Annotated in this window: 115 protein-coding genes, 1 tRNA gene, 1 pseudogene and 1 riboswitch; of the genes and pseudogenes, 43 read left to right on the top strand and 74 right to left on the bottom strand. The window is 64.9% G+C overall.

The genetic code is table 11. The features are described 5' to 3' along the window. Positions 1-129: 129 nt before the first annotated feature. Positions 130-612: an SsrA-binding protein SmpB gene (smpB, locus tag ACYQ0L_RS10725; protein WP_459789169.1), complete on the bottom strand. Its 483-nt coding sequence runs from the start codon at positions 610-612 to the stop codon at positions 130-132. A gap of 119 nt (positions 613-731) precedes the next feature. Between smpB and ACYQ0L_RS10720 the strand changes: the two genes are divergently transcribed. Beyond that, positions 732-1,796, top strand: a complete 1,065-nt coding sequence (locus tag ACYQ0L_RS10720) for a succinylglutamate desuccinylase/aspartoacylase family protein (RefSeq protein WP_459789167.1) — start codon at positions 732-734, stop codon at positions 1,794-1,796. Between the two features lie 15 nt (positions 1,797-1,811). On the opposite strand, the gene ACYQ0L_RS10715 is transcribed toward ACYQ0L_RS10720, so the two are convergent. Further along, complete coding sequence (locus tag ACYQ0L_RS10715) at positions 1,812-1,958, bottom strand: hypothetical protein (RefSeq protein WP_459789165.1); 147 nt, start codon at positions 1,956-1,958, stop codon at positions 1,812-1,814. A gap of 83 nt (positions 1,959-2,041) precedes the next feature. Then, positions 2,042-2,923: a 4-hydroxy-tetrahydrodipicolinate synthase gene (gene dapA, locus ACYQ0L_RS10710; protein WP_459789164.1), complete on the bottom strand. Its 882-nt coding sequence runs from the start codon at positions 2,921-2,923 to the stop codon at positions 2,042-2,044. 105 nt (positions 2,924-3,028) lie between these two features. Between dapA and ACYQ0L_RS10705 the strand changes: the two genes are divergently transcribed. Genes ACYQ0L_RS10705 through ACYQ0L_RS10695 form a run of 3 tightly spaced genes read left to right on the top strand, consistent with a single transcriptional unit; the run spans position 3,029 to position 5,984 of the window. Then, a complete protein-coding gene (locus ACYQ0L_RS10705) occupies positions 3,029-4,981 on the top strand; it encodes a lytic transglycosylase domain-containing protein (protein ID WP_459789162.1) in 1,953 nt (650 codons plus the stop codon). Between the two features lie 20 nt (positions 4,982-5,001). Continuing rightward, positions 5,002-5,499 (top strand): transcription elongation factor GreB, encoded by a 498-nt coding sequence (gene greB, locus ACYQ0L_RS10700; RefSeq protein ID WP_459789160.1) that lies wholly within the window; start codon positions 5,002-5,004, stop codon positions 5,497-5,499. Beyond that, positions 5,496-5,984: an invasion associated locus B family protein gene (locus tag ACYQ0L_RS10695; RefSeq protein ID WP_459789158.1), complete on the top strand. Its 489-nt coding sequence runs from the start codon at positions 5,496-5,498 to the stop codon at positions 5,982-5,984. The genes greB and ACYQ0L_RS10695 overlap by 4 nt, the downstream gene beginning before the upstream one ends. A 96-nt stretch (positions 5,985-6,080) precedes the next feature. On the opposite strand, the gene ACYQ0L_RS10690 is transcribed toward ACYQ0L_RS10695, so the two are convergent. Then, entirely contained in the window at positions 6,081-6,749 is a 669-nt protein-coding gene (locus tag ACYQ0L_RS10690; protein ID WP_459789157.1) for an outer membrane protein, read from the bottom strand. A gap of 266 nt (positions 6,750-7,015) precedes the next feature. Between ACYQ0L_RS10690 and ACYQ0L_RS10685 the strand changes: the two genes are divergently transcribed. From ACYQ0L_RS10685 to ACYQ0L_RS10620, 14 genes are all read left to right on the top strand, one after another. Further along, positions 7,016-7,558 (top strand): hypothetical protein, encoded by a 543-nt coding sequence (locus ACYQ0L_RS10685; protein ID WP_459789155.1) that lies wholly within the window; start codon positions 7,016-7,018, stop codon positions 7,556-7,558. A 25-nt stretch (positions 7,559-7,583) separates the two neighbouring features. Continuing rightward, complete coding sequence (locus tag ACYQ0L_RS10680) at positions 7,584-7,898, top strand: hypothetical protein (RefSeq protein ID WP_459789154.1); 315 nt, start codon at positions 7,584-7,586, stop codon at positions 7,896-7,898. A 142-nt stretch (positions 7,899-8,040) separates the two neighbouring features. Then, positions 8,041-9,294: a dual-specificity RNA methyltransferase RlmN gene (rlmN, locus tag ACYQ0L_RS10675; protein WP_459789152.1), complete on the top strand. Its 1,254-nt coding sequence runs from the start codon at positions 8,041-8,043 to the stop codon at positions 9,292-9,294. After that, positions 9,291-9,938, top strand: coding sequence for an MOSC domain-containing protein (locus ACYQ0L_RS10670; RefSeq protein ID WP_459789151.1), 648 nt, complete (start codon positions 9,291-9,293; stop codon positions 9,936-9,938). The genes rlmN and ACYQ0L_RS10670 overlap by 4 nt, the downstream gene beginning before the upstream one ends. 162 nt (positions 9,939-10,100) lie before the next feature. Then, complete coding sequence (locus ACYQ0L_RS10665; RefSeq protein ID WP_459789149.1) at positions 10,101-10,691, top strand: acyl-CoA thioester hydrolase/BAAT C-terminal domain-containing protein; 591 nt, start codon at positions 10,101-10,103, stop codon at positions 10,689-10,691. Positions 10,692-10,877: 186 nt separating this feature from the next. After that, positions 10,878-11,657 carry an SDR family oxidoreductase gene (locus ACYQ0L_RS10660; protein ID WP_459789148.1) on the top strand — a complete coding sequence of 260 codons (780 nt, stop codon included), beginning with the start codon at positions 10,878-10,880 and terminating at the stop codon, positions 11,655-11,657. Continuing rightward, positions 11,654-12,370, top strand: coding sequence for a cytochrome b/b6 domain-containing protein (locus tag ACYQ0L_RS10655; protein ID WP_459789147.1), 717 nt, complete (start codon positions 11,654-11,656; stop codon positions 12,368-12,370). Before ACYQ0L_RS10660 ends, ACYQ0L_RS10655 begins: the two co-directional genes overlap by 4 nt. Then, positions 12,367-13,119, top strand: coding sequence for a molybdopterin-binding protein (locus ACYQ0L_RS10650; RefSeq protein WP_459789146.1), 753 nt, complete (start codon positions 12,367-12,369; stop codon positions 13,117-13,119). Before ACYQ0L_RS10655 ends, ACYQ0L_RS10650 begins: the two co-directional genes overlap by 4 nt. Then, positions 13,101-13,289, top strand: coding sequence for a hypothetical protein (locus tag ACYQ0L_RS10645; protein ID WP_459789145.1), 189 nt, complete (start codon positions 13,101-13,103; stop codon positions 13,287-13,289). The genes ACYQ0L_RS10650 and ACYQ0L_RS10645 overlap by 19 nt, the downstream gene beginning before the upstream one ends. 73 nt (positions 13,290-13,362) lie before the next feature. Beyond that, the gene (locus ACYQ0L_RS10640) at positions 13,363-14,652 is read left to right on the top strand and encodes a class I SAM-dependent methyltransferase (protein WP_459789662.1); all 1,290 of its coding nucleotides are present in this window, start codon (positions 13,363-13,365) and stop codon (positions 14,650-14,652) included. Between the two features lie 73 nt (positions 14,653-14,725). Beyond that, positions 14,726-14,989, top strand: a complete 264-nt coding sequence (locus tag ACYQ0L_RS10635) for a DksA/TraR family C4-type zinc finger protein (protein ID WP_459789144.1) — start codon at positions 14,726-14,728, stop codon at positions 14,987-14,989. A gap of 71 nt (positions 14,990-15,060) precedes the next feature. After that, positions 15,061-16,290, top strand: a complete 1,230-nt coding sequence (locus ACYQ0L_RS10630) for an argininosuccinate synthase (protein WP_459789143.1) — start codon at positions 15,061-15,063, stop codon at positions 16,288-16,290. A 123-nt stretch (positions 16,291-16,413) separates the two neighbouring features. After that, positions 16,414-17,004, top strand: coding sequence for a septal ring lytic transglycosylase RlpA family protein (locus ACYQ0L_RS10625; protein ID WP_459789142.1), 591 nt, complete (start codon positions 16,414-16,416; stop codon positions 17,002-17,004). Between the two features lie 64 nt (positions 17,005-17,068). Then, entirely contained in the window at positions 17,069-17,716 is a 648-nt protein-coding gene (locus ACYQ0L_RS10620; protein ID WP_459789141.1) for a hypothetical protein, read from the top strand. Between the two features lie 999 nt (positions 17,717-18,715). On the opposite strand, the gene ACYQ0L_RS10615 is transcribed toward ACYQ0L_RS10620, so the two are convergent. Then, the gene (locus ACYQ0L_RS10615) at positions 18,716-18,940 is read right to left on the bottom strand and encodes a hypothetical protein (protein ID WP_459789140.1); all 225 of its coding nucleotides are present in this window, start codon (positions 18,938-18,940) and stop codon (positions 18,716-18,718) included. 149 nt (positions 18,941-19,089) lie between these two features. Here ACYQ0L_RS10615 and ACYQ0L_RS10610 point away from each other — a divergent pair, with 149 nt between their 5' ends. Then, positions 19,090-20,163 (top strand): hypothetical protein, encoded by a 1,074-nt coding sequence (locus ACYQ0L_RS10610; RefSeq protein ID WP_459789139.1) that lies wholly within the window; start codon positions 19,090-19,092, stop codon positions 20,161-20,163. Between the two features lie 337 nt (positions 20,164-20,500). Here ACYQ0L_RS10610 and uvrA read toward each other — a convergent pair whose 3' ends face one another. Both uvrA and ACYQ0L_RS10600 read right to left on the bottom strand, forming a co-directional pair. Beyond that, positions 20,501-23,428, bottom strand: coding sequence for an excinuclease ABC subunit UvrA (gene uvrA, locus ACYQ0L_RS10605; RefSeq protein ID WP_459789138.1), 2,928 nt, complete (start codon positions 23,426-23,428; stop codon positions 20,501-20,503). A 169-nt stretch (positions 23,429-23,597) separates the two neighbouring features. Further along, the gene (locus ACYQ0L_RS10600) at positions 23,598-24,320 is read right to left on the bottom strand and encodes an SDR family oxidoreductase (protein WP_459789137.1); all 723 of its coding nucleotides are present in this window, start codon (positions 24,318-24,320) and stop codon (positions 23,598-23,600) included. 98 nt (positions 24,321-24,418) lie between these two features. On the opposite strand from ACYQ0L_RS10600, the gene ACYQ0L_RS10595 reads away from it, so the two are divergent. The 7 genes from ACYQ0L_RS10595 (at position 24,419) to ACYQ0L_RS10565 (ending at position 31,941) form a co-directional block, all read left to right on the top strand. Then, entirely contained in the window at positions 24,419-25,333 is a 915-nt protein-coding gene (locus ACYQ0L_RS10595) for a LysR family transcriptional regulator (protein WP_459789136.1), read from the top strand. 67 nt (positions 25,334-25,400) lie between these two features. Next, positions 25,401-26,003, top strand: coding sequence for an SDR family oxidoreductase (locus ACYQ0L_RS10590; protein WP_459789135.1), 603 nt, complete (start codon positions 25,401-25,403; stop codon positions 26,001-26,003). 32 nt (positions 26,004-26,035) lie between these two features. Further along, positions 26,036-26,566 (top strand): RNA 2',3'-cyclic phosphodiesterase, encoded by a 531-nt coding sequence (thpR, locus tag ACYQ0L_RS10585; RefSeq protein WP_459789133.1) that lies wholly within the window; start codon positions 26,036-26,038, stop codon positions 26,564-26,566. A 284-nt stretch (positions 26,567-26,850) separates the two neighbouring features. After that, the gene (locus tag ACYQ0L_RS10580) at positions 26,851-27,627 is read left to right on the top strand and encodes a lysozyme (protein ID WP_459789132.1); all 777 of its coding nucleotides are present in this window, start codon (positions 26,851-26,853) and stop codon (positions 27,625-27,627) included. Further along, on the top strand, positions 27,611-28,300 hold the full coding sequence (locus ACYQ0L_RS10575; RefSeq protein ID WP_459789130.1) for a hypothetical protein: 690 nt from the start codon (positions 27,611-27,613) through the stop codon (positions 28,298-28,300). Before ACYQ0L_RS10580 ends, ACYQ0L_RS10575 begins: the two co-directional genes overlap by 17 nt. A 160-nt stretch (positions 28,301-28,460) precedes the next feature. After that, positions 28,461-30,659: a M3 family metallopeptidase gene (locus tag ACYQ0L_RS10570; RefSeq protein WP_459789128.1), complete on the top strand. Its 2,199-nt coding sequence runs from the start codon at positions 28,461-28,463 to the stop codon at positions 30,657-30,659. A 148-nt stretch (positions 30,660-30,807) separates the two neighbouring features. Beyond that, entirely contained in the window at positions 30,808-31,941 is a 1,134-nt protein-coding gene (locus ACYQ0L_RS10565; RefSeq protein ID WP_459789126.1) for a serine hydrolase domain-containing protein, read from the top strand. Positions 31,942-32,006: 65 nt separating this feature from the next. Here ACYQ0L_RS10565 and ACYQ0L_RS10560 read toward each other — a convergent pair whose 3' ends face one another. Genes ACYQ0L_RS10560 through ACYQ0L_RS10545 form a run of 4 tightly spaced genes read right to left on the bottom strand, consistent with a single transcriptional unit; the run spans position 32,007 to position 36,503 of the window. Next, positions 32,007-32,780: an ABC transporter ATP-binding protein gene (locus ACYQ0L_RS10560; protein ID WP_459789124.1), complete on the bottom strand. Its 774-nt coding sequence runs from the start codon at positions 32,778-32,780 to the stop codon at positions 32,007-32,009. Continuing rightward, positions 32,777-33,742 carry a FecCD family ABC transporter permease gene (locus ACYQ0L_RS10555; RefSeq protein ID WP_459789122.1) on the bottom strand — a complete coding sequence of 322 codons (966 nt, stop codon included), beginning with the start codon at positions 33,740-33,742 and terminating at the stop codon, positions 32,777-32,779. The genes ACYQ0L_RS10560 and ACYQ0L_RS10555 overlap by 4 nt, the downstream gene beginning before the upstream one ends. Next, on the bottom strand, positions 33,739-34,563 hold the full coding sequence (locus ACYQ0L_RS10550) for an ABC transporter substrate-binding protein (protein ID WP_459789120.1): 825 nt from the start codon (positions 34,561-34,563) through the stop codon (positions 33,739-33,741). The genes ACYQ0L_RS10555 and ACYQ0L_RS10550 overlap by 4 nt, the downstream gene beginning before the upstream one ends. Next, entirely contained in the window at positions 34,560-36,503 is a 1,944-nt protein-coding gene (locus tag ACYQ0L_RS10545; RefSeq protein ID WP_459789118.1) for a TonB-dependent receptor plug domain-containing protein, read from the bottom strand. Before ACYQ0L_RS10545 ends, ACYQ0L_RS10550 begins: the two co-directional genes overlap by 4 nt. A gap of 99 nt (positions 36,504-36,602) precedes the next feature. Beyond that, a riboswitch (cobalamin riboswitch) is annotated at positions 36,603-36,812 on the bottom strand. Between the two features lie 186 nt (positions 36,813-36,998). On the opposite strand from ACYQ0L_RS10545, the gene ACYQ0L_RS10540 reads away from it, so the two are divergent. From ACYQ0L_RS10540 to ACYQ0L_RS10490, 11 genes are all read left to right on the top strand, one after another. Next, positions 36,999-38,102 (top strand): cell wall hydrolase, encoded by a 1,104-nt coding sequence (locus tag ACYQ0L_RS10540; RefSeq protein WP_459789117.1) that lies wholly within the window; start codon positions 36,999-37,001, stop codon positions 38,100-38,102. A gap of 144 nt (positions 38,103-38,246) precedes the next feature. Further along, complete coding sequence (locus ACYQ0L_RS10535; protein WP_459789115.1) at positions 38,247-38,561, top strand: hypothetical protein; 315 nt, start codon at positions 38,247-38,249, stop codon at positions 38,559-38,561. A gap of 123 nt (positions 38,562-38,684) precedes the next feature. Next, positions 38,685-40,625 (top strand): putative bifunctional diguanylate cyclase/phosphodiesterase, encoded by a 1,941-nt coding sequence (locus ACYQ0L_RS10530; protein ID WP_459789114.1) that lies wholly within the window; start codon positions 38,685-38,687, stop codon positions 40,623-40,625. Positions 40,626-40,854: 229 nt separating this feature from the next. Beyond that, the gene (mdh, locus tag ACYQ0L_RS10525; RefSeq protein WP_459789113.1) at positions 40,855-41,829 is read left to right on the top strand and encodes a malate dehydrogenase; all 975 of its coding nucleotides are present in this window, start codon (positions 40,855-40,857) and stop codon (positions 41,827-41,829) included. Between the two features lie 297 nt (positions 41,830-42,126). Beyond that, positions 42,127-43,017, top strand: coding sequence for a succinate--CoA ligase subunit alpha (gene sucD, locus ACYQ0L_RS10520; protein ID WP_459789111.1), 891 nt, complete (start codon positions 42,127-42,129; stop codon positions 43,015-43,017). Positions 43,018-43,139: 122 nt separating this feature from the next. Then, entirely contained in the window at positions 43,140-45,998 is a 2,859-nt protein-coding gene (locus tag ACYQ0L_RS10515; protein WP_459789109.1) for a 2-oxoglutarate dehydrogenase E1 component, read from the top strand. Between the two features lie 6 nt (positions 45,999-46,004). Next, positions 46,005-47,282 (top strand): 2-oxoglutarate dehydrogenase complex dihydrolipoyllysine-residue succinyltransferase, encoded by a 1,278-nt coding sequence (odhB, locus tag ACYQ0L_RS10510; RefSeq protein ID WP_459789108.1) that lies wholly within the window; start codon positions 46,005-46,007, stop codon positions 47,280-47,282. Positions 47,283-47,385: 103 nt separating this feature from the next. After that, positions 47,386-48,804, top strand: coding sequence for a dihydrolipoyl dehydrogenase (gene lpdA, locus ACYQ0L_RS10505; protein ID WP_459789107.1), 1,419 nt, complete (start codon positions 47,386-47,388; stop codon positions 48,802-48,804). A gap of 19 nt (positions 48,805-48,823) precedes the next feature. Then, entirely contained in the window at positions 48,824-49,651 is an 828-nt protein-coding gene (locus ACYQ0L_RS10500) for a hypothetical protein (protein WP_459789106.1), read from the top strand. Continuing rightward, a complete protein-coding gene (locus tag ACYQ0L_RS10495) occupies positions 49,648-50,076 on the top strand; it encodes a VOC family protein (protein ID WP_459789104.1) in 429 nt (142 codons plus the stop codon). Before ACYQ0L_RS10500 ends, ACYQ0L_RS10495 begins: the two co-directional genes overlap by 4 nt. 200 nt (positions 50,077-50,276) lie before the next feature. Then, positions 50,277-51,044: a trimeric intracellular cation channel family protein gene (locus ACYQ0L_RS10490; RefSeq protein WP_459789103.1), complete on the top strand. Its 768-nt coding sequence runs from the start codon at positions 50,277-50,279 to the stop codon at positions 51,042-51,044. Between the two features lie 36 nt (positions 51,045-51,080). Here ACYQ0L_RS10490 and ACYQ0L_RS10485 read toward each other — a convergent pair whose 3' ends face one another. From ACYQ0L_RS10485 to ACYQ0L_RS10285, 41 genes are all read right to left on the bottom strand, one after another. After that, complete coding sequence (locus ACYQ0L_RS10485; RefSeq protein WP_459789102.1) at positions 51,081-51,848, bottom strand: hypothetical protein; 768 nt, start codon at positions 51,846-51,848, stop codon at positions 51,081-51,083. A 141-nt stretch (positions 51,849-51,989) separates the two neighbouring features. Further along, a complete protein-coding gene (locus ACYQ0L_RS10480; RefSeq protein WP_459789101.1) occupies positions 51,990-52,532 on the bottom strand; it encodes a hypothetical protein in 543 nt (180 codons plus the stop codon). A 204-nt stretch (positions 52,533-52,736) separates the two neighbouring features. Beyond that, entirely contained in the window at positions 52,737-54,881 is a 2,145-nt protein-coding gene (locus ACYQ0L_RS10475; RefSeq protein WP_459789100.1) for a prolyl oligopeptidase family serine peptidase, read from the bottom strand. 65 nt (positions 54,882-54,946) lie between these two features. Further along, complete coding sequence (locus ACYQ0L_RS10470; RefSeq protein ID WP_459789099.1) at positions 54,947-56,344, bottom strand: serine hydrolase domain-containing protein; 1,398 nt, start codon at positions 56,342-56,344, stop codon at positions 54,947-54,949. An 85-nt stretch (positions 56,345-56,429) separates the two neighbouring features. After that, entirely contained in the window at positions 56,430-56,993 is a 564-nt protein-coding gene (locus ACYQ0L_RS10465; protein WP_459789097.1) for a fasciclin domain-containing protein, read from the bottom strand. Positions 56,994-57,004: 11 nt separating this feature from the next. Further along, positions 57,005-57,997: a hypothetical protein gene (locus ACYQ0L_RS10460; protein WP_459789096.1), complete on the bottom strand. Its 993-nt coding sequence runs from the start codon at positions 57,995-57,997 to the stop codon at positions 57,005-57,007. 127 nt (positions 57,998-58,124) lie between these two features. Beyond that, entirely contained in the window at positions 58,125-58,547 is a 423-nt protein-coding gene (gene rplQ / locus ACYQ0L_RS10455; RefSeq protein WP_459789095.1) for a 50S ribosomal protein L17, read from the bottom strand. A gap of 81 nt (positions 58,548-58,628) precedes the next feature. Further along, entirely contained in the window at positions 58,629-59,687 is a 1,059-nt protein-coding gene (locus ACYQ0L_RS10450; RefSeq protein WP_459789094.1) for a DNA-directed RNA polymerase subunit alpha, read from the bottom strand. A 123-nt stretch (positions 59,688-59,810) separates the two neighbouring features. Continuing rightward, positions 59,811-60,200, bottom strand: a complete 390-nt coding sequence (gene rpsK / locus ACYQ0L_RS10445; RefSeq protein ID WP_010234721.1) for a 30S ribosomal protein S11 — start codon at positions 60,198-60,200, stop codon at positions 59,811-59,813. Positions 60,201-60,261: 61 nt separating this feature from the next. Further along, a complete protein-coding gene (gene rpsM, locus ACYQ0L_RS10440) occupies positions 60,262-60,630 on the bottom strand; it encodes a 30S ribosomal protein S13 (protein ID WP_029140271.1) in 369 nt (122 codons plus the stop codon). 386 nt (positions 60,631-61,016) lie between these two features. Then, on the bottom strand, positions 61,017-61,700 hold the full coding sequence (locus ACYQ0L_RS10435; RefSeq protein ID WP_459789093.1) for an SRPBCC family protein: 684 nt from the start codon (positions 61,698-61,700) through the stop codon (positions 61,017-61,019). Positions 61,701-61,784: 84 nt separating this feature from the next. Then, positions 61,785-62,429 carry an adenylate kinase gene (locus tag ACYQ0L_RS10430; RefSeq protein ID WP_459789092.1) on the bottom strand — a complete coding sequence of 215 codons (645 nt, stop codon included), beginning with the start codon at positions 62,427-62,429 and terminating at the stop codon, positions 61,785-61,787. A 99-nt stretch (positions 62,430-62,528) separates the two neighbouring features. Next, positions 62,529-63,893 (bottom strand): preprotein translocase subunit SecY, encoded by a 1,365-nt coding sequence (gene secY / locus ACYQ0L_RS10425; protein WP_459789091.1) that lies wholly within the window; start codon positions 63,891-63,893, stop codon positions 62,529-62,531. Positions 63,894-64,000: 107 nt separating this feature from the next. Continuing rightward, complete coding sequence (gene rplO, locus ACYQ0L_RS10420) at positions 64,001-64,543, bottom strand: 50S ribosomal protein L15 (protein WP_459789090.1); 543 nt, start codon at positions 64,541-64,543, stop codon at positions 64,001-64,003. A 95-nt stretch (positions 64,544-64,638) separates the two neighbouring features. Continuing rightward, entirely contained in the window at positions 64,639-64,818 is a 180-nt protein-coding gene (gene rpmD / locus ACYQ0L_RS10415) for a 50S ribosomal protein L30 (RefSeq protein ID WP_459789088.1), read from the bottom strand. A 6-nt stretch (positions 64,819-64,824) separates the two neighbouring features. Further along, on the bottom strand, positions 64,825-65,685 hold the full coding sequence (gene rpsE / locus ACYQ0L_RS10410) for a 30S ribosomal protein S5 (RefSeq protein WP_459789087.1): 861 nt from the start codon (positions 65,683-65,685) through the stop codon (positions 64,825-64,827). Then, positions 65,685-66,029 carry a 50S ribosomal protein L18 gene (gene rplR, locus ACYQ0L_RS10405; protein WP_459789086.1) on the bottom strand — a complete coding sequence of 115 codons (345 nt, stop codon included), beginning with the start codon at positions 66,027-66,029 and terminating at the stop codon, positions 65,685-65,687. Before rplR ends, rpsE begins: the two co-directional genes overlap by 1 nt. Position 66,030: 1 nt before the next feature. Beyond that, positions 66,031-66,564 carry a 50S ribosomal protein L6 gene (gene rplF / locus ACYQ0L_RS10400; RefSeq protein ID WP_459789085.1) on the bottom strand — a complete coding sequence of 178 codons (534 nt, stop codon included), beginning with the start codon at positions 66,562-66,564 and terminating at the stop codon, positions 66,031-66,033. After that, positions 66,564-66,959, bottom strand: a complete 396-nt coding sequence (gene rpsH, locus ACYQ0L_RS10395) for a 30S ribosomal protein S8 (protein ID WP_459789084.1) — start codon at positions 66,957-66,959, stop codon at positions 66,564-66,566. The genes rplF and rpsH overlap by 1 nt, the downstream gene beginning before the upstream one ends. Before the next feature lie 10 nt (positions 66,960-66,969). Continuing rightward, entirely contained in the window at positions 66,970-67,275 is a 306-nt protein-coding gene (gene rpsN / locus ACYQ0L_RS10390; protein WP_342531707.1) for a 30S ribosomal protein S14, read from the bottom strand. Positions 67,276-67,300: 25 nt separating this feature from the next. Further along, the gene (gene rplE / locus ACYQ0L_RS10385; RefSeq protein ID WP_459789083.1) at positions 67,301-67,885 is read right to left on the bottom strand and encodes a 50S ribosomal protein L5; all 585 of its coding nucleotides are present in this window, start codon (positions 67,883-67,885) and stop codon (positions 67,301-67,303) included. Next, positions 67,878-68,198, bottom strand: a complete 321-nt coding sequence (rplX, locus tag ACYQ0L_RS10380; RefSeq protein ID WP_459789081.1) for a 50S ribosomal protein L24 — start codon at positions 68,196-68,198, stop codon at positions 67,878-67,880. Before rplX ends, rplE begins: the two co-directional genes overlap by 8 nt. Beyond that, positions 68,198-68,566, bottom strand: a complete 369-nt coding sequence (rplN, locus tag ACYQ0L_RS10375) for a 50S ribosomal protein L14 (RefSeq protein WP_010411138.1) — start codon at positions 68,564-68,566, stop codon at positions 68,198-68,200. The genes rplX and rplN overlap by 1 nt, the downstream gene beginning before the upstream one ends. Before the next feature lie 62 nt (positions 68,567-68,628). After that, complete coding sequence (gene rpsQ / locus ACYQ0L_RS10370; RefSeq protein WP_459789080.1) at positions 68,629-68,922, bottom strand: 30S ribosomal protein S17; 294 nt, start codon at positions 68,920-68,922, stop codon at positions 68,629-68,631. Between the two features lie 5 nt (positions 68,923-68,927). Continuing rightward, positions 68,928-69,143: a 50S ribosomal protein L29 gene (gene rpmC, locus ACYQ0L_RS10365; protein WP_459789079.1), complete on the bottom strand. Its 216-nt coding sequence runs from the start codon at positions 69,141-69,143 to the stop codon at positions 68,928-68,930. Further along, positions 69,143-69,577: a 50S ribosomal protein L16 gene (rplP, locus tag ACYQ0L_RS10360; protein WP_459789078.1), complete on the bottom strand. Its 435-nt coding sequence runs from the start codon at positions 69,575-69,577 to the stop codon at positions 69,143-69,145. The genes rpmC and rplP overlap by 1 nt, the downstream gene beginning before the upstream one ends. Before the next feature lie 21 nt (positions 69,578-69,598). Continuing rightward, positions 69,599-70,294, bottom strand: a complete 696-nt coding sequence (gene rpsC / locus ACYQ0L_RS10355) for a 30S ribosomal protein S3 (protein ID WP_459789077.1) — start codon at positions 70,292-70,294, stop codon at positions 69,599-69,601. Between the two features lies 1 nt (position 70,295). After that, complete coding sequence (rplV, locus tag ACYQ0L_RS10350; RefSeq protein ID WP_010234680.1) at positions 70,296-70,673, bottom strand: 50S ribosomal protein L22; 378 nt, start codon at positions 70,671-70,673, stop codon at positions 70,296-70,298. Continuing rightward, a complete protein-coding gene (gene rpsS, locus ACYQ0L_RS10345; RefSeq protein ID WP_115493175.1) occupies positions 70,673-70,948 on the bottom strand; it encodes a 30S ribosomal protein S19 in 276 nt (91 codons plus the stop codon). Before rpsS ends, rplV begins: the two co-directional genes overlap by 1 nt. A 6-nt stretch (positions 70,949-70,954) precedes the next feature. Continuing rightward, positions 70,955-71,791 (bottom strand): 50S ribosomal protein L2, encoded by an 837-nt coding sequence (rplB, locus tag ACYQ0L_RS10340; protein ID WP_459789075.1) that lies wholly within the window; start codon positions 71,789-71,791, stop codon positions 70,955-70,957. A gap of 14 nt (positions 71,792-71,805) precedes the next feature. Then, a complete protein-coding gene (locus ACYQ0L_RS10335) occupies positions 71,806-72,114 on the bottom strand; it encodes a 50S ribosomal protein L23 (protein WP_459789073.1) in 309 nt (102 codons plus the stop codon). Continuing rightward, positions 72,107-72,730, bottom strand: coding sequence for a 50S ribosomal protein L4 (gene rplD, locus ACYQ0L_RS10330; RefSeq protein ID WP_459789072.1), 624 nt, complete (start codon positions 72,728-72,730; stop codon positions 72,107-72,109). The genes ACYQ0L_RS10335 and rplD overlap by 8 nt, the downstream gene beginning before the upstream one ends. Before the next feature lie 2 nt (positions 72,731-72,732). Then, a complete protein-coding gene (gene rplC, locus ACYQ0L_RS10325; RefSeq protein WP_459789071.1) occupies positions 72,733-73,569 on the bottom strand; it encodes a 50S ribosomal protein L3 in 837 nt (278 codons plus the stop codon). Positions 73,570-73,876: 307 nt separating this feature from the next. Beyond that, entirely contained in the window at positions 73,877-74,188 is a 312-nt protein-coding gene (gene rpsJ, locus ACYQ0L_RS10320; protein WP_120078130.1) for a 30S ribosomal protein S10, read from the bottom strand. A 169-nt stretch (positions 74,189-74,357) separates the two neighbouring features. Further along, on the bottom strand, positions 74,358-75,548 hold the full coding sequence (gene tuf / locus ACYQ0L_RS10315; RefSeq protein WP_459789069.1) for an elongation factor Tu: 1,191 nt from the start codon (positions 75,546-75,548) through the stop codon (positions 74,358-74,360). A gap of 94 nt (positions 75,549-75,642) precedes the next feature. Further along, entirely contained in the window at positions 75,643-77,736 is a 2,094-nt protein-coding gene (gene fusA, locus ACYQ0L_RS10310) for an elongation factor G (protein WP_459789068.1), read from the bottom strand. Between the two features lie 120 nt (positions 77,737-77,856). Continuing rightward, entirely contained in the window at positions 77,857-78,327 is a 471-nt protein-coding gene (gene rpsG / locus ACYQ0L_RS10305) for a 30S ribosomal protein S7 (RefSeq protein ID WP_459789067.1), read from the bottom strand. Positions 78,328-78,514: 187 nt separating this feature from the next. Then, entirely contained in the window at positions 78,515-78,886 is a 372-nt protein-coding gene (gene rpsL / locus ACYQ0L_RS10300) for a 30S ribosomal protein S12 (protein WP_007164630.1), read from the bottom strand. Positions 78,887-79,297: 411 nt separating this feature from the next. Continuing rightward, positions 79,298-79,756, bottom strand: a complete 459-nt coding sequence (locus ACYQ0L_RS10295; protein WP_459789066.1) for a hypothetical protein — start codon at positions 79,754-79,756, stop codon at positions 79,298-79,300. Between the two features lie 84 nt (positions 79,757-79,840). After that, the gene (locus ACYQ0L_RS10290) at positions 79,841-80,053 is read right to left on the bottom strand and encodes a cold-shock protein (RefSeq protein ID WP_459789065.1); all 213 of its coding nucleotides are present in this window, start codon (positions 80,051-80,053) and stop codon (positions 79,841-79,843) included. 328 nt (positions 80,054-80,381) lie between these two features. After that, on the bottom strand, positions 80,382-82,157 hold the full coding sequence (locus ACYQ0L_RS10285; RefSeq protein ID WP_459789064.1) for a hypothetical protein: 1,776 nt from the start codon (positions 82,155-82,157) through the stop codon (positions 80,382-80,384). Positions 82,158-82,319: 162 nt separating this feature from the next. Between ACYQ0L_RS10285 and ACYQ0L_RS10280 the strand changes: the two genes are divergently transcribed. After that, on the top strand, positions 82,320-83,168 hold the full coding sequence (locus ACYQ0L_RS10280) for a hypothetical protein (protein WP_459789063.1): 849 nt from the start codon (positions 82,320-82,322) through the stop codon (positions 83,166-83,168). Here the strand turns inward: ACYQ0L_RS10280 and ACYQ0L_RS10275 are convergent. The 7 genes from ACYQ0L_RS10275 to ACYQ0L_RS10245 form a co-directional block, all read right to left on the bottom strand. Next, entirely contained in the window at positions 83,161-83,916 is a 756-nt protein-coding gene (locus ACYQ0L_RS10275; protein ID WP_459789062.1) for a PilZ domain-containing protein, read from the bottom strand. The genes ACYQ0L_RS10280 and ACYQ0L_RS10275 overlap by 8 nt on opposite strands. Before the next feature lie 132 nt (positions 83,917-84,048). Continuing rightward, positions 84,049-84,864, bottom strand: coding sequence for a LysR family transcriptional regulator (locus ACYQ0L_RS10270; RefSeq protein WP_459789061.1), 816 nt, complete (start codon positions 84,862-84,864; stop codon positions 84,049-84,051). 344 nt (positions 84,865-85,208) lie between these two features. Further along, complete coding sequence (locus ACYQ0L_RS10265) at positions 85,209-87,893, bottom strand: TonB-dependent receptor (protein ID WP_459789060.1); 2,685 nt, start codon at positions 87,891-87,893, stop codon at positions 85,209-85,211. Between the two features lie 220 nt (positions 87,894-88,113). Continuing rightward, positions 88,114-88,833 (bottom strand): acid phosphatase, encoded by a 720-nt coding sequence (locus tag ACYQ0L_RS10260; RefSeq protein WP_459789059.1) that lies wholly within the window; start codon positions 88,831-88,833, stop codon positions 88,114-88,116. Positions 88,834-89,099: 266 nt separating this feature from the next. Continuing rightward, positions 89,100-89,498: a Co2+/Mg2+ efflux protein ApaG gene (gene apaG / locus ACYQ0L_RS10255; protein ID WP_459789057.1), complete on the bottom strand. Its 399-nt coding sequence runs from the start codon at positions 89,496-89,498 to the stop codon at positions 89,100-89,102. Positions 89,499-89,592: 94 nt separating this feature from the next. Beyond that, positions 89,593-90,864, bottom strand: coding sequence for a Glu/Leu/Phe/Val family dehydrogenase (locus ACYQ0L_RS10250; protein ID WP_459789056.1), 1,272 nt, complete (start codon positions 90,862-90,864; stop codon positions 89,593-89,595). Between the two features lie 274 nt (positions 90,865-91,138). Continuing rightward, positions 91,139-92,344 (bottom strand): trans-sulfuration enzyme family protein, encoded by a 1,206-nt coding sequence (locus ACYQ0L_RS10245; protein ID WP_459789055.1) that lies wholly within the window; start codon positions 92,342-92,344, stop codon positions 91,139-91,141. A gap of 125 nt (positions 92,345-92,469) precedes the next feature. Here ACYQ0L_RS10245 and ACYQ0L_RS10240 point away from each other — a divergent pair, with 125 nt between their 5' ends. Next, complete coding sequence (locus ACYQ0L_RS10240) at positions 92,470-93,765, top strand: phospholipid carrier-dependent glycosyltransferase (protein WP_459789054.1); 1,296 nt, start codon at positions 92,470-92,472, stop codon at positions 93,763-93,765. A gap of 137 nt (positions 93,766-93,902) precedes the next feature. Here ACYQ0L_RS10240 and ACYQ0L_RS10235 read toward each other — a convergent pair whose 3' ends face one another. The 7 genes and pseudogenes from ACYQ0L_RS10235 to ACYQ0L_RS10205 form a co-directional block, all read right to left on the bottom strand. Continuing rightward, the gene (locus ACYQ0L_RS10235; RefSeq protein WP_459789053.1) at positions 93,903-94,988 is read right to left on the bottom strand and encodes a glycosyltransferase; all 1,086 of its coding nucleotides are present in this window, start codon (positions 94,986-94,988) and stop codon (positions 93,903-93,905) included. Between the two features lie 21 nt (positions 94,989-95,009). After that, positions 95,010-95,606, bottom strand: a complete 597-nt coding sequence (gene recO, locus ACYQ0L_RS10230) for a DNA repair protein RecO (protein WP_459789052.1) — start codon at positions 95,604-95,606, stop codon at positions 95,010-95,012. 221 nt (positions 95,607-95,827) lie between these two features. After that, a pseudogene (locus tag ACYQ0L_RS10225) lies at positions 95,828-96,117 on the bottom strand (GIY-YIG nuclease family protein). A 94-nt stretch (positions 96,118-96,211) separates the two neighbouring features. After that, positions 96,212-96,448, bottom strand: coding sequence for a hypothetical protein (locus ACYQ0L_RS10220; protein ID WP_459789051.1), 237 nt, complete (start codon positions 96,446-96,448; stop codon positions 96,212-96,214). Between the two features lie 113 nt (positions 96,449-96,561). Then, positions 96,562-96,807, bottom strand: coding sequence for an accessory factor UbiK family protein (locus ACYQ0L_RS10215; protein ID WP_459789050.1), 246 nt, complete (start codon positions 96,805-96,807; stop codon positions 96,562-96,564). Positions 96,808-96,860: 53 nt separating this feature from the next. Next, positions 96,861-97,415, bottom strand: coding sequence for a TspO/MBR family protein (locus tag ACYQ0L_RS10210; protein WP_459789049.1), 555 nt, complete (start codon positions 97,413-97,415; stop codon positions 96,861-96,863). A 106-nt stretch (positions 97,416-97,521) separates the two neighbouring features. Continuing rightward, positions 97,522-98,259 carry a TlyA family RNA methyltransferase gene (locus ACYQ0L_RS10205; RefSeq protein WP_459789048.1) on the bottom strand — a complete coding sequence of 246 codons (738 nt, stop codon included), beginning with the start codon at positions 98,257-98,259 and terminating at the stop codon, positions 97,522-97,524. Between the two features lie 184 nt (positions 98,260-98,443). Between ACYQ0L_RS10205 and ACYQ0L_RS10200 the strand changes: the two genes are divergently transcribed. After that, positions 98,444-99,001: a hypothetical protein gene (locus ACYQ0L_RS10200; RefSeq protein WP_459789047.1), complete on the top strand. Its 558-nt coding sequence runs from the start codon at positions 98,444-98,446 to the stop codon at positions 98,999-99,001. Positions 99,002-99,443: 442 nt separating this feature from the next. Here ACYQ0L_RS10200 and ACYQ0L_RS10195 read toward each other — a convergent pair whose 3' ends face one another. Then, positions 99,444-100,178, bottom strand: coding sequence for an alpha/beta hydrolase (locus ACYQ0L_RS10195; protein ID WP_459789046.1), 735 nt, complete (start codon positions 100,176-100,178; stop codon positions 99,444-99,446). Positions 100,179-100,530: 352 nt separating this feature from the next. Between ACYQ0L_RS10195 and ACYQ0L_RS10190 the strand changes: the two genes are divergently transcribed. Further along, positions 100,531-101,646: a branched-chain amino acid aminotransferase gene (locus ACYQ0L_RS10190; protein ID WP_459789045.1), complete on the top strand. Its 1,116-nt coding sequence runs from the start codon at positions 100,531-100,533 to the stop codon at positions 101,644-101,646. A 10-nt stretch (positions 101,647-101,656) separates the two neighbouring features. Here the strand turns inward: ACYQ0L_RS10190 and ACYQ0L_RS10185 are convergent, their stop codons facing one another. From ACYQ0L_RS10185 to ACYQ0L_RS10160, 6 genes are all read right to left on the bottom strand, one after another. Further along, positions 101,657-102,898, bottom strand: coding sequence for a GGDEF domain-containing protein (locus ACYQ0L_RS10185; protein ID WP_459789044.1), 1,242 nt, complete (start codon positions 102,896-102,898; stop codon positions 101,657-101,659). 59 nt (positions 102,899-102,957) lie between these two features. Further along, positions 102,958-103,845 carry a DMT family transporter gene (locus ACYQ0L_RS10180; RefSeq protein ID WP_459789043.1) on the bottom strand — a complete coding sequence of 296 codons (888 nt, stop codon included), beginning with the start codon at positions 103,843-103,845 and terminating at the stop codon, positions 102,958-102,960. Between the two features lie 113 nt (positions 103,846-103,958). Continuing rightward, a complete protein-coding gene (locus tag ACYQ0L_RS10175; protein WP_459789042.1) occupies positions 103,959-104,378 on the bottom strand; it encodes a hypothetical protein in 420 nt (139 codons plus the stop codon). A 59-nt stretch (positions 104,379-104,437) separates the two neighbouring features. Next, positions 104,438-106,498, bottom strand: coding sequence for an NAD(+) synthase (locus ACYQ0L_RS10170; RefSeq protein ID WP_459789041.1), 2,061 nt, complete (start codon positions 106,496-106,498; stop codon positions 104,438-104,440). Positions 106,499-106,570: 72 nt separating this feature from the next. Next, positions 106,571-107,602, bottom strand: coding sequence for a sensor histidine kinase (locus tag ACYQ0L_RS10165; protein WP_459789040.1), 1,032 nt, complete (start codon positions 107,600-107,602; stop codon positions 106,571-106,573). A 120-nt stretch (positions 107,603-107,722) separates the two neighbouring features. Further along, the gene (locus ACYQ0L_RS10160; protein WP_459789039.1) at positions 107,723-108,736 is read right to left on the bottom strand and encodes a DNA topoisomerase IB; all 1,014 of its coding nucleotides are present in this window, start codon (positions 108,734-108,736) and stop codon (positions 107,723-107,725) included. 95 nt (positions 108,737-108,831) lie between these two features. Here ACYQ0L_RS10160 and yghU point away from each other — a divergent pair, with 95 nt between their 5' ends. Beyond that, positions 108,832-109,692, top strand: coding sequence for a glutathione-dependent disulfide-bond oxidoreductase (yghU, locus tag ACYQ0L_RS10155; RefSeq protein WP_459789038.1), 861 nt, complete (start codon positions 108,832-108,834; stop codon positions 109,690-109,692). 64 nt (positions 109,693-109,756) lie between these two features. Here the strand turns inward: yghU and argE are convergent, their stop codons facing one another. Then, positions 109,757-110,908 (bottom strand): acetylornithine deacetylase, encoded by a 1,152-nt coding sequence (argE, locus tag ACYQ0L_RS10150; RefSeq protein ID WP_459789037.1) that lies wholly within the window; start codon positions 110,906-110,908, stop codon positions 109,757-109,759. An 84-nt stretch (positions 110,909-110,992) separates the two neighbouring features. Between argE and ACYQ0L_RS10145 the strand changes: the two genes are divergently transcribed. Next, positions 110,993-111,067, top strand: a tRNA-Gln gene (locus ACYQ0L_RS10145). Positions 111,068-111,315 lie beyond the last annotated feature (248 nt).

Here is a 111,315-nt window from a genome sequence, read left to right as displayed (position 1 = left end):
AAGGGCAAGCCGAGGGCGGTGGAAATCGTAAGAGGAATTCGACGGATCATGCGCTTCGGGCGATTAGCGATCACAGCATGGCCGCTTCCTTAATCGCGTGCGCCGTCCGGCGAAAAATCGCTCCGGTCGTCACCCGCGATCGCGCAGGATCCGCGCCTTGTCCCGCTGCCAGTCCCGATCCTTCAGATAATCGCGCTTGTCCTTGGTCTGGCGCCCCTTGGCCAGCGCGAGTTCGACCTTCGCCCGGCCCTGCCCGTTGAAGTACATCGACAGGGGCACAAGCGTCATTCCCTTGCGTTCAACCGCACCTAGCAGCTTCTCGATCTCCCTTTCATGGAGCAGCAGCTTGCGTGGGCGCTTGGGTTCGTGATTCAGACGGTTGCCGTGCGTATATTCGGGAATGTTGGCATTGATGAGCCATGCCTCGCCGTCGCGCACCTCGGCGTAGGATTCGGCAATCGTCGCCTCGCCCGAACGGAGCGATTTGACCTCGGTGCCCTGCAAGGCGATTCCCGCCTCGAACTTTTCCTCCACGGCATAATCGAACCGTGCGCGCCGGTTTTCGGCGACGGTCTTGCGCTTGTCGAAGGTGGCGGGTTTGGGACGTGCCATAAGGTCGCGCGATGTAGGCATGTCCTGCGCCAAATGAAAGGGCCGGCAGGGCCATGTGCCGGTGGATGAAGCCGTGCGGGCGCTTGCACGCACCGCCATAGCCGTGACTATCCTCGCGCATGGACCAGCCCGCGCCCTTCAGCATCCACGACCGCGACATCTCGCCGGGCTCGGCCGAGATCCTGACCATTCCCGTCAGCCAGCAGGTCACGGGGCTCGACGCATCGCTGGCACTCAAGGTGCTGCACGGTGCGCGGCCCGGCCCGGCGGTGTTCGTCAGCGCGGCGATCCACGGGGACGAGATCGTCGGCACCGCGATCATCCAGCGCCTGCTCGAACACCTGATGCCGGAAGATATGGCGGGCACGCTGATCCTTGCGCCTGCAGTCAATATCTACGGTTTCGCCTCGCACAGCCGCTACCTGCCCGACCGGCGCGATCTCAACCGCAGCTTCCCCGGCTACGAGCATGGCAGCCTTGCCGCGCAGCTGGCGCATACCTTCCTCGAACATGTGATCGACCGCTGCACGCTGGGCATCGATCTGCACACCGCGGCGGTCCACCGCTACAACCTGCCGCAGATCCGCATCGCATCGGACAGCCCGTACCTCACCGAACTGGCGATGGCCTTCGCCCCGCCAATCATCATCGAGAGCCCCTTGCGGCCCGGATCGATGCGCGCGCTCGCGCATGATCGCGAGACACCGATGCTGCTGCTGGAAGCGGGCGAGGCGCTGCGGTTCGACCGCTATGCAATCAATGTCGGGGTCAGCGGAGTGCTGCGCGTGCTGGCGCATATCGGCATGATCGAGCTCGACGACGGGCTTGCGGTGGTCAAGGTCCCGACCCGCGCCAACCGCTCAAGCTGGGTGCGCGCGCCGCGCGGCGGAGTCTCGCGCCGTGTGCGCAAGTCGGGCGACGTCGTGCGGCAGGGCGACATGCTGGCGGTGGTCGGCGGCCTGTTCGGCGAGGACGCGCAGGATCTGGTCAGCCCGGTCGACGGCGTGATCATCGGCCACGCGACGCTGCCGGTGGTCAACCAGGGCGACGCGTTGTTCCATATCGCCGAGGTCGAGACGCTGGAGGGTGTCGGTCACGGCGCACGCAGCATCGCCGATGCGATGGCGGGCAGCCAGCCGCCCCACCCGCCGACCACGCTGCTGGACGAGGACGAGGTGGTTTAGGCGCCTTACCTAAGCTTAGCGGAATATATCGATCGCGAGCAGGAGAATGGCCACAGCAATCACCACCCAGCCCAGATTGCGGATCATCTTGGGAGAGCGCAGCAGGGGATAGGTCGCAAGCTCGCGTTGCTCTTCGAAATAGGTCTCCTCGCCCGATCGCATCCTGCGTCTTGCGTCGGCAGCTCTTTTCTCTGCTCCCAGAACGATGATCGCGCCAAGTATGAAAAGGCCAACACCCTCGATCATCAAACCAGCCCCGCATGCTCCAGCGCCTTGTCGACCGCGCGGCGGGCGTGGTCGGAGCAGGCGACCAGCGGCAGGCGCACTTCGTCGGTCATCCAGCTCTGCGTTCGGCTGAGCGCGTATTTCACCGGCGCGGGGCTCGAATCCTCGAACATCGCGTAGTGCAGCGGGTAGAGCCGGTCGTTCAGTTCGCGCGCGCGCACCAGATCATTGTCGGCGCAGGCTTGCTGGAATTCGGCGCACAGCGCGGGCGCGACGTTCGCGGTTACCGAGATGCAGCCCGAACCACCCGCCGCATTGAACGGCAGCGCCAGCTCGTCGTTGCCCGAAAGCTGGCAGAAGTCGCGGGAGATGCCCATGCGGTGGTCCGAAACCCGCGACAGATCCTCGCTCGCGTCCTTGATCGCCACGATCACCTCGGGAAACTTCTCCGCCAGTTCGCAGACCGTTTCGGGCAGGATGTCGGTCACCGTGCGGCCCGGCACATTGTAGAGCACGATCGGCAGGTCGCCATGCTCGGCGAGATGGCTGAAATGCGCAATCAGGCCCGCCTGGCTCGGCTTGTTGTAATACGGCGCAACGCACAGACCCGCAGTCACCCCGGCCTTCTTGGCGAACTTCAGGTGGAGCAGCGCATTGTTGGTGTCGTTGCTGCCGCAGCCCGCGATAATCGGCACGCGGCCCGCCGCCTGCTCCACGCACAGCTCGATCACCCGGTGGTGCTCGGCATTGGACAGGGTCGAGGCTTCACCCGTCGTTCCGCAGGGCACCAGTGCGGCGCTGCCCTGTTCGATCTGCCAGTCGACCAGCGTGCGGAAGGCCGCCTCGTCCAGCTTGCCGTCCCGGAACGGGGTGACCAGCGCCGGAATAGAACCTGAGAACATTTGAAGCGCTCCTGCGTAAAGACTATATAACAGACGACAAACACAGGGGTTTGCGCCCCTTCCCGTCCATTTCGTTCAGTGCCTGATAAGGAGCCAGCGGCCATAATGTCCAGCATGACCCGACTTCCCTTTCTGGCCATCGCGCTCGTTTCCACCACCTCCATCGTTCCGCCCGCCCATGCCCAGGATGCGGCGGGCTGGGATCGTGCCCGGGCCGATCTGATCGCAACCGCACCGACGCAGATGACGCAGGTCATCGGCCGGTGGGAATATCTGATCGACCAGCGCGATCTGCCCTTCACCGAATATGCGAGCTTCCTGCTCGCCTATCCCGATTTCCCCCAGGCCGATCGCCTGCGCGAGCGGGCCGAGAATGCGCTGGACGAAAGCCCCGCCTCGCCCGAAAGCCTGGTCGCCTTCTTCGATGCGCTGCCGCCCGTCACCAATGCGGGCAAGGCGCGTTACGCACTGGCGCTTTCGTCGGTCGGGCGGCCCGAAGCCGCGGCGATGGCGCGCGAGGCCTGGCGCGGCGGGCGGATGAGCGCGACGAGCGAGCCCTACATGCTGTCGATCTTCGGCAACCAGTTCTCGCCTGCCGACCAGGACGCGCGCATGAATGCGCTCCTGTGGCAAAGCGAGGTCGAAGCCGCGCAGCGCCAGATCAATCTGGTTTCGCCCCCGTCGCGCGACCTGTTCACCACGCGACTGGCGCTGATCCAGGGCTATGGCGCCCAAGGCGCGGGCGTGCCGATGCCCGCGGGTGCCAAGCAGGATCCCGGCTACGTCTACAACCTCGCCAAGTACTATCGCGAGAGCGGGCAGCTGCCTCAGGCGATCGCATTGCTGGCCGATCGCCCCCCCTTCGAAAATCCGGCCTTCGATCCGGAAGATTACGTCGGCGAAGCGCTGCGCGTCGCGCGCGGCGCGGGGTCCGATCCTTCGGCGCGGATCGCCGCCAAGGTCGACGATCTGTTCGCGCCGGGCACCGATATCAGTCAGGAAGCCTATCGCCTGCGCGACGATTACACCTCGCTGATGTGGCTGGGCGGCACGAATGCGTACTGGAACCTCGGCCAGCCGGGCCGCGCGGCACCGCTGTTCTATCGCTACGGCGCGGCGGCGCAGACCCCGCAGACCCGCTCCAAGGGCTTCTACTGGGCCGGCCTCGCCGCCGAACGCGCGGGCGATCGCAGCGAATCCAACCGCTATTACGAGATGGCGGCGGCCTATCCCGACCGTTTCTATGGCCAGCTGGCGCTCGCCAAGCTGGGACGCGATCTGCCCGCACTGGGCGGCAACAGCGTCGCCCTGCCCACCGCGCAGCAGCGCTCTGCGTTCGAAAACGCGCCGCTCACCCGTGCGGTGCGCGAAGTGGCGCGCGATGCGCCATGGAGCACCGGCATCCAGTTCTACCAGGCGATCTCCGACCGGGCCGATACGCCCGAAGAACACGCGCTGGTCGCCGAACTGGCCCGCGAAACCGGCCGGCGAGACCTTGCGGTCAACGTCGCCGAAGCGGCGGCTGCGGACGGCCACAAGGGCTTCGTGACACAGGGCTTCCCCACCGTCACCGCTCCGGGCGGCTCGGACTGGACGATGGTCCACGCGATTTCGCGGCAGGAAAGCCAGTTCGCCGCCAATGCGATCAGCCATGCGGGCGCACGCGGGCTCATGCAGTTGATGCCGGGCACCGCGCGCGAGCAGGCAGGCAAGCTCGGCCTCGGCTACAGCCGGGACAATCTGATCGCCGATCCGGTCTACAACATGCAGCTGGGCAATGCCTATTTCGGCCGCATGCTGGACTATTACGGCGGGGCCTACCCGCTCGCCATCGCGGCGTACAACGCGGGTCCGGGCAACGTGAACAAGTGGCTGCGCGCCAATGGCGATCCGCGCCAGGGCGGGATCGACTACGTCACCTGGATCGAACGCATCCCGATCTACGAGACCAAGAACTACGTCCAGCGCGTGATCGAGAATGCCGCCGTCTACGAACATCTCAATCCCGACCGCGCACGGTACGGCGAGCCCAGAATGGCGGGTGACTTCCTGCGATAAGCCGCGCTAGGCTTGCCCGCATGAAAGGCACCAATCCCATCACGCCCGCGGGCTATTCCGCGATGAAGGCGCGCTACGACCATCTGCTGGGCACCGCCCGGCCCGAAATCGTGGAGATAGTCAGCTGGGCGGCAGGCAATGGCGACCGCTCCGAGAACGGCGACTACCTCTACGGGCGCAAGAAGATGCGCGAGATCGACCGCGAGCTGGCGCATCTCGCCCGCCGGATGAAGGCCGCGCGGGTAATTGACCCGGCAGACCAGCCGACGCGCGACCGGGTGTTCTTCGGCGCCACGGTGACGCTGGTCGATGAAGACGACCGCGAAAAGACGCTGACCCTGGTCGGCGATGACGAGCAGGAAGCCGGCGAAGGCCGCATCGGCTGGTCCTCCCCCATGGCGCGTGCCCTGCGCGGTGCGGAGGTCGGTGATCTGCGGATGGTCCGGGGGCCGACCGGCCTGCGCGAGTGGGAAGTGCTGCGCATCGCCTATCCCGAGCAAAAGAGCGCCGCGGCATGAAGCGCGGCATCGTGGTGCTGGCCGCGCTCGCCACGCTCGCCAGCCCGGCGCTGGCCCGCTCCTCCCTCGGCATTTTCGATGACTGGGGCGCGTTCCGCGATCCCCGCCTTCCGCGCTGCTATGCGATCGCGAAGGGGGAACGCAGCCGGGGCGCGCGCGAATTCGATCCCTACGCGACGGTCGGCACCTGGCCCCGTCGCAAGATTCGCAACCAGATCCACCTGCGACTATCCCGCCGCCTCGCGACGAACGGCACGGTCACCTTGAAGATCGGCGGCGAGAGCTTCCCCCTGACATCGGGCGAGGCGGATGCCTGGGCGCAGGACAAGCGAATGGACGCGGCCATCGTCGCTGCGATGCGCGCGGGATCGCGGATGCGCGTGACGGCGACGGACCGAGGCGGCAACCGCTTCACCGATCGTTACAGCCTGTCGGGCGCCGCGACCGCGATCGACGCCGCGACCATCGCCTGCGCACGGGACTGACCCGCCGCCTACGGCAACGCACACGAAAAAGGGCGCGGCCATTGCTGGCCGCGCCCCTCGTTTCGTAGTCCGACTGTTTCCTAGCCGGTCGGGCGCTTAGAAGCGCGCGCCGAGGCCGACCAGAACCTGGTGACGATCGGTGTCGATGTCGAAACGGTCGCTGTCGGGCAGCGAGCCGTCGAAGTCGACTTCAGCCTTCGAGTAGTTCGAATAGCGGTATTCGACGTTCGCGAAGAGGTTGTTGCTGAAGGCATATTCCAGACCGCCGCCGACACGATAGCCGTCGAGATCGTAATCGGTGTCGAACTCGGTCGTGCCGTCGTTGCTGAGCACATTGAGCTTGGCGTTGGTGTAGCCGCCCTTGGCGTAGAACATCATGTTCGGGTTGGCCTTCACACCGACGCGCGCGCCGAGATAGAGGTCACGGCCGGCGGAGACGTTACCGAAGCCGAAGCCTTCGAAGTCGCCATCGGTGAAGTCGGTATCGGCGCTGGAGCCGGAGATTTCCGCTTCGGGGCCGATCACGACACTGCCAAGGTCGACGTCGTAGCCGACCGCCGCGCCGTAGAACACGCCTTCGGCCGACTGGTCATTGTTGTCGTTGCCGTCGTCGTCCACGCTGCTGCCGGCCTTGATCTGGTCATAACCCGTGGTCGCCTGCACGCGCAGGCCGCTGAACGGGGTGTCTTCACCAACCTGCGCTGCGGCAGGCGCGGCCATCGCGACGAGCGAGCCGGTGGCGAGGAGTGCAAACATCTTGGTCATTCTAGTACTTCCTTCTTTCCTGTGCCGCCTGCGATTGCGGCACGCAGGGAAGGAATGTCGGAAGGTGCCACGAAGTTTCATGAATGTAACACAACAAGAATGTGTTGCATGAAAGTAACAATCTTGCGGTGAGTTGAGGATCATGCACGTCCAAAAGCCGGAACCATGCCGCACGCACGCGCGACCGGGTTGGCATTCATCAAGATTGGAACGTCTCCCGTCCCCACCCGCTGGGTCATATGAAGGCTGAAAACAGGAGGACTTTCATGGCTGAGATACCCGTAGAAAAGAAATCGAGCTCTAAGTGGCTTTGGATATTGTTGCTTGCCATCGTGGCGGCGCTGCTTCTGTGGTGGCTGCTTGCCGACAATGATGGCGATGCCGATAATCTGGATGGCGACACCGTCGCCGTCGAGGAGAGCATCGACACCGCCGACGAGCCCGTCGCAACCGCCGGCGCCATGACCATCGCCGCCATCACCGCCAACCCCGCAGAGTATTACGGCAAGGAAGGCTTCGAAGGCACCGTTGCGGCAGCCGGTCCGCTGACGGATCGCGGCTTCTGGATCGAAAACGATGGCGCACGCATGTTCGCAATCGTGATCGACGCTCCGGCCGAACGCCGGATCGATATCAACCCTGGCCAGACGCTCATGCTCAACGGGGGCACCATCCGCGAAGCGTCCACGATTTCCGCCGAAGGGATCGAAGGTGACGCGCTCGATGAGGATACGATGAACGTCATCGCCGACCAGGACGCCGTGCTGGTGATCGATGAATCGAACATCACCATCGAAGAAGATGCCTGAGAACCGCTCCAGAAGGAGATAGCACATGTCGAAATATCAAGACCTTCGCGAACTGGACGACTACCAGCTGGTCCACGAGGACCAGGACCTTCGCGGCCATTCGCTCAAGACCCATGACGGGCTTCATCTCGGCACGATCAAGCGCATGCTGGTCGATCCCGATCGCGATCACGTCGCCGGGCTCGTGCTCGAAGACGACCGGATCGTGCCGGTGTCCGAAATCGAAGTGAAGGACGGCGACGCCCTCATCGATCCGGTCGATGCCAAAGGTTTCGAGCTTGCGCCGGCTCGCCCTCGAAACATGAAGCGTGGCACGGTCACGGTTCGCCGCAGGACCTGATCCGCACGACGCCAGATGCGACACCGGGCGGCCTTTCCAGAACCGGAAGGGCCGCCCGGTCTGTATCTGCCGCCATCCGACTTGCGTCGCGCGTCGCGCGAGTTGCCAATCGCGGGCACAATTTCTATATGTAGCCCCTTCCATGGCCGATACAGATCTCATGCCTTCGCCCGGACTCATCGATCCGGTGCCGACCCCTCGCGACATCACGCCGCGCGCAGATGGGCGCGTGGACCTGATGGGACTGCCGAAAGCGCGAATTGCCGAGCTTTTCGAGGGTGCCGGGCTCGACGCAAAAGCCGCCAAGCTGCGGTCCAAGCAGGTGTTCCACTGGCTCTATCATCGCGGCGTCACCGAATTCGACGCGATGACCGATATCGCCAAAACGATGCGCCCGTGGCTGGCCGAACGCTTCGTGATCGGACGGCCCGAGGTTGTCGAGGCGCATCATTCGACCGACGGCACCCGCAAATGGGTGCTGCGCACGGCCGACGGCAATGACTACGAAATGGTCTTCATCCCCGATGCGGATCGCGGCACGCTGTGCATCTCCAGCCAGGTCGGCTGCACGCTCAACTGCCGTTTCTGCCACACCGGCACGATGCGGCTGGTGCGCAACCTGACCCCCGGCGAAATCGTCGGCCAGGTCATGCTCGCGCGCGACAGCCTCGGCGAATGGCCCAAGGGGCGGATGGACGATCTGGGCGACGAAAGCGAAAGCGCCTATACCGCCGATGGCCGCCTGCTGACCAACATCGTGCTGATGGGCATGGGCGAGCCGCTCTATAATTTCGAAAACGTGCGCGATGCGATGAAGCTGGTGATGGATGGCGACGGCCTTGCCCTCTCCAAGCGCCGCATCACGCTTTCCACCAGTGGCGTCGTGCCGATGATGGAACGCTGCGGCGAAGAGATCGGCGTAAATCTCGCCGTCAGCCTTCATGCGGTGAACAAGGACGTGCGCGACGAGATCGTGCCGCTCAACAAGAAGTACGGCATCGAGGAACTGCTGCAGGCCTGCGCCGATTATCCGGGAGCCTCCAACGCACGGCGGATCACCTTCGAGTACATCATGCTCAAGGACAAGAACGACAGCGACGAGGATGCGCGCGAGCTCGTCCGCCTGCTGCGCAAATATGATTTGCCCGCCAAGGTGAACCTGATCCCGTTCAACCCCTGGCCCGGCAGCGACTACGAAACCTCCCTGCCCGAACGGATTCGCGCCTTCTCGGACATCGTCTTCGAAGGGGGCATCAGCGCGCCCGTGCGCACCCCGCGCGGGCGCGACATCGGCGCGGCCTGTGGCCAGCTGAAAACCGCAGCGGAAAAGAAGAGCCGCGCCCAGCGCGACCGCGAAGCCGCTGAGGAAGCTGCCGAGGCAAGCACCGCCGCGTGACCCTGACCGTCGAGGCGATCTGCGCCGGACGCGCAGCCCTGCTTCCCGGCGACAAGCGCAGTGCCATCGCCAAATCGCCCATTCATGGCCCGGTCGAAATCAGGCCGCGCGGCATCGCGGGCGATGAGCAGGTCGATCGCAAGCATCATGGTTTCCCGGCGATGGCAGTGCACGTCTACCCGGCAGACCACTATGCTTGGCTGCGCGATCTTTTCGGGGATCGCCCTGCGCTGGCTGGGCCGGGCAGCATGGGCGAAAACCTGTTCGTTCACGGAATCGATGAAAGCGCAGTCCACATTGGCGACCGCTTCCGCCTCGGCACCGCAGTGATCGAGGTTTCCCAGCCGCGCCAGCCGTGCGCCACGATCGAACGCCATCTGGGCCGCAAGGGCATCGTCAAGGCGATCGTCCAAAGCGGGCGCTGCGGCATGTTCTTCCGGGTGATCGAACCCGGCACCGCCGAAGCCAGAGACCAGCTGGAGCCGATAGAGCAAGGCGCAGCCGACTGGACGGTGCGGCGTGCCTTTTACCTCGTCTATGGGGCCGGCAAGCCGGATCGCGGCGAGCTTGAAGAACTGGCCAGCCTACCCCGCGTATCGGATCGGCTGGTCCACGATATTCGCCGCAAGCATCCTGCCACCTGACCGCGCCAGCAGCCGCCGCTTAAAACGAGCGCGCAGAGGTGTGACACTCCGATAACACACCACGACAGCTGCCCGACCTGCCCGAAGCGTTCGACTCCATTCCGCTCGAAAAGCTTGCGATCGCGCGCGACTGGCTGCGCGCGCGTGACGACGTGCAGGTCGATGCCATCGCACTCTACGGTATCCAAGGGCGCGGAGTTCGTGCTTGCAGGAGCGAGCCGGATCGACGGCTTCGCAGCCGTGGTTGCGATCGCGCCCAACGACGTGATCTGGGAAGGCTGGGGCCCGCAGGCAAAGCCGGGCGAGGTCAGCAGTTTCTCATGGGCCGCCGAACCGCTGCCCTTCGTGCCCTATCTCGGCATGGAAGAGGAATTCGCGAAATACGCGATCCCCGGCGCGGTCGTCCGCCTGCGCACACCCCAGGATGCGGGACGCCGTGCCAATCCCGATCGGGTCCCCGCCGCGCGCATTCGCGCGGAAGACATAGACGAGCCCGTGCTGGTCGCGGGCGGCGATGCCGACGACACCTGGAACTCCGGCGGCATGGCGCAGGCCATCGCCGAGCGGCGCGCTGAAGCGGGCGATCTGGAAACGGTCGCGATGATCTATCCGGAGGCAGGCCATTCTCTGTCGGGCACGGGCGTCCAGCGGACCGAAGGCGCGTTCCGCTACGACGAAGCCACCCTCGCCGCGCAGCAGGAAATCTGGCCGGCGACACTCGCCTTCCTCGCCGAGCATCTCAAGGGCCAATGAGCACCGACCGGCCAACGACGGACTGTCATGAGAGAGCCGCGTCGCACCGCACCGCCAGCACCGCGAAAAAGGCTCCTTCGGCGTGAAGCGCGATTGGTCTGTCTTACGGTGCGGCACACCGAGAATTTCGTCCAAGACTCGCGGAGGTCGAGCGGCTAGATCCGGGACCATGGAGAAGCGCCGAGGATGACGCACAGACCGGCCGTATTGGTAACCGGAGGGGCCCAACGCCTGGGTGCGGCTTTCTCGCGCGCCTTCGGCGAGGCTGGCTGGCACGTCGTCATCCACTTTCTTTCTTCGGACGAAGAAGCCGAAGCGCTCGCTGCTCAACTTCCCTCGGCCGAAGTGGTGCAGGCCGATTTCGGGGATGTCCGCGCAGCCGAGTGCCTCGTACGCGATCTGGCGACCCGGCTCGAGGACTGGCGATGCGTGGTCAATTCGGCATCGGTTTTCGAATCGGACGACGTCACCGCCCTCGATCCGGAAACATGGTGGCAGGCCATGGACGTCAATGCCCGCGCCCCGGCGATGCTCGCGCAGAGCTATCTCGCCCATGCCCGGGCGCGTGACGGACGCCGCGTGATCCAGGTGACCGACCAGAAGCTGGCCAACCCCAACCCGGATTTCTTCAGCTACACGATGAGCAAGCACGCGCTCGACGCCACCATCCGCATGCTTGCCCAGACGCGCGCCAATGGGGGCGCGGCGCGGGACGAGGACAGGGTCTACGGGCTCGCACCGGGCGCGATCCTCGCCAGCCACGACCAGAGCGAGGAGGAGGCCGAGCGATCGCACCTCCTCAATCTGCGCCGCCGCCGCACCTCCCCGCAGCATGTGGCACAGGCAGCCGTCGCCCTCGCCCAAGGCGATCTGGCGAGCGGCGAGACGCTGTTCGTCGACAATGGCCAGCATCTGCTGAGCCAGCCGCGCGACGTCATCTTTCTCGAGCGGGAGGAGGCACGATGAGACATTTTCCCTCCACCCGCATCTGGCACTGGCTCAACCTGATCGCGATCGTAACGCTGTTCATGAGCGGGCTGAACATCTCCAACGCACACCCGTACCTCTATTGGGGCCACTGGGGCTTCGCGCCCGAACAGGCATGGCTGGAGGTGCCGCGCTTTCCCGGGTGGATGACAATCCCCGGCTTCTACAGCTTGGCGAAAGCGCGCGACTGGCACCTGCTTATGGCCTTCCCTTTCGCCTTCGGCCTGCTGGGCATATGGATGGCGATGCTGTGGAACGGCCATTTCCGCCGCGACCTCTCGACCGGCAGGCGCGAGTGGCGCTGGCAGGCAATCCGGCGGGACGTAATGCAGCACCTGCGGTTCGACTTCAGCCATGATGGCGGACAGAAGTACAACTTCCTCCAGAAGATCGCCTATGGCGGCGTGCTCGGCATTCTGCTGCCCGGCATGATCCTGACCGGCCTCGCGATCAGCCCAGGCATGGAGCCGACGCTGTGGTGGCTGGTCGATGTCCTCGGCGGACGGCAGAGCGCGCGCTCGATCCACTTCCTGTTCGCCTGGGGGCTCGCCGGGTTCTTCATCGTCCATGTCGCGCTGGTCCTGCTGACCGGTCCGATCGGCCACCTGCGCGCGATGACGCTGGGCGGCAGGCATCAGCCGACCAACCCGCCCTTCGCCAAACCCGCCCGGCCGACGGGAGACGCCGCATGAGCATCCTGATGAAACGCCGCACCGTCCTGCTCGGCTCGGGCGCTTTGATGCTGGGTTCGTGCTCGAAGATCCGCGACAGCGAGGCGGGGCAGAGCCTGTTCGACCGGGTCGACGACTGGCACAAGGGCCTACAGCGCAGCCTCACTTCGCGTCACGCGCTGGCGCCCGAATTCGCGCCCGAGGATATCTCGCCCTCTTTCAGGGGCAATGGTTCCACCAATCCGCAAAACGACGGCTATCCGGAACAGGCCGCAAACGGGTTCGCCGACTGGCGCCTTACCGTCACCGGCCTCGTCGCCCGCCCGCTCTCGCTGTCGCTCGACCAGATCATGCGCCTGCCCCAGCGCACCCAGATCACCCGGCACGATTGCGTCGAGGGGTGGAGCGCGATCGGCCAGTGGACCGGACCGCAACTGCGCACCTTCCTCGATCTGGCGGGGCTGCGCCCAGAGGCGAACTACATCGTCTTCCGCTGCGCCGACGATTACACGCGGGGCCGCTATTACGAGAGCATCGACCTGATCGATGCCTTCCATCCGCAGACCATCATCGCCCATCGGCTCAACGGCGAGCCGCTGCCGATCCGCAACGGGGCGCCCTTGCGCGTTCGGGTCGAGCGGCAGCTGGGCTACAAGCATGCGAAGTACCTCACCGGCATCGAAGCCGTTGCCAGTCTCGACGGCATCGGTCGGGGCAAAGGCGGGTACTGGGAAGATTACGGTGGCTACCAATGGTACGCCGGGATGTGACCGCCTTGTCGGCCGACAGGGCGCACGATATCGACGCCTGGCAATGGTGGACGAAGGACGGGCAATGGTCGACAGCTGGAGCGGCGATGAAGTGCCGGTCCCGCAGGCTGCCGCCCAAAATGGGCAAGGCTCCGCTGCTCGACCCGATCCTGCCCCACAAACCGGACTGACCGCGAACTCTCGATACGCAACGCATGCGCTAGGACAGAATTGAAAATGCTGAAGAAAACCCGCTCTCCCCATATGTCGGAGCACGCTGGATCGCGCGGAGCCGCAGGCTTGCTGCTGAGCCGCTTCTTTGCCGGACATATCAGCTCCGGCACCCTCGATGTGACATTCGCCGATGGCACCCGCGAACATTTCGGCGAGGCGCGGACCGGTTCGCCCGATGTCGCAGTCCGCTTCGCCGATGCGAGGGTTCCACGCGAGATTCTGCTCGACCCGGCATTGGGCGCGGCCGAGGCTTTCATGGACGGGCGGCTCCTGATCGAACGCGGCGACGTGATGGATCTCGTCAGCCTGTTTGCGCGTAACGGCCCATGGGAAGCGGGTGCGCGCTACGACCGGCCGCATGCGCTGCGCAAGATCGCCAACCAGCTCGCCTTCCGGGGGGAGCAGATCAACAACGCGGTCCGTTCGCGCGCGAACGTCTCCCATCACTACGATATCGGCAACGATCTTTACCGCCTGATGCTCGATGAAGAGCACATGCAGTACAGCTGCGGCTACTGGCCCGAGGAGCGCGGCGGCGCCGACATGTCGCTGGCCGACGCGCAGGAAGCGAAGCTGGCGCATATCGCGGCCAAGCTGGCGCTCGAACCGGGACAGCGCGTGCTCGATATCGGCTGCGGCTGGGGCGGGATGGCAATCTTCCTCGCAAGCCGCGCCGATGTGCACGTGACCGGGATCACCCTGTCGAAGGAACAGGCCGCGCTGGCACGCGAACGGGTGGCAGCAGCCGGGGTCGAAGACAGGGTCAGCATCGAGCTGATCGATTATCGCGATCACGCGGCAGCGGGCGCAAAGTACGACCGGATCGTCTCGGTCGGCATGTTCGAGCATGTCGGGCAGGCCCAGTTCGATACCTTCTTCCGTGCCTGCGGCCAGCTTCTGGAGGTGGATGGCGCGATGCTGATCCACACGATCGGGCGGATGGGATCGCCCGGGTCGACCGACGCCTTCACCCGCAAGTACATCTTCCCCGGCGGCTATATCCCGGCGCTGAGCGAGACCGTGGCGGCGAGCGAGAAGTGCCGCCTGATCGCCACCGATGTCGAAACATGGCGGCTGCACTACGCGCACACGCTGCGCGCATGGTACGCCAAGTGCGAAGCCAACCGCGAACGGATCATCGCCATGTACGACGAGCGTTTCTACCGCATGTGGACCTTCTACCTCGCAGGCGCGGCGTCCTCCTTCGAAAGCGGCGCGATGTGCAACTACCAGATCCAGTATGCCCGTCACCGGCACGCCCTGCCCTACTCGCGCGACTACATCGCCGAGGCGGAAGCAAAGCTGCTTTCGCGGGGCTAGCACGCCGTCCATTTGATTTTCGCGACCTTCGTCCCCATTTTCAAAGGGATGAGCAGGGAACGAGGATAGAAAGATGGCAGGCGGATGGGCGCGCGACGGCGCCGTACAGGATCAGATCGACGACACCGTATCGGACGCGGTCAGCGCCGCGCGCTCGCGCATGCCGAGCGGCGAGAGCGAGCAGTGGTGCATCGAGTGCGGCGAGGAGATCCCCGAGAAGCGCCGTGTCGCGCTTCCCGGCGTGAAGCGCTGCGTGCAATGCCAGTCCGGCCGCGATGCAGCCACCCGCAGCAGCGGGATCAACCGGCGGGGCAGCAAGGACAGCCAGTTGCGCTGAAGTCTGCAATGCGCGTTGCGTGCACCACCACGCACTGCTAGCCGCCCTCCGATCCATAAGAGGGTAGCAAAATGTCCGAGAACAAGCGTGTCGTCCTCGCCTATTCGGGTGGTCTCGACACCTCCGTCATCGCGAAGTGGCTCGAGGTCGAGCGCGGGCTCGAAGTCGTCACCTTCACCGCCGATCTCGGCCAGGGCGAGGAGCTGGAGCCCGCGCGCCGCAAGGCGCAGGCGATGGGCATTCCCGACAAGCACATTTTCATCGAAGACCTGCGCGAGGAGTTCGTTCGCGACTTCGTCTTCCCGATGATGCGCGCCAATGCGCGTTATGAAGGCGATTACCTGCTCGGCACGTCGATCGCGCGCCCGCTTATCTCCAAGCGCCTCGTCGAAATCGCGCGCGAGACCGGTGCCGGCGCGATTGCGCATGGCGCGACCGGCAAGGGCAATGACCAGGTCCGCTTCGAACTCAGCGCCTACGCGCTCGATCCCGACGTGACCGTGATTGCTCCTTGGCGCGAATGGGACCTGACCAGCCGCACTGCGCTGATCGCATGGGCCGAGTCGCACCAGATCGAGGTGCCCAAGGACAAGCGCGGCGAAAGCCCCTTCTCCACCGATGCCAATCTCCTCCACACCTCGTCCGAGGGCAAGGTGCTCGAAGATCCGTGGGAAGAGACGCCCGACTACGTCTATTCGCGCACCGACCATCCCGAAGACGCTCCCGACACGCCTGAATACATCACGCTGGCCTTCGAGAAGGGCGACGGCGTCGCCCTGAATGGCGAGGCGATGAGCCCCGCCACTCTGCTCGCGGCGCTCAACGATCTGGGTCGCAAGCACGGCATCGGGCGGCTCGATCTGGTCGAGAACCGCTTCGTCGGCATGAAGTCGCGCGGGATGTACGAGACCCCGGGCGGCGAGATCTACGCCCGCGCCCATCGCGGGATCGAGCAGATCACGCTCGATCGCGGGGCGGCGCACCTCAAGGACGAGCTGATGCCCAAATATGCAGAGCTGATCTACAACGGCTTCTGGTTCAGCCCCGAGCGCGAGATGCTGCAGGCCGCGATCGACCACAGCCAGGCGCGCGTGTCGGGCGAGGTGCGGCTCAAGCTTTACAAGGGCAATGCCTTCGTCGTCGGGCGGCGCAGCCCGCACAGCCTCTATTCCGAAGCGCACGTGACTTTCGAGGACGATGCTGGCGCCTACGACCAGCGGGACGCGGCGGGGTTCATTTCGCTCAACGCCTTGCGCCTGAAATTGCTGGCAAAACGGGACCAGCGCGCGCCAGAAGGCTGATTTTCGGTAACAATCTGGTAGCGCGGCGAACGTTCCGATCCTATCGGGCCAAATGGGGCGAAAGCACGGCGAGTTGCCGTCCGACCCATTCCGCTGGGGGGAATTGCGTCTAAGTTTCCCCCCATGGACGGAAACTTCCACCCCCCTCGCCGCGCTGCGCTGCCCGCGCTCGCGCTTGCCATTCTCGGCCTGCCCGTGGTCGGCGCCATCGCACAGGATGCGCCCGGCCAGCAGGCGATGGTGGCGCAGATCGCGCCCGAAGACCGCATCGCGCTAACCGACGAGATCGTGCCGGCCGAAGCTGCCGACCCCGATTTCGAGATCAGCTTCGCGCGCTTCGACGTCGAGCCGCCCGCCCCCGACGTGGGCCCGCGTGCGGTCGACATCGACAGTTTCGAGCCGCCGGTGGAGGCCGAGCCTGCCGTGTGGCGCAGCGGCGTCGCCTCCTACTACGGCGCCCAGTTCAACGGCCGCCCCACCGCCAGTGGGGAGCGGTTCGACATGAACGCGCTGACCGCCGCCCACAAGACGCTGCCCTTCGGCACCAGGGTCCGTGTGACCAACCCGCGCACCGGCAAGAGCGTGGTCGTGCGGATCAACGACCGCGGGCCCTATGCCCACGGGCGCGAGATCGACGTGTCGCGCGCCGCCGCAACGCAGCTGGGCCTGATCCAGCGCGGCCACGGCACGGTGGAGCTCGCGCTGGTCGACTAGCCGGTCAAACGGGCGCTTGCCCGGCGCGCCCCTGCACGCGATAACGCGGTGCAGGGGGGCGCGCATGAATCCGCAATTCGACTACATCTTCGAACTCTTCACACTGCTCATCAGCCTCGCCGTGGCGGAGATGCTGATGGGCTTTTCGCGCATCCTCAAGCTGCGCGCGCGGCGCAAGGCGGGGGTCGACCCAGGCGCGATCGCGGTCCGCGTCGGCTGGCTGGTCCCGCTGCTCGGCCTGCTGGTCCTCATCGACCTCGGCACGTTCTGGAGCATCATCTGGACGATGCGCGGCGTGCTCGACATGCGGATCGCGACCATCTTTGCCGTCCTCGTCCTCATCGGCGGCTACTACCTGATCGCGACGCTGGTGTTCCCCGACGAGCCCGAGCTCTGGCCCGATTTCGACGCCTACTTCTGGCAGCAGAAGCGCGTGGTGGTCGGCGGCGTCCTGCTGATCAACATCGCCTCGACGCTCGCCTCCGTCATGCTCGGCGCGCAGGGGCCGGAGCAGGTCGCCGCGGCGCAGAAGGCGGCTGTCGAGCATCCCGCCTTCGCCATTTCGAGCACGATCATGCTGCTCAACTTCCCGGCCTTCGTGTGGCTGGCGTTCAGCAAGCGGCGGATCGTGTGCATCGTGCTGATGGGCTTCATCATCCTCACCCAGCTGTTCCACGCCTGTACGACCTGGGGGCTGGAGGGCGTCATGTGATTGCCCACCGGCGCCGCCGCTAGCCTGCGTTTCCCCCTCGCCTGACACACCTGACACAGTGTCCAGGGGCGAAAGAACCTCGTCCCCCCGGAGCCGCCCATCCGCCCCCGCGTCGCGCGCCTCCTCTCCCGCATCCGCATCGCAGGCGGGTGCGCCTTCGACGAAGGTGATTTCGTCCTCGCCTTCCAGTTCGGCCAGCCCGATCTCGAATCCCGCCGCCGCATCGCTCGCCGCGTAGTCGTTCGCCAGCCGGTCGAGCCGCCCGAGATGCGCGAGCAGCAGGCGAGAATCGTAGCGGCGGCGCGTGGCGATCGCCTCGCCATGGTAATAGACCGTCTCCTCGACCCCGTTGATCGCGCGGTCGGCCAGCACCGCCTCGACCTGCGGCCGCGCGAGCAGCAGCGCCGCGTCCCATAATTCGGCAAAGCGCGGGCAGCAGCGCCGCATCCGGTACACGGTGGACCGCGACACGCCCGTGCGCCGCGCCGCGGCGAGCACGTTGCCGCACTGGGCGAGGCAATCGAGGAAAAAGGCCTGATCCTCGCGGGCGAACTGCGCCGGCACGCCGTCGGTCCCGGTGGGCGGCACGCACGCGAGCGGATCGGGCACCTGAGCGCGGGGCGCGGCAGCGCGGGAGCTGGCCGGGCGGAAGGGGGCGGTGTAGTGATCGTGCGGGGTCATGGGCGGTCCTTCATCGGGGGTGAGGGACCGATCCACCTATAGACGAAGGCGCGTGTAGGACAGCGGCTCGCGGGGCGGACGTGGGGTGTGGGTCGGAACGGTTCGCGCGGGCGAAAGCATAGCGCGTCGCTCCCCCTGAGCCGTCACCACCTCCCCTCCTCTACAACGTCACCCCGGACTTGATCCGGGGTCGGTGCTTCTTCTTGACGCACATAGTCGCAAGCGCGTCGCTATGCTCTCCAGCGAAACGAGTAGAAGGAAAGCACCGGGCCCGGATCAAGTCCGGGCCGACGAAGAGGAGGGGGTCGCAAGCGACCCCTACCGCCCCCGCAAGTCCTCCCGCACATGCACGGTCACCGAGACCGCCCTGCCCAGCAGCACTTCCTCGTTGCGCATATGGCGCAGCAGCTGCGCGGGCGTGGTCGAAGGCCCCTTCCCGATCCGTCCCGCGTCGACATGGCGTTGCCACTCCTCATACGCGACGCGCGCCGAGAGCGGCGGTCCGCCCATAAGCTCGGGGTGCTGTGGGGAGGGTTTGGACATGGGACGGCCTCTCGGGTTCGTGGATGGGGACCGGGGAGGCTAGTGCGGGAGAGGCATGTAGGACAGCCCTACAACAGCCAATCTATTCATATGTTGAAAGCGTCTGATACCAGGGTAGAATCGCGACTGTCCTAAGGAGTGAGAGGCCGATGATAACTGAAATCATCAAGAATATTGCCGAAGGTCTCGAATTAACCAATGGCGAGGCCGCTCAGCTTCTATCGAGCTTATTCACTCTCTCGGTCGGCTTGCTCGCTCTAGCCGTTTCACTGATCGGAGCTTGGCTCACATCTAAAACGGTAAAAGAACTACGCGCAAGCAGGGAGCAATCAGTTCGCCCAGTCCTGAATATTAAGAACTCCAAGTTCTCAATTAAACTCGATCGGCAAAAATCTTTAATGCCCGAGGCTGTCAATTCCTCAGCAAGCGACCCCAATATAATTGTAAAGAATGAGGGACTTGGACCAGCTATAGACGCATATATTAGCTTTGGAGATTTTCACAAGAAAGAACAAATTAACATAGACGCTCTAAATAGTATATTTGTCGCCTCTGGAATACATATTTTAAAAAGTAACTACGGTTTCGAGCTACGAGATCGGACAAAATCCAGATTGCACCCCCAAAAGTTACTCTCTGACACATGGCCTGACGCGCTCGGAATTGATATTTTAGCCCCTAACGAAAATTCAAAACTAAATTTAGGCCCATTTTTAATTCAATCCCTTTTCCTTAACGCCCTCTCGAAAGAAAGATCACCCCATGGGATGAGCCTAATAAGAAGAATTAACGTAACCTATTCTAGTCTAAGCGGAAAAAAATACAATGATAAATACTACATTTTTCTTAGTGCACGGCACGCCATATTCGCAATAGGAGAGCCAGTTGGTCAATTTGGGAAATATGTAAATTGGCAGGCTGTAGAAATCGAGATACGCCTTTCAACCTCTCGAATAACTACACCGCAAGCGCCATGGACGATATGGCTAACAAGTCTGAATTTTCGTATGAGACGCCGATTAGAGAATCTAAAAGAACGATTTTTTAATCTATTCCCAAATGCGAGACAAAGATTCAAAGTGGGCGATGTCGTAAGCTTCAAGCCAATAGTGGATTGGGATGTTGATGAAGAATCTAATCCTTACTCGAGGCCTCGTAAGAAAAATATATCTGGCGACTGGTCTAAGGCTGAAAGCGACGATGATCCATCGACAGGCGATTAGACAAGCTGGGAAATGTCTTCCCACAAATCTCTCTACGCTTTCATTAGCAATGACAGCGCGCCTCGCATTCATCGAAATCTATATCCGCCAGTTTTATCGCCCCTCCCCAAGAGCCTCCCAACCAATAGCGGTCAACATACCTATTCTGCCGACGCACTCACTAACTCTAGCATCGGCTTGAGATAGGCACCTGTGTACCACACTCTCTTCAGCCATCTCCGCTTCGGAATCCTATTGAAGACGATCTCCCAACCCGCACACCGCAATCCGGACCAAGGTTCAGCACCCTATCCACCCCCTGATCAAGTCCGGGGCAGGCCAACAGCGTATCACAGTCTCACTCTGCCGGAACCGACTGCCTTTCCAGCAGCGGCTTAAGATACTGCCCGGTGTAGCTAGCCTCGGTCGCGGCGACCTCTTCGGGGGTGCCTTCGGCGACGATATCCCCGCCCCGCACACCGCCATCCGGACCTAGGTCCACCAGCCAGTCGGCGGTCTTGATCACATCGAGGTTGTGCTCGATCACCACCACGGAGTTCCCCTGGTCGACCAGCCGGTGGAGCACTTCCAGCAGCTTCCTCACATCCTCGAAGTGGAGCCCGGTGGTCGGCTCGTCGAGGATATAGAGCGTCTGCCCCGTGCTGCGCTTGCTCAGCTCCTTGGCCAGCTTCACCCGCTGCGCCTCGCCGCCCGACAGCGTGGTCGCCTGCTGGCCGACCTTGATATAGCCCAGCCCCACCTCGTTCAGCATCGCCATCTTGTCGCGGATCGGGGGGACAGCCTTGAAGAAGCTTTCCGCATCCTCGATCGTCATGTCGAGTACGTCGGCGATCGAGTGGCCCTTGAACTTCACCTCCAGCGTTTCGCGGTTGTAGCGTTTGCCGCCGCATTCCTCGCAGGTGACGTAGACGTCGGGCAGGAAGTGCATCTCGATCTTGATCAGGCCGTCGCCCTGGCACGCCTCGCACCGACCGCCCTTGACGTTGAAGCTGAAGCGGCCGGGCTTGTACCCGCGCGCCTGGCTTTCGGGCAGGCCGGCGAACCAGTCGCGGATCTGGGTGAAGGCGCCGGTGTAGGTCGCCGGGTTGCTGCGCGGCGTGCGGCCGATGGGCGACTGGTCGATCTCGATCACCTTGTCGCAATATTGCAGGCCGGTGATCTTGTCGTGTTGCCCTGCGATCACCCGCGCGCCGTTCAGCTCGCGCGCGGCGGCGGCATACAGCGTGTCGATGGTGAAGCTCGACTTGCCGGAGCCGGAGACGCCGGTGATGCAGGTAAAGGTGCCCAGCGGGATCGACGCGGTGACGTTGTTGAGGTTGTTGGCGCGCGCGCCGTGGACGGTCAGCTTGTGCTTGTTGCCCTTGCGCCGCTTGGCCGGGACTTCGATCTCGCGCGTGCCGTTGAGATAGGCCGCGGTGAGCGATTTCTTGCTCTTGAGCACCTGCTTGAGCGTGCCCTCCGCCACGATCTCGCCCCCGTGGACGCCCGCGCCGGGGCCAAGGTCGACCACATAGTCGGCAGTGCGGATCGCGTCCTCGTCATGCTCGACCACGATCACCGTGTTGCCGAGGTCTCTTAGACGTTTCAGTGTTTCGAGAAGCCGGTCGTTGTCGCGCTGGTGCAGGCCGATGCTCGGCTCGTCGAGCACGTAGAGCACGCCCGACAGCCCGCTGCCGATCTGGCTGGCGAGGCGGATGCGCTGGCTCTCGCCCCCGGAGAGCGTGCCCGACTTGCGGTCGAGGTTGAGGTAGTCGAGCCCGACATTGTCGAGGAAGCCCAGCCGCTCGTTGATTTCCTTGAGGATCGCGCGGGCGATCTGCTGCTGCTGGTCGGTCAGGCGCTCGGGCAGGTCCTCGAACCACACCTTCGCATCGCCCACGCTCATCTGCGACGGGGTTGCGATGTCGATGGCGTTGTCGGGATCGCCGATCTTCACCGCCAGCGCCTTCTCGTTCAGCCGCTTGCCGCCGCAGGTCTCGCACGGCTGCGCGGTCTGGAACTTGGCCAGCTCGTCGCGCATCCACGCGCTTTCGGTCTGCATCAGGCGGCGGTTGAGGTTGCCGATCACGCCTTCGAACGGCTTGTTGACCGTGTACTGCTTGCGCCCGTCCTTGAAGGTCAGCGGCACGCGCTTGCCCTTGGTGCCGTAGAGGATGACGCTCTGGTTATCCTCGCCCAGCTCCTGCCACGGCGTGGTCAGGTCGAAGCCGAATTCCTTCGCGAGGCTGGAGAGCACCTGCATGTAATAGGGCGACGGCGGATTGCTCTTCGCCCACGGCATGACTGCGCCCTGCTTCAGCGTCAGCGCCTCGTTCGGCACGACCAGCTGCGGGTCGAACAGCTGCTTCTCGCCGATCCCGTCGCAGGTCGCACACGCACCCTGGGGGGCGTTGAAGGAGAACAGCCGCGGCTCGATCTCCTCGATGGTGAAGCCGCTGACGGGGCACGCGAACTTTTCGGAGAACACGATGCGGTTGGCGGGCACGCCTGCGCCCTTGAGGTTGCCCTCGGCGCTGGCTTCGCCCTCGCGCCCCGGCACCACGCCATCGGCGAGGTCCACATAAGCCAGCCCCTCGGCCAGCCGCAGCGCGGTTTCGAACGAGTCCGCCAGCCGCGTCTCCAGCCCTTCCTTCACCGCGAGGCGATCGACCACCACTTCGATGTCGTGCTTGAACTTCTTGTCGAGCGTGGGCGCGTCTTCGATCGGGTAAATCTCCCCGTCGATCCGCACGCGAGTGAAGCCCGCCTTCTGCCACTCGGCCAGTTCCTTGCGGTATTCGCCCTTGCGCCCGCGCACCACAGGCGCAAGCAGGTAGAGCCGCGTGCCTTCGGGCAGCGCCATCACCCGGTCGACCATGTTGGAAACGGTCTGGGCTTCGATCGGCAGGCCGGTCGCGGGCGAATAGGGCACGCCCACCCGCGCCCACAGCAGGCGCATATAGTCGTAGATCTCGGTGACGGTCGCGACGGTCGAGCGCGGGTTCTTGCTGGTCGTCTTCTGCTCGATGGAGATCGCGGGGGAGAGCCCCTCGATATGCTCGACATCGGGCTTCTGCATCATCTCGAGGAACTGGCGCGCATAGGCGCTCAGGCTCTCGACATAGCGCCGCTGCCCTTCGGCATAGATCGTATCGAAAGCGAGCGAGCTTTTGCCCGAGCCCGAAAGCCCGGTGATGACGATCAGCGAATCCCTCGGCAGGTCGATATCGACGCCCTTGAGGTTATGCTCGCGCGCACCGCGCACGGAGATTTTGGTAAGTGCCATAGGGCGCGTGTTCCGCAAATGTTCACTGTGGTCAAGGATGTGGTTCCTTCACCCAACAGATGTGCGCCGGAACCGTGCCACAAAGTCGGGAGCCATGTGGGAGGCAGCCCGAGAAATGCAATGTGGCATGCTCCGGCGTTTGCGGACCTTGATCGTGTCCGATCCCTTCTTACGCCGGATTTCCGACCGGGCGCACCACGATCTCGGTCGTGTCCACATCGGCTGGCTGGACGATGGCGTGGAGGATCGCGCGGCCGATCGCCTCGGGCTGTAGCGCCACGGCGCGAAAAGCCTCCATCTCCCGGCGGGCGGCATCGTCCGAGATGCTGTCGGCAAGTTCCGACTCCACCACGCCTGGGCACACGCTGGTGACGCGGATGCGATCGTTTTCCTGACGCAAACCGTCCGATATCGCGCGCACTGCGAATTTGGTGGCACAATAGACCGCTGCGGTGGGGGAGACGGAAAACCCACCGATCGAGGCGATGTTGATGATGTGCCCCGCCCCTTGCGCGTTCATCGACGGCAGCACCGCCGCGATGCCCCACAGCACGCCTTTGATGTTCACGTCCACCATCTGCTCCCACTCGTCGACCTTCAGCGAGGACATGGGGGAAAGCGGCATGACGCCGGCATTGTTGACGATGACGTCGACACGGCCGAATTCGTCGATTGCCGCCTGCGCGAAGGCAGCAACATCGTTGCGGTCGGTTACGTCGACCCGGCGCACGCGGACCGCGCCGCCCGCGCTGGCAATCTCCTCACGAAGCTGTTCGAGCCGGTCGGTGCGCCGCGCGCCCAGCACGACGGTCATGCCTTCCCCGGCCAATAGCTTGGCGGTTGCGGCACCAATGCCGCTGCTTGCGCCTGTGATAAGTACGATCTTGTCCATTTTCCTGACCTCTTGCTCGTTCGCCAAGGGAAATAGCGCTGCCGGATTGGTTCGACTATTGCCTCAATCGTGAACTCGCTGGTAAGCTAGACTTTACAATGTCACCCGATCTCAACGCGCTCGCAGTGTTTGCCCAGGTTGCGCACGCAGGCAGCTTCCGCGGCGCTGCCGACCAGCTCGGGGTGACCCGATCGGCGGTAAGCCAGTCAGTCCGCAAGCTGGAGGACACGCTCGGAACAGCGCTGCTGCGCCGCACGACACGCAGCGTCGCGTTGACCGATGCAGGCAAAGCGCTGCTCGATCGGATCTCGCCCGCCCTCGCGGAGATCGACGAGGCCGTCCATTCCGCCGCGACGCATGAAGGCAAACCCGCAGGGCTACTGAAGCTGGCAGTGTCCTCGATTGCCGAGGACTTTCTCTCCGGGGACATGCTCGCGTCATTCCTTGACGATCATCCGGATGTCCGGCTCGACATTCTCGTGACCGACGACGAGTTCGATATCGTTTCGGCCGGCTTCGACGCGGGCGTGCGGCTGGGCGAAGTGATAGAGCAGGATATGATCGCGGTGCCCGTCAGCAACGACCAGCGGCAAATCGTCGTGGCCGCACCCGGCTATCTCGCCGGAGCCGGGGCACCGTTGCATCCCCGCGAGCTCACGCAGCACCGCTGCATCGGGTGGCGATCATCGGTCGAGCTGGCTCCGTATCGTTGGGAATTTACCGAGGACGGCCGAGACTTCGCGGTCTCCGTCGCACCGGAGATGACGACCAATGACATGGCGCTGATGGTCAAGATGGCGCGTTCAGGCGCCGGTCTGACAATCGGCATGGCCGACACCTTCGCCCCCTTCATCGCGACCGGCGAACTGCAACCCGTGCTCGAACCCTTCTGCCCCCCGTTACCCGGGTTCTACCTGTTTTATCCCAGCAAGCGGCATCTGCCGACGAGACTGCGTGCGCTCATCGATCATGTGCACCATTGGCGCCGACGGCAGGCCTTGGCCCTCGAGTGAAAGCCGGTCGGAACCACTGCCGCGCCCACCCGCTGATCCTTCGAAACGAAATTCGAAGGATAATATCATGAACGTACTCGTCTCCGGCGCGACCGGACACACCGGCCAGCGCCTCGTCCCCCAGCTCATCGAAGCGGGGCACTCGCCCATCGCGCTGGTGCGCGACGGCTCCGACACCTCGACCCTCCCCGCCGGATGCACCACCCGCAAGGGCGACCTGACCGACCTTCCGGCAGACGTGTGCGAAGGCATCGACGCGGTGATCTTCGCCGCAGGTTCGGGCAGCAAGACCGGACCCGACATGACCGACAAGGTCGACCGCGACGGCGCCAAGGCGCTGGTCGACCGGGCCAAGGCGGCGGGCGTGAAGCGCTTCGTGATGCTGAGCGCGCGCGGCGTGGACGATCCCGATCCGGACTCGGACCTCTACCACTATGCGCAGGCCAAGAAGGCGGCTGACGATCACCTGATCGCCTCGGGCGTGCCCTACGCGATCATCCGCCCCGGCGCGCTGACCCACGACGACGGCAAGCGCGACATCCGCCTGGGCGACGATGTCGAGGGCGACGGCACCACCGCGCGCGGCGACCTTGCCGCGGTGCTGGTGCGCGCAGTCGACGACGATGCGCTGGAAAACCGCGTCGTGCCGATGGAATCCGCCGGGATTTGACGCAGCGCGCGGGGTGGCGGACAGGAGCTGCGATGCACCGCCTGTTCATCGCCCTGCGCCCTCCGCAAGCCATCCGCGATCCGCTGATCGACACCATGGAGGGTGTCGAGGGAGCGCGGTGGCAGTCCGAGGAGCAGTTGCACCTCACTCTGCGCTTCGTCGGCGAAGTCGACGCGCGGCAGGCGGAAGACCTTGCGAGCGAACTGGCCCGCATCCGGCTCTCCCCCTTTACCCTGCAGCTGCGCGGTGTCGGCACCTTCGAACGCAAGGGCCGCGCCACCGCCCTGTGGATCGGGGCCGAGCCGAGCGAGCCGCTCAATATCCTCCAGCGCCGCGTCGAACGCGCATGCCGCAGCGCGGGACTCGCGCCCGAAACGCGCAAGTTCGTGCCGCATGTCACCATCGCGCGGATGAACGCCTCGACCGGGCCGATCGGGGGCTGGCTGGCGTCGCACGGACGGCTCGCCCTGCCGCCATGGCCGGTGGGGAGCTTCCATCTCTATGAAAGCACGCTGGACGCGGGCGGCGCGCAGTACGACCCGATCGTCGAATTTCCTCTGTGACGCGCCCCAGAGGGAAAAGTCCGTAAATCCCTGTTTCCAATCAGGATACTACGAAGCGTTAACAAGCAAGGACGAGTTGCGGACCTTTCATCGGGCCCATCCATTGTAAGGGTGTAGGCGACGATGGCGCGCACCCCCTTCCCCCTAGATGCGCACCTCGTCGCCCGCATCATACGACTCGCAAAGGCGAGCGATGCAACAGGAGAAACAGGGATGACCGCCCCCATGGCGACGACAGCACAGGCAGGTAACGGGCAGGACGGCAACCGTCGTGCACGCTTGCTATGAGCAGTCCTGCCCTTTCCCCAGCCCAGCCCCGTGCCCATTCCGGCCCCTCGATCGCGCGCCGCCAGCGCGAGAACCGCGCCCGCATGCGCGAAGAGCGTGCGGAAAAGCGTCCCGGCAAGCGCCGTCGCCTGCACCGGCGGCTGATGCGGCGAACACCGATCGCGCTCGCCGCGGTCTCGGTCGCCGCAGGCACGCTGGGCGCTCACAACCCCGAGAACACGGACAGCGATGTCCAGAGCTGGTCTTACGAGACCAATCTCAAGACCAACCCCAACTTCACCCGCATGAATGCCGCCCTGCTCACCACCAGTGAAAAGATGCATCGCGCGCTGGCGCAGGAAGAGGGCATGAGGCTGACCGTCTATCGCGATGTCGCGGGCTACCCCACCGTGGGGATCGGGCACCTGGTACTGCCGGAAGACAATCTGAAGGTGGGCGACAGGATTTCCCGCGAGCAGGCGATGGCCTTCCTGAGAGCGGACCTGGAGAAGGCGGAGCAGGCGGTGGCCAACGTGGTCGGCGACCTGAAGCTGTACCAGCACGAATTCGATGCCCTGGTCGACCTCGCCTACAACGTCGGCCAAGGCACCCTATCTGAACGCAACAGCCCGGCCCTGAACCGGGCGATCGCCAAAGCGGATTATGACGGCATTGCCCAGGAACTCGATTATCGTTTCGCCGACGGACAGGTCGCGGGCGGACTGGTCCACCGGTCGAACCGACGCGAACAGATCTTTCTCGAGGCGAATTATGCGGATGTCCGTCCCGGCTAGGACCGTCAGGCTCACTGCCAGCCTGCTGGGCACCTTCGCGCTTGGCGCCTGCTCCCCGGCGACCGAGGCCGCCAACCGCGAGACACCTCCCGATACCCGCGTCGCGACCGATACCGGTGCGAGCGCTCCCGAACGGGCCCGCCCCGCGCAGGGGCAGGACAATTGCCTGCTGCTGGTGTGGCAGGAACAGGACACGCGCGACGAGCGCTTCGACCTCGCCAACGATAGCGCCGATGGCGGGGCGATTTCCTGCGCGACCGGCACCACCGCGAGCCAGTTCGACAGGGCGTTCGCCTCGATCCGCGCCGCGGCGAGGGCCCGCGACAAGGCGGCGATCCTCGACCAGACCGGCCTCCCGCTGCTTTACATCGATGCCCAGGGTAACCGGAAGCAGCTGACCGCGCCGGAAGATATCGACGCGACCTTTGCCGAAGTGTTCGACGACGATGTGCTGGCGCTGCTGCGCGAGGTGGATCTCGACGCGCTCACCGTCGTGCCGGAACAGGGCGCGTTCGTGAAACTGGGCTCGGTCTGGCTGGTGGTCGATCGCGACGGCGGACGCCCGCGCATCGTCACGGTCAACAAGCAGGCGCTGGGCGAAGCGGCCTCCGCCGTCCGCGAAAAGGCGCAGGCGGGCGGGGGAACCGAGGCCCCGGCCAAATCGACCGAATAGAACCTGAACATCCTACCAGCCACTGTTCAAGTGGCCGCTGCTAGGCCATGAGCCGACGCAGATTTCTGATCTGAAGCAACACCGGAGAACACGCCCTATGCGCATCCTTCTAGCCACCGCCGCGAGCCTTGCCCTGGCCGGCGGATTTCACGGAGCGGCCATGGCCCAGGATAACACCGACGTTACCACGCAAGACCATCTCGAAGGCGTAAACTACTTCGAGCTCGAGAGCACGCTGCCGTTCAAGGCGCCCGATTTCGATGCGATTTCGGAAGACGACTACATGCCCGCTTTCGAGAAGGCGATGGCGGTCCAGAAGCATGAAATCCAGCGGATCATCGACAATCCCGAGCCGCCCACCTTTTCCAACACGATCGTCGCGCTCGAAAAATCGGGCCGTCTGCTGGGCCGCGTGTCGGCGGTCTTCTTCCATCTGACGGGGACCAACACCAACGACCGGCTGGACGAGATCAATACCGAAATCAGCCCGAAGCTTTCCGCGCATTCGGACAGCATCACGCTGAACCCCGAACTCTTCGCGCGGGTCAAGGCGGTGTACGACAACCGCGCCGCGATGAGCATGCTGCCGGAAGATTCCAAGCTGCTCGAGGAAACGTACAAGAGCATGGTCCATGCGGGCGCAGAGCTGACCGATGCCGAGCGTGAGCGGGTGAAGGAAATCAACACCGAGCTTTCGACCGTGACCACCGAGTTCGCGCAGGAAGCGCGCAATTCGATGGCCGACCAGCCGGTGTTCTTCGACAGCCGCGAGGAACTGGCAGGCCTGTCCGAAAGCGACATCACCTCCGCCGCCAAGTTGGCCGAGGAAGAAGGCCAGCCCGGCAAGTTCGCGATCGCGTTGCAGAACACCACGCAGCAGCCGCTGCTGCCGACCATGGAAAACCGCGCCGCGCGCGAGAAGCTGTTCATGGCGAGCTTCCACCGCGCCGACGGCACGACCGACATCGACACGCGCGACCTCGTCGCCAAGATCGTTGCGCTGCGGGCCGAAAAGGCGGCGCTGTTCGGCGAGCCCGACTGGGCCAGCTACACCATGTATGATCGCATGGTCGAAAGCCCGCAGGCCGCGCTCGACTTCATGGGCCAGATGGTCCCCGCCCTCGCGGAAACGCAGCGCCGCGAAGGTGACCTGCTGACCGAGAAGATCGCCGAAGAAGGCGGCGATTTCGAAGTGAAACCGTGGGACTGGTATCGCTACGCCAACATGATCAAGGCGGAACGCTACCAGGTCGATGAAGACGAGGTCATGCAGTATTTCCAGCTCGACAAGGTGCTGGAAGACGGCGTGTTCTACGCCGCCAACAAGCTGTACGGCATCTCTTTCGAGAAGCGTGACGACCTGCCCGTCTACCACCCCGATGTGTGGGTCTACACGGTCAAGGATCGCGACGGTTCGGACATGGGCCTGTTCTACTTCGATCCGTTCCAGCGCGCCTCCAAGCGCGGCGGTGCATGGATGAGCAACTTCGTCGACCAGTCGTTCCTGTGGGACGAACAGCCCGTCATCTACAACGTGCTCAACATCCCGAAGGCCCCGGCGGGCGAGCCGCAGCTGGTCAGTTTCGACTGGGTGAACACCGCGTTCCACGAATTCGGCCACGCGCTGCACGGCTTCTTCGCCAACCAGAAGTATCCGAGCCTGTCAGGCACCGCGACGGCGCGCGACTTCGTCGAGTACCCGAGCCAGGTCAACGAGATGTGGGCGACGTACCCCGAAGTGCTGCAGAACTATGCCAAGCACTACCAGACGGGCGAGACGATCCCGACCGAGCTGGTCGACAAGATCGAAGCCTCGTCCAAGTTCAACCAGGGCTATGATTTCGGCGAAGTGCTCGAAGCCGCGCTGCTCGACATGAAGTGGCACGCGCTCTCGGCCGACGAAGCCGAAATGATCGACACCCCGGCCAAGGTCTCGGCTTACGAAGACAGCTCGCTGCGTGAGCTCGGCCTCGAAGTCGACCTGGTGCCGCCGCGCTACCGCACGACGTACTTCAACCACATCTTCTCCGGCCCCTCCGGCTACTCGGCGGGTTACTACAGCTACCTGTGGACGCAGATGCTCGACCGAGACAGCCGCGCCTGGTTCCTCCAGAACGGCGGCCTGACGCGCGAGAACGGCGATCACTACCGTGAAACCGTGCTCAGCAAGGGCGGCACGATGGATTACGGGAAAATGTACCGCAACTTTGCCGATCGCGATCCGGACGTGAAATACATGCTGATCGCGCTGGGCCTGGCGGAGGACGAGGCCGGTACGCCCGCGCAGACCGCCGGTGCCGCGTCCGACGGCAAGCTCCCGGCCAAGACGGTCGATGGCGACGCCCCGATCGCGGAATAGGCAAACCGCCAGGATCGCAAGATCCCGATAGGAACGGAAAGGCCGGGTCTCTGCACCCGGCCTTTTTCGTTCGACGAACGTCATGGGCGCGGTTTGACGCGCACCCTGCTTGCTGTATTACGTCACCGACACAGCAGGAGGGATTTTCGTGAAGTTTCATCTGACCGCGGCGGTTGCCGCCTTGGCGCTCGCCGGGTGCGCCGACACCCAGCCACCTGTCGCCACGCAATCGGCGGCGGGCGCGCAACGCATGGCGCTGGACGAGGCAGCTCCCGAACTGCTGGCCCGGACCGATGTGCCGAGCATGGCGGTCGGCTGGATCGAGGACGGCGAAGTGGCCTGGACCGCCGTCTATGGCGAACGGGCACCGGGCCATCCCGCGGATGAGGATTCGCTCTACAACATCGCATCGCTGACCAAGCCGATCGTTGCGGAGACGATCCTGCGGCTGGCGGCGGCGGGCACGCTCGATCTCGATACGCCGCTGGCAACGCAATTCGTCGATCGCGATCTAACCGACGAGCCGCGAGCGCAGAAAATCACGCTACGCCACGCCTTGTCGCATCGCACAGGCGTGCCCGGCAACTGGCGCCACCGGATGGAAGGCGGCAAGCTGCGGCTGGACTGGGAGCCCGGCACGAAAGCCCACTATTCGGGCGAAAACTACGTCATGGCCGCACGCTATGCGATGATGGCGACGCAAACCCGGCTCGACCTTCTCGCGGAGCAGGCACTGTTCGGCCCCGCGGGGATGAGCGATACCTTCTTCACTCCCGATCCCTCGTGGGAAGGACGCGTCGCGATGGTGCGCGACGAAGACGGTGATCTGCACGAGCCCGAAAACAGCCCGCAGGGCAACGCGGCCGACGATGTGCACACCACCATCGGCGATTACACCCGCTTCGTCGCCGCCGCGATGCGCGGCGACGGGCTGACGCCGGAGCTGGTGGCGGCGCGCGGCACGATCTACGACGATCAGACCGCGAAGGCCTGCCCCGAAGGCATCATCCCGCGCGACAAATGCCCGCAGGCCAGCGGCCACGGGCTGGGCTGGATGGTCTACGACAGCGGAGAACATCGCTTTCTTCTCCACAGCGGAAAAGATCAGGGCGTACGCACGATCGCCTTGTTCGACCCGCAGGAGCGCTTCGGCCTTGTCATCTTCACCAGCGGTGCGAACGGCCGCCAGGCGATCGCCGAGGTGCTGCGCCTGATGATCGACGACGGCCCGCTCACCACGCTGGTGCAGGCCGAAGCCGATTTCGAGAAAAGTCAGCGCTAGGCGCTGTTTGCAAACTCCGGCGGCGCGGGTTGGGCAGCTCAGCAGCCCGCGCCGCTACCGGATACTCAGATGACGAAACCCGGCGTGTCCTCGGGAGCCAGCGAAAGCACGCGGGCCCCCGGCTCGCCCAGCCAGCGCGCGCGAATCCCGAAGACTTCGCGCAGGTTGGCGGGGCAAAGCGCCTCTGGCGGCGGCCCGTCGGCGTAAAGCGCGCCATCCTTCAGCAGCATCACCCGGTCGGCAAGGTTGTGGGCAAGCGAGAGATCGTGGACCACCACCACCACGCCGCGCCCCGCTGCCGCCTGTTGCCGCAGGTGGCGGACCAGCGAGGTCTGATAGGCCAGGTCGAGCGAGGCGAACGGCTCGTCCGCAAGGATGAAGCGCGGTTCGCCCGCCAGCACCCGTGCGAGCAGCGCGCGAGCCCGCTCACCGCCCGACAGCGTCGAGACCGGGCGATCCGCAAATTCTTCCAACCCCAGCGCCGCCAGGGCGTTCTCGACCGGCTCGGCGCGGGCATCGCGATGCGCCAGCCGGCCGAGCGCGACGAGATTGCGGACTGACAGGTCCCACGCGATCTGCGGCTCCTGCGGCAGATAGCCGACCGCGCGGGCGCGGGAGCGCGGGCGCATGTCGTGCATGCGTCCGCCATCGAGCAGGGCCTCGCCGTTGCTCGGCCTGAGCACGCCGGCCAGCAGCCGCAGGAAGGTCGACTTGCCCGCGCCATTGGGCCCGCAGATCGCGATGACCTGCCCTTCCAGAATCTGGGCGGAGACTCCGCGCAGCCGCCGGTCGAGCGCGAGGTTGCACGCCTCGATCATCTTTTCACGGTGCCGCCTCATGTCAGGCCCAGCCCCCCACCGCGACGCAGGCGTAGCAGCAGCCAGAGGAAGAAAGGCGCACCGATCAGCGATAGCGCAATCCCCAGCCGCAACTCGCTGACCAGCGGCAGCATTCGCAGGACACCGTCGGCGACCAGCACCAGCAGCGCGCCCGCCAGCGCGCTCGGCACGATCAGCGAAGACGGGCGGCGATCGGTCATCGGGCGGACCAGATGGGGCACCATCAGCCCAACGAAGCCTATGATCCCGGCGACAGCGACCCCGCTCCCGATCGTCAGCGCCACCCCGATCACCAGCAGGAACAGCAGGTTCTCCATGTTCACGCCCATCGAACGCGCTGCATCCTCGCCCAGCGTAAGCGCGTCGAGTGCGGGCGCAGCGCGCACCAGCACCACGATCCCTGCCAGCGTCAGCGGCGCGGCGAGCGCAACATCGTTCCAGCTGCGATCGGTCAGCGCGCCCATCAGCCAGGTGACGATCTCGCTCAGCGCCCACGGATTGGGGGCAAGGCTGATGACGAGGCTGGTGAGCGCGCCCGCGAGGCTCGCGATCATCAGCCCGGCGAGCGTGAACAGCGCGATCCCGCCGCCGCGTCCGGCCATGAGCGCGAGCAGCGCCATCGCCGCGCCCGCACCCGCCAGCGCGAGCAGCGGGAGAAGCCAGCCGTTCGCCGCGTAGCCGAGCGAGAAGCTCAGCACCGCGCCCAGCGCCGCGCCGGGGGCGATGCCGAACAGTCCGGGATCGGCGAGCGGATTGCGCAGATAGCCCTGCATCGCCGCGCCCGACGCGCCCAGCCCCGCGCCGACCGTGACCGCCAGCAGCGCGCGCGGCAGGCGCAGTTCCGCTACGATCAGGGTGGCGCGCGCATCGTCGAGCCCGAAGATCCATGCCTTGCCGGCGAGGAGCGACAGCGGAATCGCGACCAGCAGCGCACCCAGCAGGATCAGGCTGGCGCGGCTCATCCGCGGCCGTCCCGGATGTGCGCCAGCCGCTGCGCGGCGCGGATCAGGCTCGGCCCGCCACAATAGTAGAGCTGCGGCGCGAATTCGGCGCGGCGCGTGGACAGCTTGCGCAGGGCCGGATGGTGGAGCGTGCGCGATTCCTCATCGCCGCGAGGGCCCGCATGCAGCAGCAGATCGGGCGGGTCGAGCAGTACGGCCTCCAGCGGCAGGCGGTCGCCCTGCCCCAGCCCGCGTGTCGCCTTCGCCGGACGCAGGCCGACGCGGTGCATCAGGTCGACCACCAGCGCCCCATCGCCCGGCACGATCCCGCCCGGCTGCCACAGGATGGTCGCAGGACCTTCGCGATCCGAGGGCGGCGCCGCAGCGGTCAGCGCGGCATCGATCCGCCCAACGAGGGCATCGCCCGCCTCCGGCTCGCCCACGGCATCGGCCAGATCGCGCACCTGGGCGAGGTTTTCATCGACACTGCTGGCAATGCCGAAGGTCACCACCGGAATGCCCAGCTCGTCCAGCGCGCGGCGGGTGGAAGGCGCAAGATATGTAGAGGCGACGACCATGGTGGCGTCGGCGGCGAGAATCTCCTCCACCGAACCACCCGTCGCGGGCCAGCGCCGGGCCTGCGCCAGCGGCATCGATGTGGCGGACGGATCATGGCTGTAGTGCGACACCGCCGCCAGCTTGTCCGGCGCAATCTCCGCAAGGATCGCGTCGGTGCACGGGTTGAGGCTGACGATGCGCAGCGCGTCACCATCGCGCGGGGCTGGCGGGGTCGAACACCCCGCCAGCACGCACGCGATCGCGATGGCTGCGCTGCGGATCATAGGCCGACGCGCAGCCCTGCGAAGACCCCGCGGGGCGCCTGGTTATAGCCGTCGGCGGTCTGATACTCCTCGTCGAACAGGTTCTCGACCCGCCCGAAGACCTCGACCGGGCGCTCGCCCGCGATCAGCCCCAGCGGGACCGAGACGCGCAGGTCGACGAGGGTATAGGCATCGAGGCGGGTGGTGTTCGCCGCATTGTCGAACGTATCTCCCACGATGCGCACGTCGCCGCCGATTACCGGCACGCCCGCGGTATCGGGCGCGAGCGCCCAGTCGACCGAGACGGTGCCCGCATGGCGCGGGCGGCGGGCCAGTTCGTTGCCGAAATTGGCCGTGCCTTCGCTGCGGTCTTCCGCCTCGACATAGGCATAGGCGGCGCGCAGGCTGAGCCCGGCGAACGGCGAAACACCCGCTTCGACTTCCACGCCCCGCGCGCGGGCCTGCGACACGTTGTCGTAGGTACCGAAGGGGCGATCGGTGCAGATGCCGGTGAGCGGTGTTGGGCAGCTGATGAAGGCGATGAGGTTTTCGCTGTCACGCTGGAAGGCGGTGACGCCGGCGTAGAACGGCGCGGTCCGCGTGCCGTAGGCGAGTCCGAGATCGTAGCTCGTGCTCTCTTCGGGCTGGAGCGCCTTGTTCCCATAGTCCGAAAACAGCTGGTAGAGCGAAGGCGCCTTGAAGCCTTCGCCCACGCTGGCGCGCAGGCGCAGGTTGGGCACGATTTCGTAGGTCAGGTCGCCGCCGAAGCTGGTTGCGCCGCCGAAATCGTCATGCTCGTCCTGCCGCACGCCGACATGGCCCGACAGGCCGCGGAACTCGATCCCCGCCTGCACATAGCCGCCAAAGATGCTGGTATCGGCCGAGCTGGGCGTGCCGTAGGAGGTGCTCTCGTAATCGGACCACAGGTTTTCCGCGCCGAAATTGACGATCAGCGGGCCGATCGGACGCCACTCGCCGCGCAGTTCGACCCGGTCGGAGCGCCCCTCGCTCTCGAAGGTCGCATCCTCGCCGGGCCCCGGCAGGTTGTCGCGCGACGTGTCGGAGAAGCTGTAGGCCCCGCGCAGGTAGAGCGGCCCGCCATCATAGAGGGCGCCGACCGCGCCGGAGAGCTGCTCGGTCTGCTGCATCTCCTCGGTATCGCCCAGCGCGAAGGCGGGTGCGGGAAAGCCGTCGATCTCCAGCTCGCCCTTGGCATAGCGCAGGTTGCCGAACACTTCGACGGTGCGCGAAAGATAGGCGCGGCCGCGCAGGTTGTAGGCCTGCTGCTGGAAGCCGTCGTCCTCGGTGCCGTTCGCTGCGGCCGAGAAGCCATCGGTGGTCAGGTAGCTCGCCGAACCGCCGATGAAGCCGATATCGCCCGCAATGCCGCCCTTGATGCTGGAGGCGACCGTGCCGCGCGATCCGGCTTCGACCGATCCGGCCAGTCCGGTCCGCTCCACGGTCGAGGCGACCAGCACCCCGGCCAGCGCATCGGCGCCCCACACCACGGAGTTGGAGCCGCGCAGCAGCTCTACCTTGGCGAGGTTGGACGCCCCCAGCGTGCCGAAATCGAAGCCGCCGGCGGGCGACGCGGTGTCCGCCACGCGCACCCCGTCGATCAGGACGAGGAGCTGGTCGTTCGCAGCGCCCCGCACCGAGATGCCGGTGGTCGCGCCCAGGCCGCCGGTGCGGTTGAAGGTGACGCCGGGCACGCGCTGGATGACGCGTGCGAAGTCCGGCCCCTGGATATCGGCGATTTCCTGCGCCCCGATCACGGTCACCGGCTGGCCGGTATCCTCGACCTCGCTCGGATTGCCGGTCACCGTGACGGTGATCGATTCTTCGGGCATCTCGGCCGCGTCGGAAGCCAGAACCAGCGGTGCTTCGCCGTCCGCTTCCTGCGCAAACGCAGGGGACGCCAGGCCCAGAACCGAACCGGAAAGCAGCAAGATCGTACGCATCAAAACTCCATCACAAGCATTACTGTCGCTCATGACGGAAGGCACGGGCCATGATCGCCAGCGCCTTTCCTCCGCTTCCCCGGTGCACCCCGCCCGAAGTCGAACGACGCATCGCGGGCAGGTCTCCTGGCTCCCGGATCGTAGCGGTTCCGCTGGCCTTCCCATCCCGGCGCATGTGGTCGGAACAGTGGCTGTGGGCGCGGACCGCTCCCCGGTTACAGTTGCGGGGGCAGCGAGGGGTTTGCACCCTCTTCCCTCTTAGGTGGACGAACCTCGCGGCACGCCCACACCTGCAATGCTGCCGCGCGCTTAGGCCCTTCGTCATGCAGGCGCAACAATTCGTCGCACACCGCAATCCAGGGTTAACCACGCCGGTTCATGCTTCGCATCGGGCTGTCCCGCTACAATACGGTGCATACGCAGACGGCGCGCTTGCGAAGCTTAACGCCTAGTGGCGCCCTGCCCCGCTCCATCCACCTTCCGTCAAGGATTCGCTTGCGCCAGACCCGCCGCCCAGCCCAGATCGCCCCCCGCCCCGTCGCTGCCCGCAAGGCATGGCGCGGCGTGGCGGTGCTGTGCGGCGCGCTGGCCCTGCCCGCCATGGCGGCGCAGGCGGAATGGCGGCTGCCCGAAATCGCCCCCGAAGCGAGCGAGATCGTGGCGGACAGTCTGATGGAACCGATGGCGTTCGAGAAGGCCGGGGCGAGCTTTCCGGGCTCGGCGTTCTACTTTCTGGCCGATCCGCCCGCCGCCGCCGGCACCGCCAACGCGGCGGTGGACGGGGGCAAGGGTATCAACCCGATCGGAGCGTGGAACGGCGATCCCGATGCAGCGATCGCGATCGAGGCGGCGGGTCCCGCGGCGCACGCTTTCGTCAGCCGCGGCACGGGGATCGACAAGGCCCGCGCGCTCGATTGCCTTGCCAAGGCGGTCTATTACGAAGCCGCGAGCGAGAGCGAAGGTGGCCAGCGGGCGGTCGCACAGGTGGTCCTGAACCGCGTGGCGCATCCGGCCTATCCCAGGACCGTATGCGGGGTCGTCTATCAGGGATCGCAGCGGCGCACCGGCTGTCAGTTCACCTTTACCTGCGACGGTTCGCTGGACCGCAAGCCCTCGGCAACGTCCTGGGCCCGGGCGCTGTCGGTGGCGCGCCGCGCCCTGTCGGGGCAGGTCTACGCACCGGTCGGCCTCGCTACGCATTATCACACCACCTGGGTCAATCCGTACTGGGCCCCCAGCCTCGCGCACATCGGCACGATCGGCGCGCACCGCTTCTATCGCTGGCCGGGCAATGCCAGCCGCCCCGATGCGTTCAGCGACGTCTACCGCGGGGGCGAGCCGGTGCCCGTGCCTGCCCGCGCTGCCGCGGTCAGCGAGCCCGCGCCCGATCCAATCGCCGTGGCGCGGCAATATGACGGCGCGGAAGCGACATCTGTCCCGGCGGCTTCGCCCTCCGTCGGCGCATCCCCCGCGCCGTCCGGCAGCGCGGGCGCCCGGGCGCAGACTTCGCGGCAGGACAATCCCGTGCCGACCGAAGGCCCGGGCAGCGTCCGCCCCGAATACGCCAATAGCGGGCGGTGGATCGCGCAACCAAACTGAGCCGCATCGGCAGCGGCCCGGCGGCCGCGCCAGCCCGGCAGAGCGTGGTTAATTTGCCGTAACCGTGCTTCTGCGCGAAAGATTCATGCCCGGCCTCTATTGATGCAAGGATCGATCCATCTCCCAATCGCAGGATCCTTACCGATGCCCCGCGGCCTTGCCCCCAACCGCCCCAGCTATCGCCTGTCGCAGGGCGGTTCTATCCCCGTGCGCATTCCGGAACCCGCCAACGACAACGTGCTGCCCGGACGCCCGGCGCAGGACGAAGCGGAGATGCGCGCAGCGCTGGGGCATTTCGCGCGCCATCACATGAATGCGGCGCATGACGCGCATGCGCGGGCCACGAAAGCGTTCGACGCCGGGGACGAGGAAAACTTCGTTTTCTGGGCGAATATCTGCCGCGCGCTCGACCGCAGGCTCGCCGAAACGCTTTCTTCCGCATGGGGAAACCCTGTCTGACCCAGGATCTGCCCCGCATCCCCGTTGCGATGGCCCGGATGTGCGCGCACGAGCGTGGTAACGCGCGCGTTAAGCCTTTTGTGACGGTTATTGCGTAGTGCGGTCGTTGCGATGATGTCGAGAGTGATCCGTGACGCCACCGAGACGTGGCAGCGCCTGTTAACCGGGGACGAGATGAGCGAGCGCGTCCGGCGCACGCTCGTCAGCACTCTCTATACCCAACCCCTCAGCCTGGCCATCGGTGCCGCGATCGGCATCCTGACCGCATTCGTCACCGCATTCCACGTGCCGGAAACGCCGGTGATCGTTTCGGTCGCGCTGCTGACCGTGGTGGCGATCGCGCGTATCGTGTCGTCCTACGCGCTTGCTGCGTCACCTTCCGCGTCGACGCGCATGCTCGAACTGGTGTTCGAAATCGGGGCCTTCAGCTACGCCCTGCTGTTCGGGCTGCTCGGCGCGATGACGATCCTTTACGAAGCGCCGGTCGAAGTCGTCGTCATGATGGTTTCGTGCGCACTGTGCTACGGCATGGCGATCGCCTCACGCAATGCCGGTCGCCAAGTGATCGCGCTGTGCCAGATGATGTTGAGCTTCTCACCGGTGCTCGTCGCCTGCGTGATGAACGGATCGATCGCGATGCTGATGCTCGCCGTCTCGATCCTGCTCGTGATTCCCTCCACCACCAGCGTGACGGTGAACATGCAGCGCGTGCTGAGCCGGTCGATCATCGCTGCCGAGACGAGCGAGCGGCTGGCGCGCAAGATGGAACAGCTCGCCCATAGCGACGTCGTTACCGGTCTGAAGAACCGGGCCGGCCTCAACGAGCTGCTCGTGACCCATCTGATGCAGACCGAACCGGACCAGCCGCTGGCGCTGTTCTGGCTCGACCTCGACCGGTTCAAGGAGGTCAACGACCTGATGGGCCACCAGCTGGGCGACCAGCTGCTTGCCGAGATCGCCCGTCGTCTGCGCGACAGCCTGCCCGAAGGCGCGGGGATCGCGCGCTTCGGCGGCGACGAGTTCGTGTTCTTCTGCAACGTCCATCACCGCGAACAGTGCGAAGCGCTGGCGACGCGGATTCTCGAACAGGTCATGCGCCCGATCCGGCTCGATTCCGAACGGCTCGAGATCAGCGGCTCGATGGGCATCGCGATGATGCCCGACGACGGGACCGATGCCGACCGGCTGATGCAGGCGGCCGACCTTGCGCTGTATCATGCCAAGCTCGAGTCGCGCGGGAGCCACCGTTTCTTCGATCCCTCGATGACACGCGATCTGGCGAACCGGCGCGAGATCGAGGCCGAGCTGCGGCTGGCGATCAAGCGCGACGAATTGTCGCTGTTCTTCCAGCCGATCGTCGACCTCAAGACCGGGCGCATCCGCTCTTTCGAAGCGCTGCTGCGCTGGTTCCACCCGGTCAAGGGCGAGCTGCGCCCGGCCGAGTTCATCCCGGTCGCCGAGGAAACCGGCGTCATCGTGACGCTGGGCAACTGGATCACCCGGCAGGCCGCGCTCGCCTGTGCCGAGTGGCCCGAGGATGTCAGCGTCGCGGTCAACCTCTCGCCGCTGCAGATCAAGGCTCCGGGCGCGGTGCTCGCGATCGAGAGTGCCTTGCAGGAGGCGCGCCTCGACCCCTCGCGGCTCGAGCTGGAAGTGACCGAGACGCTGTTCGTCGAAGACAACGACCAGACCGCCAGCTTCATCGAGGAACTGTCGGCCAAGGGCGTGCGCTTCGCGCTCGACGACTTCGGCACGGGCTATTCCTCGCTCGCCTACATCCACAAATATCCCTTCTCCAAGATCAAGGTCGACCGCTGCTTCGTCTCGGGCGAAGACGCCGGCCCCCGCGCGCACGCCATCATCCGGGCCGTCGCCGCACTGGGCCACCAGCTCGACATGGAGATCGTCGCCGAAGGGCTGGAGGAACAGGAGCAGGTCGACACCGTTCGTGAAGCGGGCTGCACGCTGGGCCAGGGCTATTTCTTCAGCCGCGCGGTGCCCGACTATCTGGCCGCCATGCTGCTGGCGCAGGATCGCGAAGGCGACGGACTGCGCGCTGCCTGAGACGGATTGCGCGTGGCGCAGGATCGATAATGCTCTTGCAAATCAATATCTGAAAAGCCTTGCAATCCAGCCCTTTTGCCGGTTGCAATCCCGTATCTCCAAGCCTACGTCCACTCGCCAGAAGCAGGCTTTCGCGCGCAACCCCTCGGGGACGCCGATGGAGCGTGAAGGCTTTGCACGTATGAACGGCAACCGCGGCGTCCCCGGCAAGAAGGACTGAAACGCTCCCATGGCCAATTCCGCAGGACGCAAGAAGATCGCCCTCATCGGCTCCGGCATGATCGGAGGCACCCTCGCCCATCTCGCGGCGAAGAAGGAAATGGGCGACATCGTCCTGTTCGACATCGCCGAGGGCATGCCGCAGGGCAAGGCGCTGGACCTCAGCCAGTGTGGCCCGGTCGAAGGCTTCGACGCCAAGATCACCGGTTCGAACGACTATGCCGACATCGCCGGGGCCGACGTGATCATCGTCACCGCCGGTGTGCCCCGCAAGCCGGGTATGAGCCGCGACGACCTGCTCGGCATCAACCTCAAGGTGATGAAGGCGGTCGGCGAAGGCATCAAGAACAATGCCCCCGACGCGTTCGTAATCTGCATCACCAACCCGCTCGACGCGATGGTGTGGGCGCTGCGCGAATTCTCCGGCCTGCCGCACAACAAGGTCGTCGGAATGGCCGGCGTTCTCGACTCGGCGCGCTTCGCGACCTTCCTCGCGTGGGAATTCGACGTTTCGGTGAAGGACGTGAACGCCTTCGTGCTCGGCGGCCACGGCGACACCATGGTCCCCGTCACCAGCTACACCACGATCAACGGCATCCCGGTCAACGACTTCGCCAAGATCAAGGGCGTCGACCAGAGCCGCATCGATGAAATCGTCGACCGCACCCGCAAGGGCGGCGGCGAGATCGTCGGCCTTCTCGGCAATGGCTCGGCCTATTACGCCCCCGCCACGAGCGCGATCAGCATGGCCGAAGCGTACCTTGGCGACCAGAAGCGCATCCTGCCCTGCGCCAGCTATGTCGAAGGCAAGTACGGCCTCGACGGGCTCTACGTGGGCGTCCCCACCGTGATCGGCGCGGGCGGCACCGAAGAAGTGATCGAGATCGAACTGTCGGACGAGGAAAAGAGCAACCTCAAGGTCAGCACCGACGCGGTCGAAGAGCTGCTCGAAGCGTGCAAGGGGCTGGATAGCTCGCTGGCGTGACTTGGCAACTGACCCTTGGGCTTTGCCTCTATGTCGCCTGGGTCGGGCTCCACGCCTGGCTTGGAAAAAGGCGGCATTGGGCGATCCTTGGGGTCGGTGTCGCCATCGAGTGCCTAGCATTTGCCTGCCTTTGCATCTGGGCTCTTTCGCAGAACCATAGCCCATCAACCGGAGGCGCAGTTGCATTGGCAATCCTCGGATGTGCGGCACTTTTCCTCGTCCCGGCTGCAGTCGGCGCGATTACCTTTTTGAAACATCGGAAGATCCGCATCTGATAGGCGGGCGAAGGACAGAAACATGAGCATCCTCGTAGACAAGAATACCAAGGTCATCACCCAGGGGATGACCGGTGAAACCGGCACCTTCCACACGCAGCAGGCGCTCGATTACGGGACGCAGATGGTTGGCGGTGTCACGCCCGGCAAAGGCGGCACCACGCATCTCGGCCTGCCGAATTTCAACACGGTGAAGGAAGCCGTGGCGGAAACCGGCGCGACTGCGTCGGTCATCTACGTCCCGCCGCCCTTCGCCGCCGACGCGATCTGCGAAGCGATCGACGCGGGTGTCGAGCTGATCGTGACGATCACCGAAGGCATCCCCGTGCTCGACATGGTGCGCGCGAAGGCCGCGCTCGCGGGCAGCAATTCGCGCCTGATCGGCCCGAACTGCCCCGGCGTGCTGACGCCCGGCGAATGCAAGATCGGCATCATGCCTGGCTCCATCTTCTCCAAGGGCAGCGTCGGCGTGGTCTCGCGTTCGGGCACGCTGACCTACGAAGCCGTGCACCAGACGACCAATGCAGGCCTCGGCCAGACGACGGCGGTCGGCATTGGCGGCGACCCGGTCAACGGCACCAACTTCATCGACGTGCTCGACCTGTTCCTCGACGATCCGGAAACCGAGAGCATGATCATGATCGGCGAAATCGGCGGCAGCGCCGAGGAAGAAGCCGCGCAGTTCATCAAGGAACAGCGCGCCAAGGGCCGTTCCAAGCCGATGGTCGGCTTCATCGCAGGCCGTACGGCGCCTCCGGGCCGCCGCATGGGCCATGCCGGCGCGATCGTCTCGGGCGGCCAGGGCGGCGCGGACGACAAGATCGCGGCGATGGAAGATGCCGGCATCCGCGTGGCGGCGTCCCCCAGCGAACTGGGCACGACGCTGGCCGATCTGCTGAAGGAAAATGCCTGAGTGACCGATGGTGGCGCCGGCGCGCGCCGGGGCCACCACCAACACGGGGAGGACCTATCTGCGCGGTAAAAGCTTCTATGATGGAAGCGTCCTCTTTCCCCGGACTGCATGAGTGAATTTCAATGGGTAACGAAAACCAGTCTTTCCTGCCGGAACTCGGCGACCAGGAAGGCGCACAGCCCGGCCCGAGCTGGGCGCGTCCCAACTGGCCGCTGACCGATATCGGCGCAGAGGGTGACCTGACGCAGGCGCTCGACCCGACGGCGATGAAGGCGGCGGTCAAGAAGGCGGCCGAAAAGGCGGGCAAGCCCGTCGACGAGGCGAGCGTTACCCAGGCAGCGCAGGACGCGATCAGCGCGATGCTGCTGATCCGCACCTTCCGCGTCCGCGGCCACCTCGCTTCCGATCTCGACCCGCTGGGCCTGTCGAAGCGCGATCTGCCCGAAGACCTGAAGCTGGAATGGCACTTCCCCCAGGACGCGATGAACCGGCAGATCTATGTCGGCGGCAATCTGGGCCTCGAATGGACCACCCCGCGCGAGCTCTACGAAGTGCTCAAGGCCAATTACTGCGGCAAGGTCGGCCTTGAATACATGCACATCTCGGACGTGGAGGAACGCCGCTTCCTCCAAGACCGGATCGAGGGCCCCGAAGACGTCATCCAGTTCACCCCCGAAGGCAAGCGCGCGATCCTTTCCGCCGTGATCCGGGGCGAGGAGTTCGAAAACTTCCTCGGCAAGAAATACGTCGGTACCAAGCGTTTCGGGCTCGACGGCGGCGAGGGGATGATCCCCGCGCTGGAAGCGGTCATCAAATATGGCGGCCAGATGGGCGTGCGCGAGATCATCTACGGCATGGCCCACCGCGGCCGGCTGAACGTGCTCGCCAACGTGATGGCCAAGCCCTACCGCGTGATCTTCCATGAATTCCAGGGCGGCAGCGCCAACCCGGAAGACGTGGGCGGATCAGGCGACGTGAAATACCATCTCGGCACCAGCACCGACCGCGAATTCGACGGCATCAAGGTCCACATGAGCCTGGTGCCCAATCCGTCGCACCTCGAAGCGGTGGACCCCGTGGTGCTGGGCAAGGCGCGCGCGCAGCAGGCCTTCCGCGACGACCTGAGCAAGCACGAACAGGTGCTGCCCGTGCTGATCCACGGCGACGCCGCCTTCGCAGGCCAGGGCATCGTGTGGGAGACGCTCAGCTTCTCCGGCATTCCGGGCTACAATACCGGCGGCGTCATCCACTTCATCATCAACAACCAGATCGGCTTTACGACCAGCCCGAAATTCGCGCGGTCATCGCCCTACCCGTCCGACGTGGCGAAGGGCGTCCAGGCGCCGATCCTGCACGTCAACGGCGACGATCCCGAAGCCGTCACCTTCGCGTGCAAGCTGGCGATCGAATACCGCCAGCGCTTCGGCCGCGACATCGTGATCGACATGTGGTGCTATCGCCGCTTCGGCCACAACGAGGGTGACGAGCCGAGCTTCACCCAGCCGCAGATGTATGCCGCGATCAAGAAGCACCCGAAGGTCAGCGTGATCTATTCGGACCGGCTGCTGCAGGACGGCGTAATCGACAACGGCTTCGTGGAAGGCCAGCGCGACGAATTCACCGCGCATCTCCAGGAAGAATTCGACGCGGGCAAGAACTACAAGGCGAACGAGGCGGACTGGTTCGGCGGACGCTGGGCCGGCCTCAACAAGCCGGTCGATCCGGAGACCGCGCGGCGCAATGTCGAAACCGCGATCCCGAAGAAGCTGTTCGAAAGCCTCGGCCGCACGCTCACGACGGTTCCGGAAGATCTCACGATTCACCGCACGCTGAACCGCGTGCTCGACGCCAAGCGCGAGATGTTCGAGAAGGGCGAAGGCTTCGACTGGGCGACCGGCGAAGCGCTCGCCTTCGGCAGCCTCGCCTCGGAAGGCTACGGCGTGCGCCTGTCGGGCCAGGATTCGGGTCGCGGCACATTCAGCCAGCGGCACGCGGTGTGGCACGACCAGAAGGTGGAGGGCGAGAAGTACATCCCGCTCACCACGGTTCCGCATGGCAAGTTCGAGGTCTACGACAGCCCGCTGTCCGAATACGGCGTGCTCGGCTTCGAATACGGCTTTGCGCTGGCCGATCCCAAGACGCTGGTGTTGTGGGAAGCGCAGTTCGGTGATTTCGCCAATGGCGCGCAGATCATGATCGACCAGTTCATCGCCGCGGGCGAGGTCAAGTGGCTGCGCGCCAACGGCCTCGTGATGCTGCTGCCGCACGGGTACGAGGGCCAGGGGCCGGAGCATAGCTCCGCCCGGCTCGAACGGTTCCTGCAACTGTGCGCGAACGACAATATCCAGGTGTGCAACATCACCATGCCGCACAATTATTTCCATGTGCTGCGCCGGCAGATGCTGCGTCCGTTCCGCAAGCCGCTGATCATCATGACGCCCAAGAGCCTGCTGCGCCATCCGATGGCGAAGAGCAGCGCCGACCAGTTCATGGGCGAATCGCAGTTCAAGCGCATCCTTGCCGATACGAAGGACATCGCGGACGAGAAGGTGAAACGGCTTGTCCTGTGTTCGGGCAAGGTCGCCTTCGACCTGATCGAGAAGCGCGACGAGGAAGAACTGGACGATGTCTCGATCCTGCGGGTCGAACAGCTCTATCCCTTCCCCGGCGAGCCGCTGGCCGAGCGCATCGGCCGGATGCCCAACCTCGAAAGCATCGTCTGGTGCCAGGAAGAGCCGCGCAACAATGGCGCATGGTTCTTCGTGAACGAGCGGATCGAGGCTGCGCTGAGCGCCGCCGGCAAGGACGGCATGCGCCCATCCTACGCCGGGCGCGAGGAAGCCGCCTCGCCCGCCACCGGGCTCGCCAAGCGCCACCAGGCGCAACAGGAAGCGCTCGTAACGATCGCGCTGGGTCTTGCCGATGGCGGCGCGGCCAAGCGTGCCCTCAAGAAAACCGAAATCGCCGAAAAGAAGGTCTGACGAAACATGGCTACCGAGATCACGGTCCCCCAGCTTGGTGAATCGGTCACCGAAGGCACCATCGCCGAATGGCTCAAGCAACCCGGCGACGCGGTTGCCGTGGACGAGCCCATCGCCAGCCTCGAGACGGACAAGGTCGCGGTCGACGTTCCCTCCCCCGTGGCGGGCGTGATCGAGGAACTGCGCGCCGAAGTCGGCGACAATGTCGAAGTCGGCGCGGTGATCGCGACCGTCGCCGAAGGCGGCGCACCTGCCGCGAAGGGCGACGAGGCGAACCGCGATCAGGGCGCGGGCAAATCTGCCGGCAAGGACGAGTCCGCTGCCGCCTCGAAAGAGGCCGACACCGGCCAGGCCGCCTATGGCAACCACGACGAGGGCGCTACGGAAGGCAGCCAGACGCTGTCGCCCGCGGTGCGCCGCGCGGTGCTGGAATACGGCGTCGATCCCAGCAGCATCAAGGGCACCGGCAAGGACGGCCGCCTGACCAAGGAAGATGTGATCGCGGCGGCGAAGAACAAGGGCGATTCGAGCCCGGCTCCTTCGCCCGCGCCCTCCTCCGCCCCCGCCACCGTGGCTTCGGGCGAACGCCGCGAGGAACGCGTCAAGATGACGCGGATGCGCCAGACGATCGCCAAGCGCCTCAAGGGCGCGCAGGACAATGCGGCGCTGCTGACCACCTTCAATGATGTGGACATGAGCGCGGTCATCGAAACGCGCGAGAAGTACAAGGATCTCTTCGCCAAGAAGCACGACATCAAGCTCGGCTTCATGGGCTTCTTCGCGAAGGCCGCATGCCTTGCGCTGAAGGACGTGCCCGCCGCCAACGCCTATATCGAGGGCGACGAGATCGTTTATCACGACTTCGTCGACATCTCGGTCGCGGTCAGCGCGCCCAACGGGCTGGTCGTGCCTGTGATCCGCGATGCCGACAAGAAGGGCTTCGCGCAAATCGAGAAGGACATTGCGGACTTCGGCGCCCGCGCCAAGGACGGCACGCTGACGATGGAAGACATGAAGGGCGGTACCTTCACCATCTCCAACGGCGGCGTGTTCGGATCGCTGATGAGTACCCCGATCATCAACCCGCCGCAAAGCGCGGTGCTGGGCCTCCACCGGATCGAGGATCGCCCCGTGGCGATCAACGGCAAGGTCGAGATTCGCCCGATGATGTATATCGCACTCAGCTACGACCACCGCCTGATCGATGGCCGCGAGGCCGTGACCGCGCTGAAGATCATGAAGGAAGCGATCGAAGATCCGACCCGGATGCTGATCGACCTGTAAGTTTGCACGAAGCTGCCGTTCGTCATTCCCGCGAAGGCGGGAACCCGGCTCCGGACGGCAGAAGATGGGTCCCCGCCTTCGCGGGGATGACGAAGGTAGAGAAATGGCTGACCACAACTACGATTACGACGTCCTTGTCATCGGTGCAGGCCCGGGCGGTTATGTCGCCGCAATCCGCGCCGCGCAGCTGGGCCTCAAGACCGCGTGCGCCGAAGGGCGCGAGACGCTGGGCGGCACCTGCCTCAACGTCGGCTGCATTCCCTCCAAGGCGATGCTGCATGCGAGCGAGTTTTTCGACGCGGCCAAGAACGGCACGATGAAGGAACTCGGGATCGACGTGGAGCCCAAGCTCAACCTCGACCAGATGCACGCCCAGCGCCGCGATGCGGTGAAGGGTCTGACGGGGGGCGTCGCAGGCCTGTTCAAGAAGAACAAGGTCGACTGGAAGAAGGGCTACGCCACCTTCCAGGATGCGCACACCGTGAAGGTGGGCGATGAAACCGTCACCGCGAAGGACATCGTGATCGCGACCGGTTCCTCGGTCACTCCGCTGCCGGGTGTCGAAATCGACAACGACAAGCACGTGGTGGTCGATAGCACCGGCGCGCTCGAGCTGCCTGCCGTGCCCAAGAAAATGGTCGTCATCGGTGGCGGCGTGATCGGGCTGGAGCTCGGCTCGGTCTGGCGCCGTTTGGGTGCCGAAGTCACCTGCGTCGAATTCCTCGACGAAATCCTGCCCGGTATGGACGGCGACGTGCGCAAGGAAGCGCGCAAGATCTTCCGCAAGCAGGGGATCGAGTTCAAGCTTTCGACCAAGGTCACCGGCGTGTCCGTGAAGGGCAAGACCGCAACCCTGACCCTCGAACCAGCCGCTGGCGGCGACCCGGAAACGATGGAAGCCGATTGTGTGCTCGTCTCGATCGGGCGCAAGCCGAACACCGACGGCCTCGGCCTCGATGCGATCGGGCTGGAAACCAACAAGCGCGGCCAGATCGAGACCGATCACGATTTCCGCACCAAGGTGGACGGCGTGTGGGCGATCGGCGATTGCGTCCCCGGCCCGATGCTGGCGCACAAGGCCGAGGATGAGGGCATTGCCGTCGCGGAAAACATCGCGGGCCAGACCGGCATCGTGAACCACGCTATCATCCCGAGCGTCGTCTACACCTGGCCCGAGATCGCAGGCGTGGGCCTGACGACCGAGGAAGCCATCGAGAAGATGGGCGGCGACAAGAAGGCGGTGAAGGTCGGCAAGTTCCCGATGCTCGCCAACAGCCGCGCGCGCACCAACCACGAGGGCGATGGCTTCGTGAAAGTGATCGCAGAGGCGGAAAGCGACCGCGTGCTGGGCGTATGGGCCATCGCCGTGCCCGCCGGCACGATGATCGCCGAGGCGGCGATCGCGATGGAGTTCGGCGCGACGTCCGAGGACATCGCCTATACCTGCCACGCGCACCCGACCCATGCCGAGGCGACGAAGGAAGCGGCGATGGCGGTGCAGGGCAAGCCGATCCACTTCTGATCGAAGGATGATGGGCATCATGGCAGCGCATAGGCGAGAGCGGTTTCCAGCGCTTATCGCCATCGCGCTGCCGGTGCTTGCCGGGCTCGCCTCAATGGCGCTGTTCGGTGCCCCCCACGGCTACCTGATCGTCAATGGCTCTGCGCTGCTTGCGGCCGGCGCGATTCTCCTGATCGGCATGCCCCGGTTCGACCGGCGGGCCGTGCGGATCGCGGGCGGCGTGTTCGTACTGATATTCGCCCTGCCCCTGCTGAGCGGGCCACACATGAATGGCATCGCCCGCTGGCTGCCGGTCGGCCCCTTCATTCTCCATGCCGGAATGCTCACGATCCCAGCGCTGGCCGTGCTGGCGGGGCGTGAGCGCCTCTGGGGCCCGGTCGCATTGTTCGCCGCCATTCTGATCGCGCTGGTCCAGCCGGACTTCGCGAGTGCCTTCGCCCTCACCGGTGCGGCTACCGGGCTCTACCAGGTCCGCCCCGACTGGCGCATCGGGATCGTCATCATTATCGGATTTCTCGTCGCAATCTCGGCGGCGCTTCGGGGCGAGCTGCCCCCCGCGCCCTTCGTCGAACGGGTTCTGCAGGACGCGAGCAGCGCCTCGCCGATCATGGCGGTGGCCCTTGCCCTGTCGCTCGCCATTGCGACGCTGGTCATGCTGTTCGGCACCGGCCTGCCGCGCACGGCGCGCTATCCACTGGGCATGAGCCTGTTCGGCTTCCTTGTCGCGGCGCTGATCTCCAACTACCCGACTCCCCTGGCGGGCTATGGCGCGGCCGCGATCATCGGCTTTGCGCTGGCCCATGCCATCGCTTTCGCCCTGCCCGAAGCCAACGAGGCGCCCCGATGACGATACATCCCTTCCACCTCGCATTCCCGGTCCACGATCTTGAGGCCGCGCGCAATTTCTACGGCGCGCTGCTCGGCTGCGAAGAGGGCCGGTCGGACAAGGACTGGATCGATTATGATTTCTACGGCCACCAGATCGTCGCGCATCTGGCCCCGGCAGCGGTGGCCGCGCGCGGCGAGGATCGCAATTCGGTCGATGGCGATGCGGTGCCCGTACCCCATTTCGGCGTGGTGCTGCCGATGGAGGACTGGCAGGCGCTGGCCGACCGGCTGACCGACGCGGGCCTCCACTTCGTGATCGAGCCGACCGTGCGCTTCAGGGGCCAGCCGGGCGAACAGGCGACGATGTTCTTCCGCGATCCCAGCGGTAATGCGCTGGAGATCAAGGCGATGGCCGACCCCGCCAAGCTGTTCGCGAAGAACTGATCCAGCCGGGCCGACGCGCTAGCGATTGTGCCGCGCCGGTATGGTCGATAAGGGCGCGCCCATGGCTCGCGACCCCGGCACGATGCGTTTCGCCCCATGGCACGTCTGGCCCGACCGGCTGACCGGTCCGGCAAGGGGCCCGCGCGCCTGCTCCGGCCCTGCCCGCCCCAGCGGGGATGCCTTGCATCGGGGGAGAGCCCATGCCGGTTCCTGATCCCGCCGTTATCCTGACGCCGGTGCTCGACTGGCTCGACCTGATCGGGGTCGGGGTCTTCGCGCTGTCCGGCGCGCTCATCGCGGCGCGAGAGCGGCAGACCTTCGTCACCATGGGCTTCTTCGCGCTGGTGACGGGCGTCGGCGGCGGCACGGTGCGCGACCTGCTGATCGATGCGCCGGTCTTCTGGGTGAGGCACCCGTGGTATGCCGCCGTATGCATCGCGATGGCCGCGATCGTTTGGAACACGCCCACCCGCTGGTGGCAGGGCAAGCTGTTCGACTATGCCGACGGGGTCGGCCTCGCCGCCTATTCGGTGCTCGGCGCGGCCAAGGCGATGAGCTACGGCCTGCCGCCGCTTTCCGCCACGATCATGGGCATCATCACCGGGATCGTCGGTGGGACCATCCGCGACGTCATCGCGGGCCGTCCGTCGATCCTGATGCGGCCCGAACTCTATGTAACGGCCGCCGCACTGTCTGCTACGCTGTGCAGCTTCGGGATGTGGCTGTTCGACCCGCACGGGCTCAGCGACTGGGTCGTCTGGGCGATCGCCGCCTTCGCCGGCGTGATCCTGCGCAGCGCCGCGATCCGCTTCAATCTCGGGCTGCCGGCGTTCCACGAACGCGAGATGGCGAGCGAGCGGGAAACCGAGATCGGGACTGAAGCCGTGGCCGACGCGATCGAGCCCGAAAGCGACGGCATCTTCTTCGAGGAAGAGGCGTTGGAAGACGAAACGGCCCCCCGGACGTGACGTCCGCGGGCCCGTCGCGTTTCGCGTAGCGGACGATCAGTAAGGCTCGCCGTCGCCGTAGTCGGCGCCCGAACCGTCCCCATAATCCTGGCCGTAATCTTCGTAGCCGCTGTAATCCTCGCCCGGCACCGGCCCGCCGGGATAGGCAGGCTGCGCATTGCTGTCGGGCGTGGAATAGGTCGCGGGCGACGAATAGACGCGTCCGCGCGCGCGGGCGTAGACATCATCCGAATATTGCGGGTCGCCATAGGTGTCCCCGCCCGACTGGTAGGATACGCTGGACACACCGTAATCGACATTCAGCACGCGGCCCGCAGCGCTGGTCTGGCAGACGAAGCCGCTGCCGGCCGCCAGCGTGCCTGTTACCGAGTAACCGGTGGCATTGCGCCCGACATTGTCGATCGACCCGATCCGCTCCTCGCGCTCGACCCGTTCGACGCACGAGTCCACCGCGCGGTCGGAAGCGTCATTGCTGGCATCACTGCTGTCGTAGCGATCGTCGTATCCGTCATCGTAGCGATTATCGCGCTTCTTGGGGCTCGTCGCGGCGAGCACTGCGACGATGCCGCCAATGATCGCCGCACCGGCCACCACGTCGCCCAGATCGGTCCGGTCGCGATGACGGCGGTAGCGATAGCGACGGCGATGGTCGGCCTCGTCGGCGCCATCGTTGAGCACGGTCTGCGTCGCATAACCCGCCTGCTCGGCGGGAACACCCACGCGCGGCAGCTCCACCGCCTGTGCGGGCGACACGGCCAGCACGCCAACCGCGCAAGCCATCGAGATTTTCGAGATATTGCTCATACCCTGATACTTTCCCAGACGGGGAGCATGCACTCCCGCGCGACCTTGAAACGGGATAGGCGGCCAGCCCTGTCACCGGTCTGAACCGCCTCCCCTGCCGCCCGACCCACCATGCCGGACGAGCGCGACGAAGCGTAAACCCTAGATGCGGTTCAGGCCACGAATACCGCGATAGTCGATATCGACCACCCGGCCGCGACGGATCTGGCAGCTGAAGCGGCCGCGATCGCCCCGATCATAGCCGCGCCGGTCGTAGCCGCGGCGCTGGTCGCGATAACCGCGCGCACCGTCCACTTCGATCCGGCCGGTAATGTTCCAGCCACGGCGCGTGTCGCGCACCCGGTTGATGTCGACTACGTTGGCGTAGCGATAGCCCGCACGGCGCGCCTGATTCTCGGCAACACGCACGCACTTGTCGATCGCGCCGCGCGGATTGCCGTTGGAACGGTAATAGTCGTCGCGATAGCGGCGGTCACGGTCGCGGTAGCGATCGCGGTCGTTGTTGGAGGCCGATGCGATGGCCGCGATGCCGCCAATGATCAGCGCCCCGGCGATCACTTCGCCGACGCCGATCCCGTCATTGTCGCGGTCGCGGTAGCGCTGCGCCTCGGCAGGGGCGGCAGAGGTGAATGCCATGGCGCCCGCGGCAGCGGTGCACAGGGCGGCCTTGGTGAAGCTTTGCATGGTGGGTCTCCTCACTATGGTGCCGAGCGCCATTGCCCGAACGCCTGTGGTTCTAGGAAACCCGCGGTGAGGTGTGACTGAATTGCGGTGAAAGCCGTCGTTCAGATAACATGCCTTGAACCTGAACGCGGGCAAAGGACCACGGTGACGCGTGGTGCTCCTCCAGCGGTGGCGGCGGGGCACCCGGCCCCGCCCCCGTCCCTTCTAGTCCGCGAGATCGAGCCCGGTGAAGGCGGCGAGGAAGGCGAGGATATCCGACGCCTCCTCGATCGCCTTGTCGGTCGGTTTGCCCGAACCGTGGCCCGCGCGGGTCTCGATCCGGATCAGCTGCGGCCGCTCGCCCAGGTCCGCCGCCTGCAACGCGGCGGTGTACTTGAAGCTGTGGCCCGGGACGACGCGGTCGTCGGTATCGGCGGTGGTCACCAGCAGCGCGGGGTAATCCTCGCCATCGCGCACATTGTGATAGGGCGAATAGGCGAGCAGCGTGCGGAAGTCGTCCTCCCGGTCAGGATAGCCGTAATCGTCCACCCAGTAGCGTCCGGCAGTGAACTGGTTGAAGCGCAGCATGTCCATCACGCCGACCGCCGCGTTGCCCGCCGCAAACAGGTCCGGCCGCTGGTTGGCGACGGCACCGACCAGCAGGCCGCCGTTCGAACCGCCCTGGATCGCAAGGCCGTTCTCCGGCGTGATGCCCTGATCGATCAGATATTCGCCCGCCGCGATGAAATCGTCGAACACGTTCTGCTTGTTGTCGAGGCGCCCGCCATCGTGCCACGCCTTGCCGTATTCGCCGCCGCCACGGATGTTGGCGACCGCATAGGCACCGCCCGCCTCGATCCAGGCGAGACGCGATGGCGAGAAGCCCGGCGTCAGGCTGATGTTGAACCCGCCGTAACCGTAGAGCAGCGTCGGGACGGCCTCGCCACTCTCGGCGACCTCACGGCTGCGGACGACGAACATGGGTACGCGCGTCCCATCCTTGGAGTTGTAGAACGTCTGCTCGACCACGAAATCGTCGGGGTCGAAGGCGACCTCGGGCTGTGCCCAGACCGTGCTTTCGCCGGTCGCCACGTCGTAGCGATAGACTGTGGAGGGCCGGTTGTAGCTGGAGAAGCTGTAGAAGGTTTCGTCATCGTCGGGCGCACCGCCGAAGCCGCCCGCGCTGCCGATGCCGGGCAGCTCCACTTCGCGTTCGAGCGTGCCGTCGAGACCGAACACCTCGATCTTGCTCTTCGCATCGACGAGGTAGCTCGCGATCAGCTTGCCACCGACCAGCGAAACGCCGCCGAGAGTCTGTTCGGTCTCCGGGATCACCGTCGTCCAGCCCTGCTGCGGCGCGGTGAGGTCGGTCGTGACGACCTTCTTCAGCGGAGCATCGTCATTGGTGACGAAGAAGAAGCGGCTGCCCAGATTGCCGACATAGGAATAGTCGTATTCGAACCCGGGAACGAGCGTGACGGGTTCGGCATCGGGACGCTCCAGATCGATCAGGCTGATCTCGTACCGCTCGTCGGTCCCGCTGGAGCTGGTCACGATCAGCCAGCGGCCATCGTCGCTCACCTGCGCGATGTGGTTCAGTTCGGGCTCGTCGGGCGTCTCGTAGACCAGCGTGTCGGCATCCTGATCGGTGCCGAGCTGGTGGAAATAGACCTGCTGGTTGGTGTTGAGCGCTTGGAACGTCTCCCCCTCGCCCGTCGCGGGGAAGCGGCTGTAGTAGAACCCGCTGCCGTCCTTCGCCCAGTCGAGGTTGGAGAATTTCACCCACTCGACCGTGTCGGCCAGCACGCCGCCGGTCGCGACATCCATCACCCTGACCGTGCGCCAGTCGCTGCCGCCATCCTGGATGGCGTAGGCCAGCTTGCTGCCATCCTCGGTGATCGCATAATCGGCCAGCGCGGTGGCGCCGTCCGCCGCCCAGGTGTTGGGATCGATCAGGACGCGGGCATCGCCATCGAGGCCATCGCGCACGTAGAGGACCGATTGGTTCTGGAGCCCGTCGTTGCGGGTATAGAAATAGTGCCCGCTCTTCTCGCTCGGCAGGCCGAAGCGCTCGTAATCGGTCAGCTGCGTGATCCGCGCCTTCAGCGCCTCGCGACCCGGCAGCCGGTCGAGGAAGGCGTCGGTGACCGCGTTCTGCCGGGCGACCCAGTCCGCGACCTCGCTGTCGACCCGGACATCGTTTTCCAGCCAGCGATAGGGGTCGGCGACCTGTTCGCCGAACTGCTCTTCGACGACATCGCCGGCGCGGGTCTCGGGATAGTCGGGCGCGCTCAGGGCCTGGGCGGCAAGCGGGAGTGCACCGGCGACGAGCGCGGTGGCCGCGCCGGTGAGAAGGATGTTGCGAAGCATGGAGGTATCCTCGTGTGCGATGGAAAGCGTGGGAGCTATGTAGTCCGCGAGCGCGGGCGCGCAAATCAATCGATCGCGGCAAGCACGTCGCGGGTGAAGGCGACGATATCGAAGCGGCTGCCTGTGGGGTCTTCGCCGCGCCGGACGATCACCGCATCGCGGCTCGGCACGACGACCACATACTGCCCGCGATTGCCCATTGCGGCGAAGGTATCGGCGGGGATGCCTTCGTGGTCGTTGAACAGCCACCAGCCTGCGCCGTAACCGAAGCCATTGCCGGGCTGCGGGCCGGAGGGGGTCGAAACATATTCGCGCCAGTTCTCCGGCAGGAGGCGCTTGCCATCGGAAGTCACACCGTCGTTGAGATAGAGCCGCCCGAGCTTCGCGAGATCGTCCGCCGTCGCCCAGACCTGGCTGGAGAGGATGTAGTCCCCGCCCCAATCGGTTTCAGCTACGGTGCCGGTCATGCCGATGTCTTCGAACAGGTCCGCCGGATCGTAGCTCTCGAACGTATCCTCAATCGCCTTGACCGCCATCAGCGTGTCGTTGTTGGCATAGCGAAACACGGTGCCCGGCTGGGAGAGCAGGGGCCACCCGGTTGCACTCTCGGCCACCAGCGCACCCCCCATGTAGAGCGGATCGGTCCGGTTGCCCGGCGTATCGCTGTAGCGGCCCGAGGCCATGCGCAGGAAGTTGTCGATGGTGATCTCGCGCCGCGCGTCCCAGCGCCACTGATCGAAGGCGAGCCCGTCGGTCACCTGCGCATCGCCCCGCTGGACCGCGGCGCCGATCAGCGTGGCGGCGATGCTCTTGGCGACCGACCAGGTGCGCTGCGGCGTGTCGGGGCCGAAGCCGGGGGCGTACTTGAAAAGCTCCGCGTCACCCTGCTGAATGACAACAGCCGTAGTGCGCGTTCCCTCGCCATAGGTGTCGCGAAAAGCCAGGTCTATGGGACCAACCGATTCGGACAGATCGTTGTTGAGTAGTTGTGATGCCTGGCTCTTGCCGGGCGGTCCCGGAGAAGCAAGCTCACCCCCATCCTCCCCCGGCATCGGCGGCACCCGCATCTCCGGCATGCTCGGTTCGAGCCCGATCGGTGCAAGGCGGCAGCCCTGATCGTGCGACCCTTCCGCAAAGCGCGGTGGCATGTCGTCCGCCCATTCCACCTCGACCAGCGCCACGCGGCCTGCAGCATCGGGCAAGATCGAATAGTCCAGATCGCCGACAATATCCGCGATGCGCGGATAGATGCCGGTCAGCTCCCACGCCTCGACGCTCTCGGGTGTCCGCTCCACCCCGTTGCGCTGCGCATTGGCGAGCGCGCTGCACAGGAACAGCGCCTTGTACCCGGCGGCCAGCGCACGGTCGTAGCGCGCGTCGAGATCGGGCTGGCTGGTCGACTGGGCCGCAATCGGCGTGGCAAGGGCGAAAGCCGCTAGCGCGGCAAGGCTGGTGCGGATCATGGTGCGCGAGTGTGCCACAGACCCACTAAAAGAAAAGGCCGCAGGATCGCTCCGGCGGCCTTTTCCTTGGGACTACCCACGCGCCTCAGTCGCCCGGCGGGATCAGCCCGTCGATCACGTAGATCACGCCGTTCGAAGCGGCGATGGCCTTGCCGGTGAACCGGGGTGCATCCTCCGCATTGCCGAGCACGATCTTGCCATCGATCTCGCGGATATCGATCGGCTTGTCCGCCACGCTGGCAAGCTGGATCGCACCACCATTGCGCTCCAGCGCCTGGTCGAGATCGGCCTTGGCGATGGCACCAACCGCAATGTGACGGCGCAGCATGGCAATCAGTTCGGGCCGCGCTTCCTCGGTCTGCAGGCGGGCCATGTCTTCTTCCGGCAGCGCGCCAAGCGCCTCGTTGCTGGGCAGGAACAGCGTATAGGCGCCCACGCCGACGAAGGTGGTGTCGAGACCTGCGGTCTTGATGAGATCGTGCGCGGTGGAGACTTCGTCGATCTCGCCGATCGTGGCGTACAGGCGGCTCGGCCCCGGCTCGGCGGTGGTGTCCACCGCATTGCCTTCGGCGTCGGCGGCATCGCCGCACGCAGCCAGCGGCAGCGCCAATGCGAGCGACGCGATCGCCGCTCCAAGATGCGTATTCATTGCGTGCCCCTTCAGGTCAGCAGATCGATGACGGCCGATACGAGCCGGGTTTCCGGATCGGCACGATACACATAGCCGTCGCTGTATCGGTAGAGCGCATCGGGGCCGTCACGATAGCGATCCCGATACTGGTACGGCACGTTGTACACATCGTAGCCAGCGGGAAGCGGTTGCCCAACCGAAATGTCGTCGCCCGTCAGCAGCGCTGCGATCCCGGTGATCGCGCGGTCCTCGGGATCGACCGAAAACAGCGTGCGGTCGGCGTAGTAATAGCGATCGTCGCGGTTCTGGCCGAAATAGTTGCCGTAATAGGCGGGCGCGCGATACTCTTCGTAAGCGGTCGGCCATTGCTTGCCGCCGAACAGGGCACCGCCCACCAGCGGGATGAGCGATTCGATCACCCCGCCCCGATTCGGGCGATAGGCGTAGCCATCGTAATAGCTCCAGCCTTCGTCGCCGAAGCGCGAATAGGCGGAGCGGTAGTAATCGCCGAAGCGTTCGTCACCGAGCTTCTTGGCCTGCCCGGGCGGCTGGCAGCCATTGTTCTTCTTGGCGAGGCCGGGCGGGCAGAAGCCGCGCAGCGTGCGTTCGTCGCGATCGAAGCGGCCGAGCGCGCGGCGCACGTCCCGCTCTTCCACCGCTTGGGCAATATCGCGTGTGGCCCGGCTCGCACCGGGCCCCACTTCGCGGTCCACCCGGCGCTCCATGCGCTGTTCGATTTCGCGCTCGACACGGTCGCGCAGTGCCTCCGCATTGCCATTCCCGCGCATGTCCGGCGGGCCGCCATTGCCACGCAGCGCGTTACCATTGCCCGGATTGCCGTTCCCGCGCATGGCGGGCGGGCCGCTCCGGGCATCGCCGCGATCCTTACCACTGCCCTGGCCAGGGTTTGCCTTGGCTGCCCCATTGCCGTTGCCGCCATTTCCGTTGCCGATCCCTTGCGCTAGGACGGGCGCTGCAACGGCCAGCGCAAGCGCGCTCGAGGCAGCTATTGCGATACGCATGGTGTTTCTCCTTGGAAAAACAAACATTGCGCAAGCTTTGGGGTTCCGGAGGGGGTACGCCGGACAGACGAAGGGCCGCGCGGGTTGCCCCGGCGGCCCTTGCTGAATTCGCGATTTCGGGGCGCGATTATGCGTCTTCGAGATCGTCCTCGTCGCTCATCACCGGGCCCGAGTCCTGGCCCTTGGCGTCTTCGTCGCGGTCGACGAATTCGATGATCGCCAGCTGCGCGCTGTCCGAAGCGCGGTAGCCCGCCTTGATGATGCGGACATAGCCACCGTCACGATCGGCGTAACGCTCTGCCAGAACGTCGAACAGCTTCTTCAGCTGCGTTTCGTCCTGCAGGCGACCCATCGCAAGGCGCCGGTTCGAAAGGCCGCCGCGCTTGCCCAGCGTGATCAGCTTTTCGACATAGGGGCGCAGTTCCTTCGCCTTGGGCAGCGTGGTCAGGATCTGTTCGTGCTTGATGAGGGCCGCCGACATGTTGCGGAACATGGCGGTGCGGTGGCCCGACTTGCGGTTCAGCTTACGCTGCGAAATTCCGTGACGCATATTTCAATCCTTCGTTCGTAAGGGGGCCGTACGAGGTACCCCGGTACCGGCGGCGCTTCAGGGTGCGCCGCCTTGACCCGATCAGCCGAGCAGCTCTTGTTCGAGCTTCTTGGCCATTTCCTCGATGTTCTCCGGCGGCCAGCCCGGGATGTCCATCCCGAGGCGCAGCCCCATGCTGGAGAGCACTTCCTTGATCTCGTTGAGCGACTTGCGGCCGAAGTTCGGCGTGCGCAGCATCTCGGCTTCGGTCTTCTGGACCAGATCGCCGATGTAGATGATGTTGTCGTTCTTGAGGCAGTTGGCCGAACGGACCGACAGCTCCAGTTCGTCGACCTTCTTGAGAAGGTAACGGTTGAGCTGGTTGGCGTCCGATTCCTGCGGTTCCGCAGCCATCCCGATCATCGGGCTCGACGGCTGCGGAATGCCATCCTCGAAGTGGACGAACAGCGTCAGCTGATCCTGCAGGATGCGCGCGGCGTAGGCCACGGCGTCTTCAGGGGTGACGGTCCCGTCGGTTTCGATCGTCAGGCTGAGCTTGTCGTAGTCCAGTTCCTGGCCGACGCGGGCGTTCTCGACCTTGTAGCTCACCTGCTTGATCGGCGTGTACAGCGAATCGACGGGGATCAGGCCGATCGGCGCATCCGCCGGACGGTTCTGAACCGCCGCGACGTAGCCCTTCCCGGTGTCCGCGGTCAGCTCCATGTTGAGCGTCGCGCCTTCATCGAGCTGGCAGATCACGAGATCCTTGTTCATGATCTCGATATCGCCGGAAACGGCAATATCGCCTGCCTTCACCGCGCCCGGACCGGTCGCGGAGAGCTGCAGGCGCTTGGGGCCTTCGCCTTCCATCTTGAGCGCGATCTGCTTCACGTTCAGGACGATGTCGGTCACGTCTTCGCGAACGCCGGCGAGCGAGCTGAACTCGTGCAGCACGTTCTCGATCTTGATCGAGGTGATCGCGGCACCCTGGAGCGAGGAAAGCAGGACACGGCGCAGCGCGTTGCCGAGCGTCAGGCCGAAACCGCGTTCCAGCGGCTCGGCCACAAAGGTGGCCTTGCGCTTCTTGTCGGAGCCTGTGTCCTTCAGTTCGAGCGAGGTGGGCTTCTTAAGTTCCTGCCAGTTCTTGGTGTTGACGGCCATGGATGTCCCCTAGGAATGCAAGATCGGCTTGGGCCGGGCACTTCTTTGCGCGAAAAGAAGAAGTGCGACCGGCCCGGGATGTGTCGGCGGAGGGAACGGTTCCCACCGCCGGGCAGGATCGGGTCAGACGCGGCGCCGCTTGGAAGGGCGAACCCCGTTATGCGGAATCGGCGTCACATCGCGGATGCTGGTGATGGTGAAGCCCACCGCCTGCAGCGCGCGCAGCGCACTCTCGCGGCCCGAACCCGGGCCCTTTACTTCGACTTCCAGCGTACGAACGCCATGTTCGGCGGCTTTCTTGCCCGCATCGTCGGCAGCGACCTGCGCGGCATAGGGCGTCGACTTGCGGCTGCCCTTGAAGCCCATCATCCCGGCGCTGGACCAGCTGATCGCATTGCCCTGCGCATCGGTGATGGTGATCATGGTGTTGTTGAAGCTGGCGTTCACGTGCGCGACGCCGCTGGAGATGTTTTTCCGCTCGCGGCGCCGGATGCGGCCTGGTTCGCGTGCCATTGGTGTTTCCCCTTAAGGAAGAGAGATCGAAAAAGAGTCGGAAGGAAGCGCTGGTTAGCGCTTACTTCTTCTTGCCGGCGATCGGCTTGGCCTTGCCCTTGCGGGTGCGCGCATTGGTGTGCGTGCGCTGGCCGCGAACGGGCAGGCCGGCGCGATGGCGCAGGCCGCGGTAGGAACGAAGGTCCATCAGACGCTTGATGTTCATCGCGGTCTGACGACGCAGGTCGCCTTCCACCGTGTGTTCTTCGTCGATCGTCTCACGGATGCGGAGCACTTCCTCGTCGGTGAGGTCCTGCACGCGGGTCTTGTGATCAATGCCGAGCTTGTCGGCGATCTCGACGGCCTTGGTCCGGCCGATTCCGTGAATATAGGTAAGCGCAATGATCACGCGCTTGTTGGTGGGGATATTTACCCCGGCAATACGAGCCACTTACTTCTCCATGCTCCACAGGGCCATGCCGCGCCCCTTGCGGGATGAGGCAGCCCTATCTCATCGCTAGTTTCATCGAACCAGTGCGCCACCGAGTCCGGGACGGACAAAGACCGGCAGGCAGTAAAACCAGGCCGGTGATGCAGCGATGCATTGGGTCGGACGAACGGCGCACATAGGCGTATGAAAACGCAGCGTCAACAGTTGCGCGACAAAAACGGAGCGCGTGCCCGGTGGGCCGCGTCTCTTCCATCCGATATACGCGGATTTACCGCGCAGGCGCGCCCGTGTCAAAACCTGCGCGCATGATTTTCCCCGTCATGGCCAGGCAAGGCCCCCGGCGAGTCTGCCGTGAGCCCGCCGGACGAACCGAATCGCCGGGTGCGCTAGCGCCCCGTGCCGAGCCCTGTGGCCGGGGTTTCGTCGGTCTCGCCGAAGGCATCGTCGAACGCGTTCTTCCTGCCAGCTTCCGCCTCGACGTCGATCGCGCCGCCCAGCGCATCGGCAAGGCCCATCGCCTGTTCGCCGATCACCCCATCGACGGCCGTCGAGATCTCGTCCACCTCGAACCGCATCGTGCCACCGACAACATATTCCCACACGATCCGCGTGCCGGAGGCCTCGCCATCATCGCCATCCTCGCCCTCGATCGGCTGCATCGTGATGGTGAGCACGCCATCGACCGGCTCGCTCTGCAACGGGCCGAGCGCGCCGCGCATCCGCAGCACCTTGCGGGGCACCGCCTGGACCACGACCATGTGCTGCACGCTGCCCTCGAGCCCGGAATCGTCCGCGCCATCCTCGGCCGGGATCGTCTCGCAGAAGCAGCCGCCCGCCTGCGGGACCAGGGTCATGTTGGCAGCGTCGGCCGACCAGGTATGGCTGTCGTTCCACCAGTCGCCCGGGGCGATCAGCGCAAGCCAGGCATCCTTGGGCGCTGCGCCGACTTCGAGCGCGTAGCGGCTGACGAAATGGCTGTCGCTGCTTTCGGTCACCTCCGCCTGCGCCGGTGCGGCGGCGAACGTGCCTGCGGCAAGCAGCAGCGATGCGACTGGGGCGAAACGGGTCATCGGCAACATCCTCTTCATGCCCCCGCTATTCCACGGGTGGGCAGCAAAGGGAACCTGCCCCTTGCGCGCGGGCGGTACGCGCAACTAGCGCAGCAGCGCGTCGATGCTCGCCGAAACATCCTCGATCGAGCCCATGCCGTCGACCCGCGAAACCAGCTCGCGCTCTTCGTAATAGGGCAGGATCGGCGCGGTCTCGGACCGGTAGACTTCCATGCGGTGGCGCACGGTCGCCTCGTTATCGTCCGGCCGGCGCTTGAACTCCGTGCTGCCGCACTTGTCGCATACGCCCGGCGTCTCGGGCTGCTTGTGCCGCTCGTGATAGCCCTCGCCGCACTTGGCGCAGGTGAAACGGCCCGTGATGCGATCGACCAGCGCCTCTTCGTCCACCTGCAGCTCGATCACGCGATCAAGCTTGCGGCCGTGCTTGGCGAGCAGCGCATCGAGCTGCTCGGCCTGTGCGCGGGTGCGAGGATAACCGTCGAAGATCGCACCGGTGTCGGCCGACATTGATGCAAGCTCATGATCGATCAGGGCGGAGACGATGTCGTCCGACACCAGCTCGCCGGCATCCATGATCGCCTTGGCCTGCTTGCCCACCTCGGTCTGCGCCTTCACCGCTGCGCGCAGCATGTCTCCGGTGGAGAGCTGGCGCATGCCGTATTCGTCGACCAGGCGGTGCGCCTGGGTACCCTTCCCCGCGCCTGGCGGTCCGAGAAGAATGATGTTCATCGCACTCCCCTGTTCGTGCGTGGGGCCGGATGCAAGGGATGTCTTAGACGAACCGCGGGGATAACCCCGGCCCGTCGGCCCTTCATCCTGCAGAATGCGTCAGCGCATCCGCCCCTTCAACTTCGCCTTCTTGATGAGGTCGCCGTACTGGTGCGCCAGCAGGTGCGACTGGATCTGACTGATCGTATCCACCGTCACGTTCACCACGATCAGCAGGCTGGTACCACCCAGGAAGAGGGGAATACCGGTCTGCGCGATCATGTATTCGGGCAAGACACAGACCACCGTGAGGTATGCCGCGCCGACCACGGTGATGCGGGTCAGGACATAATCGAGATATTCGGAGGTGCGCTTGCCCGGACGGATACCGGGGATGAACCCGCCGTTCTTCTTCAGGTTCTCAGCCGTCTCCTCCGGGTTGAACACAACCGCGGTGTAGAAGAAGCAGAAGAACACGATCAGCACGGAATAGAGCAGCATGTAGATCGGCTGCCCGTGCTGGAGGTAGAAGTTCAACGTATTGATCGTCTGCCCGGCGGTACTGTCAGGATCGACCGAGTTGCCGGCGAACTGGCTGATGGTCAGCGGCAGCAGCAGCAGCGAGCTGGCGAAGATCGGCGGAATAACACCCGCGGTGTTGATCTTGAGCGGCAGGTGGCTGCGGTCCGCCTGCATCATGCCACGCTGGGTCGCGCGCTTGGGATATTGGATCAGCAGCCGGCGCTGTGCGCGTTCCATGAAGCTGATGAACAGGATGAGGATGACGATCATCGCAATGAAGCCGATGATGATCACCGGCGAGATCGCTCCGGTCCGCCCGCCTTCGAACATATTGCTCGCGAAGCTGGGGAACTGGGCGACGATGCCCGCCATAATGATGAGCGAAACGCCGTTGCCGATGCCGCGCGACGTGATCTGTTCACCGATCCACAGCAGCAGCATGGTCCCGCCGACGAGGCTGATGACCGCGCCGATGCGGAACATGATGCCGGGGTCGACGACCGCCTGCAGACCGCTCTGCGCGCCGTAGCTTTCGAGCCCGGTGGCGAGGAAGTAGCCCTGGATCACGCACAGGAAGACCGTGCCATAACGGGTATACTGGTTGAGCTTCTGGCGCCCGGTCGCGCCTTCCTTCTTCAGCGCCATCAGCGTGGGATGCAGGGCGGAGGCCATCTGCACCACGATCGAGGCGGTGATGTAGGGCATCACGCCTAGCGCGATCAGGCTCATGCGTTCAAGGCTGCCGCCCGAGAAGGTGTTGAACAGGTCGAGCACGCCGCCGCGCGTCTGGTCGTACAGGTCGCCCAGGATTTGCGGATTGACACCCGGCAGCGGGACGAAGCTGAGGAAGCGGAAAACGATCAGCGCGACAACCGTGAACCAGATGCGCTGGCGCAGTTCGGTCGCCTTGGAGAAATTCGCCAAGCTGAGGTTGGACGCGATATTATCGGCGCGTGATGCCATGGGAAATCATCGATCCTGCATTAGTCGACGGCTCTCGGCCGCCCCCGTCGCGCAGTAGATAGGGTGCGGGTCCGTCCTTGTCGAACCCCCCGCACCCCAAATGCTTGTCAGTCGGCTTTTTTGCCCGACTTAGCGGCCTTGTTCGCTTCGGCGCGGGCCGACTTCTTTTCGCTCTCGGGCTGGGCCGCGGCGATCACCTCGACCTTGCCGCCCGCCTTCTCGACCGCCTCGATGGCGCCCTTGCTGGCGCCGGCAACCTTGAAGGTGACCTTCGAAGTCAGTTCGCCCTTCGCGAGGAGGCGCACGCCATCCTTGCCGCCACGCGCGAGGCCAGCGGCCTTGAGCGCTTCGTGGTCGAGCGTGTTCTTGGCATCGAGCTTCTTGGCGTCGATGAACTTCTGGACCATGCCGATATTCACCTCGGCAAAGTCCTTGCCGAAGGGATTGTTGAAGCCGCGCTTCGGGATCCGCATGTGGAGCGGCATCTGGCCGCCTTCGAAACCCTTGATGGCCACGCCTTCACGGCTCTTCTGGCCCTTCTGACCACGGGCGGCAGTCTTGCCCTTGCCCGAGCCGATGCCCCGGCCCACGCGCATGCGCGACTTGCGGGCGCCTTCGTTGTCTTTGATGTCGTTGAGTTTAAAAGCCATGTTGCACTCGCTTTCGCTTTTCTTCGCGCTGATAAAATGGAAGCGGCCCGCTACACCGAGCGGGCCGCCGCCGTCAATTGTTATAGCAGAAGGGCTTAGCCCTCCACCACCTCGACCATGTGCGGCAGCTTTGCGATTGCGCCGCGCACTTCGGGGGTGTCTTCCAGCTCGACAACCCGGTGCATCTTGCCGAGGCCCAGACCGATAAGGGTCTTCTTCTGGCTCTCGGGACGCCGGATGGGCGAGCCGATCTGCTTGATCTTGATCTTAGCCATCGGTTCTTACTCCACTACCGCGGCGGCATCCGCCTCGGCTTCCGCTTGGCTCGCACCACCGCGGGCCAGCAGGTCGGCAACCTTCTTGCCCCGACGCTGAGCCACCGACTTGGGCGAGCTCTGGTTGAGGAGCGCGTCGAAGGTCGCGCGGATCATGTTGTAGGGATTCGATGTGCCGACCGACTTGGTCACGACGTCGGCCACACCGAGGCTTTCGAACACGGCGCGCATCGGACCACCGGCGATGATGCCGGTACCCGGAGGCGCGGTGCGAACGGTCACCTTGCCGGCACCGAAACGCCCCTTGGCGTCGTGGTGCAGCGTGCGGCCTTCCTTCAGCGCGACGCGGATCATGTGCTTGCGCGCAGCGGCCGAAGCCTTGCTGATCGCTTCGGGCACTTCGCGCGCCTTGCCGTGACCGAAGCCGACGCGGCCCTGGCCGTCACCGACGACGACGAGTGCGGCGAAACCGAAGCGCTTACCACCCTTCACCGTCTTCGAGACGCGGTTGATGTGAACCAGCTTCTCGATGATGCCGTCGTCTTCTTCCTCGCGCTTGCCACGACGATCGTCGCGACCGCGACCACGTCCACGACCACCACGATCACCGCCGCCGCGATTGTCGCGACCACCACGGCCCTGACGCTCGCGCGGCTGGCCTTCGGCGCCCTGTGCGGGGCTCTGATTGTCGGCAGCTTCCGAAGGCGTGTCGGCGATCGCCGGCTCTTCCTTCTTCACACCGTGATCGGTTTCCGCTTCCGCGACGCCGGACGCAGCCTTCGCAGCCGCAACCTCGGGGGTCTCGGGAACGCCGGGCGCCTGTTCGGGCGTGCTTTCCGTGTTTTCGTTCTTTTCGTCAGCCATCATCAGAACTCCAGCCCGCCTTCGCGAGCGGCATCGGCCAGCGCCTTGACGCGGCCATGGAACAGGAAGCCGCCGCGATCGAACACGACCGTCGTAACGCCCGCTTTCTTGGCGGCGTCGGCGATGTTCGAGCCGACCGTCTTGGCGGCGTCGATATTCGCGGTCGAGCCTTTCACGCCCAGCGTCGATGCACTGGCGAGCGTCTTGCCCGCCGTGTCGTCGATGATCTGCGCGTAGATGTGCTTGCCCGTGCGGTGAACCGACAGACGGGGCTTGCCACCCGCATTCTTGCGCAGCGCAGTGCGGACGCGCTGGCGGCGGCGTTCAAAGAGAGAGAGCTTTGCCATCTTACTTCTTCTTCCCTTCCTTGCGGAAGATGTATTCGCCCTGGTACTTGATGCCCTTGCCCTTGTAAGGCTCGGGCTTGCGCCAGCGGCGGATTTCAGCGGCGAACTGGCCAACGGACTGCTTGTCGATACCGCTGATGATGATGGTCGTCTGATCGGGCGTTTCCACCGTCAGACCTTCCGGCACATCAAGGTCGACGTCATGCGAATAGCCGAGCTGAAGCTTGAGCTTCTTGCCCTGCGACTGCGCACGGTAACCGACGCCCGAAATCTGCAGCGTCTTTGTGAAGCCGTCGGTGACGCCTTCGACCAGGTTCGAAACCAGCGTGCGCTGCATGCCCCAGTGGCTGCGGGCGGGCTTGGTGTCGTTGACCGGATCGACCGCGATCGAGCCATCTTCCAGCTTGTAGGACACGAGGTCCGACAGCCCCATGGTGAGCGTGCCCTTGGGGCCCTTCACCGAGAGGGTGCCGTTGTCGATCTTGGCCTCGACCCCGCTCGGGATCGCGACCGGACGTTTGCCGATGCGGCTCATCAGAACACCTCCGCCAGCACTTCGCCACCAACGTTCTGGCTGCGAGCTTCCGCGTCGGAAAGCACGCCGCGCGGCGTCGAGACAATCGTGATGCCAAGGCCGTTGCGCACCGTCGGCAGCTCGCGGCTGGCCGAATAGATGCGCCGTCCCGGCTTGGAAACGCGGGCGACATGCTTGATCGCAGGTTCGCCCTCGAAATACTTCAGTTCGATCCGCAGCGCGGGGTGCTTGCCCGAAGAGTCTTCGCTATAGCCACGGATGTAGCCTTCACGCTGGAGCACTTCGAGAACGTTCGCACGCAGCTTGGACGCCGGCGACAGGACGGAGTCCTTCTTCGCCTGCTGGCCGTTGCGGATACGGGTGAGCATGTCACCCAGGGGATCGGTCATCGCCATGGTCTAATCCTCACCAGCTCGACTTGGTCAGGCCGGGAATCAGGCCCTTGTTGCCCAGATTCCGCAGCTCGATGCGGTTGATGCCGAACTTGCGGTAGTAGCCGCGCGGGCGGCCCGTGGTGGAACAGCGGTTGCGGACCCGGGTCGGGTTCGCATTACGCGGCAGTTCGGCCATCTTGAGCCGGGCCATCAGGCGCTCGGTCTCGTCGGCGTCCTTGTCGTCCGCGATAGCCTTCAGCTTCGCGTACTTGTCCGCGTACTTCTTCACGAGAGCCTTGCGCTTCTCGTTCTTGTTGATGGAACTCAGTTTCGCCATTGGACTTAAGCTCTCCTGCAGCGGCTTACGCCGCCTCCTTCTCTTCGTCGGCCTTTGCTTCGGCCGGGAACGGGAAACCGAACAGGCGCAGCAGTTCGCGCGCTTCTTCGTCGGTCTTCGCGGTGGTGGTCACGATGATATCCATGCCCCGGACCTTCTCGATCTGGTCGTACGAGATCTCGGGGAAGATGATCTGCTCCTTCAGGCCCATGGCATAGTTGCCACGGCCGTCAAAGCTCTTCGGGTTCAGGCCACGGAAGTCGCGGATGCGGGGCATCGCGACCGTCACCAGACGATCGAGGAATTCGAACATCCGGTCGCGGCGCAGGGTCACCTTGCAACCGATCGGCATGCCTTCGCGCAGCTTGAACTGTGCGATCGACTTCTTGGCCTTGGTGATAACGGGCTTCTGGCCCGCGATCAGCGCCATTTCCTCGGCTGCGGTCTGGACCTTCTTCTTGTCCTGGCTCGCTTCGCCCACGCCCATGTTGAGCGTGATCTTTTCGAGCCGCGGAACTTCGAGACGGTTTTTGTAGCCGAACTTCTCGGTCATCGCCTTGACGATCTGGTCGTCGTAGCGGGACTTCATGCGGGGGGTATAATCAGCCATCGATGGTCTCTCCGGACTTGACCGCAACGCGCACCTTCTTGCCGTCGCGTTCTTCGATACGCACGCGGGTCGGCGCGCCGTCCTTGGGATCGGCAACCGCGACCTTCGCGATGTGCATCGGCGCTTCGTAGCGGTCGATGCCGCCCTGCGGATTGGTCTGCGAGGGCTTGCGGTGACGGGCGATCATGTTGACGCCTTCCACCACGACCTTGCCGTCCTTCGGCAGGACCTTGGCGACCGTACCGGTCTTGCCCTTGTCCTTGCCCGAAAGCACGACGACGTTGTCGCCCTTCTTGATCTTCGCCATGCCCATTACAGCACCTCCGGTGCGAGCGAGATGATCTTCATGAAGCCGCGGCCACGCAGTTCGCGCACCACCGGCCCGAAGATACGGGTGCCGATCGGCTCTTCGCTCTTGTTCACGAGTACGGCCGCGTTGCTGTCGAAGCGGATCACGCTGCCATCGGGGCGGCGGACATCCTTCTTGGTACGAACGATCACCGCACGGTGAACGTCGCCCTTCTTCACTTTGGCACGCGGCTGGGCTTCCTTCACGGAAACCACGATCACGTCCCCGACACTCGCGAAACGGCGCTTCGAGCCGCCCAGCACCTTGATGCACTGGACGCGCTTGGCGCCGCTGTTATCCGCGACGTCGAGATTGGACTGCATCTGGATCATCGATCCGGTTCCTTCTCATTGGCTTGCCGGGACAGGTGCCCGGCAGTTCCGAAAAACGTCAGTTAGCTGTTGCCAGCTGCTTCCACGTCGAGGTCGGCTTCCACCGCCTGCACGCCGCCGGACACGACCCGATCCTTAACGGCCCAGGTCTTCGTCTTGGAAATCGGCTTCGTTTCCTCGATCCGCACGATGTCGCCGAGCTGGTACTCGTTCTGCTCGTCGTGGGCATGGTACTTCTTCGAACGGCGGATGATCTTCCCGTACAGCGGGTGCTTCACCTTACGTTCGACCAGCACGGTCACGGTCTTGTCGGTCTTGGTGGAGGTCACCGTACCGATCAGAATACGCTTGGGCATGGTTCTTACGCCTCTTTCTTGGCCGCGGCGGCGCGGGTGCGCTCGGTCTGCAGCGTCTTGATGCGCGCGATCGTACGGCGGACTTCCTGGACCCGGGCCGGACGCTCGAGCTGGTTGGTCGCGGCCTGGAAGCGCAGGTTGAACGCTTCGCGCTTCAGCTCGGTGAGCTCGGCGGTCAGCTGGTCATCGCTCTTGGCGCGGAGATCTTCGGTGGTGCTCACTATTCGCCTCCCAGGTGCGACTTGTCGCCCAGACGGGCAACGACCTTGGTCTTGACCGGCAGCTTCATGGCAGCACGTTCGAACGCTTCGGCGGCGAGCGGCCCCGGCACACCGTCGAGTTCGAACAGGATGCGGCCCGGCTTCACGCGAGCTGCCCAGTATTCGACCGAGCCCTTGCCCTTACCCTGCCGGACTTCGGCAGGCTTCTTGGACACGGGCACATCGGGGAAGACGCGGATCCAGAGACGGCCCTGACGCTTCATGTGACGCGTGATCGCACGACGTGCGGCCTCGATCTGGCGCGCGGTAATCCGCTCGGGTTCCATCGCCTTCAGCCCGTAGGAGCCGAAGTTGAGTTCGGTACCACCCTTGGCATTGCCATGGATCCGGCCCTTGAAGGCCTTGCGGTACTTGGTTCGTTTGGGTTGCAGCATGGTTCTTTCCTAATCCTGCAATCAGCGCGCCGGACGCACGCCGGAGGTCTGTGCCTCCATCATGAGACGATCCTGCGCGGTCGGATCATGAGCGAGGATCTCGCCCTTGAAGATCCAGCACTTGATGCCGATGATCCCGTAGGCGGTCAGCGCCTCGGCTTCGGCATAGTCGACATTGGCGCGCAGCGTGTGAAGCGGCACGCGGCCTTCGCGGTACCATTCGACGCGCGCGATTTCCGCACCGCCCAGACGGCCGCCGCACACGATCTTGATGCCTTCGGCACCCAGACGCAGCGCGGACTGCACGGCGCGCTTCATCGCACGGCGGAAGGCCACACGGCGCACCAGCTGGTCGGCGATGCCCTGCGCAACGAGCTTGGCATCGATTTCCGGCTTGCGGATCTCGACGATGTTCAGCTTCACTTCGCTCGCGGTCATCTTGGCCAGCTTGGAGCGCAGCTTTTCGATGTCCGCACCCTTCTTGCCGATGATGACGCCGGGACGCGCAGCGTAGATCGAGATGCGGCACAGCTTGGCCGGACGCTCGATCACCACCTTCGAGATCGCGGCCTGCGGCAGCGAGTCGACGATGTGCTTGCGGATCTCGATGTCTTCCTTGAGCAGCTTGGCATAGTCACGCCCTTCGGCGTACCAGCGGCTGTCCCAGGTGCGGTTGATCTGCAGGCGCAGACCGATCGGATTGCTCTTCTGGCCCATCTTACGCTTCCTCGACTTCGCGCACGACGATGCGCAGGCGGCTGAAGGGCTTCAGGATACGGGTCGACTTGCCGCGACCGCGCGTGTGAAACCGCTTCATCGTGATCGACTTGCCCACGCTGGCCTCGGCGACGACAAGTGCGTCGACGTCGAGGTCGTGGTTGTTCTCTGCGTTGGCGATCGCGGAGGCGAGCACCTTGCTCGCATCCTTGGCCATCGCCTTCTTCGAAAAGGCGAGGATGTTCAACGCCTCTTCGGCCTTCTTGCCGCGGATCAGCTCGGCAACGAGGTTCAGCTTCTGGGCCGACCCACGGATCGTGGTGCCAACAGCCAGTGCCTCGTTATCGGCGACGCGACGGGGAGCTTTCTGCTTGCTCATCAGCGCTTGCCTTTCTTGTCGGCGGCGTGACCCGGGAAGGTGCGCGTGGGCGCGAATTCACCGAGCTTGTGGCCGACCATCTCTTCCGAGACGGACACGGGAATGAACTTGTGGCCGTTGTAGACGTTGAACGTGAGCCCAACGAACTGCGGCAGGATGGTGGAGCGACGCGACCAGGTCTTGATCGGCGCGGTGCTGGTCTTTTCCTGTGCATCCTCGGCCTTCTTCAGAAGGCTGAGTTCCACAAACGGACCTTTCCAAACGGAACGTGCCATCTTCGCTTACCTCTTCTTCTTCGCGTGGCGCGAACGGATGATCATCTTGTCCGTCTGCTTGTTCTTGCGAGTGCGGGCACCCTTGGTCGGCTTGCCCCACGGGGTCACCGGATGGCGACCACCCGAGGTGCGGCCTTCACCACCACCATGCGGGTGATCGATCGGGTTCTTCGCGACACCGCGAGTCAGCGGACGGCGGCCCTTCCAGCGGGTGCGGCCCGCCTTGCCGAAGTTCTGGTTCTGGTTGTCGGGGTTCGAGACCGCGCCAACCGTGCCCATGCAATCGGACCGGAGGTAACGCTGCTCGCCCGAGTTCAGGCGAACGATCACCATCCCGCGGTCACGACCGACCAGCTGGACATACGCACCGGCGGAGCGGGCGATCTGGCCGCCCTTGCCCGGCTTCATCTCCACATTGTGGATGATGGTGCCGACCGGCATGTTGCCCAGCGGCATTGCGTTGCCCGGCTTGGTGTCGACCTTTTCGCCGGCCACAACCTTGTCGCCGACGGCGAGGCGCTGCGGCGCGATGATGTAGGCCAGCTCTTCGTCGGCATACTTGATCAGCGCGATGAAGGCGGTGCGGTTGGGATCATATTCGATCCGTTCCACGGTGCCTTCGACGTCCCACTTGCGGCGCTTGAAGTCGATGTAACGATACTTCTGCTTGTGACCGCCCGCGATCCCGCGGCTGGTAACGTGGCCCTTGTTGTTGCGACCGCCCGTCTTGCGCTTGCCTTCGGTAAGCGCCTTGACCGGCTTGCCCTTGTACAGGCCCGACTTGTCGACCAGGATCAGGCCGCGACGGGCCGGACTGGTGGGTTTGTAGTTCTTGAGTGCCATGTCTCTCTAGCCCCTCAGATGCCGCTCGTGACGTCGATGGAATCGCCGTCCTTCAGGGTCACGATCGCCTTCTTCACGTCGGTGCGCTTGTAGGGCTTGCCCCGCCAGCGCTTGGTCTTGCCCTTCGTGACGATGGTGTTCACGCCGACGACCTTCACGTCGAACAGCGCTTCCACCGCATCGCGGATCTGCGGCTTCGTGGAGTCGTTCGACACCTTGAAGACCACCGCGTTGTTCTCGCTCGCGAGGGTCGACTTCTCGGTAATGTGCGGCGCGAGGATCACGTCGTAGTGCCGCGCGTCGACTGCGTCTTTCTTAGCCATTGAAACGCGCCTCCAGCTTTTCGACCGCGTCCTTGGTGAGGACCAACGTGTCGTGCTTCAGGATGTCGTAGACGTTGGCGCCCATCGCCGGCATCACGTTGATGCCGGGCAGGTTGCCCGCTGCCAGACGGAAGCTGTCGTTCACCGCGTCACCGTCGATGAAGAGCACCTTGCCGTTGTAGCCCGCCTTGTCGAACTGGCCTTTGAGGGCCTTCGTCTTGGCATCCTTCAGCTCGAGGCTGTCGACGATCACGAGGCTGTCCTTGGCCTTGCTCGACAGCGCCATGCGCAGGCCGAGCGAACGGATCTTCTTGTTCAGCGACGGGTTGAAGTCGCGCTTGCGCGCACCGTGCGCCTTACCACCACCGATGAAGATCGGAGCGCCGCGATCGCCGTGACGAGCGCCGCCCGAACCTTTCTGACGGCCGAACTTCTTGCCAGTGCGGGCCACGTCGGAACGCTCACGCGTCGGACGGGCGGTCGCACGGCGCTTTTCGAGCTGCCAGGTGACCACGCGGTGGAGGATGTCGGCGCGAGGCTCGACACCGAACACGGCGTCATTGAGCTCGATCTCGCCGGCCTTGCCGCCGTCGATTTTCTGTACCGCGATCTTCACGATCAGGACTCCTTGCCTTCGGTGCCGTCGGCTTCCGCGCCGGCATCCTGCTGCTGCATCAGTTTCTGCTGCTGCTCAGGGCTGACTTCGGTGTGCACCTCGTGCTCCGCGCCGCCCTCGACCAGGCCTGCATCGGCATCGTCGCTCGAGGTTTCGTCGGCGTTGCGGCGCATCGCACCGGGGAACGGCGCGTCTTCGGGCCGCGGCACCTTCACCGCATCGGCAACCAGCATCCAGCTGTTCTTCGCGCCGGGAACCGAGCCCTTGACGAACAGCAGGCCACGCTCCGAGTCCGTCCGGACGATCTCGAGGTTCTGCTGCGTACGCTGACGGTCGCCCATGTGGCCGGCCATCTTCTTGTTCTTGAAGACGCGGCCGGGATCCTGGCGGTTACCGGTCGAACCATGCGAACGGTGCGACAGCGAAACGCCGTGCGTTGCGCGCAGACCGCCGAAGCCCCAACGCTTCATGGCACCCGCAAAGCCCTTGCCCTGCGTGTAACCCTGAACGTCGACCTTCTGGCCGGCGATGAAGTGGTCGGCGGTGATCGTCGCGCCGACGGGAAGGAGCGCGTCCTCACCCTCAACGCGGAATTCCGCGACCTTCATCTTCAGGCCCACTTCCGCCTTCGCGAAAGCTTCGCGCTGCGGCTTGTTGACATTCTTCTGCTTCGCCTCGCCCGAACCGACCTGGACGGACCAGTAGCCGTCGCGATCTTCGGTGCGATTGCCGGTGACCTGGCAGCCTTCCAGAGCGAGAACCGTCACGGGTACGTGACGTCCGTCCTCCTGGAACAGGCGGGTCATTCCGACTTTCTTGGCGATCACGCCAGTGCGCATCGTCTTGAACTCCTAAACAGAGGCACCCCGGCCCATCCGGGGTGCTTGCGGGCCGTTTTCAACCGGCCCCAGCCCAATTTGTGATGCGTCGCCCCGTCCGGGCTGATTGCGCGCCTCGGAAGGAGGAGCGCGAGACGGGGGACGCAGACCCGGCCAATCTCCCGAAGGAGTGGTCCGGCGGTATCCCGATGTCTTGCCTGGCCTTACGGCCCGGCGGGGCTATCGAGCGCCCTGAACTTCGCTGCCCGCTTAAGGTCCGGCAGCAGGACCGCGACGGCCCGCATCGGCGGGCCAGCGCAGCAAACTCTTAGGCGAGCTTGATTTCCACGTTCACGCCCGCGGCAAGGTCCAGCTTCATCAGCGCGTCGACCGTCTGGGCGTTGGGCTGCACGATGTCGAGCAGCCGCTTGTAGGTGCGCACCTCGAACTGCTCACGCGACTTCTTGTCGATGTGCGGGCCGCGGTTCACGGTGAACTTCTCGATGCGCGTCGGCATAGGAATGGGTCCGCGAATCAGCGCGCCGGTGCGACGTGCCGTATCCGCGATCTCGCCCGTTGCCTGGTCGAGCACGCGGTGATCGAAGGCCTTGAGGCGAATACGGATATTCTGTGCGTCCATGTCCTAGTCTACCGATGCGAAAGAGCCAAAAAGAGCCAGCCGACGATTGGGCCGCACCCTTCCAAAAAATAAAGAACCGCCCCACCAAACCGAAGTCTTCGGTGAGGGGCGGCCCTCGTGAAATCTGACCGGCGGGGAAGCGAATCCCCCGCCGGTGCAGGTGCCTATATTAGACAGTGATCTTGCTGACAACCCCCGAACCGACGGTGCGGCCACCTTCGCGGATAGCGAAGCGAAGACCTTCATCCATCGCGATCGGCGCGATCAGCTTGACCGAGATGGTCACGTTGTCGCCCGGCATCACCATTTCGGTGCCCTCGGGAAGGATCACTTCGCCGGTGACGTCGGTGGTGCGGAAGTAGAACTGCGGGCGGTAGTTGGCGAAGAACGGCGTGTGACGGCCACCTTCATCCTTCGACAGCACGTAGACTTCGGCGCTGAATTCGGTGTGCGGCGTAACCGAACCCGGCTTCGCGAGCACCTGGCCACGCTCCACGTCTTCGCGAGCGATACCGCGGATAAGCGCACCGATGTTGTCGCCCGCTTCACCGCGATCAAGCAGCTTGCGGAACATTTCGACGCCGGTGACGGTCGTCTTCGAGGTATCCTTGATACCGACGATTTCGACTTCGTCGCCCACGTTCACAACGCCGGTTTCGACACGCCCGGTCACAACCGTACCGCGACCCGAGATCGAGAACACGTCTTCGATCGGCATCAGGAAGGCCTGGTCGACCGGACGTTCCGGCTGCGGGATGTACTCGTCAACGGCCTTCATCAGCTCGATGATCGAATCCTTGCCGATGTTGTCGTCGCGACCTTCGAGCGCGGCGAGAGCCGAACCCTTGACGATCGGAATGTTGTCGCCGTCGAAATCGTAGTCGCTCAGCAGTTCGCGAACTTCCAGTTCAACGAGCTCGAGGATTTCCTCGTCGTCGACCTGGTCGACCTTGTTCAGGTACACGACCAGCGCCGGCACGCCGACCTGACGCGAGAGCAGGATGTGCTCGCGGGTCTGCGGCATCGGGCCGTCGGCAGCGTTCACCACCAGGATGGCGCCGTCCATCTGCGCCGCACCGGTGATCATGTTCTTCACATAGTCAGCGTGACCGGGGCAGTCGACGTGCGCATAGTGGCGCGCTTCGGTTTCGTACTCGACGTGCGCGGTCGAGATCGTGATGCCGCGCTCGCGCTCTTCGGGAGCTTTGTCGATGTTTGCGAAATCGACAGCCGCGCCGCCATAGGTTTCAGCCATCACCTTGGTGATTGCTGCGGTCAGCGTGGTCTTGCCGTGGTCGACGTGACCAATGGTGCCGATGTTGCAGTGCGGCTTGTTCCGCTCGAACTTTTCCTTCGCCATTTTCTCTAATTACCTCTGTCTGAAATGGGATTTGTGCGGGGAAAAGGCGGCGCCCGCTCAAAATCAGGCGCCGCCCCTAAACCTATCGCTCGCCTTAGGCAAGCTTCTCCTTGACCTCGGCTGCGACGTTCGCAGGCACTTCGTCGTAGTGCGAGAACTGCATCGAGTACTGTGCGCGCCCCTGGGTGAACGAGCGCAGTTCGTTGACGTAGCCGAACATGTTGGCCAGCGGAACGAACGCCTCGACCGCCTGCGCATTGCCGCGCGTGTCGGTGCCCTGGATCTGGCCACGACGGCTGTTGAGGTCGCCGATCACGTCGCCGAGATAATCCTCGGGAGTGACGACTTCCACCTTCATCACCGGCTCGAGCAGCTTGATGCCTGCCTTCTGTGCCGCTTCGCGCATGGCGCCGCGACCGGTGATTTCGAACGCCACCGTGCTCGAGTCGACATCGTGGTACTTACCGTCGAGCAGCTCGATGGTGAAGTCGATGATCGGGAAGCCGACCAGGTGACCGCTCTCCGCCTGCTCGCGCATGCCCTTCTCGACCGAAGGAATGTACTCGCGGGGGATGTTGCCGCCCTTGATCTGGTCGTCGAAGATGATGCCCTGGCCGCGTTCGCCCGGGACCACCTTGACCTTGGCTTCACCGAACTGACCCGAACCACCCGACTGCTTCTTGTGGGTGTAGGTGACTTCGACTTCCTTGGCGAGCGATTCGCGGTACGCCACCTGCGGCGCGCCGACGTTCGCTTCGACCTTGAACTCGCGCTTCATGCGATCGACGAGGATGTCGAGGTGAAGCTCGCCCATGCCCTTGATGATCGTCTGGCCCGATTCGTGGTCGGTGCTGACACGGAAGCTGGGATCCTCGGCGGCCAGGCGGTTGAGCGCGACGCCCATCTTTTCCTGGTCGGCCTTGGTCTTGGGCTCCACCGACAGTTCGATCACCGGCTCGGGGAATTCCATCCGCTCGAGAATGATTGGGTTGGCCGGGTCGCACAGCGTGTCGCCGGTCGTGGTTTCCTTCAGGCCCGCGATCGCGACGATGTCGCCCGCGAAGCCCTCTTCGATGTCCTCGCGGTTATTCGAGTGCATCAGCAGCATGCGGCCGATCTTTTCCTTCTTCTCCTTCACGGAGTTGAGGACCGAACCCTTCGCCAGCTTGCCCGAGTAGATGCGGGTAAAGGTCAGCGTGCCCACGAACGGGTCGTTCATGATCTTGAACGCCAGCGCGGAGAACGGCTCGTCGTCGCTCGACGGGCGAGTCGCCTCGGTCTCGCCGTCGGGCAGGACGCCCTTGATCGGCGGGACGTCGACCGGGCTCGGCATGTAGTCGACAACGGCGTCGAGCAGGGGCTGCACACCCTTGTTCTTGAACGCCGAGCCGCACAGCACGGGCACGAACGCGCGGGCCATGGTGCCCTTGCGGATCAGCTTCTTGAGCGTCGCGGCGTCGGGCTCGTTACCTTCGAGGTACTGCTCCATCACGTCGTCGTCCTGTTCGACGGCGGTCTCGATCAGCTTCTCGCGGTATTCGGCGGCCTTGTCCTTCAGGTCGTCGGGGATGTCGACATAGTTGAACTCGGCACCCAAGCCGTCGTTTTCCCACACGATCCCGCGGTTGTTGACGAGGTCGACCACGCCCTGCAGGTCGCTTTCCGCACCGATCGGCAGGTAAAGCACCAGCGGCGTCGCGCCGAGGCGTTCGACGATCGAGTCGACGCAGTAATAGAAATCGGCGCCGGTGCGGTCGAGCTTGTTGATGAAGCACATGCGCGGAACGCCGTACTTGTCGGCCTGGCGCCATACGGTTTCGGACTGCGGCTCCACGCCGGCCACACCGTCGAACACCGCCACGGCACCGTCGAGCACGCGCAGCGAGCGTTCGACTTCGATCGTGAAGTCGACGTGCCCGGGGGTGTCGATGATGTTGATGCGGTGCTTGGGACCCTGGCCGTCTTCGGCCGCCCAGAAGGTGGTCGTCGCGGCCGAGGTGATGGTGATCCCGCGTTCCTGCTCCTGCTCCATCCAGTCCATCGTCGCGGCACCATCGTGCACTTCGCCGATCTTGTAGGACTTGCCGGTGTAGTAGAGGATACGCTCGGTCGTGGTGGTCTTGCCGGCATCGATGTGTGCCATGATGCCGATATTGCGATAGCGCTCCAGCGGATAGTCGCGGGCCATTGTCAATTCCTCGGAAGAGTCAGAGTGAGGGGGAGCCGGATTAAGCCTCCCCCATATGGGGTCTTTTGTGACCGGATAAAGACGCGCCCGCCGCAAGGGCCGCGCGTCCCGACCCGTTTCCTACCAGCGGTAGTGGCTGAACGCGCGGTTCGCATCCGCCATGCGGTGCGTGTCTTCGCGCTTCTTGACCGCGTTGCCGCGGTTGTTCGCCGCATCCATCAGCTCGCCCGACAGGCGCGCGGCCATCGTCGTTTCGGGGCGACCGCGCGCGGCGGTGATCAGCCAGCGAATGGCGAGCGCCTGGGCGCGTTCGGGGCGGACTTCCACGGGCACCTGGTACGTCGCACCACCGACACGGCGGCTGCGCACTTCGACCTGCGGCTTGATGTTCTCGAGCGCGGCATGGAACAGTTCGACCGGGTTGGCCTTGGCCTTCGCCTCGACCGTGTCGAGCGCACCGTAGACGATCTTCTCGGCCACGGCCTTGCGGCCATCATACATCAGGTTGTTCATGAACTTGCTCAGCACCTGATCCTTGAACTTGGGATCGGGCAGGATTTCGCGCTTCTCTGGGCGACGACGACGTGACATTTTCTAAAACTCCAAACTCGGGAGCGAAGCGACCTCTTCAACCGTCATCCCCGCGCCAAATGAAACTTTGGGGGCGGGGACCCGGATAAGGCCTGCTGCTCCTGACAGACTTCCAACACACCCGGCCCCTCCCGCTATCTGGGCCCCTGCATGCGCAGGGGCGACGGGAGAGAGGGTGAAGCCCAACTTACTTCGGCCGCTTGGCACCATACTTGGAGCGCGACTGCTTGCGATCCTTGACGCCCTGCGTGTCGAGCACGCCGCGCAGCACGTGGTAGCGCACACCGGGAAGGTCGCGCACACGGCCGCCGCGGATCAGCACAACCGAGTGCTCCTGCAGGTTGTGGCCTTCACCCGGGATGTAGCTGATAACTTCGCGCTGGTTGGTCAGGCGAACCTTGGCCACCTTGCGCAGAGCCGAGTTCGGCTTCTTCGGGGTCGTCGTGTAGACGCGGGTGCAAACGCCGCGCTTCTGCGGGTTCTGCTCCATCGCAGGGACCTTGCTCTTGGCCTTCTGCGGGGTGCGGCCCTTGCGGACCAGCTGGTTGATCGTCGGCATTAAATTCTCTCTTCTGCCTGTTGGTTTCGAAAGACCTGCCCTCACCCGCTCATCCTGGGCCTGCCTGCCCCCGCGAAGGCGGGGGTCGAAGCAAGCCCGGGGCATGCGGAAAGGAGAGCAAGCCCCCATTCCCATGGATGGCTTCGCGCTTGCGATCGAATGGAGTGTATCGGGGTCGTGCATGCCGGCATGGCGAATGCGCATGAGCGCCGCCGCCTGGCGAAATCTCGCACGAGCCTGAAACGCTCCACCCGAACACGCCCGCGATGGGCCGCCCGGATTACTTTGACGGCTGCCCTCTCGAACGAGAAAGAGGCCGACGCGAATCGCGACAGCCCCGGGACAAAACCGGCAATGTTCAGCTCTGTAAGCCTTGGCGCGAGCTAGCCCTCGCCTCGGTTGGTGCTGCGCTTAGTTGGATTTGGGGGTTGGGTCAAGGCCGTCGGTTGGCGCTGCGGCGCTCAATTGGCGCAAGTGTTCGTCAAGCGCCAGCCCCAGATCCTGGTAGCGATACGGCCCGACATGATATTCGCGTACCGATCTCGCGGTCACTCCGAAAGGCAGTGTCGGCCCGGGCAGTTCGGGCGGATCGAGCGCGCCGCCCTCATCTTCCCATGCCTTCATCGGCTCCGCCGCCCCGGCAGCCTCCGATGGTTCGGAGTAGGAGCCATAGATGATGGTCGCGTGCCCCTGTGGCGGGGCGGGATCGCTGTCAGCACCGGCACTCGGTCGTACGTCGCGCAACGCGCGGATGCGCTCGGCATATTCGGCGACCTTGGCGAAATGGTCGTCGCGCGCGGCGGTATCGCCGGAAGCACTGGCCCGCATGACTGCGGCCTGATGCGCGTGAAGCAATTCGTTCAGTTCCATGGAAAACCCCCTAGGTGCCGTGCAAACCGGTAAGGCAGCGACCCCGGGCGCAGCGCATGCGCCGCACCCGGGGTCGCCATCGGATCAGGCCTTCTGGGGTTCCAGGTTGGTGGCCTGAGGCTTGGAGCCGCTGACCTGCTTCGTTTCGTAACCGAAGCGCTGGCCCTGCTTGGGCTCGGCAGCGTCACCCTTGAGGTCGGCCTTGGAGAAAGCGAGCGCATCGCCGCCCTTTTCGGGAGTGATCATGCCACTGCCCTTGCCGGTGTCGTAGCTGTGAATCTTGCCATAATGGGTCATGATTTTATCTTTCGATTTCGCGCAGGCGTTCATCAGCGACCGCTTGTGCGCGGGCTAAGAGGCGAAATGGAAAGAAGGAAGGGCAACTGGCCCTCGGGACCGTCGATCGCGACTGGTAGCTGACTAATAAATGGTGCCAATTCGCGCAGTTACAAGGTGCTGGCAGGGGCTACAGGCAAAGCACGTCGGCCGTCGCGATTTGCGACGGGCTCGGTAGATTACTTGCTATGGTCGGCTGTATAGGCATCGGCGGGAGCTAGTCATCGCCTCGGCTGGCGGTGCGGGTGGTTGGATTTGGGGCGGGCAAGGGGAACGGGCCGCTTTGCAATCAAACAAAAAAGTAATTGACGTCGTCGCGCGCAAACCGCTTGACCTTGGTCAAATCAGATAAGCGCGCCTTTAGAGCGCCGTATTCTATAGAAAACTGCGCCAAGACATCATCGACGTTTTCATCGCTCTGAAATCTCGATCTACTAACCAATGGACCAATTGTCGCCCGAAAGTACTCGTTCGCGTGTCGAGCTAGGGATTCAAGGTATGCCTCAGCATATCCTGCGTGAACAATTTGATTCCGCGCCCGATATATCCTCTCTATCTGCCAATTAACGCGATCTTCATGGGCGCAGAGATTCCTTCTATACTCCACCGGGTTTAGGAAGCGATCCCTGAATGACCAAAGGTGGTATTGAAGCAATGGGTTGGGCGCCGCATTCGCAAATAAGGCATTTTGATTCTCATCTTGATCTTCAGCTATAAGAAGTAAAGCAAATTTCAGCAAATTATTATCGTAATCGCTTTCAACATTCTCAACACAGCCTTCCAGGAATTCCCTGTCTTGCAATCTGCAATAAGAATAAACATAGTTAAGTATTCTGCGAACATACTTCAAGCATAATACCGGAACGATTGCTGACTTATAATGATTAATTCGAACCGATCCTCGGGGCGGATTCCTGATTAGTATTTCAAATGAGGACCAAATTGATATTATCGCGTTTTCGCCGTTTAAAGAGTTTTTCGCGATCTGTCCGTAAGAGAGAGAATTAAGAATCCTATCTGTTGAGTCCTCGTCGAAATTATTTACAATCTTCCTAGCTTGGTTCCGAACCTTGTTCGATGTCACCCCAGCAGAGTCGAGCTTGAATTCACGAAACATAGACTGGAAACGGCTTACCGAGGCACCGGATCGCGCTCGCGGCGTCCGAACATAAGCCCTCAAAGACCATCTTATTATCACGTGCGGCTGCACCAGGGATGTAAGCGCGTGCGTACTCTCCATTCGCTCATTGAAGAGCCTCACCGCCGAGTAGGGATCGTGCGCTTCCACAGCCATAGAGATCACCTTCGGATTCTCGCCAAGGGACTCATTTAAATTATCAATCCATGCTCGAACGTCCGCGGGAGCAGATTGGACATTTTGAACAGTCGGCCATTCATCACCGAGCTTGCGAACAAAATTGCCAGCCGCCTTCGGCGCCAATGCCCATACTACGTACTGCTTTTCATCACAGGTAAACTCACTTAGAAATTTTGAAATAGTCCGTTTCTCGACCTTTCCCAAATCTGATTTAAAAAATTTCTCCTGAACCCTATTCAGCAGATACGACCTCGAATAACCTTGGTTAATTAAGTGTGATAAGTAAGATGATATTGCAATTCGTAGCTTATGCCGGTCCGTTCTTATATTATAGTGCTCTACTATAAATTCTTTAAGATCATCCTTATATATGTCGCCTAATTTTGCAACAAAGTAACTTGCATGATGCACTATATCCGATAATGATCTTTTCTTACTTCCAAGATCCTGACAAATTTTTTCAAACGCATTTATCTCAAATGCATAGCTCTTTGAGACTATGATATCGTTCCGGAGAGTGGTCACGCATTCTTGAATGACTGACTCGGCAACCCGCTGGTCGACGCCGGCCTCTTGGACATCTTCACAAACGCGCATCACTTCATAGAGGACCTCTAATAGGTCCAAAGTCTTGACTCTAAAGCTAGGATTCTGCTGGGGGTCCAAAAGCTCAAACATCGTTTGCGCGATAAATTTGACCGATAGGGCGGTGTCAGAGTCCGGCCATTGATTCTTCGGATTTAGCATCGCTTCGGCCCCCTCTTCGTCCCACTCGTTGTATTCACTGTTTTTTTCGATATCCAGTGCTGCGAGTATGTGAAGTCCACAGCCATGCGCTGGGCAGGCCCAATTATTTCAGAACTCTTCCCGCTGTCCTACTCCCCCACATTCTGCAATCTACCTGCGGCTATGCCCCCCAATGAGTCATCCGCTGGGTCCGCCGAGGACCGTCGCTCGAACACGCCCTCCCCTGACCCACGCGATACAGGCTCCGCTTCGGGGCAGGCCGTCTGCCACCGGCGGACGGGTCGCCAGGCCACGTCTGCCGTAGCCTACACCGGCGAACTGCCCGAGGACGACGATCCGCTCCTCGCCTTTGCGCCCTACCTGCACACACATCCGCGCTCCAACTCGATCACGCCCGAGCGGCAGCGGCGGTTTATCGCGACGCTCGCCGCGACGGGCATCGTCACGCAGGCGGCGCGCTCCATCGGGAAGAGCATGGAGGCGCTCTACAAGCTGCGCAGCAAGCCGGGGGCGGAGGGGTTTGCCGCCGCGTGGGACGCGGCGCTGGAGCGGGGGATGCAGCGGCTGGAGGATTGTGCGCTCGAACGTGCGCTGCAGGGCACGCCCACGCCGATCGTCTCGGGCGGGAAGCTGCTCGGCACGTGGGACAAGCCGGACAACAACCTGCTGCGCTTCCTCCTCCAGCATCGCCTGCCCGCGCGCTACGCCAGCGACAGCCATGTCGCGCCCGGCCACCCGCTCTACGAGAGGGTCCGCGCGGAGGTGCTCGCGCAGATCGAGCGCGAAAATGCGAAGAGCGAGGCGGAGATCTTCGCCAGCCTCGAACGCAAGCTGGCGCTGATCCGCCGGCGGCGCGGGCCGGACGGGGTGATGCGCGTGACCTACGAGGGGCCGGGGCAGCCGGAAGAGGACGGTGCGGGTGGCGAAGAAGAGGGCGGCGGAGCGGCGGCGGGCGCGGCCGATGCGTCCGGCGGGGACGCGGCACAGGCGGACGGCGGAAAGGTCAGATAAAGCGGCGCACCACGTTCGGCTGCGCGGGCTTGCGGGCGCAGGGGCTTTCCGCCTCGCTCTCGCCTTCGGTCGGGGTGGGCGCGGGCTGCGGCGCGTCGCGCGACGCGGTCGGCCCGGTGGCGACATGGGCGAGCGATCCGTTCCCGTCGAGCAGCTGCATCAGCTTCGCGGGCGAGAGCGGCTTGTCGAACTTGATGCCGAGGACCGCATCCTCCTTGCGGATGACGCAGCAATTGTGAAACGCCTCGCCGTTCAGCTCGATCGTGCACAGCGTGCCCGGCTCGATTCCGCTCACCCCGTGGAGCGCGATGCCGGAGAGGGAGATGTTCTCGAGCTCGGCCCGCTGGGGCCCCGCGCCGGTCCATACGCGCACCGGCAGGTGCACGGGCACGCGGGTGGCGCGCGGGCGCGGCCACTCGATCTGGCAGACCGGGCCGGAAAGGTTGGCGACGCCGACATGCGTGCCCTTCACCCAGGCGACCCGCGCCTCGACCTCCTCGATCCCGTCCCACCAGTAGGTCACGATGTCGCCGACCTCGGGGGTGAAGAGCCCTTCGAACATCGCGCCGCCATCGCTCATATTGCGCAGGATCGCGGGGTGCGCTTCGCCCTGCCAGACCACGCAGCAGGTGCGGAAGGTGGCGATCTGCCGCTCGTTCCTGCGGCGATCGGAGCCCGACGCGGTGCCAGCCGCGTCATGGGACTCTGCAAGATGGTCGGGGCTCGCCATGGCAGGGGGTGGGGGCATCCTCGCTGGTCGTTATCGGGGGACTCGCGCCCCCTTACGTTGCGTCATCTTTCACATCGGTGGTTAGCAACAGGTTACCGCAGCCGGTGGGAATCACCCTGCGCAATGGTACCTATGACGGCGGCGAGTCGCTCAGGCAGCGGCCGTCAGCCAGGCGACGAGCGCGCGAACTTTCTTCTGCCGCCACTGCGGCGGCGGGGCGAGCAGCCAGTAGGACCGGCGGCCCGCGTCCGGCCCCGCGGTCACCGTGACGCTGCCCGCCGCGATCGCCTCTGCCGCCAGCGCATGCGGCAGACGCGCCGCGCCCATCCCCGCGACCACGCAGGCGAGCGCCTGCCCCGCGCTGCCCACGGCGATGCACGGCTCGCCCTCGCTTTCGGGTGCATCGGTCCACCCGTCGCCGGGCCAGCCGATCCTGCGCCCCTGCGCCTGCGGCGAATCCTTGGGCGCGACGGTGACCCATTGCGGCTGGGTCAGCTGTTCACCCGGATATTCGCCCGGCCCCTCCGCCAGCCAGATCGCGAGGTCGAGATTGGCCTCGGAGAAATCCGCCCTCTCCCGCTCGCGCAGCTGGAAGCGGCTGTTCGGATGCTCCGCCTGGAACGCGGCGAGCCGCGGGGCGAGCCAGCTTTCGAGGATGCCGCGCGGCGCGCCGAGGGCATAGCGGTCGACCGCCTGCCCCGCCTGCATCGCGGCGACGCTCTCCTCGAACCGCAGGAAGCCGTCGCGCAGCGAATCGAGCCCCGCCTCGCCCTCCTCGGTCAGTTCGAGCCCCTTGCTCGTGCGCCGGAACAGGACCGTGCCGAGGTGATCCTCGAGCGCGCGGATCTGCTGGCCGACCGCGGCGGGCGTCACCGCCAGCTCGTCCGCCGCCTTGGTGAAGGAGAGGTGCCGCGCGGCGGCATCGTACACGCGCAGGGCGTTGAGGGGCAGGAGCGTGCGCTTCATATCGCGCCAACCGCTAGCCAGCGAGGGCGCGTGCGGCAAGCCGGGTTACGCTCTCGACACCCGCGATCCGCGCGGAGGCTTCGGACCGAAAGCGGACTGTTCGGCCTCCGTGATCGAGCTGAAAAAAGCCGACATTCTGAAAGCGGCCGTAGCAGGTAATCCAGATTGCCGTCGTGAGCCGCGCTCTATCGTCTATGATGGCCGCTGCTCGCTCGACGTTCTGCCGTCTTCCTTTCAAAAGACCGGATCAAGCAAGTTGAGCGAGCCGATTCAAAAGCGAGTGCACCGCCCGAATTTGGACGGTGCACACACTCTTTCTCTTATGGCTTACGTAAATCCCGCGATCAGAACTGCGCGCGAACGCCCAGGCTGATCCGGCTGCCCGAAAACTCGTAGGTCGTCGGGAAGGACGGATCGATCGTGTAGCCGGTGGTTGCCTCGTCCGTCAGGTTGATCGCCTGCAGTTCCAGCCGGAAATTGGGCGTGACCTGATAGCTCGCCGCGAAGTCGAACTGGCCGTACGCATCGCGATAGACCGGGTACATGTTCCGCTCGATCCGCTCCACGTAGGCGCCCTTGCGGTTGTAGCTGAGGCGGACCTGCAGCGGACCACCATCGTAGAACGCGGTGACGTTGTAGACATTGTCTGCCAGCCCAACCGGCGAGGTCGGAACATCAATGTCCGATTCCCCGGTCAGCGAACTGTCGAGGAAGGTGACGTTGGCGTTGATGCCGAAGCCTTCGAGCGCCGGCACGACCGCGCCGAACGGCAGGACCGCGACCAGTTCCACACCGCTGACATCGTAGGAGCCTTCTGCATTGACCGGCTGGTAGACGTCGAAATCATACACACCGTCGATCGTGCCGTTGGCGTTGTACTTGGTCACGTCGCGAACCACCCCGGTCAGCTCGTTCTGGACGACGCCTTCGATGTTCTTCCAGAAGTAGGATGCGGCCAGCAGCCCGCCGAACCCGAAATAATATTCCAGGCCCGCTTCCCACTGGTCGGCATAGGTCGGCTTGAGGTTCGGGTTGCCGTCGGTAAAGCGGAACTCGTTGAAGCTGGCGGTGCGCTTGTATGCCAGATCGGTCAGCGCCGGGCGGATCAGGGTCTGCGAAGCCGCGCCGCGCAGTATCAGCCCGTCAAACAGCTCGGCAGTCGCGTTGATGGCGGGCAGGATCTTGTCGTACTCGCCCTCGCTCGAAACGGGCTCGTCCGAATAGCCGGTCGACCCGTCCGGGTTCTGGATCTGGAAGTACCCCGCCGAGCGCACGTCGGTTTTGACGTAGCGTGCGCCTGCGTTGATGAAGACCGGCACCGGTCCCAGGTCGAAATCGAAATCGGCCATCGCGTAGGCGGCCCAGGTCTTCTCCTCGACCCGGTAGTAGGCCCCCTCGTCGAACGGCGAGACGAACCCGTCGGGGCGGAAGAAATCGCGCGCGTATTCGTTGGACACCTGCGCCCACGTCAGGTCGCGTGCCTGGTAATCCTTGCCGCCGACGATATCGATCACGTCCTGCAATTCGCTGTCCGCAAGCGTGCGCTCGTTGACGTAGGAGCTGTCACCACGGGTCGGGCCCTGGATCTTCTCTTCGCCGTAATTGCGCTCTTTCGTCTTGTCGGTGTAGCGCGCGCCGATCCGGATGGCGCTGAGGCCCAGCAGTCCGCCCCGCTCGAACGAGCGACCCAGATCGATCTGCGCGGCGTACTTGTCGTCCGAGATTTCCTCGTACGTCGTCTCATAGGCTTCGAAGAGATAGGAAGCGGGCGAGTTGTACATGTCGATCGTGTTCGGATCGTCGCTCGGGATCGTCTCGCCGCCGGTCTCGGTATAGCGGGTGCGCGACGGCGCGTAAGCCACGTGTTTGAGATTGGCATGGTCGAGCGACTTGTCGGCACCCGAATAGCCGCCGAGAATGTCGATCGACCAGTCACCCGGGGTCCAGTTCAGCTCACCACCGAACTGCCGGTAATCGGTTTCGTTGAGGCGTTCCTTGCTCAGGAACTCATGCTGGGTCGCGGTGTAGGACACATCGCGCAGGACCACGATGCCGTAATCGGCGAGCGTGGTGTCATCGTAGTCGTGAATAGTGTCGAGCGTGGAGCGGCTCGATGCCGAATAGGCGGCGGCGTCGTATTCGTCCTCTGTCGTGTCGTAGGAGCCGATGAAGCCGTCGAACGTCACGCTCAGATCGTCACTCGGCTTGTACTGGAGCGAACCGGAGAAACCCAGGCGTTCCTGGTCGTTCAGATACACCCGGTCGCCGACCTTATCGAGGAAGACGATTCGGGCGGTCTGATCGTCGTCATCCGGATCGAGCGTGATCCCCACGTCGCGTTCCAGCACGGCGATCGCCTGGTCTGTCTGCGCGTTGCCGCGATCGGTCCAGCGCGAGATCGGGCGGAAATTGATGCCTGAATTGGAATCGGTGCGGTTGGTCCGCTGGCCGTAAGCGGCCGACAGCAGCACGCCGAAATCGCCCCAGGTGTTGCTGACGAGCAGCGAGGCCTGCGGATCCACCTTCTCCGAAATCGAGTTGTACGCGCCCTCGACCGAGCCGACCACGCGCGTGCCCGAGTAATCGAACGGGCGTGCGGTGCGGATGGCGACGCTGCCGGCAATGCCGCCTTCTTCCTGCGCCGCCGTGGGCGACTTGTAGACCGTGACGGTCTGGATCAGTTCGGACGCGAACATGTCGAACTCGACGTCGCGCCCGCCCGAGCCGGAAGCGGTGGCCAGGTCGTTGATCTGAACATGCGTGAACTCGGTCGGCAGACCGCGCACGTTGACCCGCGTGCCCAGGCCCTTGTCGCGCTCGATCGTCACGCCGGGGACGCGTTGCAACGCTTCCGACAGGTTCTGTTCGGGGAAGTCGGCAATATCGGTGGCGACGATCGAGTCGGAAAAGCCGATCGTATCGCGCTTGATGTCGATCGCGCGCTCGAGCGCCTGGCGGTATCCGCTGACGACGATCACGTTGTCTTCGCCAGCGGGGGCTTCGACCGACGCGTCTTCGTCGTCGGGCATTTCCTGGGCGGTTTGGGCGGCCACAGGGGCTGCGGCGAGCGCGACGAGCGCTGCTCCCCCGAGCAGCCTCGCAGCACGGCGAACTGGTGTTGGCTTCACAAGCATTTCAATCGATCCCTTGTTTTTAAGTCGGACAGCGCCGACGGCGCACCGCCCAGGCTTCCTCGCCCGATGCCTTGTTCCGCTCGCCCCTGCCGGGCGGCGGAGATCTTCTTTTTTCTTATTGGTTGCCGCAGCCTTCCGGTGCGGGTGCGGCGGCACGCGCTGCGACAAGCTCCTTGCGCGCAGCTTCGAGATCGTCGCGGAATTCCTCCGAATTCATCTCCGCGGCGAAGATCACCGCGCCTGCCAGCGTTCCCGCCTCGGCCGCGCTCTGGGTGTGCGAACCGCACACCCAGCGACTTTCGCCGAACTCGCGGCCCCGTGCGAGCAACTGCGTCACGCGATCGGGTGCGAGAGCCGCAAGGATCATGGCGACATGCTGGCCATGCGCGGCATGGCCGGATGGGTAGTCGCCATTGCCTGCAAGATGCTCGGTCCGTGCCTCGCAGATCGGAAGGTCGCTATCGAGCCACGGACGCTTGGACTGATAGTGACGCTTGGCGTCGCCGACTACGCGGCGGTCGTTCCCCGCCCTTTCGATCAGATGGTGAAGCGCAGGGACGTCCTCTTCGTCCAGCCGGGCCCCGAGCGCGCACGAGAAATGATCGAGCATGCCACCACGCACGTCGCTGGTGGCAAGGTCCCACCGGGGCGTTCCTTCCAGCTCGCGGCTCTCGCGGTATATTCGCCGGTCGGCATCGGCCCGCGCTGAATCCGGGGCTGGCGGGGGCGGAAGAACCTCGACCAGGTCGGGCCGCAGTTCGGGACTGAGATACCCGTCTTGCGTCGTCTGCGATCCGGCGGGCGCAGCGGCCCCGATCGCCAAGAAAAGCAGCATGATCGCTTTGCGCACCGTCGCCTCCGAGGCCCTGTGAAGCTCTGGGGCGCCCAGTGGCGGGAGGTTATTACATCCTCAAGACGGTTCGCGGCATGCCGATGCAAATTCCCTGATTATGGCGCATAGCTCTGAGACTGCTTCATGCTGAACGAACGGCAGTTTTCGGGTCGTAGCGGGGCCGATCGCATGACAGCAATTGGGGCGCAAAGCAGTCGCAGGCTCTCACTTCGCGCTCCCTCACCTCGGGGTTGCCGAGCGCGCGTGCCCTAATGCGCGGTGGCAGGTGCCGCCAGCGGGAAGAAGGGGATGCGCACCTCGATCGGCGATCCGTCCTCGCGGTGGAAGGTGTAGAAGCCTTCCATCGATCCGAACGGCGTCGTCAGCGGGCAGCCGGAGACGTAATCGTGGCTGCGCCCCGGCGTCAGCACCGGCTGTTCGCCGACCACGCCTTCGCCATCGACATGCCGCACGAGGCCCTGCGCATCGGTAATCCGCCAGTGGCGGGTCATCAGCTGCACCCGCTCGTGCGAGGCGTTCTCGATCCGGATGTGGTAGATCCAGAACCACTTGCCGTTCGCAGGGTCGCTCTGCTCCGGCAGGAAGTTAACCGTGACCCGGACGGTGATATCCTCGGTCGTGGCGGCATGGTCGAACAGGTTCTTCATCACGAGTCGGGAGCCTAATGGCTTTGCGGGAGAGGGCAAGGCGCTCTTGCGGGCAGGTGCCCGCACCAGCGCACGGCCGAGCTCCCCCCGCAGGCTAGCTCTTGCCGAAATCCGCCCGCGTGCCATGCGCCGAAATCGCGGCACACAGGCGGCGCAGCGCCACCGCATAGGCGGCAGTGCGCATATCGGTGTCGCACTCCTGCATCACCTCGCGCACATTTTCGGACGCTTCGGCGATCGTGTCTTCGAGGTAATCGTCGACATCGTCCGCGTTCCAGTCGATCCCCTGGCGGCCCTGCACCCACTCGGCATGGCTGATCGTGACCCCGCCGCCATTGGCGAGGATATCGGGCACCACTTCGATCCCCGCATCCTGCAGGGCCTTGTCCGCGGCGGGCAGGACCGGGCGGTTGGCCAGTTCGACGATCGCCTTGCACTTGAGCGTGTGGGCATCGTCTTCATCGGCGATCACCCCGCCCAGCGCGGCAAGCACCAGCACATCGCATTCGGTCGCAAGCACGGCTTCGGGATCGTCGGAGGACTGCGCGTTGCCGCCGTCATAGGCGCCTACCTTGCCCTGCTCCTCCTTCACCTCGGCCAGCTTCTCGATATCGAGCCCGTCGGGATCGGACACCGTGCCCGAGGAATCGGCGACCGCGACGATGGTATGCCCGGCATCGGCGGCGGCCTTGGCGAACCACAGGCCGGCATTGCCGAAGCCCTGCAGCGCGATCGTCAGGCCGCCCTCTTCGCCCAGCCCGGCAAGATCGCGCATTTCCTCCAGCGCGATATGCGCGCCGCGCCCGGTCGCGGGCGTGCGCCCGGGCATCCCGCCCAGCGCCACGGGCTTGCCGGTGAAGGCATGCGGCTGGATTGAGCCCGCGATCTCCGAATATTCGGAGACCATCCACGCCATCTCGCGCTCGCCGGTGGCGACATCGGGCGCGGGCACGTCGCGATTCGGCCCGAGGATTTTCGCCATCGCGCGGACATAGCCGCGCGCCACACGCTCCTTCTCCATCGTCGAGAGGTCGTGCGCATCGACCTCTACCCCGCCTTTCCCGCCACCGAAGGGCAGTCCCATCAGCGCGCATTTCATGGTCATCAGGAAGGCGAGCGTCTCGACCTCGTCGAGGTGGACGGATGGGTGGAAACGGATGCCGCCCTTGGTCGGGCCGAGCGCGGAATTGTACCGGCAGCGCCAGCCCTTGAGCGTCAGCGAGGAGCCATCGTCGCGGCGGATACTGACCGAGGCGGACAGCGTCTCGATCGGGTTCTCGAGATGCGCGACGACTTCCTTGTCGAGCCCGACCATCTCCGCCGCCCGCGTCATCCGCTCCTGCGCCGCTGCCAGATGTTCACCCATGTGTGTCGTCTCCTGTTCTTTTCTGCTGTCACAGGAGAGAACGTGAGTGGGCGGGGCCGTTCCGGGATGTTCCCAAAGGACGGGGTGGATCGCGCGAGGTTCCATGTCCCGTCGGCTCTGGGGACACCGCGCTTGAAGAGGAGCATCGGCCCCGGATCCAGTCCGGGGCGACGTCGAGTTTATGGCGCTCCCTGTCCTTGCCGTCGGCCCGGGCTTGACCCGGCGTTGGTGCTTTCCTTGAGTTGGCGCTGAAAGCCCCGAACAAGCCGACCGGTCAGAACCCCGCCGCGCCCAGCGCCCTGTCCATATCCTCGCGGATATCCTCGATATCCTCGAGCCCCACGTTGATCCGCACCAGCCCCTCGGTCACGCCCATCTCGGTGCGCGCTTCCTCGGTCAGGCCTGCATGCGTCGTGCTCGCCGGGTGGCAGGCGAGGCTGCGCGAATCGCCGATATTGTTCGACAGGTCGATCAGCTCGAGCGCGTCGAGCAGTGCGTGCGCCTTTTCGCGGCTGCCGAGGTCGAAGGCGAAGATCGGGCCGGTGGCGGGCATCTGTTTCAGCGCGAGCGCGTGGCGCGGGTGGCTCTCCAGCCCCGGGTGGAGCATGCGCGGCACGCGCGGCTCCATCATCCGGCCCAGCGCCACCGCATTCTGGCTCTGCCGGTGGGCCCGCAGGTCGAGCGTTTCGAGCCCCTTATGCACGACCCAGGCGTTGAAGGGCGAGAGGTTGGGCCCGGTGTTGCGCTGGAAGGGCAGCAGCACCTCGTCGATCCATTCCCGCGTACCGCACACCGCACCCGCGAGCACGCGGCCCTGCCCGTCCATCAGCTTGGTCGCGCTGTAGGCGACCACGTCGGCGCCGAATTCCATCGGCCGCTGGAGCGCGGGCGAGGCGAAGGCATTGTCGACCACCGTGGTGATCCCGTGCGCCTTCGCCAGCGCGCAGACATGTTCCAGATCGACGATGTCGAGCGTGGGGTTGGCGGGGGTTTCGAAGAAGAAGACCTTGGTATTGGGCCGGATCGCGGCTTCCCATGCGTCGTTGTCCGCGCTGTCGATCACCGTGGTTTCGATCCCGAAGCGCGGCAGCAGGTTGTCGACCAGCCAGCGGCAGCTGCCGAAGGCGGCGCGTGCGGCAACGCAGTGGTCGCCCGTGTTGAGCTGGCACAGCAGCGCGGCGGTCATTGCGGCCATGCCACTCGCCTGCACCCGGCACGCTTCCGCGCCCTCCATCAGCGCGATGCGTTCTTCCAGCATCGCGACGGTCGGGTTCTGGAGCCGCGAATAGGTCATCCCCTCGGCCTCGCCCGCGAAGCGCGCGGCGACTTCGGCTGCGTTGTCGTAGGTATAGCCTGAGGTGAGGAACATCGCCTCGCTCGTCTCGCCATGTTCGCTGCGCCAGGTGCCGCCGCGCACGGCCTGCGTTGCGGGGCGCCACTTCTGTGTGACGGAGCGATCCATACCGGCAGTCTTCTTCATGGGCCCAGCGCTTACGGCGGCGGCAGGGCGCCCGCAAGCGCGGCGTGGCGGATCGGCCACGGGTGCGCACCTTCGTGATCGGCCCGCTTGTCCGCGCCCGGCCGCGCCCGTATCGCTGCCGGGCGATGACCCGAGCGTACGCGACACGCGTTCCTGCAAGCGACGACCCCTTGCTGGCCTGCATCGGCCTGACGCTCGGCTTTTTCCTGCTGTGCCTGTGGCGGCTGTGGCTGCCGAGCGGGCCTTTCTTCGACGAGATCCACTACCTGCCCGCCGCGCGCGAGCTGCTGACCGGGTTCGATTATCGCAACCCCGAGCATCCGCCGCTGGGCAAGGAGATCATCGCAGCTGGCATCGCGCTGTTCGGCGACAATCCGTGGGGCTGGCGCGCCTTTTCGGCGGTGGCGGGCGCGCTGGCGCTGTTCGCGGGGATGCGCGCGCTGTGGCATGCCAGTCTCAATCGCGATGCGGTGATCGCCTATGGCGTGCTGCTGGCGAGCGGCTTCCTGCTGTTGATCCATGCGCAGATCGCGATGCTCGACGTGTTCATGGCCGCCTTCTTCCTCACCGCGCTGTGGCAGCTGGCGGCCGCTTTCCGCGCCGGACGGGTGCGAACCGCGCGGGTACATCTGGCGCTGGCGGGCATTGCGCTGGGCTGCGCGATCGCATCGAAGTGGAACGCTGCGCCGCTAGCCCCCGCGCTCGGCCTGTTCTTCCTCGCCCTGCGGCTGCACGCGGCCGGGCCGGTGCGCGGCCTCTCCACCAGCAGGGGGGGGCCGGTGCCGGGGGTCTCGCTGGTCGAGGCGGCGCTGTGGCTTGGCGTGCTGCCGCTCGCGGTCTATTCCGCGACCTTCTGGCCTGCGTTCCATGTCGAGGGCGGACCCTTCGCCGGGATGGACCTGCTGGGCGCGCACCGCCACATGCTCGAACTCCAGCAGAGCGTGAAGGAAGCGCATCCCTACCAGTCGACCTGGTCGCAATGGGTGCTGGATACGCGCGCGATCTGGTATCTTTACGAGGTCACCGACGGCGCGCAGCGCGGGGTGATGCTGATCGGCAATCCGCTGACGATGTGGCTGGGCCTTGCGGGTGTCGCATGGTGCGGCTGGGCGGCCATCGCTCAGCGCCGGGTGGATGCGGGCGCGGTGTTCGTGCTCTATGCCGTCAGCATCGGCTTCTGGATCGTCGCGGCCAAGCCGATCCAGTTCTACTACCACTATTTCCTGCCGAGCTGCTTCCTGCTGGCGGCGCTGGCGCTGGCGATTGCGTGGCTGAAGGAGCGCGGAGGCGCCTGGGCCTATTGGGCGGTGCTGGCAGGCAGCGTGGGCGTGTTCGCGTACTTCTACCCGATCCTGAGCGCGGCCGAGTTGTGGGGCGAGCAGGCCTTCAACCAGTGGATGTGGCTCGACGGGTGGAGATAGGCTCCCTCTCCTCCCCCTTGAGGGGGAGGTCGGGTGGGGGTGTACGGCGCTGGGGGCTTGGACGGATCGAGCGATGAACGTCGAAGCCCCACCCCCCGGCCCCTCCCCATGGGGAGGGGAGATTGGGCGCGACTAGACTAGACGCGCCCCCAGACAAACCGGTTCGACAGCGCGTAATTCCACACCGCGCCGACCACGATTCCCCCCAGCGCGGCGGGCACCCAGTGAACCCCGCGCATCTGGAGGAAGCTCGCCAGCGCCACGTTGGCCAGCGCGCCGACCGCGCAGGCCGCGCAGAACACCGCCCAGCCGCGCAGCACCGCGCCCGCGCGCTTCAGCCGCTTGTCGCGATAGGTCAGCCAGTTGTTGAGCCAGAAGTTGAAGCTCATCGCGGCGAAGGTGGCGATCGCCTGCGCCTTCCAGAAGGTCGCGGTCATGCCGGGGTAGAACAGCGCCAGCACGCTCATGTGGACCAGCACGCCCGCCCCGCCGACCGTGCCGAACAGCATGAAACGGGTGGGGAAGATCCGCCCGAAATACCGCTCGTACAGCATCACGAGAAATTCGAACGCGACCGCGCGGTCAAGCTTGCTCTCGCCGCTGCGCCGCTCGCCGAAACGCATCGGCACTTCGGCCACCCGCAGCCGCCCGGGCGCGACCGAGAGGATGTCGAGCAGCACCTTGAACCCGATGCCCGAAAGGCGCGGGGCGAGCGCGCGGACCCGCGCCGTCTCGATCATGAAGAACCCGCTCATCGGGTCGCTCAGTTCCACCCCGGTCAGCGCGCGCGCCAGCCGGTTGGCGAGGCGCGATCCGCGTTCGCGCGCCGCGCTCGACAGGCCATTGGCATTGCCGCCCTCGGCAAAGCGCGAGGCGACCACGAGGTCCGCTCCGTCCCGCAGCTTTTCGAGCATTGCCGGGATCAGCGCAGGGTCGTGCTGGTGGTCCGCATCCATCACCGCAATCACCGGGGCGGGCGTCGCGCAGGCCCCCTCGATCACTGCGGAGGCGAGCCCGCGCCGCCCGATCCGCTGGAGGCACCGCAAGCGCGGATTGGCGAGGGCCAGCGCGCGGGCCTCGTCGGCCGTGCCATCGGTGCTGTCATCGTCGACGATGATCGCTTCCCAGTCGAGGCCGGCGAGCGCGTGCTCCAGCCGCTCGACCATCGGCGCAAGGTTCTCTCGCTCGTTGAGCGTGGGCAGGATGACCGCGATCTGTGGCATTAGCCCCCTCAAGCAATGCGTTCAGGCAATCCTGGCCAGCCGGTCCAGCAGCCGACCGCGCGCGGCCATAGCATCGCCATGCCGGTCGGCAAGCAGGTAGCGTTCGAGCGCGGGCGCGATCCTGCGCAGCGCGGCGATGGTTTCGGGCAAGTCGCCCGCTTGCGGTTTCATGCCGCCATAGCCCAGTTCGCGCAGCAGCAGCGACTCGTAGGACAGTAGCGCCGGGGCCCAGCCGCGCGCGGAGGGCGCATGGCAGATCGCGTCGAGCAATCCGCCCAGCGCGTCGTAGAGGCTCGGGTAGGGATTGCGCTCGGGCAGGGTCGAGGCGGTGAGCGCGGTGACCCACAGGATGGCCGCGGCGGGCAGCGGCTCGTTCAGCCACGGCGCGCGGCTGGTCACCAGCTCGACCTTGCCGAAGGGCAGCTGGCTGGCCGAGCGCGCGCGGATATCGGCCTCCACGCTATTGCCGGGGATCAGCACGGGCCGCAGCCGCCGCCCCTGCCCGCCCGCGACATAGGCCGCAACCAGCCCCGCCTCGTGCGTCAGCATGCGCGCGATCACGGCATTCTCTCCATGCGCGCGCCCGGCGAGGATGATGGCGGGGGCTTTGAGCTGCATGGGTCAGGCTTGCGCCTGTCTGGGCGGATTGGGTGTCAGGAGGAGCCAGGCGCAGGGCATTGGTGCGGACTAGCGGGTGCGGGGGTGTTTGGCGAGATTGTGCTGGCCGAGGGGTTGGCTGGGCCCCTGCCTGCGCAGGGGCGACGCTGAGTGGCGAGGGAAACAAACCTTCCCGTCGCCCCTGCGAAGGCAGGGGCCCAGATAAGGTTGGCAGCTATAGCTCAGCCATTGATCGTCTCAAAGAGGTCGTCCCAGCCCGGATTATCGCGCCGGATCAGCTTGAGCTTCCACTGCCGCTTCCAGCGCTTAATCGCCTTCTCGCGAGCGATCGCATCTTCGATCCGGTCGTAATGTTCCAGGTACACCAGCCGGGTCAGACCCACTTGCGGCAGAACTCCGACCCGCGCCCTTCGCGATGCGCGGTGATACGCGGTGCGAGGTCGGCGGTGACGCCAATATAAAGCGTGCCGTGCGGTGCGTTCGTCATGATGTAGACCCAGCCGCCGTGCATGGGTTTTGCATATCTCGCTGCGAGATGTTTGGCGAGATTGTACTAACCGTGAGGTCGGCTGGGCGTCGCCACCTCGAGCCCGACACCCAGAACCCTATCCCGCCATCGCCTCCTTGGACGCGTTCACCGCCATCGAACGCGGGCGACCTATCGACCAGTTGGCCTGCATCCGGACCTCCGGGTTGGGTGCGCACCAGATTTCGCCGGTGGCGTCGATCGCGGTCACCCACAGCAGGTTGTGTTCCTGCCCATAGTCGATGACGCCCAGGGCATGGCCGTCTCCCTTGCCCAACACATGGAGCGGGATCGGCGGATTAAGCTGTGTGAACATGGCGCGCAGACCTTTCTTGCAGCGAGGAAACGCACAAGCAGGCCGGGCGCACCCGATCCATCATTTCCTAGATTTCGCTGCAAAAGCGGCCGTTTGCCGCCCGCGCGGAACGGCTATTTCTGCTGTGCTTCCAGCGCATCGAGCCGGGCGGCCAGCGCCTCGTTCTCCGCCCGCGCCTTGGCGGCCATTTCCTTCACCGCCTCGAACTCCTCGCGGCTGACGAAGTCGAGCCCGCCGACGGTTTCCTTGATCCGCTCGCGCGCGCTTTCCTGCGCCTCGCGGGTCATCCCGGCGAAGGTGCCCGCGGCACCGTTCACCAGCTTCACGAAATCGGCGATCATGGGGTTCTGGCTCTGCATGGGAAAAGAGATGGCGCGCGGGCCCCGGTTTGTCCAGAGCCTGCGCCCAGCCGCTACAGATCGATCCGCTGGACAGCGCCGGTCGTCTCCGCTCCGTCGGCTTCGGGGTTCAGCTGCAGGATCTCGTAATTGAGGGCTGCGGCGAAGATCCCCCATGCAAGGTATGGCAGCAGCAGCAATGCGGCGAGTTTGCGGATGCGGTAGAACAGGATCATCGTGATCACGATCATCACGTCCAGCGCCGCGATCAGGTACAGCGCCCAGGCGATCTGGTGTTCGCCGAAGAAGAGCGGGGTCCACGCAAGGTTCATGGCGAACTGGATGATGAAGGCGGTGATCGCGATGCCGCGCCCCCTTGCGCCCCAGGCCGAACAGATCATCGCGAGAGCAAGGCCCATCATCACATACAGGATGCTCCACGCGATCGGGAACGCCGCTGCCCCGGGGTAGAAATCCGGCTTCTCGAGCGCGGCGAACCACGGGTTGCCGTCACCCGTCCCCGCAATCTTTCCGGCGAGGAAGCCGAGCAGGACGATGGCGGGCACCGTGAAGAGAGCCCATCGGATGAAGCTGGCGCGCAATTGCGCACGCGATGCCAGTGTCGTCATTGATCCCCCGAACTGCTTACTGCGGCGTCCTCTTGCCACTCACTCCCGACCCGACAAGCAAGGTGCGCGCCCCTATACCGAATTGGCACGCCGCCCGCACCTGTTCCTACGGCCGGGACGCGGAAATCAGAAACTCGACATTGCCCTTGGGCCCGGTGATCGGGCTTTCGACGATGCCCTGCACCTGCCAGCCGTTCGTTTCGAGCCAGTGACGCACCTCGTCGCACACGCGCTGGTGCAGCGCGGGATCGCGCACCACGCCGCCCTTGCCCACTTCCTCGCGCCCCACCTCGAACTGCGGCTTGATCAGGCTGACGAGGCGGCAGTGCGGAGCGGCCAGCTGCAGCGGGCGTTCGAGCACCTTGGCCATGCCGATGAAACTCGCATCGCACACCACCCAGTTACACGGCGCATCGATCTGTTCGGGCGTGAGGATGCGCGCACTGGTCTGCTCCAGCACGGTCACGCGATCGTCCTGGCGCAGCTTCCACGCCAGCTGGTTGGTCCCGCTGTCGACCGCGAAGACGCGAGCCGCGCCGCGCTGCAGCAGCACGTCGGTAAAGCCGCCGGTCGAACTGCCGATATCCATCGCGATGGCGCCGGTGGGGTCGAGATCGAACGCGTCGATCGCATGGGCCAGCTTGAGGCCGCCGCGGCTGACCCACGGATGGTCGCGCCCGCGCACGTCGAGCTCCGCGTCCTCGGCCACCGGCTGGCCCGGCTTGGCGATCTTGGTCTCGCCCGCGAACACCACGCCCGCCATCACCAGCGCCTGCGCCCGCGCGCGGCTCTCCGCAAGGCCCCGGGACACCAGCAACTGATCGACACGCATCTTCTTCGCCATGGGCTTCCTCTAGTTGAAGTTCACTTGCGTGAACACATGCGTCTCCCACCCCACCTCCCCACCCGGCCACCATATCGTGGGGGTACCCTTGGTGGCCGGGTGGGGAGGTGGGAGGACGGCTGCCCAAAAATCGAAGATGCATTAGACGTGGACCCCCACGCCGTCCAAGCGCATTGATGCAGGTATGAGCACACTTCGCATCGCCACCCCCGCCCGTGTCGCCCTTGCCTTGTCGCTGCTGGCGGTGACCTGCTGCCAGACGCCCGAGCCCCCGCCACCCGCGCCCGCGCCGCCGCCCGCGCCGGTCACCACCGCGCCGCCGCCGCAGGTGACGGTGCCGCCCGCGGACAACTGGATCGACCGGCCGCAGACACCGGGCGACTGGGCCTACGTGACCGAGCCGGGCGAGACGCTGGCGGTGTTCGGACGCGCGGGCGCGCCGGTGCTGGTCGTCGGGTGCGATCTCGCCAGCCGCAGGATCGGGATCACGCGCGCCACCGCCGCCCGCCGGCAGGAGGCTGCCGCGATGCGGATCACCGCCGAAACCACCGCGCGCCAGCTGATGGCGGAACCGGTCTCCGCCTCGCCCCCCCTGGTCGGCGTGACGCTCGACGCGCGCGATCCGCTGCTCGACGCGATGGCGATCACGCGCGGCCGCTTTGCGGTAGAGGTGGAAGGCGAGCCCGGCCTTTACGTCCCCGCATGGGCCGAAGTGACGCGGGTGATCGAAGACTGCCGCTGAGCATAGCGCGACCCAAACTGCGAAAATCCGGCGTCGGGGACGCGAATTCGCTGTCGCTCCGCCGCACTTGATGCGCGGAAGCGGCGGTCTTTTCGCGAGCGCACAAGTATGACGGGGAAAAAGATATTTACAAGGCTTGTGCTGGGGAAACAGGTGACTCAAAAAGGAACCTGAGAGCGGCGGTGCACGACGCTTCTCGGCCCCCGGTGATACGGTGCGGGTCTTGGCTTACAAGCGCGAAAGGAGGTGATCCGATGTCTCATGGTTCAGCATGGAGGTCGGCAAGTTTCCGCGCGGGGCACTATCGGTAAAGTCGCATACCCTTAGAGGCTTCGTGAGCGGCACTTCCTGGCCGCTGACCATGAAAGGGCAGTCTCTCCGACGGGCAGAGGCTGCCCTTTTCATGTGGGCAAGTGGACGTCGTCGTTCCGACTGTCGCCGATCACCGTTGCCTGACCTCGATCCCGCGGCTCGACCGCGCTTGCGCAAACTCCGCCGCCGCATCCGGATCGTCCGCAACCTTCGCACGCAGGAAGCGAGTCACCAGCCGAACGGCGGCGGCGTATCCGGCCTCTTCCCCGTAAACGAAGGAATGGTCCGAACTTTCGACCAGCAGCAGCGTGTGGTCGCCTTCCGGCAGCTTTTCGAACTGCGCGATCTGCACCGCAGGGTCCCCCGCGAACGGCTGCGCGACATCCTTTGGTCCGGTGATCGTCAGCGTTGGCACCGCAACCGTGTCGAACGCGCCGGGCGTCGCGGTCAGGCCGGGGATCGGCCCCGGCGATGAGAACATGACCACCGCTTTCATAGCCGGAACGCGCGCGTGCATCATCGAATCGAGCGCCCCGCCGCCCATCAGCGCGATCAGAGAGCCGTAGCTATGGCCGACGCCGCCCAGCGGCAGATCGGGATATTGCTGTTGCGCGTAGGCGGACACCGCCTGCAGTTCGGCCATGCGGCTCATGAAGGCGGTCTGGAGATCCTGCCGCTGTGCTTCAGGGATCAGGAGCGAGTCGGCATGCAGCGGGGCAAGGACGATCAGCCCCGCCTTCTGCAATTCGCCGATCAGCGGCATCAGGCGTTCGGGTGCAGAACCCGCGCCGTGGGACAGGAAGATCACGGCGGCAGGCTCGCCCACCGCATCGAAGACCGACACGTCGACGGTGCGACCGGCCACGGAGAGCTCGACCTGGCGGGCCGCGGAAGTTGGCGCCACGGCCGCAGCGGGAGGTTCGGCCGCCATCGGTCCGGCGCAAGCCTGCAGAGCACACGATGCAAACAGGAAAAGCGACAGCGAACGCAAGGATTTCATCGATTTGCCCTCCAGAACGATTGTCGAGCGCTATTCGGTTTGCGCGAGACGCACAATCACTCTCGCACCGGATCGCGGCGGCTTTGAGCATGAGCTCCGCCATCCCGGAGCGTAACTTTCGCAAAGTTTATCGCCGTAGTCGTGAAATTTTCCTCGAAAGGTCTTGCCCCGCGCGGCGCACGCGCATAACCGCCTGCGGCAAGGAGATATAAGCCCTATGGCCGACGCGCCGATGATCGATTTTGCCCACCTGCCCCACCCGGCTCCCGTCCCGTCCGAAACGCGCGACGAGGCACTGGCCGATCCCGGATTCGGATCGATCTTCACCGATCATATGGTGACTATCCGCTTCGACGCGGACCGGGTGGAGCGCGGCGAAGACGGCTGGTACGATGCGAAGCTGTGCCCGCGCGAGCCGATCCCGCTCGATCCCGCGGCGGCCGTGCTGCACTACGCGCAGGAAATCTTCGAAGGGATGAAGGCGTACCGGTGGGACGACGGCTCGGTCGCGCTGTTCCGGCCCGAACAGAACGCGCGCCGCCTCAACGCCAGCGCCCGCCGGATGGCGATGCCCGAACTGCCCGAGGAACTGTTCCTCGAATCGATCCGCAAGCTGGTCTCCGAGGATCGCGACTGGATGCCCACGGTCGAGGGCGGATCGCTCTACCTGCGGCCCTTCATGTTCGCGACCGAAGCCTTCCTCGGCGTGCGGCCCGCGCGCCAGTATCTCTACTGCCTGATCGCGAGCCCGGTGGGCAGCTACTTCAAGTCGGGCGTGAAGCCGGTCGACGTGTGGGTCAGCCGCGATCACGTGCGCGCGGCACCGGGCGGCACGGGTGCGGCGAAGACCGGCGGCAACTACGCCGCCAGCCTCGTGCCGCTGGCCGAAGGCACCGCGCAAGGCTGCCAGCAGACCGTCTTCCTCGACGCGATGGAGAAGAAGTGGATCGAGGAACTGGGCGGCATGAACCTGTTCTTCGTGTTCGAGGATGGCAGCGCGATCACCCCGCCGCTGACCGGCACGATCCTGCCCGGCATCACGCGCGACAGCCTGATCCAGATGCTGCGCGACGAAGGGCTGCAGGTGCGTGAGGAGCCGTATTCGATCGACCAGTGGCACGCCGATGCGGCCAAGGGCCACCTGATCGAGACCTTCGCCTGCGGCACCGCCGCGGTCGTGACCCCGGTCGGCACCGTCAACGGACCCGACGGCACTTTCACCATCGGCAGCGGCGGGACCGGGCAGCTGACGCAGAAGCTGCGCGACCGGCTGGTCGGCATCCAGACGGGCACCGCGCCCGATCCGCATAGCTGGGTGATGAAGCTGGATTGACCGGCCCGGCTCAGGCGCTCTTCCTGAGCATCGGCGACGGGCCCGGGTCGCCTTCCGGAGCGAGGCGTACGAGATTGCGCCCTGCTTTCTTGGCTGCATACAGGGCCGCATCGGCGCGCTCTATCAGTGCGTCGGCAGACATTGCTGCGCTGTTTCGCAAGGCGACGCCGATACTGACGGTTACCGAGACGCGCCCGACCAGGTCGAGCACGACGGGCCGTTGCGCTACCGCGCGACGCGCCCGTTCGGCAAAGCCCAGCGCCTCTTCTTCGCTGCACTTCTCGACCACGACGACGAATTCCTCGCCACCGTAGCGCGCAACGGTGGTGCCGGGCGCCGCAAACTGCTTCTCGAGTTCCTTCGCGACCTGCTTCAGCGCCCGGTCGCCAGCGATATGTCCGTAGCTGTCGTTGAACTGCTTGAAGCAATCGACATCGATCATCATCACCGCCAGATCATCGCCGCTGCTGGCCGCACCGCTATAGGCGGTATCGAAAATCCGTTCGAAATAGCGGCGGTTGGGCAGGCCGGTCAGGTCGTCTCGATGCGAGAGTTCGCGCAGCTGCTCGTTCGCCTCCATCAGACGCTCCGAGGCGAACCGCCCGCGAAGGGCATACAGGAAATTGCGGTCCCTCAGCATCGCGGTGCGCAACGGCACGGCGAGCGAGACGAGACCGATCGCCGAAAGATAGGCGAGCGTCGCAAGCGCCTGTCGCGCGGGTGCGGGCGGCAGGGCGGCCCAGACGGACCATAAGGCCGCGAGCGACGCCAAGAGCATGATGGTGATCGACCTTGGCCGCAGCGGCATGACCACGACTGCAAGGACCACGATCAGGGCCGAGCCCATGACATATTCGTTTAGCGTCGACGCCCCGTGATGCATGCCGAGGTACCCCGCCACGCCCGCAAAGCACACCACCGCCAGGATCGACGTCCAGCGCTGGAGCACCCAGCCTCCTTTCAGCGCGGCGTAGATTGCGAAAACATAGGCTGGAACCACCAGGCCGAGGCGCAGGATCAGGGCCTGTTCGAAGATCTCCGGGCCATGCGAATAGTCGAGCGGGAGGCAAAAAAAGCAGGAAACAAGCGCGATCGCATTGACGAAAGCCAGCTCCCGCCTGCGACGCGGTGCCTGCTCGTCGCGCCAAAGCTTGCGCAGCTCGGCAGGCCATTGGCGGAAGGGCAGGCCGGTATCCGCGACCTGTTCCACCATGCCTTCGAAATCGGGCTGAAAATTTGCATCCGGCTTCACGGGCGCGGGTTTAGGGCCAAGCGGTTAACACGTCCCTTCCACCGACTGCGCAACCCTGCCTACAGCCGCGGGCGGACAAGGAAGCGCTTGGTAAAGGTTTCGCTGGGCCGCAGCACCAGAATCGCGACGCCCCCTACCGCAATGGCTCCGCCCAGCAGCAGTGGCACCCCGACGGGGTCGCCGGTCAGCCATGCGCCCAGTGCCACCGTCATCAGCGGATGCAGCAGGGTGAAGGGCACCACCAGGTTCGCGTCATGCTCCTTCAGGGCGTTGAAATAGATCACATGCGCGTAAACCGAAACGATCAGTCCGGCGAAGATCAGGCAGCCCAGCAGCTTGAACGGATCGGTCATGAGCGGCTCTATCGGAATGGGTTCGGTTACGAAGGCGAAGGGCAGCAGCACCGCGAAGGAAGCGAAGGCAGACCATGCCTGCAGTTGCTTGCCACCCACATCGATCTTCTTGACGTAGACCGCGCCCAGCGCACCGACGAGACACGAAAGCCCGATCCAGCCGAGCCCGGCAGAACTCTCCCACCCCGAAGGCGATGCGACCGCGATCACCACCCCGATGATCGCCAGCGCAATGCCGAGGCCGCGCCGCCAGCCCACGTGTTCGCCCAGCAGGACGATCGCCAGCAGCACCGTCATCGGCGCGCCCGAGAGGCTGACGATCCCTGCGGTAGAAGGGCTGGCCGATTTCAGCCCGATCGCCAGCAGCGCGAAGGATCCGCCCCCGATCGCGAGGCCGACCGCGGCCACGATGGGCCAGTTTTTCGGCAGCGGCCTCAGGAACGGCACGAGGACCAGCATGCTCACCAGCGCGCGCAGGGCGGCATAGAAGATCGGCGGCATGCCGAGGTCGGCCACCGCGATCTTGCTGACCACCACGTTGAGTGCCCACAGCAGATTGACGAGGACGAGCAGCGCGATGGTCCGGCTAGGCATTGGGCGCCCCTAGCGCCCGCTTGGCGCCCACGCAATCGCGCGCGGTGCAGGTCCGGCGGAGCGTTGCGCATCATCCGACGAGCCCCCGCGGGGACCCCGGGCCCTGACGGGCTCTACTTCCGCTTCTTCTCGGGCTTCTTGCCCCAGCCGTTCTGGAGCGCGGTGGCGTTGGCCTGATCCTGAAGGACGCGCGAGACGGTCTCCATTTCACGCCGCTCGTCGTCGGAGACGACTCCGTCATTGTCATACGTGGATGCGAGGAGACCGATCCTGCCCTGCTCGCGCCGCAGGGCACGCGCCTGCCGCTTGGTCAGCTGGCCTGTATCGCGCAGCGTGTCGATCCGCCGGTCGTTCTCGCGCAGTTCGGTCAGGACGGCCACGGTGTTCTCGTCCGGACCGGGGCCGTTGCGCAATTCCTGGTAGGTTCCGATACCCGCGAGGCCGCCGCCGCCCGTGCCCATGTCCGCACATCCGGCCAGCATCACGGCGAGAGCCGGGGCGAGCGCTGCGTAGACCAACCGCTGCTTCGTCATGACGATCTCCCTGTAGCGCACAGAAGGTCCGCCAGAGCGCATGAATTGCGGGTTAACGCCTAGTCTTCGGGAATATTGGCTTCGATCTCGGCTAGCCACACGTCGGCGACCGCATCGCTCGGCGCGCGCCAGTCGCCGCGCGGGGACAGCGCCCCGCCCATCGAGACCTTGGGCCCATTGGGCATCGCGCTGCGCTTGAACTGGCTGAAGCCGAAGAAACGGCGGCAGAACACCGCGAGCCAGTGGCGCACCTCGGCCAGCGAATAGGCGCGCTTGGCATCCTCGGGGAAGCCGATCGGCCAGTCGCCCGCGTCCGCATCCTTCCACGCGCTCCACGCGAGGAAGGCGACATGGCTGGGCGCGAGTCCGTAGCGGGCGATGTGGTGGAGGAAGAAATCGTGCAACCCGTAGGGCCCGATCTGGTCCTCGGTGCTCTGGATCGCACCACCCTCGTCCGCCGGGATCAGCTCGGGGCTGATCTCGGTACCCAGCACGTCTTCCAGCACGGTGTTGAGATCGGGGCTGAACTGGTCGGTCGCGATCATCCAGCGCATCAGGTACTGGATCAGCGTCTTGGGCACGCCCGCATTGACGCCATAATGGCTCATCTGGTCGCCAACGCCGTAGGTGCACCAGCCCAGCGCCATTTCCGAAAGGTCGCCGGTACCGATCACGAAACCGTTATGATGCCCGGCAAGCCGGAAGAGGTAATCGGTGCGCAGACCCGCCTGCACATTCTCGAACGTGGTGTCGTAGACCTTTTCGCCATCGGCGTAGGGATGGCCGATATCGGCCAGCATGCGTTCGGCCGCGGGTACGATGTCGATCGTCTCGGCTATGATGCCCGCCGCTTCCATCAGCTTGACAGCATTGTCGCGCGTGCGGTCGGACGTGCCGAAGCCGGGCATGGTGTAGCCGCGGATCGTCGTGCGCGGCAGGCCCAAGCGGTCGCAGGCGATGCACGCCACCAGCAGCGCATGGGTCGAATCGAGCCCGCCCGAAATGCCCAGCACAAGGGCTTTCGCGCCCGTCGCCTCGATCCGCCGCATCAGCGCATCGACCTGGATATTGACCGCCTCGTAGCAATCTTCGTCCAGCGTCTTTGGATCGGCCGGCACGAAGGGGAAGCGGCGCACCGGGCGCATGAGGTCACCCGTGACCGACTGGTGATTATGGGTGAAGGCGACCCGGCGATACCAGTCTTCCGGGCGGCCCGCCGCCTCGCTCGCATCGTGGAAGGTGCCGTTGCGCGTCCGGTCGGCGACGATGCGCGCGGTGTCGATATCGATCGCGCACAGTTCGGCGGTGAGATCGAAGCGCACGCTTTCCTTCACCAGCGCGCCCAGCTCGTAGATCACGCCCTGCCCGTCCCACGCGAGGTCGGTGGTGCTCTCGCCATGCCCGCTCGCCGAATAGGCATAGGCGCACATGGCCCGGCTCGAACTGGACTGGCAGTGCGAGTGGCGGTCGGTCGCGCGGCCGATGGTGACCGGAGAGGCGGAGAGGTTGCACAGGATGTTCGCGCCCGCCATCGCGGCCATCATGCCGGGCGGTTGCGGCGCCCAGAAATCCTCGCAGATCTCCATCCCGAAAGTGAAGCCGGGCAGGTTGTCGGCGGCGAAGATCACATCGGTGCCGAAGGGTGCCTCGTGGCCCGCCAGCGTCACGTCGAGCCCGTGGCAATTGCGCCCGTGGGTAAACTGCCGCTTTTCGTAGAACTCGCGATAATTGGGCAGGTAGCTCTTGGGGACGACGCCCAGCAGGCGTCCGTCGGCAATCGCGAGCGCGCAATTGTAGAGCCGCGCGCCGCGCCGCACCGGTGCGCCGATCACCAGCACGGTGGTCAGCCCCGCGCTTTCCTCCACGATCCGCCCGATTGCGTCTTCGGCCGCGGCGATCACCGCGTCCTGCAGGTGCAGGTCGTCGATCGCGTAGCCGGTGACGCACAGTTCTGGATAGACCGCGAGGTCGACCCCCGCCTCGTGCGCGTGGTGCGCTTCTTTCAGGATACTGTCGGTATTGCCGCCGACATCGGCAGGCCGCACGCGCGGCGTGCAGGTTGCGACGCGCACGAAGCCGTGCGTGTGCAGATCGAAGAAGGGGTGTGCGCGTTCAGCCATCAGGCTGGGCTGTGCCCGCATGGCACGCGCGAGACAAGGGCTGGCGCGCGCGTGCCTCCGTCCCGCGCCCGGTCAAGCGCGCTGCGTCTGCAACGGCGTGCGGGTCAGGGTGACGCGGCAGCCCTGCTCGTTCACCTCGATATCCTGGTCCGCCCCGGCCTGGTTGGCGAAGGTGCGCATCAGGCTCTTGCCCAGCCCGCCATCGGCGTCGCTGGCCGCGGCAATGCCCGCGCCGTTGTCGCGCACCTCGAGCCGCCAGTCGCTCGGCGATCCTTCGAGCAGGATCGTCAGCGCGCCCTCGCGGCCGTCGCCGAAGGCATATTTCGCCGCATTGGTGAGCGCTTCGTTGAGGAACAGCCCGATCGCGACCGCCTGGTCACGCGGCAGCGGGATCGCCGCGATGCGGCGGTTCACTGCCACGTTGTCGTCGAAAGAGGCGTGCACCAGATGGTCGATCACATCCTCGAGATAGCTCGCCATGTCGATCGCGCCTTCCTTGCGCTCGGCCCCGTCGACGGCCAGCTGCGCATAGGCGCGGCTGAAGGAGAACACGCGGTTCGCCGCATCTTCCAGCGCGGCGGCGGCGGCGGGATTGTCCTGCCGGCGCTTCTGCAGCTCGATCATGCTGGCAACCAGCGCGAAGTTGTTCTTCGTGCGATGCTGCAGCTCGGCCATCAGCCAGCGCCGCCGGTCGAGCGATTCGTGCAGCTCCGCCTCGCGCACGCGCACCGCCGCGCGGAAAATCTCCGCCAGCACGACCACCACGCAGCACGACAGGAAGTTGATCAGCACCCGCGCAGTGTCGCTATCCTGGGCGAAATCGAACGACCAGCTGAACGGGAGTACGACGTACCAGGCCCACAGGAAGGAGAGGATCAGGCACACCACCCCCGCCCACAGGCGGCCGAACAAGGTCGCAATCAGGACGGTGGGATAGACCAGCGCGAAGGGGCCGGACGTCGGCGCGACGATATCGATCAGTGCGCGCAGGCCGATCATCGCGAGGGCCAGACACAGACCGAACACGATCTGTGCAGCGAGCGGCGAAACGCTTCCCGGCAGAAAATTGGCCGCATCGACTGCGGTCAGCTTGTGATTGGGCAAATGCGTTCTCTTCCTGCACCCCGCGAACCATGCCGGATTCGACAAACGCGTGGGTGGACACTTTCTAGCAGCCGCCGGACAAATAATCGACTGATCAATATCAAGTCCCCGCGCGAGGACTTATGCGGCGAGGAGCCCCTCGATCGGCGGCGCATCTTCGAGAAAGGCGATCAGCCCGCGCTCCTCGCGCGATAGCCATTTGGTCCGCCGCGGCAGGGAGAGCTTCCGGCGCCAGTCCCCCTGGCGGTCCATCAGATCGAATACGGCGGGATGGATGTAGCTCTTCCGGGTGATCGCGGGCGTATTGCCCAGATGTTCGGCCACATTTTCCGTCAACGCCTTGATCGTCAGATCCTCGCGCGCGCTCGCCAGCAGGCCAAAGGCCATGACACTGGCATGCCAGGTGCGGAAATCCTTGGCGGTGACGGCCTCGCCCATCGTTTCGCGCAGGTAGGCGTTGACGTGGCTGGAGGTAACATCGCGCACCGTGCCCCCGTCATCGACGAAGGAGAACAGGTCCTGCCCGTCCAGATCCTGCATCTGGCGCACGATCTTCGCCAGATGCGTATCGGTCAGGCTGAGATCGCGCTCCTTGCCCGATTTCGCGCGAAAGCGAAATCGCAGCGTCTTGCCGCGCACGGTAACATGGTGGCTCTTGATCGTGGTCGCGCCGTAGCTGCCATTGTCGCGCGCGTAGCTGTCGTTCCCGATCCGGATCGCGCCGAGGTCGAGCAGACGGATCACGCCCGCCAGCGCACGCGGCAGGCCCATGTCGGCGCTGTCGAAGTCGTCGACCACACGCTTGCGGACCAGCGGCAGCAGCCTGCCGAAGGCGAGGCAGCGATCGAACTTCTCGCTCTCGCGTGTCGCGCGGAATTCGGGGTGGTAGCGATATTGCTTGCGCCCCTTGGCGTCGTAGCCGGTGGCGAGGATGTGGCCGTTGGGCGCGGGGCAGAACCAGCAATCGACATAGGCGGGTGGCAGGGCGATCGCGTTGAGCCGGTCGCGCTCCGCCGAATCGCGGATCAGTGCGCCCTCGGGATCGTAATAAGCCCAGCCCTTGCCCGCGCCTTTGCGGGTAATTCCCGGCAGGCTGTCGTCGACGAAGATCAGCTTGGATGAGGGGGCGGTCATGGTGAGAAGGAAAGCTCCGGCGCGCGCTTGCGGTTCCCTCCCCCGCGCCCACATGGACCAAAGGACGTTACCCAACCGAACGCAGGAGCATTGCGATGAGCGACTACACGCCGCCGAAAGTCTGGACATACGACGCCGAAAACGGCGGCAGGTTCGCCAATATCAATCGCCCCACCGCCGGCGCGCGCGAGGACAAGGCGCTGCCCGCAGGCAAGCATCCCTTCCAGCTCCACTCGCTCGCCACGCCCAACGGCGTGAAGGCGACGATCATGCTGGAGGAACTGCTCGAGGCCGGGCACGCAGCGGAATACGACGCCTACACGATCAATATCGGCGAGGGGGAGCAGTTCACCTCCGGCTTCGTGGCGATCAACCCGAACTCGAAGATCCCCGCACTGGTCGACCGCACAGGCGAAGCACCGATCCGCGTGTTCGAGAGCGGCGCGATCCTGCTGCATCTGGCGGAGAAGTTCGACGCGTTTCAGCTGACCGGTCCTGGCCGCGCCGAAATGCTCAGCTGGCTGTTCTGGCAGATCGGCAGCGCGCCCTTCATCGGCGGCGGGTTCGGCCATTTCTACGCCTATGCGCCCGAGAAATTCGAATACCCGATCAATCGCTATGCGATGGAAACCAAGCGGCTCTTCAGCGTGGCCGACCAGCGACTGGGCGAAGCGCGCTTCCTCGCCGGCGACGACTACACCATCGCGGACATCGCCGCCTTCTCGTGGCTCGCCCCCTTCGTCGAAGGCAATATCTACGAGGATGCCAAGACCTTCCTCTCGATCGACGAGTACGCCAACGTTGTGCGCTGGGTCGGCGAGATCGGCAAGCGCCCGGCGGTGAAGCGCGGGCGGATCGTCAACAAGGTCTGGGGCGACGAAGCCTCGCAGCTGCGCGAGAGGCACTCGGCCGCCGATTTCGAAGGCAAGGTGCTGGAACCGAGCAAGCCGGTTTAATCGCCCCCGCCTGACCGTCTACCTCACCCCGGGTCAAGCCCGGGGTGACGGCTTGTGATAGTGCCTACCCCAGCCGCTCCGCCAGCCGGGCCATGAACGCCGCGCCCTTTTCCAGCTGATCGAGCGCGATCCACTCGTCGGGCTGGTGCGCCTGTTCGATCGAGCCGGGGCCGCAGATCACGGTCGGGAAGCCCGCCGCCTGGAACTGTCCGCCCTCGGCCGCGAAGGCGACCTGGCCAGGCGCGGCATTCTCGCCCGTCAGCGCGCGCACGAACGCCACCGCGTCCTCGCTCCCCGCGGGAGTCATCGGCGGGGTGTTCGCGTGCTGCTCCACCCGCACGCCTGCATCCGCGAAGCGGCCTTTCATCTCGGCATCCAGCGCCGCGCACCGCGCCTTGAACGGGGCGAGGATCGCCGCGGCATCTTCCCCCGGCGGGCAGCGCAGGTCGAACTGGAAGCGGGCGTGGCCCGCAAGGATGTTGGACGCGGTGCCGCCCTCCATCACCCCGATCGTCAGCGTCGCCTGCGGCGGCTCGAAGCCGTTGGCCGGATCGGCCCGCGCGCGCAGCTCTTCCGCCAGTGCGAGCAATTCGTTCATCAGCCCGACCGCGACGCCGTTGGCCGAAATGCCGTGATCGACCAGCGAGGAATGCGCCTCGTGCCCGCGCACGGTCACCTCGTGCACCGCGATGCCCTTGTGCCCGGTGATGATGCCCATCCCGCTCGGCTCGCCCACGATGGCGAGGCGCGGGGTGGGAATGATCTCCGCCATGCGCGCGATCATCGAAGGCGCGCCCTTGCAGCCGACCTCCTCGTCGTAGCTCAGCGCCAGATGCACCGGCAATTTCCCGGCAACGAAACGCGGCACGAAGGCGAGCGCGAAGGCGATAAAGCCCTTCATGTCCGCCACCCCGCGGCCGTAGAGCTTCCCGTCCGCTTCGCGCACGGTCCACGGATCGCTCGACCAGTCCTGCCCGTCGACCGGGACCACGTCGGTATGCCCCGACAGGATCACGCCGCCCTCGACCGACGGTCCGCAGCTCGCGAAGAGGTTGGCCTTCTGCCCGCTCTCGTCCGGGACGCGCTGCGATGACACGCCGTGCTGCGTCAGATAATCCTCCACCCACTCGATCAGCGTGAGGTTGCTGTTGCGCGAGGTCGTGTCGAACCCGACTAGCGTGTCGAGAATGGTGCGGGCGGTGGCAAGATCGGTCATGGTCATGGCTTAACCGGCCCGACGCGGCATGGCACCCCTTCACATCCACGCCTGCGGCGCTATAGGGACGGTCCGCCGGCACATTGGGGTGTAGCCAAGTGGTAAGGCACCGGTTTTTGGTACCGGCATTCGCAGGTTCGATCCCTGCCACCCCAGCCAGCCTTTTGGCAGCTATCAAGAGGCTGAAACTCTTGAAGTTTCTTTCGATAGCGAGATGTCGCTCAACGCATCTCCACTAACGGCTGAGCCCGGGGCGGATCCGATTGAGCCGAGCCACCCAGAGGCGAATCCAGAAAAAATCGCGTTTCCGCTCAACCTGAACAGGTAGAGGGTATGCTCGAGCATCTTGGCGCGCGCCGATCGGCTGACCCTTAACGAGGATCGGGTGCGAGAGCACTTGCAAGCGG

Source organism: Alteriqipengyuania triglochinis, assembly GCF_054655655.1.
Note: the sequence above shows the minus strand (reverse complement) of the source record. Positions and strands in the feature narration are given on the sequence as shown.

Excerpts from the sequence above, each read along its gene's own strand:
- ACYQ0L_RS10265 (WP_459789060.1), bottom strand. The coding sequence starts at position 87,893 with ATGCCCGACGACGAAGACGCGTCGGTCGAAGCCCCCGCTGGCGAAGAC.
- ACYQ0L_RS10705 (WP_459789162.1), top strand. The coding sequence starts at position 3,029 with ATGTCCAGCATGACCCGACTTCCCTTTCTGGCCATCGCGCTCGTTTCC.
- ACYQ0L_RS10270 (WP_459789061.1), bottom strand. The coding sequence starts at position 84,864 with ATGAAGCGCACGCTCCTGCCCCTCAACGCCCTGCGCGTGTACGATGCC.
- ACYQ0L_RS10200 (WP_459789047.1), top strand. The coding sequence starts at position 98,444 with ATGAGCACACTTCGCATCGCCACCCCCGCCCGTGTCGCCCTTGCCTTG.
- fusA (WP_459789068.1), bottom strand. The coding sequence starts at position 77,736 with ATGGCCCGCGACTATCCGCTGGAGCGCTATCGCAATATCGGCATCATG.
- ACYQ0L_RS10430 (WP_459789092.1), bottom strand. The coding sequence starts at position 62,429 with ATGAACATCATTCTTCTCGGACCGCCAGGCGCGGGGAAGGGTACCCAG.
- yghU (WP_459789038.1), top strand. The coding sequence starts at position 108,832 with ATGAGCGACTACACGCCGCCGAAAGTCTGGACATACGACGCCGAAAAC.
- rpmD (WP_459789088.1), bottom strand. The coding sequence starts at position 64,818 with ATGGCTAAGATCAAGATCAAGCAGATCGGCTCGCCCATCCGGCGTCCC.
- rpsE (WP_459789087.1), bottom strand. The coding sequence starts at position 65,685 with ATGATGGCTGACGAAAAGAACGAAAACACGGAAAGCACGCCCGAACAG.
- rplV (WP_010234680.1), bottom strand. The coding sequence starts at position 70,673 with ATGAGCAAGCAGAAAGCTCCCCGTCGCGTCGCCGATAACGAGGCACTG.
- rlmN (WP_459789152.1), top strand. The coding sequence starts at position 8,041 with ATGGCCGATACAGATCTCATGCCTTCGCCCGGACTCATCGATCCGGTG.
- rplB (WP_459789075.1), bottom strand. The coding sequence starts at position 71,791 with ATGGCACTCAAGAACTACAAACCCACCAGTCCGGCCCGTCGCGGCCTG.
- ACYQ0L_RS10595 (WP_459789136.1), top strand. The coding sequence starts at position 24,419 with ATGTCACCCGATCTCAACGCGCTCGCAGTGTTTGCCCAGGTTGCGCAC.
- ACYQ0L_RS10630 (WP_459789143.1), top strand. The coding sequence starts at position 15,061 with ATGTCCGAGAACAAGCGTGTCGTCCTCGCCTATTCGGGTGGTCTCGAC.
- ACYQ0L_RS10490 (WP_459789103.1), top strand. The coding sequence starts at position 50,277 with ATGCCGGTTCCTGATCCCGCCGTTATCCTGACGCCGGTGCTCGACTGG.
- ACYQ0L_RS10495 (WP_459789104.1), top strand. The coding sequence starts at position 49,648 with ATGACGATACATCCCTTCCACCTCGCATTCCCGGTCCACGATCTTGAG.
- rplE (WP_459789083.1), bottom strand. The coding sequence starts at position 67,885 with ATGGCTGATTATACCCCCCGCATGAAGTCCCGCTACGACGACCAGATC.
- ACYQ0L_RS10680 (WP_459789154.1), top strand. The coding sequence starts at position 7,584 with ATGTCGAAATATCAAGACCTTCGCGAACTGGACGACTACCAGCTGGTC.
- ACYQ0L_RS10215 (WP_459789050.1), bottom strand. The coding sequence starts at position 96,807 with ATGCAGAGCCAGAACCCCATGATCGCCGATTTCGTGAAGCTGGTGAAC.
- rpsC (WP_459789077.1), bottom strand. The coding sequence starts at position 70,294 with ATGGGCCAGAAGAGCAATCCGATCGGTCTGCGCCTGCAGATCAACCGC.
- ACYQ0L_RS10600 (WP_459789137.1), bottom strand. The coding sequence starts at position 24,320 with ATGGACAAGATCGTACTTATCACAGGCGCAAGCAGCGGCATTGGTGCC.
- rpsS (WP_115493175.1), bottom strand. The coding sequence starts at position 70,948 with ATGGCACGTTCCGTTTGGAAAGGTCCGTTTGTGGAACTCAGCCTTCTG.
- lpdA (WP_459789107.1), top strand. The coding sequence starts at position 47,386 with ATGGCTGACCACAACTACGATTACGACGTCCTTGTCATCGGTGCAGGC.
- ACYQ0L_RS10655 (WP_459789147.1), top strand. The coding sequence starts at position 11,654 with ATGAGACATTTTCCCTCCACCCGCATCTGGCACTGGCTCAACCTGATC.
- tuf (WP_459789069.1), bottom strand. The coding sequence starts at position 75,548 with ATGGCGAAGGAAAAGTTCGAGCGGAACAAGCCGCACTGCAACATCGGC.
- ACYQ0L_RS10720 (WP_459789167.1), top strand. The coding sequence starts at position 732 with ATGGACCAGCCCGCGCCCTTCAGCATCCACGACCGCGACATCTCGCCG.
- sucD (WP_459789111.1), top strand. The coding sequence starts at position 42,127 with ATGAGCATCCTCGTAGACAAGAATACCAAGGTCATCACCCAGGGGATG.
- ACYQ0L_RS10560 (WP_459789124.1), bottom strand. The coding sequence starts at position 32,780 with ATGAGGCGGCACCGTGAAAAGATGATCGAGGCGTGCAACCTCGCGCTC.
- rpsQ (WP_459789080.1), bottom strand. The coding sequence starts at position 68,922 with ATGCCCAAGCGTATTCTGATCGGTACGGTGACCTCCACCAAGACCGAC.
- ACYQ0L_RS10650 (WP_459789146.1), top strand. The coding sequence starts at position 12,367 with ATGAGCATCCTGATGAAACGCCGCACCGTCCTGCTCGGCTCGGGCGCT.
- rplF (WP_459789085.1), bottom strand. The coding sequence starts at position 66,564 with ATGAGCCGCATCGGCAAACGTCCGGTCGCGATCCCGAGCGGGGTCGAG.
- apaG (WP_459789057.1), bottom strand. The coding sequence starts at position 89,498 with ATGAAGAACCTGTTCGACCATGCCGCCACGACCGAGGATATCACCGTC.
- ACYQ0L_RS10475 (WP_459789100.1), bottom strand. The coding sequence starts at position 54,881 with ATGCTTCGCAACATCCTTCTCACCGGCGCGGCCACCGCGCTCGTCGCC.
- rplC (WP_459789071.1), bottom strand. The coding sequence starts at position 73,569 with ATGCGCACTGGCGTGATCGCCAAGAAAGTCGGAATGACCCGCCTGTTC.
- ACYQ0L_RS10275 (WP_459789062.1), bottom strand. The coding sequence starts at position 83,916 with ATGCCCCCACCCCCTGCCATGGCGAGCCCCGACCATCTTGCAGAGTCC.
- ACYQ0L_RS10280 (WP_459789063.1), top strand. The coding sequence starts at position 82,320 with ATGCCCCCCAATGAGTCATCCGCTGGGTCCGCCGAGGACCGTCGCTCG.
- ACYQ0L_RS10295 (WP_459789066.1), bottom strand. The coding sequence starts at position 79,756 with ATGGAACTGAACGAATTGCTTCACGCGCATCAGGCCGCAGTCATGCGG.
- ACYQ0L_RS10690 (WP_459789157.1), bottom strand. The coding sequence starts at position 6,749 with ATGACCAAGATGTTTGCACTCCTCGCCACCGGCTCGCTCGTCGCGATG.
- ACYQ0L_RS10335 (WP_459789073.1), bottom strand. The coding sequence starts at position 72,114 with ATGGCTAAGAAAGACGCAGTCGACGCGCGGCACTACGACGTGATCCTC.
- ACYQ0L_RS10620 (WP_459789141.1), top strand. The coding sequence starts at position 17,069 with ATGAATCCGCAATTCGACTACATCTTCGAACTCTTCACACTGCTCATC.
- ACYQ0L_RS10485 (WP_459789102.1), bottom strand. The coding sequence starts at position 51,848 with ATGAGCAATATCTCGAAAATCTCGATGGCTTGCGCGGTTGGCGTGCTG.
- smpB (WP_459789169.1), bottom strand. The coding sequence starts at position 612 with ATGGCACGTCCCAAACCCGCCACCTTCGACAAGCGCAAGACCGTCGCC.
- ACYQ0L_RS10515 (WP_459789109.1), top strand. The coding sequence starts at position 43,140 with ATGGGTAACGAAAACCAGTCTTTCCTGCCGGAACTCGGCGACCAGGAA.
- ACYQ0L_RS10260 (WP_459789059.1), bottom strand. The coding sequence starts at position 88,833 with ATGCTGCTTTTCTTGGCGATCGGGGCCGCTGCGCCCGCCGGATCGCAG.
- uvrA (WP_459789138.1), bottom strand. The coding sequence starts at position 23,428 with ATGGCACTTACCAAAATCTCCGTGCGCGGTGCGCGCGAGCATAACCTC.
- rplQ (WP_459789095.1), bottom strand. The coding sequence starts at position 58,547 with ATGCGTCACGGAATTTCGCAGCGTAAGCTGAACCGCAAGTCGGGCCAC.
- ACYQ0L_RS10240 (WP_459789054.1), top strand. The coding sequence starts at position 92,470 with ATGACCCGAGCGTACGCGACACGCGTTCCTGCAAGCGACGACCCCTTG.
- ACYQ0L_RS10285 (WP_459789064.1), bottom strand. The coding sequence starts at position 82,157 with ATGCTAAATCCGAAGAATCAATGGCCGGACTCTGACACCGCCCTATCG.
- rplN (WP_010411138.1), bottom strand. The coding sequence starts at position 68,566 with ATGATCCAGATGCAGTCCAATCTCGACGTCGCGGATAACAGCGGCGCC.
- ACYQ0L_RS10160 (WP_459789039.1), bottom strand. The coding sequence starts at position 108,736 with ATGACCGCCCCCTCATCCAAGCTGATCTTCGTCGACGACAGCCTGCCG.
- mdh (WP_459789113.1), top strand. The coding sequence starts at position 40,855 with ATGGCCAATTCCGCAGGACGCAAGAAGATCGCCCTCATCGGCTCCGGC.
- rpsG (WP_459789067.1), bottom strand. The coding sequence starts at position 78,327 with ATGTCACGTCGTCGTCGCCCAGAGAAGCGCGAAATCCTGCCCGATCCC.
- thpR (WP_459789133.1), top strand. The coding sequence starts at position 26,036 with ATGCACCGCCTGTTCATCGCCCTGCGCCCTCCGCAAGCCATCCGCGAT.
- rpsK (WP_010234721.1), bottom strand. The coding sequence starts at position 60,200 with ATGGCACGCGAACCAGGCCGCATCCGGCGCCGCGAGCGGAAAAACATC.
- ACYQ0L_RS10190 (WP_459789045.1), top strand. The coding sequence starts at position 100,531 with ATGGCCGACGCGCCGATGATCGATTTTGCCCACCTGCCCCACCCGGCT.
- ACYQ0L_RS10250 (WP_459789056.1), bottom strand. The coding sequence starts at position 90,864 with ATGGGTGAACATCTGGCAGCGGCGCAGGAGCGGATGACGCGGGCGGCG.
- ACYQ0L_RS10175 (WP_459789042.1), bottom strand. The coding sequence starts at position 104,378 with ATGACGAAGCAGCGGTTGGTCTACGCAGCGCTCGCCCCGGCTCTCGCC.
- recO (WP_459789052.1), bottom strand. The coding sequence starts at position 95,606 with ATGCAGCTCAAAGCCCCCGCCATCATCCTCGCCGGGCGCGCGCATGGA.
- rplO (WP_459789090.1), bottom strand. The coding sequence starts at position 64,543 with ATGGCTTTTAAACTCAACGACATCAAAGACAACGAAGGCGCCCGCAAG.
- ACYQ0L_RS10465 (WP_459789097.1), bottom strand. The coding sequence starts at position 56,993 with ATGAATACGCATCTTGGAGCGGCGATCGCGTCGCTCGCATTGGCGCTG.
- ACYQ0L_RS10205 (WP_459789048.1), bottom strand. The coding sequence starts at position 98,259 with ATGGCGAAGAAGATGCGTGTCGATCAGTTGCTGGTGTCCCGGGGCCTT.
- ACYQ0L_RS10170 (WP_459789041.1), bottom strand. The coding sequence starts at position 106,498 with ATGGCTGAACGCGCACACCCCTTCTTCGATCTGCACACGCACGGCTTC.
- secY (WP_459789091.1), bottom strand. The coding sequence starts at position 63,893 with ATGGCATCACGCGCCGATAATATCGCGTCCAACCTCAGCTTGGCGAAT.
- ACYQ0L_RS10480 (WP_459789101.1), bottom strand. The coding sequence starts at position 52,532 with ATGCAAAGCTTCACCAAGGCCGCCCTGTGCACCGCTGCCGCGGGCGCC.
- ACYQ0L_RS10575 (WP_459789130.1), top strand. The coding sequence starts at position 27,611 with ATGTCCGTCCCGGCTAGGACCGTCAGGCTCACTGCCAGCCTGCTGGGC.
- ACYQ0L_RS10245 (WP_459789055.1), bottom strand. The coding sequence starts at position 92,344 with ATGAAGAAGACTGCCGGTATGGATCGCTCCGTCACACAGAAGTGGCGC.
- ACYQ0L_RS10610 (WP_459789139.1), top strand. The coding sequence starts at position 19,090 with ATGATAACTGAAATCATCAAGAATATTGCCGAAGGTCTCGAATTAACC.
- ACYQ0L_RS10695 (WP_459789158.1), top strand. The coding sequence starts at position 5,496 with ATGAAGCGCGGCATCGTGGTGCTGGCCGCGCTCGCCACGCTCGCCAGC.
- ACYQ0L_RS10450 (WP_459789094.1), bottom strand. The coding sequence starts at position 59,687 with ATGGCCGTCAACACCAAGAACTGGCAGGAACTTAAGAAGCCCACCTCG.
- ACYQ0L_RS10550 (WP_459789120.1), bottom strand. The coding sequence starts at position 34,563 with ATGATCCGCAGCGCAGCCATCGCGATCGCGTGCGTGCTGGCGGGGTGT.
- ACYQ0L_RS10715 (WP_459789165.1), bottom strand. The coding sequence starts at position 1,958 with ATGCGATCGGGCGAGGAGACCTATTTCGAAGAGCAACGCGAGCTTGCG.
- rpsH (WP_459789084.1), bottom strand. The coding sequence starts at position 66,959 with ATGGCGATGACCGATCCCCTGGGTGACATGCTCACCCGTATCCGCAAC.
- ACYQ0L_RS10645 (WP_459789145.1), top strand. The coding sequence starts at position 13,101 with ATGGTACGCCGGGATGTGACCGCCTTGTCGGCCGACAGGGCGCACGAT.
- ACYQ0L_RS10615 (WP_459789140.1), bottom strand. The coding sequence starts at position 18,940 with ATGTCCAAACCCTCCCCACAGCACCCCGAGCTTATGGGCGGACCGCCG.
- rpsL (WP_007164630.1), bottom strand. The coding sequence starts at position 78,886 with ATGCCGACGATCAACCAGCTGGTCCGCAAGGGCCGCACCCCGCAGAAG.
- greB (WP_459789160.1), top strand. The coding sequence starts at position 5,002 with ATGAAAGGCACCAATCCCATCACGCCCGCGGGCTATTCCGCGATGAAG.
- ACYQ0L_RS10210 (WP_459789049.1), bottom strand. The coding sequence starts at position 97,415 with ATGACGACACTGGCATCGCGTGCGCAATTGCGCGCCAGCTTCATCCGA.
- dapA (WP_459789164.1), bottom strand. The coding sequence starts at position 2,923 with ATGTTCTCAGGTTCTATTCCGGCGCTGGTCACCCCGTTCCGGGACGGC.
- ACYQ0L_RS10590 (WP_459789135.1), top strand. The coding sequence starts at position 25,401 with ATGAACGTACTCGTCTCCGGCGCGACCGGACACACCGGCCAGCGCCTC.
- argE (WP_459789037.1), bottom strand. The coding sequence starts at position 110,908 with ATGACCGATCTTGCCACCGCCCGCACCATTCTCGACACGCTAGTCGGG.
- ACYQ0L_RS10220 (WP_459789051.1), bottom strand. The coding sequence starts at position 96,448 with ATGTTCACACAGCTTAATCCGCCGATCCCGCTCCATGTGTTGGGCAAG.
- rpsJ (WP_120078130.1), bottom strand. The coding sequence starts at position 74,188 with ATGGACGCACAGAATATCCGTATTCGCCTCAAGGCCTTCGATCACCGC.
- ACYQ0L_RS10640 (WP_459789662.1), top strand. The coding sequence starts at position 13,363 with ATGTCGGAGCACGCTGGATCGCGCGGAGCCGCAGGCTTGCTGCTGAGC.
- odhB (WP_459789108.1), top strand. The coding sequence starts at position 46,005 with ATGGCTACCGAGATCACGGTCCCCCAGCTTGGTGAATCGGTCACCGAA.
- ACYQ0L_RS10500 (WP_459789106.1), top strand. The coding sequence starts at position 48,824 with ATGGCAGCGCATAGGCGAGAGCGGTTTCCAGCGCTTATCGCCATCGCG.
- rplR (WP_459789086.1), bottom strand. The coding sequence starts at position 66,029 with ATGGCAAAGCTCTCTCTCTTTGAACGCCGCCGCCAGCGCGTCCGCACT.
- ACYQ0L_RS10470 (WP_459789099.1), bottom strand. The coding sequence starts at position 56,344 with ATGATCCGCACCAGCCTTGCCGCGCTAGCGGCTTTCGCCCTTGCCACG.
- ACYQ0L_RS10180 (WP_459789043.1), bottom strand. The coding sequence starts at position 103,845 with ATGCCTAGCCGGACCATCGCGCTGCTCGTCCTCGTCAATCTGCTGTGG.
- ACYQ0L_RS10665 (WP_459789149.1), top strand. The coding sequence starts at position 10,101 with ATGCCATCGCACTCTACGGTATCCAAGGGCGCGGAGTTCGTGCTTGCA.
- ACYQ0L_RS10460 (WP_459789096.1), bottom strand. The coding sequence starts at position 57,997 with ATGCGTATCGCAATAGCTGCCTCGAGCGCGCTTGCGCTGGCCGTTGCA.
- ACYQ0L_RS10635 (WP_459789144.1), top strand. The coding sequence starts at position 14,726 with ATGGCAGGCGGATGGGCGCGCGACGGCGCCGTACAGGATCAGATCGAC.
- ACYQ0L_RS10290 (WP_459789065.1), bottom strand. The coding sequence starts at position 80,053 with ATGACCCATTATGGCAAGATTCACAGCTACGACACCGGCAAGGGCAGT.
- rplX (WP_459789081.1), bottom strand. The coding sequence starts at position 68,198 with ATGGGCATGGCGAAGATCAAGAAGGGCGACAACGTCGTCGTGCTTTCG.
- ACYQ0L_RS10685 (WP_459789155.1), top strand. The coding sequence starts at position 7,016 with ATGGCTGAGATACCCGTAGAAAAGAAATCGAGCTCTAAGTGGCTTTGG.
- ACYQ0L_RS10545 (WP_459789118.1), bottom strand. The coding sequence starts at position 36,503 with ATGCGTACGATCTTGCTGCTTTCCGGTTCGGTTCTGGGCCTGGCGTCC.
- ACYQ0L_RS10535 (WP_459789115.1), top strand. The coding sequence starts at position 38,247 with ATGCCCCGCGGCCTTGCCCCCAACCGCCCCAGCTATCGCCTGTCGCAG.
- ACYQ0L_RS10625 (WP_459789142.1), top strand. The coding sequence starts at position 16,414 with ATGGACGGAAACTTCCACCCCCCTCGCCGCGCTGCGCTGCCCGCGCTC.
- rpsN (WP_342531707.1), bottom strand. The coding sequence starts at position 67,275 with ATGGCGAAACTGAGTTCCATCAACAAGAACGAGAAGCGCAAGGCTCTC.
- ACYQ0L_RS10435 (WP_459789093.1), bottom strand. The coding sequence starts at position 61,700 with ATGACCCGTTTCGCCCCAGTCGCATCGCTGCTGCTTGCCGCAGGCACG.
- ACYQ0L_RS10555 (WP_459789122.1), bottom strand. The coding sequence starts at position 33,742 with ATGAGCCGCGCCAGCCTGATCCTGCTGGGTGCGCTGCTGGTCGCGATT.
- ACYQ0L_RS10570 (WP_459789128.1), top strand. The coding sequence starts at position 28,461 with ATGGCCCAGGATAACACCGACGTTACCACGCAAGACCATCTCGAAGGC.
- rplP (WP_459789078.1), bottom strand. The coding sequence starts at position 69,577 with ATGCTGCAACCCAAACGAACCAAGTACCGCAAGGCCTTCAAGGGCCGG.
- ACYQ0L_RS10580 (WP_459789132.1), top strand. The coding sequence starts at position 26,851 with ATGAGCAGTCCTGCCCTTTCCCCAGCCCAGCCCCGTGCCCATTCCGGC.
- ACYQ0L_RS10235 (WP_459789053.1), bottom strand. The coding sequence starts at position 94,988 with ATGCCACAGATCGCGGTCATCCTGCCCACGCTCAACGAGCGAGAGAAC.
- ACYQ0L_RS10660 (WP_459789148.1), top strand. The coding sequence starts at position 10,878 with ATGACGCACAGACCGGCCGTATTGGTAACCGGAGGGGCCCAACGCCTG.